At 32.8% G+C, this 115,343-nt stretch carries 102 protein-coding genes and 1 tRNA gene (1 of these 103 cut by a window edge); 33 read left to right on the forward strand and 70 right to left on the reverse strand.

What is annotated here, in order from left to right; genetic code table 11:
- Nucleotides 1–69 precede the first annotated feature (69 nt).
- Nucleotides 70–582, forward strand: a complete 513-nt coding sequence (locus GFJ94_RS11905) for an NUDIX domain-containing protein (protein ID WP_153201751.1) — start codon at nucleotides 70–72, stop codon at nucleotides 580–582.
- 113 nt (nucleotides 583–695) lie between these two features.
- Here the strand turns inward: GFJ94_RS11905 and GFJ94_RS11910 are convergent, their stop codons facing one another.
- The 5 genes from GFJ94_RS11910 to GFJ94_RS11930 all read right to left on the reverse strand — a co-directional run bounded on the left by GFJ94_RS11910 (nucleotide 696) and on the right by GFJ94_RS11930 (nucleotide 5,526).
- On the reverse strand, nucleotides 696–2,918 hold the full coding sequence (locus GFJ94_RS11910) for an NADP-dependent isocitrate dehydrogenase (RefSeq protein WP_153201752.1): 2,223 nt from the start codon (nucleotides 2,916–2,918) through the stop codon (nucleotides 696–698).
- A gap of 155 nt (nucleotides 2,919–3,073) precedes the next feature.
- Nucleotides 3,074–3,430 (reverse strand): 50S ribosomal protein L19, encoded by a 357-nt coding sequence (rplS, locus tag GFJ94_RS11915; RefSeq protein WP_133606146.1) that lies wholly within the window; start codon nucleotides 3,428–3,430, stop codon nucleotides 3,074–3,076.
- Nucleotides 3,431–3,548: 118 nt separating this feature from the next.
- Complete coding sequence (locus tag GFJ94_RS11920; RefSeq protein WP_162523861.1) at nucleotides 3,549–3,971, reverse strand: BLUF domain-containing protein; 423 nt, start codon at nucleotides 3,969–3,971, stop codon at nucleotides 3,549–3,551.
- A gap of 62 nt (nucleotides 3,972–4,033) precedes the next feature.
- On the reverse strand, nucleotides 4,034–4,711 hold the full coding sequence (gene trmD / locus GFJ94_RS11925) for a tRNA (guanosine(37)-N1)-methyltransferase TrmD (protein WP_153201754.1): 678 nt from the start codon (nucleotides 4,709–4,711) through the stop codon (nucleotides 4,034–4,036).
- Nucleotides 4,712–4,728: 17 nt separating this feature from the next.
- On the reverse strand, nucleotides 4,729–5,526 hold the full coding sequence (locus GFJ94_RS11930; RefSeq protein ID WP_153201755.1) for a class I SAM-dependent methyltransferase: 798 nt from the start codon (nucleotides 5,524–5,526) through the stop codon (nucleotides 4,729–4,731).
- A 72-nt stretch (nucleotides 5,527–5,598) separates the two neighbouring features.
- Here GFJ94_RS11930 and GFJ94_RS11935 point away from each other — a divergent pair, with 72 nt between their 5' ends.
- The 3 genes from GFJ94_RS11935 to GFJ94_RS11945 all read left to right on the forward strand — a co-directional run bounded on the left by GFJ94_RS11935 (nucleotide 5,599) and on the right by GFJ94_RS11945 (nucleotide 7,475).
- Nucleotides 5,599–6,531 (forward strand): peptidylprolyl isomerase, encoded by a 933-nt coding sequence (locus GFJ94_RS11935; RefSeq protein WP_133606154.1) that lies wholly within the window; start codon nucleotides 5,599–5,601, stop codon nucleotides 6,529–6,531.
- A gap of 85 nt (nucleotides 6,532–6,616) precedes the next feature.
- Complete coding sequence (locus GFJ94_RS11940) at nucleotides 6,617–6,901, forward strand: cytochrome c (protein ID WP_153201756.1); 285 nt, start codon at nucleotides 6,617–6,619, stop codon at nucleotides 6,899–6,901.
- Between the two features lie 70 nt (nucleotides 6,902–6,971).
- Nucleotides 6,972–7,475 (forward strand): hypothetical protein, encoded by a 504-nt coding sequence (locus tag GFJ94_RS11945; RefSeq protein ID WP_153201757.1) that lies wholly within the window; start codon nucleotides 6,972–6,974, stop codon nucleotides 7,473–7,475.
- On the opposite strand, the gene GFJ94_RS11950 is transcribed toward GFJ94_RS11945, so the two are convergent.
- Both GFJ94_RS11950 and GFJ94_RS11955 read right to left on the reverse strand, forming a co-directional pair.
- Nucleotides 7,472–7,921, reverse strand: coding sequence for a hypothetical protein (locus GFJ94_RS11950; RefSeq protein WP_008257024.1), 450 nt, complete (start codon nucleotides 7,919–7,921; stop codon nucleotides 7,472–7,474). The two genes, GFJ94_RS11945 and GFJ94_RS11950, sit on opposite strands and share 4 nt — an antisense overlap.
- The gene (locus GFJ94_RS11955) at nucleotides 7,921–8,475 is read right to left on the reverse strand and encodes a thioredoxin family protein (protein ID WP_008257026.1); all 555 of its coding nucleotides are present in this window, start codon (nucleotides 8,473–8,475) and stop codon (nucleotides 7,921–7,923) included. The genes GFJ94_RS11950 and GFJ94_RS11955 overlap by 1 nt, the downstream gene beginning before the upstream one ends.
- A gap of 271 nt (nucleotides 8,476–8,746) precedes the next feature.
- Between GFJ94_RS11955 and GFJ94_RS11960 the strand changes: the two genes are divergently transcribed.
- From GFJ94_RS11960 to guaB, 3 genes are all read left to right on the forward strand, one after another.
- Complete coding sequence (locus tag GFJ94_RS11960; protein WP_153201758.1) at nucleotides 8,747–9,784, forward strand: quinone-dependent dihydroorotate dehydrogenase; 1,038 nt, start codon at nucleotides 8,747–8,749, stop codon at nucleotides 9,782–9,784.
- 45 nt (nucleotides 9,785–9,829) lie between these two features.
- Entirely contained in the window at nucleotides 9,830–10,693 is an 864-nt protein-coding gene (locus tag GFJ94_RS11965; protein WP_153201759.1) for a hydroxymethylglutaryl-CoA lyase, read from the forward strand.
- A 223-nt stretch (nucleotides 10,694–10,916) separates the two neighbouring features.
- Nucleotides 10,917–12,389: an IMP dehydrogenase gene (gene guaB / locus GFJ94_RS11970; RefSeq protein WP_153201760.1), complete on the forward strand. Its 1,473-nt coding sequence runs from the start codon at nucleotides 10,917–10,919 to the stop codon at nucleotides 12,387–12,389.
- Between the two features lie 242 nt (nucleotides 12,390–12,631).
- Here the strand turns inward: guaB and GFJ94_RS11975 are convergent, their stop codons facing one another.
- The 7 genes from GFJ94_RS11975 to GFJ94_RS12005 all read right to left on the reverse strand — a co-directional run bounded on the left by GFJ94_RS11975 (nucleotide 12,632) and on the right by GFJ94_RS12005 (nucleotide 21,385).
- Nucleotides 12,632–13,144, reverse strand: a complete 513-nt coding sequence (locus GFJ94_RS11975; protein WP_162523862.1) for a CAP domain-containing protein — start codon at nucleotides 13,142–13,144, stop codon at nucleotides 12,632–12,634.
- 106 nt (nucleotides 13,145–13,250) lie between these two features.
- Complete coding sequence (locus tag GFJ94_RS11980; protein WP_153201762.1) at nucleotides 13,251–15,488, reverse strand: cation:proton antiporter; 2,238 nt, start codon at nucleotides 15,486–15,488, stop codon at nucleotides 13,251–13,253.
- Nucleotides 15,489–15,603: 115 nt separating this feature from the next.
- Entirely contained in the window at nucleotides 15,604–17,067 is a 1,464-nt protein-coding gene (locus tag GFJ94_RS11985) for a T9SS type A sorting domain-containing protein (RefSeq protein ID WP_153201763.1), read from the reverse strand.
- A gap of 87 nt (nucleotides 17,068–17,154) precedes the next feature.
- A complete protein-coding gene (locus GFJ94_RS11990; protein WP_153201764.1) occupies nucleotides 17,155–17,541 on the reverse strand; it encodes a hypothetical protein in 387 nt (128 codons plus the stop codon).
- A 118-nt stretch (nucleotides 17,542–17,659) separates the two neighbouring features.
- On the reverse strand, nucleotides 17,660–19,213 hold the full coding sequence (locus GFJ94_RS11995) for a tetratricopeptide repeat protein (protein ID WP_162523863.1): 1,554 nt from the start codon (nucleotides 19,211–19,213) through the stop codon (nucleotides 17,660–17,662).
- A 64-nt stretch (nucleotides 19,214–19,277) separates the two neighbouring features.
- Nucleotides 19,278–20,621, reverse strand: coding sequence for an adenylosuccinate lyase (gene purB / locus GFJ94_RS12000; protein WP_153201766.1), 1,344 nt, complete (start codon nucleotides 20,619–20,621; stop codon nucleotides 19,278–19,280).
- A 74-nt stretch (nucleotides 20,622–20,695) separates the two neighbouring features.
- Complete coding sequence (locus GFJ94_RS12005; RefSeq protein WP_153201767.1) at nucleotides 20,696–21,385, reverse strand: NAD-dependent deacylase; 690 nt, start codon at nucleotides 21,383–21,385, stop codon at nucleotides 20,696–20,698.
- Between the two features lie 44 nt (nucleotides 21,386–21,429).
- Between GFJ94_RS12005 and GFJ94_RS12010 the strand changes: the two genes are divergently transcribed.
- On the forward strand, nucleotides 21,430–22,107 hold the full coding sequence (locus GFJ94_RS12010) for an RNA methyltransferase (protein WP_153201768.1): 678 nt from the start codon (nucleotides 21,430–21,432) through the stop codon (nucleotides 22,105–22,107).
- Here GFJ94_RS12010 and GFJ94_RS12015 read toward each other — a convergent pair whose 3' ends face one another.
- The 3 genes from GFJ94_RS12015 to GFJ94_RS12025 all read right to left on the reverse strand — a co-directional run bounded on the left by GFJ94_RS12015 (nucleotide 22,108) and on the right by GFJ94_RS12025 (nucleotide 25,590).
- On the reverse strand, nucleotides 22,108–22,881 hold the full coding sequence (locus GFJ94_RS12015) for a carboxypeptidase-like regulatory domain-containing protein (protein WP_153201769.1): 774 nt from the start codon (nucleotides 22,879–22,881) through the stop codon (nucleotides 22,108–22,110).
- Nucleotides 22,882–22,966: 85 nt separating this feature from the next.
- Entirely contained in the window at nucleotides 22,967–24,880 is a 1,914-nt protein-coding gene (locus tag GFJ94_RS12020) for a DEAD/DEAH box helicase (protein WP_153201770.1), read from the reverse strand.
- A 131-nt stretch (nucleotides 24,881–25,011) separates the two neighbouring features.
- The gene (locus GFJ94_RS12025; RefSeq protein WP_153201771.1) at nucleotides 25,012–25,590 is read right to left on the reverse strand and encodes a non-canonical purine NTP diphosphatase; all 579 of its coding nucleotides are present in this window, start codon (nucleotides 25,588–25,590) and stop codon (nucleotides 25,012–25,014) included.
- A 234-nt stretch (nucleotides 25,591–25,824) separates the two neighbouring features.
- Between GFJ94_RS12025 and GFJ94_RS12030 the strand changes: the two genes are divergently transcribed.
- Both GFJ94_RS12030 and GFJ94_RS12035 read left to right on the forward strand, forming a co-directional pair.
- Nucleotides 25,825–27,084, forward strand: a complete 1,260-nt coding sequence (locus GFJ94_RS12030) for an aminotransferase class I/II-fold pyridoxal phosphate-dependent enzyme (protein WP_153201772.1) — start codon at nucleotides 25,825–25,827, stop codon at nucleotides 27,082–27,084.
- A 161-nt stretch (nucleotides 27,085–27,245) separates the two neighbouring features.
- Nucleotides 27,246–28,376 carry an OmpA family protein gene (locus tag GFJ94_RS12035; protein WP_153201773.1) on the forward strand — a complete coding sequence of 377 codons (1,131 nt, stop codon included), beginning with the start codon at nucleotides 27,246–27,248 and terminating at the stop codon, nucleotides 28,374–28,376.
- Nucleotides 28,377–28,583: 207 nt separating this feature from the next.
- On the opposite strand, the gene GFJ94_RS12040 is transcribed toward GFJ94_RS12035, so the two are convergent.
- The 7 genes from GFJ94_RS12040 to clpB form a co-directional block, all read right to left on the reverse strand.
- A complete protein-coding gene (locus tag GFJ94_RS12040) occupies nucleotides 28,584–29,144 on the reverse strand; it encodes a GNAT family N-acetyltransferase (protein ID WP_153201774.1) in 561 nt (186 codons plus the stop codon).
- 22 nt (nucleotides 29,145–29,166) lie between these two features.
- On the reverse strand, nucleotides 29,167–29,775 hold the full coding sequence (locus GFJ94_RS12045; protein ID WP_153201775.1) for a DUF2238 domain-containing protein: 609 nt from the start codon (nucleotides 29,773–29,775) through the stop codon (nucleotides 29,167–29,169).
- Entirely contained in the window at nucleotides 29,776–30,279 is a 504-nt protein-coding gene (locus GFJ94_RS12050) for a DUF4199 domain-containing protein (RefSeq protein WP_153201776.1), read from the reverse strand.
- A 39-nt stretch (nucleotides 30,280–30,318) separates the two neighbouring features.
- Complete coding sequence (locus tag GFJ94_RS12695; RefSeq protein WP_238989464.1) at nucleotides 30,319–30,489, reverse strand: hypothetical protein; 171 nt, start codon at nucleotides 30,487–30,489, stop codon at nucleotides 30,319–30,321.
- Nucleotides 30,474–31,283 (reverse strand): MFS transporter, encoded by an 810-nt coding sequence (locus tag GFJ94_RS12055; RefSeq protein ID WP_238989465.1) that lies wholly within the window; start codon nucleotides 31,281–31,283, stop codon nucleotides 30,474–30,476. The genes GFJ94_RS12695 and GFJ94_RS12055 overlap by 16 nt, the downstream gene beginning before the upstream one ends.
- Nucleotides 31,276–31,563: a hypothetical protein gene (locus GFJ94_RS12700; RefSeq protein ID WP_238989466.1), complete on the reverse strand. Its 288-nt coding sequence runs from the start codon at nucleotides 31,561–31,563 to the stop codon at nucleotides 31,276–31,278. The genes GFJ94_RS12055 and GFJ94_RS12700 overlap by 8 nt, the downstream gene beginning before the upstream one ends.
- A gap of 152 nt (nucleotides 31,564–31,715) precedes the next feature.
- Nucleotides 31,716–34,367, reverse strand: a complete 2,652-nt coding sequence (gene clpB / locus GFJ94_RS12060) for an ATP-dependent chaperone ClpB (RefSeq protein ID WP_153201777.1) — start codon at nucleotides 34,365–34,367, stop codon at nucleotides 31,716–31,718.
- Between the two features lie 174 nt (nucleotides 34,368–34,541).
- Here clpB and GFJ94_RS12065 point away from each other — a divergent pair, with 174 nt between their 5' ends.
- A complete protein-coding gene (locus GFJ94_RS12065) occupies nucleotides 34,542–35,651 on the forward strand; it encodes a lactonase family protein (protein ID WP_153201778.1) in 1,110 nt (369 codons plus the stop codon).
- A gap of 36 nt (nucleotides 35,652–35,687) precedes the next feature.
- Here the strand turns inward: GFJ94_RS12065 and GFJ94_RS12070 are convergent, their stop codons facing one another.
- Both GFJ94_RS12070 and fahA read right to left on the reverse strand, forming a co-directional pair.
- On the reverse strand, nucleotides 35,688–36,869 hold the full coding sequence (locus GFJ94_RS12070) for a hypothetical protein (protein ID WP_153201779.1): 1,182 nt from the start codon (nucleotides 36,867–36,869) through the stop codon (nucleotides 35,688–35,690).
- Between the two features lie 168 nt (nucleotides 36,870–37,037).
- Entirely contained in the window at nucleotides 37,038–38,324 is a 1,287-nt protein-coding gene (gene fahA, locus GFJ94_RS12075; protein WP_153201780.1) for a fumarylacetoacetase, read from the reverse strand.
- 112 nt (nucleotides 38,325–38,436) lie between these two features.
- Here fahA and glyA point away from each other — a divergent pair, with 112 nt between their 5' ends.
- Complete coding sequence (gene glyA / locus GFJ94_RS12080) at nucleotides 38,437–39,711, forward strand: serine hydroxymethyltransferase (RefSeq protein WP_153201781.1); 1,275 nt, start codon at nucleotides 38,437–38,439, stop codon at nucleotides 39,709–39,711.
- A 55-nt stretch (nucleotides 39,712–39,766) separates the two neighbouring features.
- Here glyA and ribB read toward each other — a convergent pair whose 3' ends face one another.
- The 6 genes from ribB to tpx are packed head-to-tail and all read right to left on the reverse strand — an operon-like array spanning nucleotide 39,767 to nucleotide 46,463.
- On the reverse strand, nucleotides 39,767–40,900 hold the full coding sequence (gene ribB / locus GFJ94_RS12085; protein ID WP_153201782.1) for a 3,4-dihydroxy-2-butanone-4-phosphate synthase: 1,134 nt from the start codon (nucleotides 40,898–40,900) through the stop codon (nucleotides 39,767–39,769).
- 4 nt (nucleotides 40,901–40,904) lie between these two features.
- Nucleotides 40,905–42,335, reverse strand: coding sequence for an LptF/LptG family permease (locus GFJ94_RS12090; RefSeq protein ID WP_153201783.1), 1,431 nt, complete (start codon nucleotides 42,333–42,335; stop codon nucleotides 40,905–40,907).
- A gap of 46 nt (nucleotides 42,336–42,381) precedes the next feature.
- Nucleotides 42,382–43,047, reverse strand: a complete 666-nt coding sequence (locus GFJ94_RS12095) for an outer membrane lipoprotein carrier protein LolA (RefSeq protein WP_153201784.1) — start codon at nucleotides 43,045–43,047, stop codon at nucleotides 42,382–42,384.
- The gene (locus GFJ94_RS12100; RefSeq protein WP_153201785.1) at nucleotides 43,034–45,556 is read right to left on the reverse strand and encodes a DNA translocase FtsK; all 2,523 of its coding nucleotides are present in this window, start codon (nucleotides 45,554–45,556) and stop codon (nucleotides 43,034–43,036) included. The genes GFJ94_RS12095 and GFJ94_RS12100 overlap by 14 nt, the downstream gene beginning before the upstream one ends.
- A 33-nt stretch (nucleotides 45,557–45,589) precedes the next feature.
- Nucleotides 45,590–45,964 carry a diacylglycerol kinase gene (locus tag GFJ94_RS12105; RefSeq protein ID WP_153201786.1) on the reverse strand — a complete coding sequence of 125 codons (375 nt, stop codon included), beginning with the start codon at nucleotides 45,962–45,964 and terminating at the stop codon, nucleotides 45,590–45,592.
- Nucleotide 45,965: 1 nt separating this feature from the next.
- Nucleotides 45,966–46,463: a thiol peroxidase gene (tpx, locus tag GFJ94_RS12110; protein ID WP_153201787.1), complete on the reverse strand. Its 498-nt coding sequence runs from the start codon at nucleotides 46,461–46,463 to the stop codon at nucleotides 45,966–45,968.
- A 146-nt stretch (nucleotides 46,464–46,609) separates the two neighbouring features.
- Between tpx and GFJ94_RS12115 the strand changes: the two genes are divergently transcribed.
- Nucleotides 46,610–47,179, forward strand: coding sequence for a fasciclin domain-containing protein (locus tag GFJ94_RS12115; RefSeq protein ID WP_153201788.1), 570 nt, complete (start codon nucleotides 46,610–46,612; stop codon nucleotides 47,177–47,179).
- Between the two features lie 69 nt (nucleotides 47,180–47,248).
- On the opposite strand, the gene GFJ94_RS12120 is transcribed toward GFJ94_RS12115, so the two are convergent.
- The 5 genes from GFJ94_RS12120 to GFJ94_RS12140 all read right to left on the reverse strand — a co-directional run bounded on the left by GFJ94_RS12120 (nucleotide 47,249) and on the right by GFJ94_RS12140 (nucleotide 52,911).
- Nucleotides 47,249–47,887: an alpha/beta hydrolase gene (locus tag GFJ94_RS12120; RefSeq protein WP_153201789.1), complete on the reverse strand. Its 639-nt coding sequence runs from the start codon at nucleotides 47,885–47,887 to the stop codon at nucleotides 47,249–47,251.
- Nucleotides 47,888–47,889: 2 nt separating this feature from the next.
- On the reverse strand, nucleotides 47,890–48,216 hold the full coding sequence (locus GFJ94_RS12125; protein WP_153201790.1) for a DUF4870 domain-containing protein: 327 nt from the start codon (nucleotides 48,214–48,216) through the stop codon (nucleotides 47,890–47,892).
- A gap of 5 nt (nucleotides 48,217–48,221) precedes the next feature.
- On the reverse strand, nucleotides 48,222–49,481 hold the full coding sequence (locus GFJ94_RS12130) for a dihydroorotase family protein (RefSeq protein ID WP_153201791.1): 1,260 nt from the start codon (nucleotides 49,479–49,481) through the stop codon (nucleotides 48,222–48,224).
- Nucleotides 49,478–51,403, reverse strand: coding sequence for a BatA and WFA domain-containing protein (locus GFJ94_RS12135; protein ID WP_153201792.1), 1,926 nt, complete (start codon nucleotides 51,401–51,403; stop codon nucleotides 49,478–49,480). The genes GFJ94_RS12130 and GFJ94_RS12135 overlap by 4 nt, the downstream gene beginning before the upstream one ends.
- A gap of 161 nt (nucleotides 51,404–51,564) precedes the next feature.
- Nucleotides 51,565–52,911, reverse strand: coding sequence for a DEAD/DEAH box helicase (locus GFJ94_RS12140; RefSeq protein WP_153201793.1), 1,347 nt, complete (start codon nucleotides 52,909–52,911; stop codon nucleotides 51,565–51,567).
- 153 nt (nucleotides 52,912–53,064) lie between these two features.
- Between GFJ94_RS12140 and GFJ94_RS12145 the strand changes: the two genes are divergently transcribed.
- Complete coding sequence (locus tag GFJ94_RS12145; RefSeq protein WP_153201794.1) at nucleotides 53,065–54,897, forward strand: hypothetical protein; 1,833 nt, start codon at nucleotides 53,065–53,067, stop codon at nucleotides 54,895–54,897.
- 157 nt (nucleotides 54,898–55,054) lie between these two features.
- Here GFJ94_RS12145 and hemN read toward each other — a convergent pair whose 3' ends face one another.
- Nucleotides 55,055–56,419, reverse strand: coding sequence for an oxygen-independent coproporphyrinogen III oxidase (gene hemN, locus GFJ94_RS12150; RefSeq protein ID WP_153201795.1), 1,365 nt, complete (start codon nucleotides 56,417–56,419; stop codon nucleotides 55,055–55,057).
- Nucleotides 56,420–56,564: 145 nt separating this feature from the next.
- Between hemN and trxA the strand changes: the two genes are divergently transcribed.
- The 4 genes from trxA to GFJ94_RS12170 all read left to right on the forward strand — a co-directional run bounded on the left by trxA (nucleotide 56,565) and on the right by GFJ94_RS12170 (nucleotide 57,917).
- The gene (gene trxA / locus GFJ94_RS12155; protein WP_153201796.1) at nucleotides 56,565–56,867 is read left to right on the forward strand and encodes a thioredoxin; all 303 of its coding nucleotides are present in this window, start codon (nucleotides 56,565–56,567) and stop codon (nucleotides 56,865–56,867) included.
- A gap of 33 nt (nucleotides 56,868–56,900) precedes the next feature.
- Nucleotides 56,901–57,290, forward strand: a complete 390-nt coding sequence (locus GFJ94_RS12160; protein WP_153201797.1) for a rhodanese-like domain-containing protein — start codon at nucleotides 56,901–56,903, stop codon at nucleotides 57,288–57,290.
- Nucleotides 57,291–57,306: 16 nt separating this feature from the next.
- The gene (locus GFJ94_RS12165; RefSeq protein WP_153201798.1) at nucleotides 57,307–57,519 is read left to right on the forward strand and encodes a DUF2892 domain-containing protein; all 213 of its coding nucleotides are present in this window, start codon (nucleotides 57,307–57,309) and stop codon (nucleotides 57,517–57,519) included.
- Nucleotides 57,520–57,584: 65 nt separating this feature from the next.
- Nucleotides 57,585–57,917 (forward strand): tRNA-binding protein, encoded by a 333-nt coding sequence (locus tag GFJ94_RS12170; RefSeq protein WP_153201799.1) that lies wholly within the window; start codon nucleotides 57,585–57,587, stop codon nucleotides 57,915–57,917.
- Between the two features lie 93 nt (nucleotides 57,918–58,010).
- Here the strand turns inward: GFJ94_RS12170 and GFJ94_RS12175 are convergent, their stop codons facing one another.
- From GFJ94_RS12175 to rsfS, 7 genes are all read right to left on the reverse strand, one after another.
- Nucleotides 58,011–58,784 (reverse strand): superoxide dismutase, encoded by a 774-nt coding sequence (locus GFJ94_RS12175; protein WP_305069015.1) that lies wholly within the window; start codon nucleotides 58,782–58,784, stop codon nucleotides 58,011–58,013.
- 12 nt (nucleotides 58,785–58,796) lie between these two features.
- Entirely contained in the window at nucleotides 58,797–59,078 is a 282-nt protein-coding gene (locus tag GFJ94_RS12180; RefSeq protein WP_153201800.1) for an acyl-CoA-binding protein, read from the reverse strand.
- Between the two features lie 2 nt (nucleotides 59,079–59,080).
- Nucleotides 59,081–59,737, reverse strand: coding sequence for a phosphatidylserine decarboxylase family protein (locus GFJ94_RS12185; protein WP_153201801.1), 657 nt, complete (start codon nucleotides 59,735–59,737; stop codon nucleotides 59,081–59,083).
- Complete coding sequence (locus tag GFJ94_RS12190) at nucleotides 59,727–60,533, reverse strand: phosphatidate cytidylyltransferase (protein WP_153201802.1); 807 nt, start codon at nucleotides 60,531–60,533, stop codon at nucleotides 59,727–59,729. Before GFJ94_RS12190 ends, GFJ94_RS12185 begins: the two co-directional genes overlap by 11 nt.
- Nucleotides 60,533–61,138 carry an LUD domain-containing protein gene (locus GFJ94_RS12195; protein WP_153201803.1) on the reverse strand — a complete coding sequence of 202 codons (606 nt, stop codon included), beginning with the start codon at nucleotides 61,136–61,138 and terminating at the stop codon, nucleotides 60,533–60,535. Before GFJ94_RS12195 ends, GFJ94_RS12190 begins: the two co-directional genes overlap by 1 nt.
- 106 nt (nucleotides 61,139–61,244) lie before the next feature.
- Nucleotides 61,245–63,164, reverse strand: a complete 1,920-nt coding sequence (gene ftsH, locus GFJ94_RS12200; protein WP_153201804.1) for an ATP-dependent zinc metalloprotease FtsH — start codon at nucleotides 63,162–63,164, stop codon at nucleotides 61,245–61,247.
- 8 nt (nucleotides 63,165–63,172) lie between these two features.
- The gene (rsfS, locus tag GFJ94_RS12205) at nucleotides 63,173–63,544 is read right to left on the reverse strand and encodes a ribosome silencing factor (protein WP_153201805.1); all 372 of its coding nucleotides are present in this window, start codon (nucleotides 63,542–63,544) and stop codon (nucleotides 63,173–63,175) included.
- Between the two features lie 85 nt (nucleotides 63,545–63,629).
- Here rsfS and GFJ94_RS12210 point away from each other — a divergent pair, with 85 nt between their 5' ends.
- The 3 genes from GFJ94_RS12210 to GFJ94_RS12220 all read left to right on the forward strand — a co-directional run bounded on the left by GFJ94_RS12210 (nucleotide 63,630) and on the right by GFJ94_RS12220 (nucleotide 68,375).
- A complete protein-coding gene (locus tag GFJ94_RS12210; RefSeq protein ID WP_153201806.1) occupies nucleotides 63,630–64,361 on the forward strand; it encodes a biotin--[acetyl-CoA-carboxylase] ligase in 732 nt (243 codons plus the stop codon).
- 103 nt (nucleotides 64,362–64,464) lie between these two features.
- Nucleotides 64,465–67,623, forward strand: coding sequence for a cytochrome c biogenesis protein CcsA (gene ccsA / locus GFJ94_RS12215; RefSeq protein ID WP_153201807.1), 3,159 nt, complete (start codon nucleotides 64,465–64,467; stop codon nucleotides 67,621–67,623).
- Nucleotides 67,624–67,781: 158 nt separating this feature from the next.
- The gene (locus GFJ94_RS12220; protein ID WP_153201808.1) at nucleotides 67,782–68,375 is read left to right on the forward strand and encodes a glutathione peroxidase; all 594 of its coding nucleotides are present in this window, start codon (nucleotides 67,782–67,784) and stop codon (nucleotides 68,373–68,375) included.
- Between the two features lie 147 nt (nucleotides 68,376–68,522).
- On the opposite strand, the gene GFJ94_RS12225 is transcribed toward GFJ94_RS12220, so the two are convergent.
- Nucleotides 68,523–69,017 (reverse strand): GNAT family N-acetyltransferase, encoded by a 495-nt coding sequence (locus GFJ94_RS12225; RefSeq protein ID WP_153201809.1) that lies wholly within the window; start codon nucleotides 69,015–69,017, stop codon nucleotides 68,523–68,525.
- Between the two features lie 76 nt (nucleotides 69,018–69,093).
- Here GFJ94_RS12225 and menD point away from each other — a divergent pair, with 76 nt between their 5' ends.
- Nucleotides 69,094–70,746: a 2-succinyl-5-enolpyruvyl-6-hydroxy-3-cyclohexene-1-carboxylic-acid synthase gene (menD, locus tag GFJ94_RS12230; protein ID WP_153201810.1), complete on the forward strand. Its 1,653-nt coding sequence runs from the start codon at nucleotides 69,094–69,096 to the stop codon at nucleotides 70,744–70,746.
- A gap of 115 nt (nucleotides 70,747–70,861) precedes the next feature.
- Here the strand turns inward: menD and GFJ94_RS12235 are convergent, their stop codons facing one another.
- The 7 genes from GFJ94_RS12235 to GFJ94_RS12265 form a co-directional block, all read right to left on the reverse strand.
- Nucleotides 70,862–71,170 carry a hypothetical protein gene (locus GFJ94_RS12235; RefSeq protein ID WP_203228660.1) on the reverse strand — a complete coding sequence of 103 codons (309 nt, stop codon included), beginning with the start codon at nucleotides 71,168–71,170 and terminating at the stop codon, nucleotides 70,862–70,864.
- 5 nt (nucleotides 71,171–71,175) lie between these two features.
- Nucleotides 71,176–71,613, reverse strand: a complete 438-nt coding sequence (locus GFJ94_RS12240) for a VOC family protein (protein ID WP_153201811.1) — start codon at nucleotides 71,611–71,613, stop codon at nucleotides 71,176–71,178.
- Between the two features lie 120 nt (nucleotides 71,614–71,733).
- Entirely contained in the window at nucleotides 71,734–72,276 is a 543-nt protein-coding gene (locus GFJ94_RS12245) for a DUF4468 domain-containing protein (protein ID WP_153201812.1), read from the reverse strand.
- A gap of 423 nt (nucleotides 72,277–72,699) precedes the next feature.
- Nucleotides 72,700–74,160 (reverse strand): deoxyribodipyrimidine photo-lyase, encoded by a 1,461-nt coding sequence (locus GFJ94_RS12250; protein WP_153201813.1) that lies wholly within the window; start codon nucleotides 74,158–74,160, stop codon nucleotides 72,700–72,702.
- 51 nt (nucleotides 74,161–74,211) lie between these two features.
- The gene (locus GFJ94_RS12255; protein WP_153201814.1) at nucleotides 74,212–75,498 is read right to left on the reverse strand and encodes a deoxyribodipyrimidine photo-lyase; all 1,287 of its coding nucleotides are present in this window, start codon (nucleotides 75,496–75,498) and stop codon (nucleotides 74,212–74,214) included.
- A gap of 106 nt (nucleotides 75,499–75,604) precedes the next feature.
- Nucleotides 75,605–76,303 carry an SDR family NAD(P)-dependent oxidoreductase gene (locus GFJ94_RS12260; RefSeq protein WP_153201815.1) on the reverse strand — a complete coding sequence of 233 codons (699 nt, stop codon included), beginning with the start codon at nucleotides 76,301–76,303 and terminating at the stop codon, nucleotides 75,605–75,607.
- A 4-nt stretch (nucleotides 76,304–76,307) separates the two neighbouring features.
- The gene (locus GFJ94_RS12265; protein ID WP_153201816.1) at nucleotides 76,308–76,775 is read right to left on the reverse strand and encodes an SRPBCC family protein; all 468 of its coding nucleotides are present in this window, start codon (nucleotides 76,773–76,775) and stop codon (nucleotides 76,308–76,310) included.
- 135 nt (nucleotides 76,776–76,910) lie between these two features.
- On the opposite strand from GFJ94_RS12265, the gene GFJ94_RS12270 reads away from it, so the two are divergent.
- On the forward strand, nucleotides 76,911–77,762 hold the full coding sequence (locus tag GFJ94_RS12270) for a DUF2911 domain-containing protein (protein WP_153201817.1): 852 nt from the start codon (nucleotides 76,911–76,913) through the stop codon (nucleotides 77,760–77,762).
- A 56-nt stretch (nucleotides 77,763–77,818) separates the two neighbouring features.
- Here GFJ94_RS12270 and GFJ94_RS12275 read toward each other — a convergent pair whose 3' ends face one another.
- The 7 genes from GFJ94_RS12275 to GFJ94_RS12305 all read right to left on the reverse strand — a co-directional run bounded on the left by GFJ94_RS12275 (nucleotide 77,819) and on the right by GFJ94_RS12305 (nucleotide 85,704).
- Nucleotides 77,819–79,504, reverse strand: a complete 1,686-nt coding sequence (locus GFJ94_RS12275) for a sodium:solute symporter (RefSeq protein WP_153201818.1) — start codon at nucleotides 79,502–79,504, stop codon at nucleotides 77,819–77,821.
- Between the two features lie 224 nt (nucleotides 79,505–79,728).
- Nucleotides 79,729–82,173, reverse strand: coding sequence for a PIG-L family deacetylase (locus GFJ94_RS12280; protein WP_153201819.1), 2,445 nt, complete (start codon nucleotides 82,171–82,173; stop codon nucleotides 79,729–79,731).
- Nucleotides 82,174–82,257: 84 nt separating this feature from the next.
- Nucleotides 82,258–82,794 carry a mechanosensitive ion channel domain-containing protein gene (locus GFJ94_RS12285; protein WP_153201820.1) on the reverse strand — a complete coding sequence of 179 codons (537 nt, stop codon included), beginning with the start codon at nucleotides 82,792–82,794 and terminating at the stop codon, nucleotides 82,258–82,260.
- Complete coding sequence (locus GFJ94_RS12290) at nucleotides 82,787–83,371, reverse strand: Maf-like protein (RefSeq protein WP_153201821.1); 585 nt, start codon at nucleotides 83,369–83,371, stop codon at nucleotides 82,787–82,789. Before GFJ94_RS12290 ends, GFJ94_RS12285 begins: the two co-directional genes overlap by 8 nt.
- Nucleotides 83,364–84,287: a geranylgeranylglycerol-phosphate geranylgeranyltransferase gene (locus GFJ94_RS12295; RefSeq protein WP_153201822.1), complete on the reverse strand. Its 924-nt coding sequence runs from the start codon at nucleotides 84,285–84,287 to the stop codon at nucleotides 83,364–83,366. Before GFJ94_RS12295 ends, GFJ94_RS12290 begins: the two co-directional genes overlap by 8 nt.
- Before the next feature lie 147 nt (nucleotides 84,288–84,434).
- Nucleotides 84,435–84,962, reverse strand: a complete 528-nt coding sequence (locus GFJ94_RS12300; RefSeq protein ID WP_153201823.1) for an HAD family hydrolase — start codon at nucleotides 84,960–84,962, stop codon at nucleotides 84,435–84,437.
- Nucleotides 84,946–85,704 carry a Rossmann-like and DUF2520 domain-containing protein gene (locus GFJ94_RS12305; protein ID WP_153201824.1) on the reverse strand — a complete coding sequence of 253 codons (759 nt, stop codon included), beginning with the start codon at nucleotides 85,702–85,704 and terminating at the stop codon, nucleotides 84,946–84,948. Before GFJ94_RS12305 ends, GFJ94_RS12300 begins: the two co-directional genes overlap by 17 nt.
- 107 nt (nucleotides 85,705–85,811) lie before the next feature.
- Here GFJ94_RS12305 and GFJ94_RS12310 point away from each other — a divergent pair, with 107 nt between their 5' ends.
- Nucleotides 85,812–88,424: a T9SS type A sorting domain-containing protein gene (locus GFJ94_RS12310; RefSeq protein WP_153201825.1), complete on the forward strand. Its 2,613-nt coding sequence runs from the start codon at nucleotides 85,812–85,814 to the stop codon at nucleotides 88,422–88,424.
- Nucleotides 88,425–88,489: 65 nt separating this feature from the next.
- Here the strand turns inward: GFJ94_RS12310 and GFJ94_RS12315 are convergent, their stop codons facing one another.
- Entirely contained in the window at nucleotides 88,490–89,512 is a 1,023-nt protein-coding gene (locus GFJ94_RS12315) for a M28 family metallopeptidase (RefSeq protein ID WP_153201826.1), read from the reverse strand.
- Nucleotides 89,513–89,675: 163 nt separating this feature from the next.
- Here GFJ94_RS12315 and GFJ94_RS12320 point away from each other — a divergent pair, with 163 nt between their 5' ends.
- Entirely contained in the window at nucleotides 89,676–91,235 is a 1,560-nt protein-coding gene (locus GFJ94_RS12320) for a YdiU family protein (RefSeq protein ID WP_153201827.1), read from the forward strand.
- 286 nt (nucleotides 91,236–91,521) lie between these two features.
- Nucleotides 91,522–91,857 (forward strand): bacillithiol system redox-active protein YtxJ, encoded by a 336-nt coding sequence (gene ytxJ / locus GFJ94_RS12325; protein WP_153201828.1) that lies wholly within the window; start codon nucleotides 91,522–91,524, stop codon nucleotides 91,855–91,857.
- A gap of 2 nt (nucleotides 91,858–91,859) precedes the next feature.
- On the opposite strand, the gene GFJ94_RS12330 is transcribed toward ytxJ, so the two are convergent.
- Nucleotides 91,860–92,411: a DUF6642 family protein gene (locus tag GFJ94_RS12330; RefSeq protein WP_153201829.1), complete on the reverse strand. Its 552-nt coding sequence runs from the start codon at nucleotides 92,409–92,411 to the stop codon at nucleotides 91,860–91,862.
- Between the two features lie 848 nt (nucleotides 92,412–93,259).
- On the opposite strand from GFJ94_RS12330, the gene GFJ94_RS12335 reads away from it, so the two are divergent.
- The 3 genes from GFJ94_RS12335 to GFJ94_RS12345 all read left to right on the forward strand — a co-directional run bounded on the left by GFJ94_RS12335 (nucleotide 93,260) and on the right by GFJ94_RS12345 (nucleotide 96,064).
- Nucleotides 93,260–93,344: transfer RNA gene (locus GFJ94_RS12335), tRNA-Ser, on the forward strand.
- Nucleotides 93,345–93,547: 203 nt separating this feature from the next.
- Nucleotides 93,548–93,886, forward strand: a complete 339-nt coding sequence (locus tag GFJ94_RS12340; protein ID WP_153201830.1) for a nucleotide pyrophosphohydrolase — start codon at nucleotides 93,548–93,550, stop codon at nucleotides 93,884–93,886.
- Nucleotides 93,887–96,064, forward strand: a complete 2,178-nt coding sequence (locus tag GFJ94_RS12345; protein WP_153201831.1) for a DNA/RNA helicase domain-containing protein — start codon at nucleotides 93,887–93,889, stop codon at nucleotides 96,062–96,064.
- A 415-nt stretch (nucleotides 96,065–96,479) separates the two neighbouring features.
- Here the strand turns inward: GFJ94_RS12345 and pheT are convergent, their stop codons facing one another.
- The 7 genes from pheT to recG all read right to left on the reverse strand — a co-directional run bounded on the left by pheT (nucleotide 96,480) and on the right by recG (nucleotide 108,947).
- The gene (gene pheT, locus GFJ94_RS12350) at nucleotides 96,480–98,909 is read right to left on the reverse strand and encodes a phenylalanine--tRNA ligase subunit beta (RefSeq protein ID WP_153201832.1); all 2,430 of its coding nucleotides are present in this window, start codon (nucleotides 98,907–98,909) and stop codon (nucleotides 96,480–96,482) included.
- Between the two features lie 248 nt (nucleotides 98,910–99,157).
- A complete protein-coding gene (locus GFJ94_RS12355; protein WP_153201833.1) occupies nucleotides 99,158–100,171 on the reverse strand; it encodes a proline iminopeptidase-family hydrolase in 1,014 nt (337 codons plus the stop codon).
- 62 nt (nucleotides 100,172–100,233) lie between these two features.
- Entirely contained in the window at nucleotides 100,234–101,097 is an 864-nt protein-coding gene (locus GFJ94_RS12360; RefSeq protein ID WP_153201834.1) for a bestrophin family protein, read from the reverse strand.
- An 89-nt stretch (nucleotides 101,098–101,186) separates the two neighbouring features.
- On the reverse strand, nucleotides 101,187–102,491 hold the full coding sequence (locus GFJ94_RS12365) for a TolC family protein (RefSeq protein WP_153201835.1): 1,305 nt from the start codon (nucleotides 102,489–102,491) through the stop codon (nucleotides 101,187–101,189).
- 4 nt (nucleotides 102,492–102,495) lie between these two features.
- Nucleotides 102,496–105,585, reverse strand: coding sequence for an efflux RND transporter permease subunit (locus GFJ94_RS12370; protein ID WP_153201836.1), 3,090 nt, complete (start codon nucleotides 105,583–105,585; stop codon nucleotides 102,496–102,498).
- A gap of 26 nt (nucleotides 105,586–105,611) precedes the next feature.
- A complete protein-coding gene (locus tag GFJ94_RS12375; RefSeq protein ID WP_153201837.1) occupies nucleotides 105,612–106,670 on the reverse strand; it encodes an efflux RND transporter periplasmic adaptor subunit in 1,059 nt (352 codons plus the stop codon).
- A 168-nt stretch (nucleotides 106,671–106,838) separates the two neighbouring features.
- On the reverse strand, nucleotides 106,839–108,947 hold the full coding sequence (gene recG / locus GFJ94_RS12380) for an ATP-dependent DNA helicase RecG (RefSeq protein ID WP_153201838.1): 2,109 nt from the start codon (nucleotides 108,945–108,947) through the stop codon (nucleotides 106,839–106,841).
- 178 nt (nucleotides 108,948–109,125) lie between these two features.
- On the opposite strand from recG, the gene GFJ94_RS12385 reads away from it, so the two are divergent.
- A complete protein-coding gene (locus tag GFJ94_RS12385; protein ID WP_153201839.1) occupies nucleotides 109,126–111,186 on the forward strand; it encodes a M1 family metallopeptidase in 2,061 nt (686 codons plus the stop codon).
- A 32-nt stretch (nucleotides 111,187–111,218) separates the two neighbouring features.
- On the opposite strand, the gene GFJ94_RS12390 is transcribed toward GFJ94_RS12385, so the two are convergent.
- Entirely contained in the window at nucleotides 111,219–111,743 is a 525-nt protein-coding gene (locus GFJ94_RS12390; protein ID WP_153201840.1) for a hypothetical protein, read from the reverse strand.
- Between the two features lie 203 nt (nucleotides 111,744–111,946).
- Between GFJ94_RS12390 and GFJ94_RS12395 the strand changes: the two genes are divergently transcribed.
- The 3 genes in view from GFJ94_RS12395 to GFJ94_RS12405 are tightly spaced (at most 12 nt apart) and all read left to right on the forward strand, a layout consistent with a single transcriptional unit that may run on beyond the window.
- On the forward strand, nucleotides 111,947–114,274 hold the full coding sequence (locus GFJ94_RS12395; protein ID WP_153201877.1) for an ATP-dependent helicase: 2,328 nt from the start codon (nucleotides 111,947–111,949) through the stop codon (nucleotides 114,272–114,274).
- Between the two features lie 12 nt (nucleotides 114,275–114,286).
- Nucleotides 114,287–114,796, forward strand: a complete 510-nt coding sequence (locus GFJ94_RS12400; RefSeq protein WP_153201841.1) for a hypothetical protein — start codon at nucleotides 114,287–114,289, stop codon at nucleotides 114,794–114,796.
- Nucleotides 114,797–114,798: 2 nt separating this feature from the next.
- Nucleotides 114,799–115,343 carry the 5' portion of an L-threonylcarbamoyladenylate synthase gene (locus GFJ94_RS12405; protein ID WP_153201842.1) on the forward strand. The gene runs 76 nt beyond the window's last position, so 545 of the gene's 621 nt are visible here — the first part of the coding sequence; the start codon lies at nucleotides 114,799–114,801; the stop codon falls past the right edge of the window.

Below are 115,343 nucleotides of genomic sequence, written 5' to 3' on the forward strand. Positions count from 1 at the left end.
AATCACTAATCACTAATCACTAATCACTAATCACTAATCACTAATCACTAATCACTAATCGCTATAAAAATGACTTTTTTTAAATTTTGTCCAAGTTGTGCTTCAACCCATTTTACGTTTCCTAATAACCGTCGTTTTTTGTGTGATGATTGTGGTTTTATCTATTATCATAATATTGCTGCTGCAGTTGCTATTGTTTTTACGTTCCAAGACAAAGTTTTGTTTACAGTACGAAATGTCGACCCAGACAAAGGAAAATGGGATTTACCAGGCGGATTTATCGATCCGAATGAAACTGCAGAAGAAGCAGCTTGTAGAGAAATCAAAGAAGAATTAGGAATTGAAATTTCAACTTCTGATTTAAAATATATCACCACTTCACCAAATAATTATTTATACAAAAATGTTCCCTATAGAACAATGGATATTTTTTACGAATGTGAATTAACTTCCGATGTAATTAAAGTGGAAGCAGAAGATGAAATTCAGGAGTTAATTTGGGTAAAACGTTCGGAAATTGATTTGAATCAAATCGGTTTTGTTTCTATCATTAAAGTAATAGGAGATTTGTATTTGCAATAAAAAGTTTTGATTATTATTGTTGAATAAAAGTTAATATTAATTTTTATAATTTACTGGGTAGGTAAAATAAAAAATAATATTACCTACCCAGAAATAAAAAGTTAATTTAAAACTTAACTCAATTTTGCTAAAATCGTATTCAAAGTTTCACTCGGACGCATTGCTTTTTCTGTTAATTCGAAACTTGGATGATAATAACCGCCAATTTTTTGTTCTTTACCTTGAGCAGCAATTAATTCTGAATTGATATTCATTTCGTTAGTCGTCATTGCCTCTGCAATTGGAGTAAAAGTTGCTTTCAATTCAGCATCTTTAGTTTGGTTTGCCAAAGCTTCTGCCCAGTAAAATGCTAAATAGAAATGTGAACCTCTATTGTCAATTCCACCTACTTTTCTTGCTGGAGATTTGTCTTCTGCTAAGAATTTTGCATTCGCTTCATCTAAAGTATCTGCTAAAACTTGCGCTTTTGCATTGTTTTGCGTTTGTGCTAAATGCTCTAAAGAAGCTTGTAATGCTAAGAATTCACCTAATGAATCCCAACGTAAATAACCTTCTTCAATAAATTGCTCAACGTGTTTTGGAGCTGATCCACCAGCACCTGTTTCAAATAATCCACCACCGTTCATCAATGGAACAATTGATAACATTTTAGCTGAAGTTCCTAATTCTAAAATTGGGAATAAATCAGTTAAGTAATCACGTAATACGTTTCCAGAAACTGAAATCACATCTTTTCCTTGACGGATGATTCGTAATGTTTCTTTCATCGCATCTTTAACATCCATAATACGAATATCTAAGCCTGTTGTATCGTAATCTTTTATGTATTTCTCAACTTTTTTGATGATTTCTCTATCATGAGCTCTGTCTTTATCTAACCAGAAAATAGCTGGAGTATCTGATAATCTTGCTCTGTTAACCGCTAATTTTACCCAATCTTGAATAGGAGCATCTTTTACTTGACACATTCTGAAAATGTCACCATTTTCTACTTTTTGAGATAATAAAACGTTTCCATTTTCATCTTCTACGTTTACAACTCCATTTTCTTTTAATTGGAATGTTTTATCGTGAGAACCATATTCTTCTGCTTTTTGAGCCATTAATCCAACATTTGGCACAGAACCAATTGTTTTAGGGTCTAAAGCACCATTTTGTTTCATTTCATCAATACAAGCTGAATAAAAACCAGCATAAGAACGATCTGGAATAATGGCAATGGTATCTTCTTCTTTTCCTTCTGTATTCCACATTTTACCGCCACTACGCGCTAAAGCAGCCATAGAAGCATCTACAATTACGTCTGAAGAAACGTGGAAGTTGGTAATTCCTTTTTCTGAATTTACCATAGCTACACGTGGTCCGTTAGCTAAAGCATCAGTAATGGCTTGTTTAATTTCAGCTTCTTGAGGAATTCCAGCAATTTTATTATATAAATCTTGTAATCCGTTATTTGGATTGATATCTAATGAATTGAATAAGCCAGCATACTTAGTGTAAACATCAGCAAAGAAAGTTTCTACAATAGCTCCAAAAATAATTGGATCAGAAACTTTCATCATCGTTGCTTTTAAGTGAGCAGAAAGCATTACGTTTTTCGCTTTAGCATCAGCAATTGTTGCTTTAGCAAATTGTTTTAAAGCATTCAAGTTCATCACTGAAGTATCAATAACTTCACCTGCTTTTAAATTTGCGAAATCTTTTAAAACAGAAGTTGTTCCACTTTCTGCATTGAAAACAATTCTAAATTTCCCATCTTTTTCAATAGTTGTAGAATTTTCGGTTCCATAGAAATCACCTGAATTCATGTGAGCTACTTCAGTTTTACTGTCTGAAGCCCAAGTTCCCATTTTGTGAGGATTCGCTTTAGCATAGTTTTTAACTGCTTTTGGAGCTCTTCTATCTGAGTTTCCTTCGCGTAACACTGGATTAACGGCCGAACCTAATACTTTGCTATATTTTGCTTTAATTTCTTTTTCAGCATCATTTTGAGGCTCTTCAGGGAAATTAGGAATATTGAAACCTTGCGATTGTAATTCGGCAATCGCTTCTTTTAATTGAAGAACTGAAGCGGAAATATTTGGTAATTTGATAATGTTTGCTTCTGGTGTATTTGCTAATTGTCCTAATTCGGTAAGTGCATCACCAATTTTTTGATCTTCTTTTAAAAACTCCGGAAAGTTTGATAAAATTCTGCCTGCTAAAGAGATATCTCTGGTTTCTATAGCAATGTTTGCGGTTTTTGTAAAGGCTTTTACAATAGGTAAAAACGAATGTGTTGCCAACATTGGCGCCTCATCCGTAATGGTATACATTATTTTAGATTGATTGGACATGAATGTTATGTGTTTGTTTGAATATAATTTGTAAAATCTGCCAAATATAGGAAATTCGAAAGAAATAATTTAGGATAAAGGCTTAAATCTTGCATAAAATTCAATAAAAAAAGCCACAACAATGTTGCGGCTTTTTATACTTGAGAAAGTACAAATTAGTTTTTGTATCTTCTTTCTTTGATTTTTGCTTTTTTACCAGTAAGATCTCTAAAGTAGTAGATACGAGCTCTACGAACTTTACCTCTTTGGTTCACTTCAACTTTTTGTAAAGCTGGCATGTTTACTGGGAAGATACGCTCTACACCAACAGCTCCAGACATTTTACGGATTGTAAAAGTTTCAGTTGCTCCAGCACCTCTTCTTTGGATTACAACTCCTTTGAAGAACTGAGTTCTAGTTTTTTCACCCTCTTTAATTTCGTAGTAAACAGTGATAGTATCACCAGCTCCGAATACAGGGAAATCTTTTTTTGTTACAAATTCGCTATTAACGAAATCAACTAAATTTGACATAATCGTAATTATAAATGTTTGATTCAAAGCAACATACACGGTTATCGTCAGAGGTTGGTTCAAAGTGGGTGCAAAATTAAGTTATTTTATTGAAAATACAAATTTTTGTAGTCTATTTTTAATTATAAAGCACCTTGTTTCGGAAAGAATTCAAAAATGTATCGATAAAAGTACTGATGATGACATCAATATTAGATGCTTTTTTGACTTGAAATGGATTGATTTCGGGGTGTTTTAGGAGAAATTCAGGATTAACAATGCTGTAACCCATTTTCCAATCAGAAAAGCTACGCTTTTTTATAGGTTCATTCGTAATTAGGATGATATTTTTATGTCTAGAATCGTTTAAAATTTTTTGGTAAGTCATTTCAATTGCTTCTTTTTTACCTTCAATAATTTGCAAGAAATTACCATCGGCATAAAGTAACAATCCAGTAATGCCATAATTTGCATTATTTTTTCTAGATAAATCTAATAAACTATTTATCTCTTCATCTGAAAAAACTTTGACTCCAGAACTCAGATAGATAATACGTTGCATTTTTATCTTTTTTAAAGATATAAATTTACGAAAATAGCAACAAATAAAAAACATTTTAATGATTAATCTTCCAATAAATCAGGTCGTCTGTTCTTGGTATGTTCATACGCCATGTCTTCACGCCATTTTTCAATTTTGGCGAAATTCCCACTTAATAAAACTTCGGGAACTTTCAATCCTTTGTATTCGGCGGGACGCGTGTAGATTGGTGGTGATAATAAATTATCTTGAAAGCTATCCGTCAAGGCTGAAGTTTCATCACTCAAAACACCTGGAATCAATCGAATAATCGCATCGCAAAACACAATAGCTCCAATTTCGCCACCACTCAATACATAATCACCAATCGAGATTTCGCGAGTAATATGCATATCACGAACTCTTTGGTCCACACCTTTATAATGTCCGCATAGAATCAATATATTTTCATACATTGAAATTGAATTCGCCATTTTTTGGTTCAAGGTTTCTCCATCAGGTGTCATGTATATGATTTCGTCGTATGTTCTTTCGCTTTTTAGTTTCGAAATACAATCGTCGATAGGTTGCACCATCATTACCATACCAGCACCGCCACCAAATTGATAATCATCGACACTTCTTTGTTTATTGGTAGTGTAATCTCTTAAGTTGTGAAAATGAACTTCGACCAAACCTTTTTCAATGGCACGTTTCATTATGGAAGCTTCAAACGGACTTCGCATTAATTCGGGTAAAACGGTAATAATATCAATTCGCATGTTGCAAAGATAGTAGATTATTTTTTAGTTGCCGAAAGCGAATACACCATTGGAATTTTGTTTCCCAAATGTTTGATTCGGAATTTATTCGGTTCAAATTCTTCGGTTTGATTGAAACAATTGTAAGGCGAATAATCAAATTCGTTGAAAGAATTAATTTCTAATCCATTTGAAATCAAAGCGTTTAAAACTTCTGAAATAGGATGATTCCATGTGATAGTAGTTGTATTGAGTGAAGCTTCTTTGTTGGCATAAGTTCCTTCTTCTTCCTCAAAAATAGGTTCATCATTAAAATAATTATAAAAAACTTCTTTGAAATCGTTATCAAACATCCAAACTACAGGATGAAATTCAGCCATAACAAATTTTCCACCTGGTTTTAAAAAATGCGAAATCACCTTAGCCCATTTTTCTAAATCAGGAAACCAGCCAATTGTACCATAACTGGTAAAAATAATATCAAATTTTTCGTTTAAATGATTCGGTAAATCATAAATATCACAACAAACGAAAGTGGCATCTAAATTCAATTTTTCATTTATTTCTCTTGCTCTTTCAACAGCTTTATCTGATAAATCAACACCTGTAGCTTTAGCGCCCATTCTCGAAAAAGTCATGGTATCTTGACCAAAGTGACATTGCAAGTGCAATACTTTTTTTGCTTTTACATCGCCAAGCAAATCTAATTCGATACTATTTAAGGTTGATTTTCCATTCAGAAAACCTTCCATATCATAAAAATCAGAGTCAATGTGCACATCAACTTTGTTGTTCCAAGTTTCTTTATTAATATTTATGTAATCTTTTGCTTCCATAGTATTCAAATAAGTATATCAAATCTACTATTTATTTTGTAATTTTGCATCTTTAAATTAAAAATCAAAACAATGGAAAACGGAATATACGCTAAATTTAACACGGCAAAAGGTGCTATTTTAGTAAAATTAACGCACGATTTAACACCAGGAACAGTAGGTAACTTCGTAGGATTAGCAGAAGGTCAATTAGAAAATTCGGCTAGACCAATGGGAAAACCTTATTATGATGGATTAAAATTTCATCGTGTAATTCCTGATTTTATGATACAAGGTGGTTGTCCTCAAGGGCAAGGAACAGGTGGTCCTGGTTACAACTTCGACGATGAGTTTCACCCAAGTTTAAAACACGACAAACCAGGCGTTTTGTCTATGGCTAACGCTGGGCCTGGAACTAATGGTTCTCAGTTTTTTATTACACACGTTCCTACGAATTGGTTAGATGGAAAACACACTGTTTTTGGTCACGTAATTGAAGGACAAGATGTGGTTGATGCTGTTGCTGGTGATGATGCTTTAGAAAGTATTGAAATCATTAGAGTTGGAGAAGAAGCTCAAAAATGGAATGCTGTTGAAGCTTTCAGAACGTTTGAAGGTTCAAGAGAAAAAAGAATTGCTGAGCAAAAAAAAATGGCAGAGGAAGCTTTGGAAAAATTAGCAGCTGGTTTTCAAAAGACTGAAAGTGGCTTACGTTACCAAATTATCCAAAAAGGGAATGGTACACAAGCTGAAAAAGGTAAAAAAGTATCAGTTCACTACCAAGGTGCATTAGAAAACGGACAAGTTTTTGATTCTTCATACAAAAGAAAACAACCAATCGATTTCCAATTAGGAGTAGGACAAGTTATTGAAGGTTGGGACGAAGGTATTGCTTTATTAAAAGTGGGAGACAAAGCGCGTTTTGTGATTCCTTCATACTTAGGATACGGTTCTAGAGGTGCTGGAGGTGTAATTCCACCAGATGCAACTTTAGTATTTGATGTAGAATTAATGGATGTGAAGTAATTAGAATTCATACTCAAAAAAAAATCCCAAAAACAATGTTTTTGGGATTTTTTTATATATTTACCCATCAAACAAATCTTGAAGTATGAAAATTAAAATTATTGCAATAATTCTTTTAGGAACATTTATTTATTCTTGTTCGCCAAAAGTCGTTCAAACACAAGCACCAAAAGTCGATGGAGTGCCATTGACACCAGAATTAGCAGAAGGTAAAGTCATTTTTGAAAGCAAATGTGCTAAATGTCACGATTTATATAGTCCTAAAGATTTTAATGCGGAACAATGGAAGCCAATTATGTTAAGTATGCAGAAAAAAGCTAAAATTTCAGATCAAGAAAGAGAGAAGATTTATGCTTATCTAACAAAATAATAAAAGTATCCGTCAATAGGCGGATATTTTTTTGGTATCATTTTTGTATTTTTACCACCAATTAAAGTCTATGAAAACCAAATTATCTTTTTTATTTCTACTTTTTTCTATGTTCACTTTCGGACAAGTGCCACATTGTGGCTTTGATTTTACTTCGTATTTAGTGGTAAAAGCTCATGAAGAAGGAAAATCAGATAATATTTCCGATTTGAAAATTACTTTGGTCAACGAAAAAGGAGAAGAAGTCATCAACGAAAACAACAAATACAGTTGGAAACTTGGAAATCAACCGTTGATTTTTTCTAAAAATTATGTAATCAGTAAACCAAACGAACCCATAAAATGGTTTTTTCCTTATGCTGGAGATACCTATTTACTTTCAGTAACCAATACCTTTCCTGCCGAAGAATTTTATATTAAAATTCAAGACACAAAAGGAAAGTTCAAAGAACAATTGGTACAATTGCAAGCTTTTAATATGTACATCTTGTGTTCGAGTGAAAACGAACGCCAAGCCAGAACTTTTGGGCCAAGAACAAATAATCCGATTGATGTGGTTTTGGTGAAAGATTAATATAAAAGCACGTAAATTATATTTCCAATCATCATAATCTTAAATATTAATGACAGCGTATTGTTTTTTAATTTAAATTTTTTCTCAGTTGTAATTATTATTATAACTAATAAAGGCAGGATTAAACCAGAAAATAATCTTAACGAAAAAGTTTCAGAAAAATTATCAAATGTATATGAATTAACTTCATTAAAAATCTTAGATTTTTTTATTATAATTGTATCGCCTTCAGTTATTTTATTTCTAAATTCCTTTGAAATCAAAAAAATCTCGTTTTCGCATTTAAGTGTGTAACTAAAATGTGAGTTTCCTCCAGCGTTATAATAATTTTGTCTAACTTGTTTGATTGAGATTGCTTTACCTGTGATTTCAGTTCCAGGTAATAAAAAATCTATAACAAAAATTAATGCCAAAAGGTAAATTATAATTTCTATAGTTTTTTTCATCACTTCCACTTAATATTACACCCAATACTCGGTTTCTGTTCTGGATTAATTAATCGATTCATCACCACACCATCAATAGCACTTCGTAAATCAGAACCACTAAGCGGAATGCCGTTTGCAGGGCGGCTGTCGTCTAATTGTCCACGGTAAACTAGTTTGTTTTGATTGTCGAAAAGATAAAAATCAGGCGTGCAAGCAGCATCGTAGGCTTTGGCTACTTCTTGTGTTTCGTCAAATAGATATGGAAATTCAAATCCGTTTTCAAAGGCAAATTCAGTCATTAATTCAGGAGCATCTTGCGGATACTTTACTACATCATTACTCGAAATCGCCACAAAACCAATTCCTTGCACACGATAATCGTTCACCACACGAATTACCTCGTCCATCACATGATGTACAAACGGACAATGATTGCAAATGAACATGACAATTGTTCCTTTTTCGCCTTTACAATCAGCAAACGTTTTAAAATCGGTAGCGTTGGTGTCTCTCAAATTAAAATCAGGAGCAATCGTGCCCAGTGGTAACATGTTGGAAGGAGTTTGAGCCATTTTGAAATTAGAATTTAGAAATTAGAATTTTGAATATTTTTAATTGTTTTTTGGAACACAGATGACACCGATTTTAGAAATTTACACAGATTTTTTTAATTTCTTCAATCTGTGTTCCTAAATAAATTTTTAAAATTGTTCTTGAACTTGTCTTTGTACTTGAACTTGTTCTTGCTAATTATACGCACCAAATCTTTTATTGTTACAAAATGCGGCAATACTTTTTTTTGGAATAGCATTTTCTTACTTTTGCAGAACAACACAACACACTATGTACAAAATTTTCATTCGTCCGTTACTTTTCTGTTTCGATCCAGAAAAAGTGCACTATTTTACTTTTTCATTAATTCGTTTTCTGAATAAAATCCCAGGGTTTTCAGGTTTATTTCAAGCGCTTTACGAAGTAAAAGATGCTCGTTTAGAACGAGAAGTTTTCGGAATTAAATTCAAAAATCCAGTAGGGTTAGCTGCAGGATTTGACAAAGATGCGAAGTTGTATCAAGAGTTATCGAATTTCGGTTTCGGATTTATTGAAATTGGAACATTAACGCCTGTTGGACAAGAAGGAAATCCTAAAAAACGTTTGTTCCGCCTAAAAGAAGACAACGCCATTATCAACCGAATGGGTTTCAATAATGGTGGTGTAAAAGAAGCAGTCGAACGTTTGAAAAAAAACAAAGGCGTTTTAATCGGTGGAAACATCGGTAAAAATAAAGTCACGCCAAACGAAGAAGCGGTTAAGGATTACGAAATCTGTTTTGAAGCTTTGTTTCCGCATGTCGATTATTTTGTGGTGAATGTGAGTTCGCCTAACACACCAAATCTTCGCGAATTACAAGATAAAAAACCGTTGACAGAATTATTACAAACACTTCAAGATAAGAATAATGCAATGCCTGTCACTTCGGATGGAGTAGAGAAGCCAAAACCAATTTTACTAAAAATCGCTCCCGATTTAACCGACGAACAACTTTTAGACATCATTGATATCGTCAACGAAACTAAAATTGCAGGTGTAATTGCTACAAATACTACGATTTCTCGTGAAGGCTTGCATTCAGAAAACAAATCAGAAATGGGCGGTTTATCTGGAAAACCATTAACCAAGCGTTCTACAGAAGTCATTCGTTTTCTGTCGGAAAAAAGCAATAAATCGTTTCCAATCATAGGAGTAGGAGGCATTCACACCGCTGAAGATGCATTAGAAAAATTAGAAGCTGGAGCAAGTTTGGTTCAGTTATATACTGGGTTTATTTACGAAGGACCGCAGTTGATAAAAGATATTAACAAGGCATTGCTAAAAAAATAAAAGATAGGTTTCACGAAAACGTTTTCTTTTTTATATTTTTGAAGAATGAATCCAATCAAAATTATCGAATGCCCTCGTGATGCCATGCAAGGTATCAAACCTTTTATTCCAACCGAAAAGAAGGTGAAATACATCCAATCGTTATTGCGTGTTGGTTTTGATACTCTTGATTTTGGAAGTTTTGTTTCGCCAAAAGCAATTCCTCAAATGCAAGATACGGTTGCCGTATTATCGCAATTGGATTTGTCTGCAACTAACAGTAAATTATTAGCGATTATAGCCAATACACAAGGTGCTCAGAATGCTTCATTTCACAAGGAAATTCAATATTTAGGATTTCCATTTTCGATTTCAGAGAACTTTCAAATGCGAAATACCCACAAGACTATCGCGGAAAGTTTGGTTACTTTACAAGAAATTTTAGAAATTGCAGATAAATCCAATAAAGAAGTCGTGACGTACATTTCAATGGGCTTCGGAAATCCGTATGGAGATCCTTGGAATGTTGAAATTGTTGGCGAATGGACTGAAAAATTGGCGAATATGGGAGTGAAAATTCTATCGCTTTCCGATACTGTTGGAAGTTCGACTCCTGAAGTAATTGATTATTTGTTTTCCAATTTGATTCCGAAATACCCAAACATTGAATTTGGAGCGCATCTTCATACTACACCAGACAAATGGTTTGAAAAAATTGATGCGGCTTATAACGCAGGTTGCCGTCGTTATGATGGTGCGATTCAAGGTTTTGGCGGTTGTCCAATGGCAAAAGATGATTTAACAGGAAATATGCCTACGGAAAAATTATTGTCATATTTTACTACCAAAAGAGAAAACACGAATACAAGTCCAATGAGCTTTGAAAGTGCGTATAATGAAGCAACTAAATTATTTGGTGAGTTTCATTAGAAGCTATTCCAGCTATCCATTTCAAGATTTTATTACTAATTCTTTTTTTGCAAGCACTAAAAAGAGCTTCTTAGGGCGCTTTTTTAGCACAACAAAAAATAGAATTCTTCAATAAAATGCTTTTCATTTCTATCTGGGCTAAAAACTAATTACATTTCACTAATTACATTTCACTTTTTTTCGTATATTTGCACGCAATTTAACAACAACTACAAATTGCACCATGAAAGCACACACAACTAAAATCGTTGGCGAAGGTCTTACTTACGACGATGTTTTGCTTATTCCAAATTATTCAGAAATTTTACCACGCGAAGTTAGTATTCAATCGAAGTTTTCGAGAAATATTACCTTGAATGTTCCTATCGTTTCCGCAGCAATGGATACGGTTACCGAAAGTTCTATGGCAATTGCTATGGCGCAAGAAGGTGGAATTGGCGTGTTACACAAAAACATGACGATTGAGCAACAAGCGGCGAAAGTTAAGAAAGTAAAACGTGCGGAAAGCGGTATGATTATCGACCCAGTAACGTTACCTTTAACAGCTACTGTGGGTGATGCGAAGATGGCAATGAAAGAATTTAGCATTGGCGGAATTCCAGTAGTAGATGAAAACGGAATTTTAAAAGGAATCGTAACAAATAGAGATTTACGTTTCGAAAAAGTAAATACGCGTTCGATTTTAGAAGTAATGACTTCTGAAAATTTAGTAACGGCTGCTCAAGGAACTACTTTACAAGAGGCAGAGGGAATTTTACAAGAGAACAAAATTGAAAAATTACCAGTAGTTGACAACAACAATAAATTAGTAGGTTTAATTACCTTTAGAGATATTACGAAATTAACGCAAAAACCAATTGCTAATAAAGATAGATTTGGTCGTTTACGTGTGGCTGCGGCTTTAGGAGTTACGGCTGATGCAGTAGAAAGAGCAACAGCTTTAGTAAATGCTGGAGTTGACGCGGTAATTATCGATACAGCTCACGGACATACAAAAGGTGTGGTTGATGTATTGAAAGCAGTAAAAGCAAAATTCCCAGAATTAGATGTAGTAGTTGGAAACATTGCGACTCCAGAAGCGGCTTTATATTTAGCTCAAAACGGAGCTGATGCGGTGAAAGTAGGAATTGGTCCAGGTTCTATTTGTACGACGAGAGTTGTGGCAGGTGTTGGGTTTCCACAATTTTCAGCTGTTTTAGAGGTTGCTGCGGCGTTAAGAGGAACTGGAGTTCCAGTTATTGCAGATGGTGGAATTCGTTACACAGGAGATATTCCAAAGGCGATTGCAGCAGGAGCTGATTGTGTGATGTTAGGTTCACTTTTAGCAGGAACAAAAGAATCACCAGGAGAAACTATTATTTTTGAAGGAAGAAAATTCAAATCGTACCGTGGAATGGGTTCTGTTGAAGCGATGCAAGAAGGTTCAAAAGACCGTTATTTCCAAGATGTAGAAGACGATGTGAAGAAATTAGTTCCAGAAGGAATTGTAGGTCGTGTACCTTACAAAGGAGAATTAAACGAAAGTATGCAACAATTCATTGGTGGTTTAAGAGCCGGAATGGGGTATTGTGGTGCAAAAGATATCGCAACATTACAAGAAACAGGACGATTTGTAAGAATTACAGCAAGCGGCATTGGCGAAAGTCATCCACACAATGTAACGATTACAAAAGAAGCTCCGAATTATTCGAGATAGGTTTCAGTTTGCAGTCTCAGTCTCAGTCTCAGTCAGCAGATAGCATTTTTCATTCCGAAGGAATCTCATGATATAGTTATTACAAACCTGACAGGTTTCAAAAACCTGTCAGGTTTTTTGTTTTATAAAAATTGGTTTAGTTTTTTTGAAAATATATTTCACAGATTTTCTTAGAATGAATTGTCCCCTTGAGGGGACTTTAGGGGTGTAAGAATGTTGATAATTACAAAATTGGTGTTTAATTACTTCGCACCAAACAACTGCACCACATAAATTTTCTTATTTTCCGAATCTATGCTAAAACCAATTTCCGTGAAAGTATATTTCGGATTTATCATGTTTTTCAGATGGTTCGGAGATTTTTTCCAGAGTTGAAAGATTTTTAGGGCTAAAGCGTCTAAATCTTCATTGGAATAGATTTGATTTTTAATTCCAGTAAACAAAAGATTTTCACCAACTAATTCAAATGCATTTCCACCATAAAAATACACGCGATCTTTTGGGTTTATTTTCTTTGAATTCGTTTGTTTGTGCGTTAAGGTTTGCACTTTTGCAATGTGTTTTGCGTGGTCATCCGCGGCTTTCAATAAAAAAGCATCAAAAGTCAAAGATGGACTAGCAACCGATTTTCGTTCTTCATTGACCAACTTTAGTATTTTTGTTTTAAGTTGGGTTAAATCAATCGTAGCTTCCTTTTGTTGTGAAAATATTACAACAGAAAAAATCAGCGAACAAAAAAGAAAAAATCTATTCATAATCTTGTATTTATTGAACTTGAAATCCAACATTCATGCCAATTTTTTTAAAAAAGAATAACCTAAACTACTTTCTGCGACTGAAAACCGAGACTGTTTACTAAAATTAGTTCTTCAAAAACTCGTTAATTTTCTTCTTATTTCCAGCAATCCACAAAATATCATCCGATTCTAATATCAAATGTGATTCTGGATTTAGAATGCGTTTTCCGTTGCGTTCAATTCCTACGATAATGCCGTGTGTTTTTTCTCTAATTTGCGATTCACGAATGGTTTTTCCAATGCAAACACGGTTTTTAAGTTCCAATTGTTGCAAAATGATGTCTTCTTCTTCGAAGATTTCGGCGGCGTCAAATTCGTTTTTATCCAAATATTTCTTGAATTCTTTTACTTGTTCATCAGTACCAATAACATGTATTTCGTCATTAGGGAAAAGTCGTTCGTTTCGCATTGGTATATTGATGCTGAAATCTCCTCTTTTAATTAAAGCAATGTTAATACCAAATTGTTCTCTAATTTTCAGTTCTTCCAATGTTTTCCCTACCAAATTGGATTCGTGTGCAATAGAAAATTCAGCCATGTGACCATCCCAAGGAGATAGTACATTTTGTCTTTTATTTTGTTTATTGGTTTCTCTATCGTTAAAATTGCTTAAGAAATGCTTCTCGATTTTGTTATATAATGCATGGAGTTTTTTTGGAAATAAAACATAAACTACAATAGAAATAATCAATGCAATAAAAGCAACACCTGGCGAAAAGAAAGTATTTAATATAAATCCAATATAGAACAAACTCAAAATGATTCTGAAAAATACCAAAACTACAATTGGACCACGATATTTACGAACTTCCAATAACGATTGTACTTCTTTTACAGCTACTCTTCGCAAAGAAAGTGCCCAAAGAAAGGGTGATAAGATGATTACGGTAATAATAGCTGCAATTGCATTTCCAAAGCGTGAACTTTCTACCAATGGTAAAATATAACGTGAAGAAAGAATAATAACCGCCACAATAATAATGGAGTGAATAATTACTTGTGCTAAATACGCTCGTAACACAATTTGCCAAGTACTTACTGATTTAATGGCATCTGTATTAGCACTATAACGCTCAATGTTTTTTACCCATTTCCTTGGCAATCGTTTCTCTAAAAACTCAGCAAATGGAGTTGAAAGTTTCACCATAAAAGGTGTTGTAAAGGTTGTAACCGCTGAAACAGCAACAATTATTGGATATAAGAAATCGCTAGTAACTTTTAATGTCATTCCCAATGTGGCTATGATGAATGAAAACTCACCAATTTGCGACAAACTCATTCCTGTTTGCACTGATTGTTTTAAAGGCTGGCCAGAAATTAGTGTTCCAATAGTTGAACTAACTGATTGCCCAATTATAACCACAAAAGTTAATAAAGCTACTGGAAACGCATATTCAATTAAAGTATCGGGATTAATAAGCATACCAACCGATACAAAGAAAACAGCACCAAATAGATCTTTAACTGGTTTTACTAAATGTTCAATATGTTCTGCTTGCGTGGTTTCTGCAATGATGGAACCCATGATAAAAGCTCCAAGAGCAGGCGAGAAGCCCACATTGGCTGCAAAAATCACCATTAACAAGCATAAAGCTAATGAAACAATTAACATCATTTCATCAGTTAATAAATGTTTGGCACGTTTTAGAAATGTAGGAATGAAGAATATTCCTGCTACAAACCAAATTGTTAAGAAGAAAACCAGTTTCAATACCGATTGAAACAATTCGCCACCTGAAAATTGTTGGGTTACTGCTACAGTTGATAATAAAACCATCATTAAAATGGCCATGATATCTTGAACAATTAGTGCTCCAATAACGTTTCCGGTAAATTTTTGTGCTTTTACGCCTAAATCTTCAAAAGTTTTTAGAATAATCGTAGTCGATGAAATAGATAAAATTACTCCTAAGAAAATACTATTCATTTTTCCCCAATCCATCCACTGACCCACAAGATAACCGAGAGTTATCATGGTAATGATTTGTGTTAAAGCTGTGATTGAAGCGGTTCCACCCACTTTCATTAGTTTTTTGAAACTAAATTCGAGACCCAAACTGAATAAAAGGAAGATTACACCAATTTCTGCCCAAACGGTAATACTATTTGTGTCTTTTACCGTTGGTAAAAAATCAAAATGATTTCCTGCCAAAAAACCCGCAACCAAATAACCCAAAACAAGCGGTTGCTTCAAAAGACGGAAAAGGAATACGGCAATAGCTGCAGTGACTAAAATTAATCCTAAATCACTAATTAAATCTGGAATATGAACCGATGTAGACGTGGCGGACAAGAATAGCATGTTTTTTTGTTTTGGTTAAAATTAGTGAAAAATCTTACTCAAAACAAAGGGTAAAAAGAAAAATCTCGTTAAGTTTTAGTTAACGAGATTTTGAAAAACAAAAAGAACGAACCTTTTATAGTTTAATTAACTTAACAGATTCAGATTTTCCGTTTGAATTAATTTTAGCAATATATGTACCTGATGGTTGGCTACTAATGTCTAACTTAAATTCATTTGAATTGATTTCTTTTGAAAGCACTTCCTGACCTAATAAATTGTATAATGAAATTATTTCAATAGTATCAGATGCCGAAAAATTCACAATATCTTTTGCGGGATTGGGATAAAATGAAATAGTGCTATTTTCAAAATCAGAAGTAGAAAGTGTCGTGTTTTGAAAAACGCGAATATGACCAGCATTACTTCCTGCATCATCATTTCCTGTAGAACCAATAATTACTTTAGAGCCATCTTGAGAAATTGCTAATGCAAAAGCACTTAAATCGCTATTATTTGCACCAGAAATAGGGTTGTCTATAAGGGTCCAAGTTCCACCTTGGTTTTCATAAATATAAGCGCGACCTTTATTAAAACCATCTATACTATTAAATCTGGCTCCAACAGCTAAAAAATTTCCATTATTTGATAAACTTACTCTGCCACCAAATAAATCACCTGGATTTTCACCTACAAGAGTGTTACCTAATTGTGTCCAATTTCCATTAATTAATTGATAAATTTTAACTTGATTTGAACTGAATGAACCTATGGCTAAAATAGTTCCTGAGTCTGATAAACTGACTGAACTTCCAAATTCATCATTTACAGCGGAGCCAGGAATTGTGCTACCAAGTTGCAGCCATTGATTATTAATAAATTGATACACTTTAACTCTTCCTATATCAGTTTGAGCTTGACTTCCTGGATTACCAGTTTGACCAATAGCAAGTATATTTCCATCATCCGATATGCTTACACTAGTTCCAAACTTTATTATCGAACCATCTCCGTCAATATCAGCGCCCTTTTGTACCCAATTGTTATTTTGATTTTCAAAGACTTTTACCCTTCCTGCAAAAAACACTCCATTAACAGTTGTGTTGGGTATTCCAAAAGCTACAACAGAACCGTCAGCAGATAAATGAACTGATTTGCCTCCTTCAGCAGAAGAATTTTCACCATATAAATCTTGACCTACTTGAATCCATGCATTATTTACGTTTCTGAAAACCCTAACTTGTCCAGATGTAAATCCTAAATCATTATTGAATGGTTCTCCAATAGCAACTATAGAACCATCATTAGATAAACTAACCGATTGTCCTGTTTGGTCACCACCTGTTTCACCATTAATATCGCCACCAATTTGAGACCAAACATTGTTAGAATATCCAAATACTCTTACTTGACCAGAACCATTTCCATTACTATCACTTGAATTTGCACCAACAGCTATAATGTTTCCATTCGCAGAAATTGCAGTAGAATATCCGAATGCATCACCTGCAGCTTGTCCGTTGATTGAATTACCAAGTTGAGTCCATTGTGCGGACGAAATGAATGAAGTAAATATTAATAAAAATGTAATTTTTTTCATAGTGTGTAGTTTTAATTTTCAATTTCATTTTTTTTAAATAATAAGTAGTCTCAATAATTGAAACTACTTATTATCAATTTACATTTTTTACTCATTACAATTGTTAATGTTGTAGCCTTCTCTGAATAGGGTAGTAGTTCCATTTTCAGAAACTAAATCTACAACATTACCATTACATTTGAAATTAGGAACTGATACCGATGAATTACCAAAAAACAAATCAATAACCAAATTTTCTCCTTCGTATACCCAAGGATTAGGATTTGGAATTGCAGTTGTAACGTCGCCAAAAGTTCCATCAGAACTATAAATAGTATGTCTTTCTGTAGCTGTAAATTCATACATTACAGTTTCTTCAAAACCTACTAGATGCCATCTTCCAACTATTGTGTTTTCAATAGCAGGTTGCTGATCATCGTTATCACCTGAACAACTAAATAAAATAATCGATAATAATAAAAAAATCTTTTTCATAACATTTGTTTTTTTAAATTAATTACCCAAATTTCAGGAGTAATAATAAAAAAAACTTCACGTGTAGTTGTGAAAATGAGTTTTTGGCTATGATATTATGGAAAAAGGGGTAAAAAAGTTATTTATTAGAAGCTTTAATAGCTTCCATTATAAGAGATATTTTTTTGTATTTGGATTCTTTAATGTCAAAATAGAGATACATTCTTCTTAGTGAAGAACCAATTCCATCTACACTCATGAATGCTTTTTCTGCCAGTTCTTTGTTAGATATATCGGGTTCTTTTTGTAAAATGTTAAGTACATTCCAATCGGTATCGTTCAATTTTTTATTGATGAATACTTCTATTTTTTCTCTACTGAGTATAAAATCATTTGAATTCACCACAAGATTTGTAGTATCATTACTTTTAAGTTTTTCGATTTCTTGAAGTAATTCCTCTCTTTTTTTTCTGTTCTTTTTGATGTTTCTATTGTAGTAGAATATGATACAAGTTATTAATAGTATTGACCCGAGAATAATACCGTATGTTTTTTTTAGTTGTGCTAATTCAAGTTCTGCTTTTTCCTTTTTTATTTTTAGATCTTTTTCTTGTAGTATAGTATCAAATTCTTTTTTTATTACTTCTCGAATGAGTGTGATTTTATTTTTTTCTAATTGTATACTATCTTTATAGATGGTATATTTTTGAAACATTTCTAAAGATTTTTTTGGATTGTTTTCAGCTTGATAACATTTATATAAAATATCGTATAACTCTTCTTTTAATTCTAAGTTTGCTTTTTTATCTAAATTTTTTAAAATATTTTCACCTTTATTTTTAGCAATATCACTATTTCCTTTTTTTAAATCGATTTGTGCGTGAATGATTTGACTTATAGTTATAAATTCAGATACATTTAGTTCTTTACTTAATACTAAACTTTTATCTGCATATTCAGCCGCCATTTTCAATTGATTCAAATCACGGTGAATTCGGGCTAAAGTAGTGTAACCATTTAATAAAAAGAACTTATCTTTTGTTTCTTCTAAAATTTCTATTGCCTTTTCATTGTATAGTTGTGCTTCCTTGAACTTTTTTAGTTCATAGTTAGTCCAACCAATATTTAAATAGATAACAGCAATGCTTCTTGGTGGGACATCTATATTTTTAATCGTTGTTAGCGCTTTTTGATAATAGGCTAAAGCTAAATCATAATTTTGTATGTATAAGTAAACATTACCAATGCTGCTTAGCATTCGCGATTCCCCATTTTTATCTTTTATTTTTTTATAGATTGTAAATGAATTAGAAAAATATTGTAACGCTTTTTTATAGTTTTTTTGGTTAGCATAAACATTACCAATATTACCTGTAATATTAGCTTTTAATAGAGGGTTATTTAGTTTTATTGCAAATTTTTCTGCTTCTTTATAGTAATGCATTGATGTATCTAATTCACCTTTTAATCGGTAAATACCACCTCTGTCATTTGCTACGTTGAAAAGCTCTTTTGTATTGTTTTTTTCTTTTGCTAATTTATAATAGTATTCAAGTACAATTAAAGTAGAATCGGGTTTTGCTTGATTATTTATTTTATAATATTCAGCCAAAGCATTAAATCTTGTAGAATCAGGATTTTTTTGGTTTTCCCATATAGCTTTTAAATCACTACTTTTAGTTTGAGCAATCAAACTAAAAGTAGTAAAAATAAAAAGAATAACTATTTTGATGAATCTATCGGTTTGCATATATTTATTAAATACCCAAATAATTACTCGGTGTAATTTGCATTAATTCAGCTCTTACTTCTTCAGAAACTTTTAAAGTTCCAATGAAATTATGAATCGCTTCTTTGTTAATTACGGTATTGGTTCTGGTTAAGTCTTTTAAAGCTTCGTACGGATTTGGATAGCCTTCACGACGCAAAATCGTTTGGATTGCTTCTGCAACAACCGCCCAGTTTTTCTCTAAATCTTCCGCGAATTTTTCTTCGTTTAATAACAGTTTATTCAATCCTTTTAAAGTAGCTTCAAATGCGATTAAAGTGTGTCCCATTGGTACTCCGATGTTACGTAAAACCGTACTATCCGTTAAATCGCGTTGTAATCTTGAAAGTGGTAATTTTGCTGAAAGATGTTCGAAAATCGCATTTGCAATTCCTAAATTTCCTTCCGAATTTTCAAAATCTATTGGATTTACTTTATGTGGCATCGCCGAAGAACCAATTTCTCCTGCTTTGATTTTTTGTTTGAAATAATCCATAGAAACATACGTCCAAATATCTCTGTCCAAGTCGATTAAAATGGTATTGATGCGTTTTAAAGCATCAAAAAAGGCTGCAAAATGGTCGTAATGTTCAATTTGTGTTGTTGGGAACGAATGGTGTAATCCTAAACTATTTTCTACGAAATCTGTTCCGAATTTTCTCCAATCTGTGTTTGGATAAGCTACTTTGTGTGCGTTGTAATTTCCAGTTGCGCCACCAAATTTAGCTGCAAAAGGAACGTTGAATAACAAACGCATTTGCTCTTCTAAACGTTCTACGAAAACTAAAATTTCTTTTCCTAAACGAGTAGGAGAGGCTGGTTGACCGTGGGTTCTGGCTAACATTGGAACGTGTTGCCATTCCATTGCTAATTCTTTTAATTTTGCAATTACGCTTACTAATCCTGGTAAATATACATTTTCAAACGCTTCTTTTGTCGAAAGCGGAATCGCTGTATTGTTGATATCTTGAGAAGTCAATCCGAAATGGATAAATTCCTTGTAATCTTGTAATCCTAAACCGTCGAATTTCGATTTGATGAAATATTCCACCGCTTTTACATCGTGATTCGTTGTTTTTTCGGTTTCTTTAATCCAAAGTGCATCTTCAGTAGAAAAGTTCTTATAAATAGCTCTTAAAGAATCGTAAATCGATTTGTCAATTTTGGCTAATTGAGGTAAATCAGCTTCGCGCAAAGCAATAAAATATTCAACCTCTACCAAAACTCGGTATTTGATTAAGGCTTCTTCTGAAAAATAAGGAGATAATGAAATAGTTTTGCTTCTATAACGACCATCAATTGGCGAAATAGCGTTTAATTCTGTTAATTGCATTTTGTTGTGTGTTGTTTAAAGAAGTGCAAATTTAGTAATTAGTGATTAGTTATCAGTAATTAGTTTCGAGTTTTTTACTTTAAATTTAAAAGTTCCTGTTTTACAATTTTCATTCCTTCAACGGCGGTTAAAGGTAACACTTTCAATTCGTTTGGTAAATCATAAATCGTGGCTGGATTTGGATCAATATAATAAACGGGAACGTTTTGATCCACATAATTCATTAATCCAGCAGCAGGATATACTTGTAATGAAGTTCCGATAATAATCAAAATATCAGCGGTTTCTACAATATCAATAGCGTTTTCAATCATAGGAACATCTTCGCCAAACCAAACGATATGTGGTCGCAACTGGTTGCCTTCCAAATCAAAATCGCCTAAATTTAAATCTTGTTTCCAATCTAAAATGAATTCTTCGTTTGAAACACTTCTTACTTTTAATAATTCGCCATGCAAATGAATGACTTTGTTACTTCCAGCTCTTTCGTGTAAATCGTCTACGTTTTGGGTTATTATGTGAATATCGAAATGTTCTTCTAATTCTGCTAAAATTTCGTGCGCTTTATTTGGTCGAACTGTTAAAAGTTGGGCTCTTCTTTTGCTGTAAAAATCCAATACTAATTCAGCATTTTTATTCCAACCAATGGGCGAGGCAACTTCCATAATGTCATGGCCTTCCCATAATCCATCAGCATCACGGAACGTTTTGATTCCGCTTTCGGCGCTAATTCCAGCACCTGTTAGTACTACAATTTTTTTCATAATTCAATTTTCTTTTTCTTTGTAGTAAATTTAATAAAAAAAATATGAGTTTTTCTAATCATGCGCTTTTAGAATATTTAGAAGGGTTTATTACCGAAAACAGAAAAGAAGGCTTTTTAAGAGTTTTAAAAAACAGAACGAAACATTTTACCATTGCAATGGAAGATGTTTTTCAATTGCATAACACAAGTGCTGTGATGCGTAGTTGCGAGGTTTTTGGAATTCAGGAATTGAATGTTATTGAGCAAAAATTTGGAAAAAGAATCGATACCGAAATTGCTATGGGAGCTCAAAAATGGGTAGATGTGAATCGTTTCAATACCGTTCAAAGTTGCATTGATGAAATGCGAGCTAAAGGCTATCAAATTATTGCTACAACACCTCATAATGATTCTTGTATGTTACATGAGTTTGATATTTCGAAACCTTCTGCTTTATTTTTTGGAACGGAGCGAGATGGTTTATCAGAAGAAGTAATACAACAAGCCGATGGTTTTTTGAAAATACCAATGGTAGGTTACACCGAAAGTTTGAATATTTCCGTTTCTGCAGCAATTATTATTCAAGATGTTACGAATCGTTTACGTCAATCGGAAATTAATTGGCAATTAACAGAAGAAGAAATTTTAGACAAACGTTTAGATTGGACGCGTAAATCTATAAAAGATATTGATTTTATTGAGAAAAAATACAATGAAATTGAACAGAGTAAAGAAAACTAACTACTTATTTTTTTTTAATATTTTATAATCTTCGTAGCATGCGCTAATGGCATCCATGATTTGTAGGTCATTTGCTGTTTGAATGAAATATTCGGAATAATTACAGTTTTGAAGTATTTGCGGAATGTCATCTTTGTTAATTTCCAATAAAGCAGCGAGCGTTTCTCTGTCAAATTTAGTAGCTAAAAGATTTCTAACGGTATCATCCTTTTTCATCTCTTTTAGTTTTTTCATTTCCTTAGGTCTTTTACCAAAAACATTGTATAGTAAATCGGCAGGATTAGAAATAGCACCTAAAACTTTTGCAATTGCACCTGGTTTACTATTACCACCTTCATAACCAGCATTAAGCCCAGATATACTATATCGATAGGAATCATCTGAAACTGGAATTAAACGAGTATCTACTTCTATGTATCCTGTTAAGTTGTATTTCGCAACTACAACTTCGTCTAATACATAGGCTTTTTCGGTTAAGTAAATTTTAGTTGGATTTTGTTTTATCCAATCGTTAGTCACTTTTACTTTTATTGTTTCGTATCCTAAATAAGTAAACAATAAGGTGTCGTTTACTTTAGCATTAATTTCAAATGTTCCACTTGGAGTGGTTACTGTTCCTTTTACTCTAGAAGCATTTATAACGTGTACATTTCCCATAGGTAGTTTAGTTTCGTTATGAATAACAGTTCCTTTAATGTTGGTCACAAGCGAATCGTTTTGCGAAAAACAAAAATTAGAAATTAGGGCAAAAAGAAAAACTACAAAATATCTCATTCTTTATTTATTGATTCAAAAATACGAATCTAAAGATGATATTTTGTAGTTTTCTATAAATTTATAAGAAAATTAACGAAAATCGTTAGCTTCTTCTTGGTCTTCTTGGTCTTGATGAATCTCCAGTGCTTTCAGCACGTCTTGGAGCTCTATCAGAAAACCCGCCTTCTCTTCTTGGAGCTGAACTGCTTCTTTCATTACTTCTTTCACCTCTGAAACCACCATCTCTTCCGCCTTCTCTTCTAGGAGCAGAACCTCTATCGCTTCTGAAACCTCCGTCTCTTCCGCCTTCTCTTCTTGGAGCTGAACCGCTTCTTTCTCCTCTAAATCCGCCTTCACGTCTTCCGCCACCAGAATTTCTTCCGTTGTGATCGCGTCTTCCACCACCGTCGTTTTTAGAAATTTCAACATTGATTCTTCTTCCGTTCATGTCATATCCGTTAAGAACAGACATTACTTTGTCAGTATGCTCACCATCTGTATTAAAGAAAGAGAAACCTTCTTTCACGTCTACTTTAAATACGTCATCTCTGCCTAAATCTAAAGTTTCTTTGATAAAATCTTTTAATTGCATCCAATCGAAATCGTCTCTTGCACCAATATTGATGAAATAACGAACTGGATCGCCCGCTCTAATTTCTCTTGGTTCAGAACTTCTTTCTCTATCATTTCCTCTTTCACCTGATAAATCACGTTTCGATTTGTAATAGTTGATGAATCTATTAAATTCAACAGAAACCATTTTCTTAATTAATTCTTCTTTAGATAAACCATCTAAAACTTCATTAATAGCAGGTAAATAGGTGTCGATATCGTGATCAACTTCTGTATCTTTAATTTTATTTGCTAAATGTAATAACTGGATTTCGCAGATTTCAATTCCAGATGGGATTGTTTTTTCTTCGAATTTTTGTTGAATAATACGCTCAATTGAGTGTATTTTTCTGATTTCACTTTTCGTAATAATTACGATAGAAGTTCCTAATTTTCCAGCTCTACCAGTTCTTCCTGAACGGTGATTATAGGTTTCAATTTCGTCTGGTAATTGGTAATTTACTACGTGAGTAATGTTGTCAACGTCAATTCCACGAGCCGCAACGTCTGTTGCAACCAACATTTGAATTTGACGACCTCTAAACGATTTCATTACGCCATCACGTTGTGCTTGCGATAAATCTCCATGTAATGCCGCTGCGTTATAACCATCTTCGATAAGTTTTTCAGCAACCGCTTGTGTGTCTCTTTTAGTTCTACAAAATACAACCGAGAAAATATCTGGGTTAGCATCTGCTAAACGTTTTAAAGCTTCGTAACGGTCACGAGCATTCACACAGTAATATTCGTGTGATACGGTAGCCGAACCTGAGTTTTTACTTCCCACAGTAATTTCCTGCGGAGACGACATGAATTGTTTTGCAATACGTGCTACTTCGGCAGGCATTGTTGCAGAGAATAACCAAGTGTTTTTCTCGTCTGGTGTGTCCGATAAAATGGAACAAATGTCTTCGTAGAATCCCATGTTTAACATCTCATCTGCCTCATCTAAGATACAAAAATCGATGTTTTTGATGTTTACAAGACCTCTGTTAATCATGTCTTGCATTCTACCTGGTGTAGCCACAATAATTTGTGCACCACGTTTAACTTCTCTAGCTTGTTCTGTAATGCTTGCACCACCATAAACAGCCACTGTATGTAACCCCTTTATGTACTTTGAGTATAATTTAATCTCGTTGGTGATTTGTAAGCATAACTCACGTGTTGGCGATAAAATTAATGCTTGTGTATTTCTATTCTCAGCATCAATTTTTTGAATTAGCGGGAAACCAAAAGCTGCGGTTTTCCCTGTACCTGTTTGCGCTAGGGCAACTAAATCTGTGTTTTGTTCCAATAGTACTGGAATCGCTTTTTCTTGTACTTCTGACGGATTCTCAAATCCTAGATCTTTAATCGCCAGCAGTAGCGACTCATTCAATCCTAATTGTTCAAATTTATTCATAAAATATTTTAAATTGGGTGCAAAGGTATGCTTTATAAATCAGATAAACTAATTTGTTAGTTGTTGATTTTCAATTTGTTAAATATTTTTAGGAATTAAAAATTTAATAAAGTAATATTTTTAGAAAGTAGTTAATCAATTTTTTGAAGGAAATCGATTAATTTTTGAACTGCAATTCCTCTGTGACTGATGGTTGATTTTTCTTCCATGCTTAATTCAGCAAAAGTTTTTTCAAATCCGTCAGCTACGAATATTGGGTCATAACCAAAACCGTTTGTTCCAATTTTTTCTTCGATTATTTTTCCGTTGACTATTCCACTAAATAAGTTTTGTTTTCCGTTTAGATTTAAAGCAATTACAGTTTTAAAGTTGGCTTTTCGATTCGATTTATCTTTTAATTCGGATAAAAGTTTATCCATATTATCGTTGGCATCTTTTTGTTCGCCTGCATAACGAGCGGAATACACTCCAGGAGCGCCATTTAAAGCATGAACTTCTAAGCCGGTATCATCTGCAAAACAATCGTAACCATATTTCTCGGTAACGTAATTAGCTTTTAAAATAGCGTTTCCTTCAATGGTATCAGCTGTTTCTGGAATATCTTCCGTGCATCCTATATCTTCTAAACTCACAATTTGAATAGTATTGGGAACTAAAGCCTGAATTTCCAGAATTTTATTTTTGTTATTGGATGCAAATACGAGTTTCATCTGAAATAATTTAAAAAGGTAAAAGTACGAAACGGCTGTAAAGTATAAAAGCCGATCTGGAGCGATCGACTTTTACGGTGAACGTGTAACCACATTTCTGTGTCGTTCGGTGCAAATGTATAACCAATAATTCGATTATGAACTATTATTCCTTTAATTTTTTTCTAATCAAAATAAATTATAATAAAAGTATTTTTCTTTTTACTTTTGCACCGTTTTAAACACCTATATATTATGGTAAAAGATTTATTCGAAAGAATTCAGAACAATAAAGGTCCGTTAGGAAAATGGGCTTCACAAGCAGAAGGATATTTTGTATTCCCTAAATTAGAAGGCGAATTAGGTCCGAGAATGAAATTTCAAGGAAAAGATATCTTAAACTGGAGTTTAAATGATTATTTAGGATTAGCTAATCATCCAGAAGTACGTAAAGCAGATACTGAAGCAGCAATGCAATTTGGAGCAGCGTACCCAATGGGTGCTCGTATGATGAGTGGTCACACTAATTATCACGAACAATTAGAACAAGAATTAGCTGCTTTCGTAATGAAAGAATCGGCTTATTTGTTAAACTTTGGTTACCAAGGAATGGTATCTATTATTGATGCTTTGGTTACTAAAAACGATATTATTGTATACGATGTAGATTCGCATGCTTGTATTATTGATGGTGTACGTTTACACATGGGAAAACGTTTTACCTATAAACACAATGATTTAGAAAGTATGGAGAAAAACCTGCAACGTGCTACTAAAATGGCAACTGAAACAGGTGGTGGAATCTTATTTATTACCGAAGGTGTTTTCGGAATGCGTGGTCAACAAGGAAAGTTGAAAGAAGTTGTAGAAATGAAGAAAAAATACAATTTCCGTTTATTAGTTGACGATGCACATGGTTTTGGAACACTTGGTAAAACAGGAGCAGGAGCAGGAGAAGAGCAAGGTTGTCAAGACGGAATTGACGTTTATTTTTCAACTTTTGCGAAATCAATGGCAAACATTGGTGCTTTCGTTGCTGCAGATAAAGATGTTATCGATTATTTAAAATACAACTTGCGTTCGCAAATGTTTGCTAAAGCGTTACCAATGATTCAAACTATTGGGTCATTAAAACGTTTAGAATTGTTACGTAATTCATTTGAAATTAAAGATAAATTATGGGAAAACGTAAATGCATTACAAAATGGATTGAAAGAAAAAGGATTTAATATTGGTGATACTAATACTTGTATAACACCTGTTTATCTTGAAGGTTCTATTCCTGAAGCGATGATTATGGTGAACGATTTACGTGAAAATTATGGAATTTTCCTTTCTATCGTGGTTTATCCAGTAATTCCAAAAGGTATTATTTTGTTGAGAATGATTCCAACAGCTTCGCATACAATTGATGACATTAATGAAACATTAACAGCTTTTGAAGCTATTCGTGAAAAATTAGTTAATGGTACTTATAAAAAAATCGCAGAAGCAACTACTATTGATGTTTCTTAATAATGAGTTAATTTTTTGTGAATTAAATTTTAACAATATTTTTTTTTATTTATAACCCCTTAATTTTATGGGTTTTATCGTTGAAAATTAAGTTTTATCGGTTTTTTTTTGTAAGTTATATATTATTAACCTAATTTTGTAAAAATTATTTAAATTTAATTATGAAAAAAATTACAATTTTGGCATTATTAGCAGTAGCTGTTGGTAATGTTGCTTTCGCTCAAAAAGACCACTATACAATTTCTGGAGGTTTACTAGGTGGTGGGAATTTAAGTCAATTTCAATCATCAACGGACAACTTAACTTTTTCGCATGATTTCAAACACAGATTTGGATGGGATGCAGGAGCTTGGGTTAATTTTCCTATTGGAAGAGTATTTTCTATTGAGCCTCAGGTAGTGTACTCTAATAGAGGTTTCCATTCTTACGTAACTGATGGATCACAACCTGAACAAACTCATTCTTACATTTCTGTTCCATTATTGTTAAAAGCTAACATAGGTTCATATTTTGCTCTTTTTGGTGGTGCAGAATTTAATACATTAGTAAAAATTAAAGACGATAATAATAATTTTGATAATATTGGTGAAGACATGAAAAAGCACTCTACTGCTGTTACAGCTGGTTTTGAGCTTGCTCCACATTCTAGAGTCGAAATTTATGCAAGAGTATCTTATGGTTTAGTTGATATGTATATTGCAGATAATTCAAATCCTTTTAATAATGAAACTTTAAGAAATGAGTCTTTTCATTTTGGAGTTAAGTTTAAATTATTTGGACATAAAAAAGCAGAACCAATGCATGAATCTCATGTAGCTTCTACTACAGCTCCAGCTGTTGTTGCTGCTCCAGTTGTTGTAGAACCTGTTAAACCAATTGCTATCGATACAGATGGAGATGGAATTTTGGATAAAGACGATTACTGTCCTACTATCGCTGGTTTCTCTTCTAATTTTGGTTGTCCAGAAATTATTTTACATTACACTAATGATTCTGATGTATTAAATGATATGGATAAAGCTGATTTAGATAGAGTACATGCTTTCTTAGTAAATCATCCAGATGTATCAATTGTTGTTGAAGGGCATGCAAGTAATCCAGGTACTCCTGAGCACAATATGACATTATCTAAAGAGCGTGCTGATAAATCAGTTGCTTACTTAGTTTCTAGAGGTATTAGTGCTTCAAGAATGACTGTTAAAGCTTATGGAGAAACTGTACAAGTTGCAGATAACGCAACTCCTTCAGGAAGAGCTAAAAATAGAAGAGTAGTTATTAAAATTGCAAAATAATTTTTGCAAATTAATAAAGTATTTTTACAATAATAAAAAGCTTGTAATTTGGTTTATTCCAGTTACAAGCTTTTTTATTTAATGGGTATTATTCCCCTCATAGAGTTTAAAAAAATATAAAAAAGTAAATATTTAGGATTTTATATTTTCAAAAAAATATCTATTTATGTAATTTTATTAAGTGAAGATTTTTTATTAAAAAATAACTTATTTTATAAAATTTCGTTTTAGTAAACCATACATTATTGTATCGGTAAATTCGTTATTATAGTAAAAATCTTCTTTAAAATGCGCTTCTTTAACAAAGCCAATTTTTTGCAAAACACGTTCTGAAGCAATATGTCGTGAATCGATAACTGCAACAATAGAATGAAAATTTAATGTATTGAAAGCAAAATCTAATAACGTTTTCACGGCTTCGGTAACATAGCCTTTTCCCCAATGTTCAGGCGTAATCATATAGCCTAATTCAGTTCTGAAATGTTCGGGTTGGGTTCTGTAAAATCCCATAATTCCTATGCATTTATCACTTCCTTTTTCGGTTACTGCCCAATTGATATCAAGATTTTCATCAATTTTATCATTAATCATTTTTATGTGTGCCAAAGCGCCTTCGATATCAGTTACTAAAGGTCTTGGAATAAATTTCATAGTTTCATGATTTCCACGTAGCTCTAAAACTTCTGGAGCATCGGCATCAGTTAATTTTCTAAAACGTAAACGTTCTGATTCTAGTATTGGAAAAGGAGAGAAGTTAAGTTGTAACATTACTTTTATAATTTGAATCTTGTTATTGAGTTTGAAATTGTTCTTGAATTGCTTTATCGTGTTTTTTACTGAAGAAAATAAGCATACAAATAGCTCCAATTGTAGCATACAACATATCAGATTGTGTATCCCAAACATAACCTTGTGTTCCTAAAAAAGCATCGCCACCATCACCAGTACAAAGGGAAACGCCCCATTCTAGCCATTCATAAGCCGCGCTAATAGCTAAACACACTGCAACAATAATGAAGTTGAAGAAAGTCTTATTTGAAATAACATTTTTACGAATAAATAATTCTCTCACAATCATGGATGGAACAAAACCTTGTGCAAAATGACCAACTTTATCATAATTATTTCGGCTTTGATTAAAAGTTTCTTTTATCCATTCAAATGGTGGTACTTCGGCATAGGTGTAATGTCCGCCAAGGAATAAGATATAACAATGAATGAGAATGAAGAAATATGTAAAATTCGTAAATCGAAAATTTTTAAAGGTAAAAGCCAAAATCAGGAATCCGATAATTGCGGGTAAAACTTCTAAAAACCAAGTAAAATATTCTTTTGGATAAATACCAGAAATTAATAATCCAGCAAAGAATAATAGCGAATAAAGTTGTAGTTTTTTCATTTAGTTGATTGGTTTTTTCTTTAAAATTAAAGCACTAACTAAAGAAAATACAATTCCTAATGGCAAGATTTCCATATAAGTAAATAGAATAACCATAACAGGATTCTTATACATTTCTTTATAAGTATTCATTTCTTCAGTTACTTTTACCACTTCATTTGGACTTGCTTTTTCAATTGCCATGTTAGCATAATGTTCCATGAAATTTGGAAAAAAGGTATATAAGATTACTAGCCAAACTAATACATAAATTGTTGAAATAATAAGTGTAATCCAGAAACCTGTTAGGAAAGCTTTTCCAAGAGAAATATAACCGTTATTTGCATCTCGTTGTTGTTTGATTCCTTTAACCACAAAGATGAAAGCAAGTAGCATTCCTGCAAATCCAAAAATCATACTGACTTCTTTTTCTGGATATGATTTCATGTAAATGGTAACAGATACTAGCAATGCAGAAACAATAATGCTTCCAAACAATCCATTTTTTAAAATAATGTTATTCATGATATTTGGTTTTAGGTAAGTAAATCAAATTTAATAAAATTATTCGTTGAAATCTAAATCTTTATCATGAGTTTCTTCAATGGTAAGAGTAGAGTAAATACCTAGTGCAAAAGCAAAGAACCCTACAATCGCTGCGGCAGCTATAACACCATTATTTACTTTTAATCCGTCAAAAGCCAGTAACATCACAGGAACTAATCCGCGAACCATATTGGGAATGGTGGTTGTGGCTGTCTTCTAATATTGGTGCCAAATTGCTCAGCTCCAACCGTTACAAACATAGCCCAATAACCCGTTCCTAAACCTAACCAAGCACAATAAAAGTAATACATATTTTCCGATTTGGTTCCGCTAAAAAGCATTAAGCATGCTCCAACGATGGTAAACAACATCATATAAAAAATCGCTTTTTTTCGAGAATGTAACCAATGCGAGATGAAACCACTTGCAAAATCTCCCACAGAAATTCCAACATAAGCCCACATTATCGCTTTTCCAGGTTGAATACTATCAATTCCCATTACAGGTGCAAATTGATTCGCCATAACCGCTAAAATTCCAATGCAAAACCAAGTGGGTAATCCAATAGCAATACATTTCATGTATTTTGCAAAACGATTCCAATTGGTGAAAAACGAAAAGAAATTTCCTTTTTTAATGTTACTATCGTGTTTGATGTCGTTGTAAATTCCAGATTCTGCTACGCTTATTCGTAAAACTAAAAGCATTAGACCTAAAGCACCACCAATGTAATAAGCAATAGTCCAATCGCCTGCTAACTCAACAGTTAATTGCGCTACAACAGCTCCAAGTAAACCAAAACCAGCTACTATAGAAGTTCCAATAGCACGAAGTTGTTTGGGTAACGATTCCGAAACTAAAGTAATTCCGGCTCCAAGTTCACCAGCTAAACCAATTCCGGCAATGAATCGCAACCAAGCATATAACATCGTTTTGTCTTCAACTGGAAAATGAGGTAAATAACCACAAGCAATATTAGCCAAAGAATACACTAAAATCGAGCCAAAAAAAAACCGAAAGTCTTCCTTTTTTATCTCCTAAAACGCCCCAAAGAATTCCTCCTAAAAGTAATCCGACCATCTGGTAATTGAGAATCATCGTTCCAGCAGTGTCAACATCTAAGTTCATGTCTTTTAAGCTAGGGACACGAACAATCCCGAAAAGAAGTAAGTCATAAATATCAACAAAATAGCCTAATGCAGCTACAATCACTGGAAATGATAATAAATGTTTTAGTTTTTCTTGGGTTGTAAATTCTTTCATTGGGTTTCATTTGTTTCAAAAATAGAAAAATAAATGGTTCGTAAGATAAAAAAGAAACACCGACTCCATACAGAATCGGTGTTTCCCAAACTAAAACAAACGAATCCATTATAAACCCATGAATTAAGGGGATATTTTATGCGTATTGGAATTTATTTTACCAATTCACTTTCGTTTCTAAATACTAACTGACCATCAAAACTGTCTAAAAAAATAATACTGTCAACAGTTACTTTACCAGCTAATATTTCTTTTGAGAGTTGGTTTAAAACTTCGCGTTGAATTACTCGTTTTACAGGTCGAGCACCATATTGTGGATCAAAACCTTTTTGTGCTAAGTATTCAATGGCCTCTGGAGTGGCGTCCATTGTAATTTGTTGATGTTCCAACATTTTAATTACGCTTTTTAATTGTAAGCCAACAATTTCTTTAATGTTTGCATTAGTTAGTGGCGTAAACATTACAATTTCGTCAATTCTATTGATAAACTCAGGGCGAACAATTTGTTTTAATAAACCTAAGACTTCTACTTTGGCAGCTTCCGTTGCGGCATCAACAGAACCTTTCAAATTCTCAAACTTTTCCTGAATAATTCCACTTCCCATATTTGAAGTCATGATGATAATCGTATTTTTGAAATCGGCCACTCGACCTTTGTTATCGGTCAATCGTCCTTCATCTAAAACTTGTAACAAGATATTGAATGTATCAGGATGCGCTTTTTCAATTTCGTCTAACAATACTACTGAATACGGTTTTCTTCGAACCGCTTCTGTCAATTGTCCACCTTCATCATAACCTACATAACCTGGAGGCGCACCAACTAATCGACTAACAGAATGACGTTCTTGATATTCACTCATATCAATTCTGGTCATTGCATTTTCATCGTCGAATAAATATTCGGCTAAGGCTTTAGCTAATTCAGTTTTACCAACACCTGTTGTTCCTAAGAATAAGAACGAGCCAATTGGCTTTTTCATGTCTTGTAAACCAGCACGACTTCTACGAACAGCATCACTCACCGCTACAATAGCTTCTTCTTGACCCACAACTCTTCTGTGTAATTCTTCTTCTAAGCGAAGTAATTTTTCTCGTTCGCCTTGAAGCATTTTCATTACGGGAATTCCTGTCCATTTAGCAACTACTTCAGCAATATCTTCTCGGGTTACTTCTTCTTTAATTAAGGAAGTTCCTGCTTGGTTTTCGGCTAATTGAATTTGTAAAGCATCCAAACGTTCTTGTGCGTCTTTAATTTTTCCATAACGAATTTCCGCTACTTTTCCGTAATCGCCATTGCGTTCGGCTTGTTCTGCCTCCATTTTGAAATCTTCAATTTCTTGTTTGACGTTTTGAATATTATCCACCACATCTTTCTCGGATTTCCATTTGGTGAAGATTTCGTTGCGTTCTTCTTTTAAGTTAGCCAAATCCAAACCAAGAACTTTCAACTTAGTTTCGTCATTTTGCCTCACTTGACTATATTTTTCAGAGGTGTTCGGCGAATCTTCGATTTCTCGTTTAATTGCTTCAATTTCAATTTCCAATTGCATAATCTTTCTATCCAAAACATCTAATTCTTCTGGTTTGGAATTGATTTCCATACGCAATTTTGAAGCTGCTTCGTCCATCAAATCAATCGCTTTATCAGGTAAGAAACGATTCGTAATATAACGTTGAGATAATTCAACCGCCGCAATAATTGCATCATCTTTGATACGCACTTTGTGGTGGGTTTCATATTTCTCTTTGATACCACGCAAAATCGAAATAGCGCTTTCAGTATCGGGTTCATCGACCATTACTTTTTGAAAACGTCTTTCAAGCGCTTTGTCTTTTTCAAAATATTTTTGGTATTCGTCTAATGTTGTTGCTCCGATGGCACGTAATTCGCCACGAGCTAAAGCAGGTTTTAAGATGTTTGCAGCGTCCATAGCACCTTCGCCACCGCCAGCACCAACTAAAGTATGTATTTCGTCAATAAAAAGTACGATATCTCCTTCGGCAGAAGTAACTTCTTTTACCACCGCTTTTAATCGTTCTTCAAATTCTCCTTTGTATTTTGCACCTGCAATCAATGCTCCCATATCTAATGAATAAACAATTTTATCTTTTAGATTTTCCGGAACATCTCCGTCAACAATTCGGTGTGCTAAACCTTCGGCAATGGCTGTTTTACCAACACCAGGTTCGCCAACCAACATCGGATTGTTTTTAGTTCGACGTGTTAAAATTTGTAAAACTCTACGAATTTCTTCATCACGACCAATTACGGGGTCAAGTTTGCCGCTTTTAGCCAGTTCGTTGAGGTTTTTGGCATATTTATTTAAAGAATTGTACGTTTCTTCCGCCGAAGCCGAAGTTACTCGTTCTCCTTTACGCATTTCGTCGATAGCGGCTTGCAAACCTTTTTCAGTTACACCTTGATCTTTTAAAATTTGTGCTACTTTACTTTTTGATTTGAAAATGGCTAAAATTAAATGTTCGATAGAAACGAATTCGTCGTTCATTTTTTTGGCAATGATTTCGGCTTCGTTTACTGTGGTTCCAGCCTCACGAGAGAACATAATATCACCACCAGAAACTTTTGGAAAACTTTGAATGGTACTATCCAATACTTTTTTGAAAAGCTCCACATTAACGTTGAGTTTTTTCAAAATAAATTGTGTTACGTTTTCATCCACTTCCAAAATTCCTTTAAAAATGTGTTCGTTTTCAAGCTGTTGTTGCTCAAAAATTTGTGCAATTTGCTGTGCTTGTTGCAAAGCTTCTTGCGATTTAATTGTAAATTTATTTATGTTCATAGTATTAAGTGTTGTTATTGTTTGTTTAACTTTGTAAGCAAAGAACAATTAATATTCCATAATAAAATTAGCGACATAATGTCTTGATTTAAAGGTTTTTTTATTGTTTTTAATGTCAAAATGACGTTTTTGTAGTCAAAAATGTTCAATTTTTATAAATTTAAGTAAAAAAGCATGAAAATATTAGGATTAATTTTATTAAGTCTGGCCAGTTTATCGTTAAGTTGTAAGTCAGGTGTTGAAGAGACTTATTTAGTTGGAACCTACACTTCATCAAGTTCTGAGGGTATTAATATTATTCAATTTGATGCAAGTAATAAAGAAATTAAAATACAACAAGTAATTGATAATATTGACAATCCATCATTTGTAGTTGCTAATAGAAACAAAAAAATTGTTGTAGCTGTTGGTGAAACGGAAGGAAAAAATGGAGGACAAGTTGTTTCTTTTTGGTATGATAAAAAAACAAAATCATTTACAAGAATAAATTCATTACATACTTTAGGAAATCATCCTTGTACGGTTGCATTCAGTCCTGATGAAAAGTATGTTTTGGTAGGAAATTATACAGGTGGAAATATATCTGTATTTAAAATTGACGAAAAAGGGCAATTGTCAGAAAACCCTCAGTTACTTCAATATAGTGGAAAAAGCATTAACGCTGAGCGTCAGGAAAAACCACATGTACATTGTATTGTTTTTCATCCGATTGAAAATAAAATTTTTGTTGCTGATTTGGGATTAGATAATATAAAAATGATTCCATTTAATACAAATTATCATTCTTTTTTAGAGGAGAATAAAGAAATTGATTTCAAAGTAAATCCTGGAGCTGGACCCAGACACTTAGTTTGGAATAAAGAGGGAACTAAGTTGTATGTAACATTTGAGTTAACGAATGAAGTAGCCGTTTTTGATTATAAAAATGATAATTTAACGCTTTTACAAACCATTTCATTGACTAAGCCAACTAAAAGCGGTTCTGCAGCAGAGTTACGATTAAGTGCTGATGAACGCTTTTTATATGCTTCGGTTCGAGGAAAGGATAACAAGTTGGTAGTAATAAAAGTTGATGAAAATAATTCTTTAGAAAAGATACAGGAAATTGAAACTGAAGAAACGCCTAGAAATTTTATTATTACAGCTAATCAGAAAAATATTTTAGTTGGTAATCAAAAATCAAATAGCATTGTTGTTTATGATCGTGATAAAAATACTGGGTTACTTATTAATACAAAAAACAAAGTAAGTATTCCCAAACCTGTTTATTTTTATCCATTTTAAAAAAAGGGGATTTGTAATTTTACAAATCCCCTTTTTTTACCTTCTAAACTTATTATTGGTAATAATTCCTTTGAGTTTTGCTTTTAAATCTTCACCAGTATCATAAACCATTTGTTCATTACTTGGAAAAGGAACCGCTCTACGATTAAAATATTGGTAATAAGATTCTTCACAGGCACGTTTGTCTCCGTTGTAATTAGCGTAGATATAATCAAAAATAAATTCGCTTGTTACCGGGAAAGCATCAATTAATTGATTGGTTCTAAAATCAATGTAATCTACTTTAGCTGTAACTTGGCAAGATTTAAATTGTGTAAATTCATAAATACTAACCGTAATCGTTTTCATGTTATCCACTTTTATTGGATTTCCTAAGCTATCTTTTACCACATTTCCGTTGGCATCTATAAGTGTTTTTAATCCGTCTTTGATTTGTTTTTCTTTTACAAATTGTTTTTCTCTAACTTGTTCTGGAGAAATATTAATTTGTCTGAAGTTAACAATCATTCCAAAGTCATAATTGATATTTTTTTGTTTGTTGTTATGATATACTGTCCATTTATCGTTAATTCCATAAGTGCTAAAATCTAATAAATCGTCTTGCAAACGAGTTGGAATTACCATGTTAGTTTCATTTTTAGTGTAAACATGAACAAAATCAGTTCCTTTAAATTGTGCTTCATCCATCAATGCACGAACATCTTTGTAATTAGGGTTCAATTTATCTAAATAGGCTAAATCATCATAAGCTTGTCTAAAATCCATTTTGTTTTTAGAAGTCAATAGTTTTTTAGCATTTGTATATAAAAAGCCTGAAAGATTATTTTTACTGCTAATTAATTCATCAGAATAATCATCTATTGGGAAAATTGCATTTCTACCTTCTTTAATTAGATATAGTGGAAGAATTGGTTTAATTCGCTCTTGACGATTATCCATTTTAATGAATAAATTATAAATATTTTCGTAGTTAGACGGGTTATTTTCTTTAATTAATAAGTTTAATGATTCTAAATCGCGTTGTTTTGCCTTTGCAAAAGCTTCCTCTAACAAGTAAACGTAATCTTGTTTACCTTTTGAATTTTTATTGGTTCGTAATGCATCTACAGCATTTATAATAGCGCCATCATAATTACCATTACTCAGCATTGATTGCGTTTGTTTTACACCACAAGATACAATAAATAGCGATATAAATAAAAGAGTAATTTTTTTCATAAATTAAATATTTTGTCAAAGATAAATTTTTTTTTGAAGCTATTTCCTGCTGTACGTTTTATCTTTTTGTTTTTAAAGAAAAAACAAAAAGGATGCCACTTCCATCAGGGCTAAAAAATAAAACTCCGAAAGACGATTTCGGAGTTTTGAGTATTTTATAAATTTGAATTAAAATTTCAATTCTACGGCTGGTAACAATTTACTAGAAACTTCTCCAAAACCAATTCTAAGATTGTCTTTTTGACAAAATCCTCTGATAATTACAGTATCATTATCATTGATGAATTTACGTTCGGAACCATCGTTCATTTTCAATGGTTTTTGTCCGCCCCAACTCAATTCTAACATCGAACCGAAAGAATCTTCAGTTGGACCCGAAATCGTTCCACTTCCCATCATATCGCCGGAGTTTACTCTACAGCCATTAATGGTATGATGCGCTAATTGTTGCGCCATTGACCAATACATGTATTTAAAGTTGGAACGAGAAACCACAGTTTCTACTGCATTTTCTGGCTGAATCGCAACTTCTAAGTGAATATCAAATGCTTTTTCTCCTTTTTGTTGTAAGTATGGTAAAGGTTCTGGAGATTGTTCAGGTCCTTTTACTCTAAATGGTTCTAAGGCATCCATTGTTACAATCCATGGTGAAATTGATGATGCAAAGTTTTTTGCTAAGAAGGGTCCAAGTGGCACATATTCCCATTTTTGAATATCGCGTGCACTCCAATCATTGAATAGAACCATTCCAAAGATATGATCCTCAGCTTCTTCTACAGGAATTGGTTCTCCCATTAAATTAGCATCAGTAGTAATAAAAGCAGTTTCTAATTCAAAATCAACTAATCTTGAAGGTCCAAAAACAGGAGTAGTTTCTCCGTTTGGTAACGTTTGACCGTAAGGACGGTGTACTGGAATTCCACTTGGAATAATAGTTGAACTTCTTCCGTGATAGCCTACAGGAATGTGTAACCAGTTTGGTAACAAAGCATTTTCTGGATCACGAAACATTTTTCCTACGTTAGTGGCATGTTCTTTTGAACTATAAAAATCAGTGTAATCTCCAATTTGAACTGGTAAAAGCATTTCAATATCTGCTACATTAAAAATAACAACTTCTCTATGCTCTTTATTGTCTCTTAATTTTGAATTGTTTTCATCGAAAAGTTCTGCTAAGCGGTTTCTTACCAATCGCCAAGTTTTTTTTCCGTCAGAAATAAAATCGTTTAAAGTGTCTTGCATGAACATATCGTCAGTAAGTTCAATACCTTCAAAGTAGCCTAATTGTTGTAAAGCTCCCATATCAATTGCACAGTTACCTATACGAGTTCCTATTGTTATAACATCTTCCTTAGTGATAAAAACTCCAAAAGGGATATTTTGAATTGGGAAATCGCTATTTTCAGGAACGGGAATCCAAGATTTTCTATTTGGGTCGTTTGCTGTATTTGGCATATTTATATTGTTAGTTTGTTGTTGAAAAATTATGAATCAAATATAAAATTATCTAGCAATGTAACAAACCTTTTTTGTAATTTTGACCTAATTTTAACGAATATAATTAACAATGCAACGCGACGAACAAATTTTTGACTTAATTCTTGATGAACAAGATAGACAAATCCACGGAATTGAATTAATTGCTTCTGAAAACTTTGTTAGCGACCAAGTAATGGAAGCGGCAGGTTCATGTTTAACTAACAAATACGCTGAAGGATATCCGGGTAAAAGATATTACGGAGGATGTGAAGTAGTAGATATTGTAGAACAAATTGCAATTGACCGAGCAAAAGCTTTGTTTGGTGCTGAATATGTTAACGTACAACCTCATTCAGGTTCGCAGGCAAATACAGCAGTTTTTGCAGCTTGTTTAAAACCAGGTGATACTATTTTAGGATTTGATTTATCTCATGGAGGTCACTTAACACACGGTTCTCCAGTGAATTTTTCTGGAAAATTATACCGTCCCGTATTTTACGGAGTAGAAGAAGAGACAGGGGTTTTGAATTACGATAAAATTCAAGAAATCGCTTTAAGAGAAAAACCGAAAATGATTATCGCAGGAGCTTCGGCTTATTCACGTGATATGGATTTTAAACGTTTCAGAGAAATCGCAGATAGTGTTGGGGCTTTATTATTAGCTGATATTTCCCATCCAGCAGGATTAATTGCTAAAGGTTTATTAAATGATCCCATTCCACATTGTCATATTGTAACTACAACTACTCACAAGACTTTAAGAGGTCCAAGAGGAGGAATGATTATGATGGGGAAAGATTTCGAAAACCCATGGGGATTAACTACTCCAAAAGGAGAAATCAGAATGATGTCGCATGTTTTAGACATGTCGGTTTTCCCTGGAAATCAAGGTGGACCTTTAATGCATATTATTGCTGCTAAAGCGGTGGCGTTTGGAGAATGTTTAACAGATGAGTTTTTCCGTTATGCTATGCAAGTGAAGAAAAATGCACAAGCAATGGCAGAGGCTTTCAACAAAAGAGGTTATAAATTAATTTCTGGTGGTACTGATAATCACATGATGTTAATTGATTTACGCAACAAAAATATTTCAGGAAAAGATGCTGAAAATGCTCTAGTTAAAGCTGAAATTACTGTGAATAAAAATATGGTGCCATTTGATGATAAATCACCTTTTGTTACTTCTGGTATTCGTGTTGGAACACCTGCAATTACAACTCGTGGTTTAGTTGAAGAAGATATGGAAACCGTTGTTGCTTTAATTGATAAAGTGTTAATGAATTATACTGACGAAGCTGTTTTAGAGCAAGTAGCGGAAGAAGTAAATGATTTAATGAGCGAAAGAGCAATGTTTGTATTTTAGTATATTCTAATGCCCTAAATATTTTATAATTTAGGGCATTATTTTTAGTCTAAATTTAATAATTTACATATTCACTAATTTCTAAGCCATAACCAATCATTCCCACACGTTTAGTTGGGGTTGAGCTATTTGATAGTAATTTTATTTTAGTAATATCTAAATCATGTAAAATTTGTGCTCCTATGCCAAAATCTTTGGTGTCCATTTTTATTTGTGGAGCATGCATTTCTCCCTGGCTTTGTAATGTTTTTAAAGTAGTAATTCGTTCTAAAAGTTCTAACGACTTTACTTCTTGATTAATAAATACTATTGCACCTTTTTCAGCTTGATTTATCGAACGAAACACACTATCCAACTTTTTATCATTATCGCTTGTTAATGTGCCTAAAATGTCATTATTAACTTGTGTGGTATTGATTCTTGTTAAAATGGATTCACCAGCATTCCATGTTCCTTTTGTTAAAGCAATGTGAACTTGTTTGTTGGTAGTTTGTAAATAAGCACGCATTCTAAATGTTCCAAAACGTGTTTCTATATCAAAATCTTCTTTCTTTTGAATTAAACTATCGTGTTGCATTCTATATGCTACTAAATCTTCAATAGAAACCAATTTTAAGTCGAATTTCTTAGCTACTTCTACTAACTGTGGTAAACGCGCCATTGACCCATCTTCGTTCATAATTTCTACGATAACACCCGCTGGTTTAAATCCTGCTAGTCTTGCAAAATCAATCGCAGCTTCGGTGTGTCCTGTTCTTCTTAAAACACCACCTTGTTTTGCTATTAATGGAAATATATGCCCAGGACGCGCTAAGTCGAAAGGCTTGGTTTCTGAATCAATTAAGGCTTGAATGGTTAAAGCTCTATCCGAAGCAGAAATTCCTGTTGATACTCCTTTTCCTTTTAAGTCAACTGAAACGGTAAAGGCGGTTTCCATATGGTCAGTATTATTACGTACCATAGCATGAAGGTCTAATTCTTTACAACGCGATTCGGTTAAAGGGGCACAAATAAGTCCTCTTCCGTGAGTTGCCATGAAATTAATCATTTCAGGAGTTACTTTTTCCGCAGCGGCTAAGAAGTCACCTTCGTTTTCTCTGTCTTCATCATCTACTACTATGATTACTTTTCCTTGACGGATGTCTTCAATAGCTTCTTCAATTGTGTTTAGTTGTATGTTCTTTGACATGGTATTAGTTGTTGTCGTCGTTATTTTGGGTTATTTTATTGAAAATTTTTTTAAATGGATCGGTTATCCAATCAAAGTTTATCATGATGCCAATATCATTTGTTGCACGATACGTTAGCATTATGGCAAACGGTGTCATTAGTATAGATGCCATCCAAGCTCCTAAAAAAGGTGGAATTTCATCTTGTTGAGCTACTTTTCGTCCGAAAGTATTAATGAAATGGAAGGTTATGAAAATTAAAACGGCAAATACAATTGGTAAACCTAAACCTCCTTTTCTAATAATTGCTCCTAAGGGTGCTCCGATGAAAAACATTAATAAACAAGAATAAGCAATTACAAATTTTTCATGTATAGCCAACCAGTGATTGTTAATGTTCTTCGATTTATTTTCTAAATCCAATTTGTTAGATTGGATGCTAAATTCGGTACTTGCGGCATTACTTTTTGCTGTTTCCAAAATTTGATTACGCTCAGTAATAGTAAAAATCGTTAAAAGATCTTTTTTATGCTCAGATTCTGTATTAGGTTTTATTGGAGTAATAGCTGTAATTGGATTTGATTTTCTAAAAATGTTATCATTTCGAAGTACTATATTATCAGCATAAGAAATAATATCTTTGTTATAGTTTTTTTGTAAGGAATCTAGAGTAATTTTTAATTCAGGAACAGTAAGCATTTTTTCAGATGTCACATTTCCATCGTCTATTTCTGCTTGATTTAATTTGGTTAAATCGATATTAATAACGTATTTTTCAAAACTACTTTTGGCAAAGGGTAAACGTTTACGTTCTTTATAATCTTTTGGATGAATGTCTTCGTAGTAAAAGCCATCGTATAATTCTAATTGTAAATAATTTGAATCGTCTTCACTCGTTAAAATACCTCTTTTTGCTTTTATAATAGTATTTGCACCTAATCCCATGTTGTTGTTTTTAACATGCATAGTAACACCTTCTAAAAACTCACCATTATCACCAGATTTTTTATCAACTTTAATGTTAGATGTTCCTATGGTGTTAAACTGTCCTTCTGCAATAGCCATAGCTGGTTTTTGCTGAACGATTGTTTTTCTAAGATTGATAAATTTATATTGTGCATCTGGAATTACGTTATTCGCAAAAAAGAAGGATACTATAGCTAAGATTCCAATAGTAATCGTTAGCATTTTCATAGCGCGTTGCAACGAAATTCCGGAAGATTTCATAGCCGCAAATTCATAGTTTTCGGCAAAACTACCAAAGGTCATAATGGAAGCTAATAAAACCGAAAGCGGTAAAACTAACGGAACAATAGTTGGTGCATAAAAGGATAGAAATTTAAGAATGGTAAAAAAGTCCAAATCTTTTCCTGCTAATTCAGCAATAAAAAGCCAAATTCCTTGTAAAACGAATATAAAAAACAAGATTACAAATACCGAAGTAAATGTAATCATGAAGGATTTAATAATGTATTTATCTAATATTTTCACCCGAACGAAATTAGTCTAATTTATTGATGTAATAATTAGGATATTTTGATTTGGTAAAGGTAAAATGATTTTTCGATAATGGCTGATTTGTTTTAAAAGAATTAACAGTTAAAGTAGTTTTTGTTCCATTTTTGCCCACTTCAATCACGGTGTAGATGTGTTTTGTTTGAACATCAATACCAACTAAGATTTCTTTGCGTTGGTCTTTGCTACTATTTGGGGTTAATTTAACGTATTGAATTTTTCTTCCTTTAACATTTTGAAGGATATCCCAAGCGTATTTATAACCCGAATTAAAGAAGGTTAACATCTTGTTTGGGGTAATGGCATTTTCGTCTTTTGGATCAAAATTTGCAACCGTAATTTCTTCATCTTCAGGAACAATAGTGTACACTTTTTTTCCGTCGAAAATCTTAGTTACTCCCATTAAGTTAAGGTTATATAAATTACCTTGAAGGGCAACATTTCCTTTGCTTTCTTGGTTGATATTTTCTTTAGGATTGTGTAACGAATATTTAAAGTCAATCACGATATTATTGTACGATTTTACTTTGGCAGATACTTCATCTAATAACTCTTTTGCTTTTTTAGCATCTTGAGCCTGAAGTGAAAAACCAATTAGTAATGCGATTGCAACTTGTAAAAAACGTGTCATTTTGATATTAATTTTGTTCATTATTTAAAAAGTGTTCCAGAGCAACTAAATCAGGAATTAAAACGGAACGGGCTTTACTTCCTTCAAATGGACCTACAATTCCAGCTGCTTCTAATTGATCAATTAAACGACCGGCTCTATTGTAACCTAATTTCAATTTTCTTTGAATTAACGAGGCACTTCCTTGTTGAGCTGTAACAATTACTTCTGCTGCTTCTCTAAACAAAGAATCTCTTTCGGATATGTCTATATCAAGTTTTATGCCACTTTCCTCGCCAACATACTCTGGAAGTAAGTACGCTTCTGGATATGCTTTTTGCGCTCCAATGAAATCACAAATTTTGTCTACCTCTGGAGTATCTACAAAAGCACATTGTACTCTGACGATTTCGTTACCTTGAGTGTATAATAAATCACCTCGTCCAATTAACTGATCTGCACCACCTGAATCTAAAATGGTTCTAGAATCGATTTTAGAGGTAACTCTAAACGCAATACGCGCTGGGAAGTTGGCTTTAATCATCCCCGTAATCACGTTTACTGACGGACGTTGCGTAGCAATAATTAAGTGAATACCAATAGCACGTGCTAGTTGCGCTAGACGAGCAATAGGGGTTTCTACTTCTTTACCCGCTGTCATAATTAAATCGGCAAACTCGTCTACTACTAATACAATGTATGGTAAAAAGCGGTGTCCGTTTTCTGGATTTAATTTACGGTTTCTGAATTTCTCGTTGTATTCTTTAATGTTACGAACCATCGCATCTTTTAATAAAGAATAACGGTTGTCCATTTCAATACATAGCGAGTTTAAGGTGTTAATTACCTTGGTGTTATCGGTGATAATAGCATCGCCACCATCAGGAAGTTTTGCTAAATAATGACGTTCAATTTTATTGAAAAGGGTTAATTCTACTTTCTTTGGGTCAACCAAAACGAATTTTACTTCGGCTGGATGTTTTTTGTAAAGTAGGGAAGTTAAAACAGCATTTAATCCTACCGATTTTCCTTGTCCCGTAGCACCTGCCATCAATAAGTGAGGCATTTTAGCTAAGTCTACTACAAAAGTTTCATTTGAAATGGTTTTCCCTAATGCAATAGGTAATTCCATTTCTGCGGTTTGGAATTTTGGTGAAGCAATCACGCTCTTCATCGAAACCATTGTTGGATTGTTGTTTGGCACTTCAATACCAATAGTTCCTTTTCCTGGAATTGGCGCAATAATACGAATTCCTAAAGCCGCTAATGACAAGGCAATATCGTCTTCTAGGTTTTTGATTTTAGAGATACGAATACCGGCTTCTGGAACAATTTCGTACAAAGTAACCGTTGGACCAACAGTAGCTTTAATTTGCGAAATACCGATGCTGTAATTCTTTAAAGTATCTACAATTTTGTTTTTATTTTCTTCTAATTCCGCTTGATTGATAGTAATTCCGCCTGAAGAATATTCTTTTAATAAATCGATAGGAGGAAATTGGTAGTTGGATAATTCCAATGTTGGGTCGAATAATCCGAAATCTTGAACCAATTTAGCAGCCAAGTTTTCTTCTACGATTTCTTCTTCTTCTACTTTTTCAATTACAAAAGCGTCTTCGGTTACAAAATCTTCTTTCGGAATACTTCTATCTTCGATTGAAAAATTAGTTACTTCTGGAGTTTCTACTTTTGGTTTTGGGTCCAAATTTAATTCTGATGCAGAAGCAATAGTTGGTTTTAAAGCTTCTTTATTAATCTCGAAATTCGAAAGATAGGTTTTCAATTCGAAATTACCCATTTCTTCTTCGTTTTCGGTTAAGATAAAATCGTCTTTAGAATTTGAAGGAGAAGTTAATGGTAAATCGGTATTGATTTCTTCCTCTTCAATATCTTCGTTTGCCTCATCTGTTACTGGAACTATTGTATTTGCAACGGCAATATCTTCGTTTAATTCTGCTTGCGGTTTTTCAAAAACTTTAGTAAAACTTTCAGGCGATATTTTGATTTTGAAAACTAAGAAAAGTACTATTCCAAAAAGAAGTACTAATAATGTTCCTGTTTTTCCAATATAATCTTGAATAAAAAGATTCATTTCATAACCAACCGTTCCTCCTAATTGTGGAATGTATTCCCAGAAAAACCCTAAAATTATTGAAATAAAAATGATGAGATAAAAATCCCAGAAAAAGCTTCTTTTAAGTTTAGCTAAAGCCATGTCTAAAACTAGGTAAGCGCCTATTAAAAAAAGAATTCTTACAAAAATGAAAGAGGCAACTCCAAATCCGTTGTAAACGAAAAAATCTGCTAAATAAGCTCCGAATTTCCCTAACCAATTTTCTGCTTTAGCACCTCTATTGGCTAATTCAGATACGATATTTTGATCGTTATTCCCTGTAATAAAGTAAGAAATAAAGGAAAGTAATAAAGCTATTGAAAAGAAAATCAATAAAATACCGAAAATAAATTTCTGCTGACGACTTAAACGCCAAGAGAATTTTTCTTTGGTTTCAGTAGGAGAATTTACGGAATCTTTACTTGTTTTTTTGGCCATGTAAACGGATCAATTTTTACAAAAGTAGCTAAATTAAAACAAATATGGAAAATAAATAATGCATCCGATTGCAATTGCCGTTAAGGCTGCAAAAAATACAGCTCCAGCGGCAATATCTTTAATAAAACCAATACGTTCATGAAAATCGGGATGTACGAAATCGGCTATTTTTTCTACAGCGGTATTTAAGCCTTCAATGCCTAATACCAATCCGAAAACTAGGATTTGCATCATCCATTCGTAGCGGTTGATGCCAAAGTAAAATCCAGCAAATGTCATAAGTACAGCCAATGAAGACTGTACCATGACACTATGTTCTGTTGTGATTAATTTTATTGCTCCATTTAAAGCAAATTTCATACTTTTTAATCGGCCTGTAAAAAGGGTTTCGTCTTTTTCGAATTTCATATTATAGTACCGCTAAAGCAGCGTCGTAATTTGGCTCGTCAGCTATTTCATTTACTTGTTCTGCATGTAAGATTGTTCCGTTTTCATCTAAAACAACTACCACACGTGAATGTAAACCTGCTAAAGGTCCGTCTGTTATTTCTAAACCGTAGTTTTTTCCAAAACTTCCGTCTTTAAAATCAGATAAGTTGATTACGTTTTCTAAACCTTCTGCACCACAAAAACGTTTTTGAGCAAAAGGTAAATCTCTAGAAATACATAATACTTTAGTATTTGCTAAAGCGCTTGCTTTCTCATTAAATTTTCTAACAGAAGTAGCACAAGTTCCTGTATCGATACTAGGAAAAATGTTTAATACTACTTTCGAACCAGCAAAATCAGCTAATGTAGCTGTTCCTAAATCGGTTTTTACTAAATTGAAATCAGTAGCTTTTGAACCTACTGCTGGCAATTCGCCATTTGTGTGAATTGGATTTCCTCCTAATGTAATTGATGCCATACCTTATGTTTTTATTGAATAACAAAAGTAGCGAATAATTGGTTAAAGTTGAAATTATACTTTACTTAAGATTATTTTTTTTAGTTTTTTAAAACCAAGTTTATATTTTCAGCGTAAATGCCATTATAAAACTTAAAAATTATAATATGAAAACGAACAAAATTTTTGCTACTGCTATTGTAGCTTTAGGATTATTAGTAGGAGCATCATCTTTTGCTCAGATGAAAGAAAAAACAGTAGAGGTTGGTGGAGCACCTATGTACCCAAGTAAGAATATTGTTGAAAATGCAGTAAATTCTAAGGATCATACAACACTTGTAGCTGCTGTTAAAGCTGCTGGTTTAGTTGAAGTATTAATGTCAGAAGGACCATTCACCGTTTTTGCCCCAACAAATGCAGCGTTTGCTAAATTACCAGCTGGAACCGTAGAAACTTTGTTGAAACCAGAAAATAAAGAATTGTTGCAAACCATATTAAAATACCATGTGGCTGCCGGAAAATGGAGTTCGAAAGATATTGTAGCTGCTATAAAAAAAGGAAATGGTAAATATTCTTTTAAAACTGTAAGTGGTGGTACTTTAACGGCTTGGATGAAAGGAAATGATGTTTATATTACAGACGAAAATGGAAACAGTGCCAAAGTAACAATTGCTGATGTAAACCAAAAAAATGGTGTGATTCATGTAGTAGATACTGTAGTGACACCTAAATCATAATGTTAAAAATTGTTTAGTTTAGTTTGTTAAAAAAAAGCTCTGAATTGTAAGTTCAGAGCTTTTTTGATTTTATTGTGCCAGCCAATTCTTAAAATCGTAGAAGTTTTTTGGAGAAACACCATGTCCAATAGGGTATTCTTGGTATTCCACTTCTAAACCTAAATTTTCTAAAGCTGGTTTTGCTTTTCTTGCCCAATCTACTGGAATCACTTGGTCAACTGAACCATGTGAAACAAAGAATTTCAAATGAGAAATGGCTTTGGTATCGATAACTTCTGGTAGGATTTCCTGATTAAAATAACCACTTAGCGCCACAACTTTAGTAACTTTTTCAGGATAAGTTAGGGCAGTTGCATAACTTAAAATGGCACCTTGACTAAAACCAATTAAAGTTACATTTTCAGTATCTATTGGGTATTGTTTTACGATTTCGTCAATAAAACTCGCTATTATTTCAACCGATTTTTTGGCTTGTACGTTATCAGAAAACTTGTTTTCATCTGCATCAAAATGAATGGCATACCAAGCATGACCATAAGGTTGTAAATCATAAGGCGCACGAACCGAAATTACATAACTATCATCGGGTAATTCGGGAGCGAAAGAAAATAAATCTTCTTCGTTGCTACCATAACCGTGTAAAAGTAGTAATAATGGATTTTTATCTTGTTTAACTTTTGGTTCTTGAATAAGATAGTGTAGGTTCATTTTTAGAAGCTTTTAAATATTTTTTGATAGATTTCTCCTAAAAAAGGAACGATTTTCATTTCACCATTTAAACAATTGATAAAACCATAAATCCAAAGTATGAAAATAAAAATCCAAAAGGAAGCCGAAACCATCCAATTATCAAAATAACCAACAGGATATCCTAATAAAAAGAAGGTTAAGAAAATACCTAATGCTTGTCTAATATGAAAACTAGCAAATTCACTACGATTTTCTTCTTGATTCATAAATATGGCTATTATTGAACCTACAATGGTTAAATAACTTACAATTGCTGTTTGCTTACCTTTATTTAGTTCTTCTTTCATTTCTATTAATTGTTCATAATTAATTGTCCATTATTATAAATTCCAATAACTTTTCCTTTCATTTTTTGTCCTAAGAAAGCCGAATTTTTAGATTTTGAAAGTATGTTTTCTTTTCCAAATGTCCAATTATCTTCTGTAGTGAAAAGTGAAATATCAGCTTTGTTTTCAATTGCTATTGATGGATTTTCTACATTGAAAACCAGTTTATTAGCTGTTAATTTGTTAACTACTACTTCAAGTGGTAAAATCGTTAATAAAGCTCCAAAAGCACTCTCTAATCCGATGGTTCCATCTTTGGCTAAATCAAATTCTAATTTTTTAAGTTCAATGTCTAAAGGATTATGATCTGAAGTAATACAATCGATTGTTCCATCTAAAACAGCTTCCACTAAAGCTTTACTTGTAGCTTCTTCTCGTAATGGAGGTAATACTTTGTATCGCGAATCAAATCCCATTAAAATTTCATCGATTAAAACTAAATTATGAACCGCAACGCTACAAGTAACGTTCAAGCCTTTTGCTTTAGCTTCTTTAATTAATTTGATGCTTCCTTGAGTTGAAATTGTTGGAATATGTAATTTTCCACCTGTATATTCTAATAAAAATAAGTTACGTGCGACTTGCAATTCTTCGGCTAAAGCTGGGATTCCTTTCATACCTAATTTGGTACTTATCACACCTTCATTTGCAATTCCAATTCCTTTTAAAGTACTATCTTGACAAAAAGCAATCACCATTCCGTCGAAATCTTGTACATATTGCAAAGCAATTTTTTGAAGATTGGCATTTTGTAACGCTTTCTTATAGTCCCCAAAAGCGATTGATCCAGCGTTCTTCATATCGAATAATTCTGCTAAATCCGTTCCTTCGCAACCTTTGGTTAACGCTCCGATGGGATATAAAGTTGTCGCTTGATTTTTGGCTCTGTCCAAAACAAATCGCACTTGCGCTTGATTATCGATGGTTGGGTTTGAATTAGGTTGTAAGGCTACAGCAGTAAATCCGCTTTTAGCAGCAACTTTCAAGCCGTTTTCTATGGTTTCACGGTCTTCGTAGCCTGGTTCTCCAAATGAAACCGAGCTGTCCATCCAGCCTTTAGAAACGTTTAGGTTTGGAATATTTACTACTTCAAAACCGGAAGTAACGGTGATTTCTTTTTCTATTTGAGTTATCGTTCCGTTTTCAATTTTGATGTCCATCACTTGGTTGTGAAACGGACTTGAAGCGTCGATAATTTTGGCTTGTTTTAGAATAACTTGCGTCATTTTACAAATTTTTGGATTAGTAGTTCTGTTATTAAAAATAGTAGTGTTGCGATGATAAACCATTTCCAAATTTCATTGCTTGTGCGTTCGGAAGCAATGTCGTTTAGAACGGTGGACATGTTGTCTACTTTAGTGAAATTTTCAAAATTGGCAGTTGTAACTTGCATTAAATCGCTTTCCGTTCTTGGATAGTTGAAACTGATTTTCTTTAGCGAATTGTTTGCTTTGATGACATCAAAATTTCCAGCTTCTTCTGGATAATCGCCAAAAGACAGTTTACATTTGGTATTCAATATTTGTTGCATCGGAATGAAACTGTAGCCTTCTTTTTGTACTGAAACTACTTCATCTTTTGCCAAAATAGTTTCTAAAATCAGGTTTTCGTTTTCACCAATGGTATAAGCGTTAATTCCCGTTTTTCCTTGATTTTGTCCCATGTTGTAAAAGGTTGGAACAATTAAAGGTGCGTTCTGAAAATTACTATTTTGTTTGTTTATCGGTGCCGAAAAAGCGTAAAACGTTCCCAATCGATTGGTTGTTGAACCTACGAAAACCGAATTGTCTTCGTATTGTAAAATGTTCGTAATTCCTGATAAAGTAAAACTTTCTTTTACATTTGGATATTGAAAATTAGTCACTTTTTTCTCAAAAACCGTTTGGTATAACGGATGATTAAAATTGATTTTTGTGATTTGTTTTTCAGAAGTTGAAAGTTCAGAATAGCTAAATCCGCTGAAGTTTTTTACGAAAGCATTTAACAAGCTTGGCGAATTTTTTGCATTCGGAATCAAAACAATATTGCCGCCTTTTTCATAAAATGATTTCAATGTAGTTCCTAAAGCAACCGGCAAATCTTCTAATTCATTTAATACAATGGCATCTTGATTTTCAATTTGATTGTAATCTAAAGTAGCTAATTCGGTGCTTTGAAAATTGAACTCATCAGCAGTAAAAATGCGACTTAAAAAGTTGTTTTTTTCTGAATTTCCGATAGCGATTACATTCGCTTTTTCAGGTTTGGAAATGCTTAAATAGTAATCGTTATCGTAGCTTAAACTGTTATCTTCGATACTGATGTTGCCGTGGAAATCGTTTTTAGGAATGGTGATTGCAATTTCTGTTTTTGGATTTTCAAATTTTGCGATGGTTTTTGCAATCGCTTTATTGTTACTAAAAACAGAAAGTGGCACTTCATTCTCAGTTTCACCAAAAGCTTGAAGCGTGATTTTCAATTCGTAAAATTGATCTAAAACTTGTGAAATCGCAACTTTATCAATGCTGATATTAGTTTTGTTTTGCGCTTCAGGTTGGATGAAATATACCACATTATTTTCTGCTAAATCCAATGCTTTTTTACTTTCGGATTGAATCGCATCAGTTATGATAACGTAATCTTTCTTAGTGTTTTTCTTTTTGGTTTCGACTTGATTAATCAAATAATCCAATTGAAACTGCATTGCGGAATATTTCAAATTCTGCAATTCTTTTTGAATGGATTTGATATCGGTGTCCCAAAATACTTCGGAATTGGTAAGTAATGAAAATTGTTGGTTTTCGGGTAATTCTTCTAATAAATCTTGAATGCTACGTTTTAGTAATTCGCCTTTAACTCCTTTGGCTTGCATAGAAAACGAGTTGTCTAATAAAATAATTAACTCGTTTCCTTTGTTTGTGGTGTCTTTGGCTTCAAAAAAAGGTTGGGCAAAAGCTATAATCAAACTTGCTAATAACAATAATCGTGTGGCTAACAACAACCATTTTTTAATTTTAGAACTTTTTCGTGTTTGAATTTGAAGTTCTTTAAGCAGTTTTACGTTGGTAAAATATTCTTTTTTAAAACGACGTAATTGAAATAAATGCACCAAAATTGGTATAACCAACAGAAAAAGGAAGTAGAGAATTTCTGGATGTTTGAACTGCATTTATTATTAGAATTTGTCAAAAGTACGAAATTCCATTTAGAATTTAGAAATTAGATTTCAGAAAATGTTGTGCGTTAATTTTTTGGAACACAGATGACACGGATTTGATAAATTTATACGGATTTTAGATGCTGAAACAAGTTCAGTATGACAAAAGTTGTCTATTTCTTCTTCCTCTTTTCGTCTCTTTTACGTTCGATGTTTCTATTTCTTGATTCGGTTTTACGTGGTTTACGTTTACCTGGTCCTCCAAGGTTTACTTTGGCATTTTTATCTTTTTTCTTATGAAACGCTTCTCCACCTTCTTTTTTAGGTGTTTTCAACAAGAATTTCATTTTTTTCTTTTCCTTTTCGAAGTCTAAATAGCGTTCTTCTATTTTTAAATCTTCAGGAATAGGAAGTTCTTTAATTTCGGTATTCATTAATAATTCTACCTCAATTTTTGGTTCCACTTCACTTGGAGAAATCAAACTTATAGCAACACCAGTTTTATCTGCACGACCCGTTCTACCAATACGGTGCATGTATTTTTCTGGCTCTTCGGTAAATTGTAAGTTGATTACATGCGTAATATCGGAAATATCCAAACCACGCGCCATGATATCGGTTGTAACCAAACCTCTTAATTCTCCCGCCTGAAAAGCTGCCATCGTATTCAAACGATAATTTTGAGATTTGTTCGAGTGAATAACACCAAATTGCTCAGGAAATTCACTTTCTAAGGTTTCTGAAACTAATTCTACGATACGTTTATTGTTAACGAAAATCAACACACGATCCATTCCTTCTGTTTCACGAACCAAATGTCTTAACATGTTTAATTTGGTAAGGAAATTTGGAACTTGATATACAATTTGCTCAATTTGTTCTAAAGGAGTTCCGCTTTGTGCTAAAGAAACTTCTTCAGGAAATTCGAAATATTCATCTAACATGGCATCTACTTCTTCGGTCATGGTTGCCGAAAATAAGATGTTTTGTTTTTTGCCACGCATCATCGATAAAATCGAAGTCAATTGAGCACGGAAACCTAAGTTAAGAATTTCGTCAAATTCGTCAATTACTAATTTTTGTAATTCATCGAAACGTAAAACGCCATCTAAGCCTAAATCCATTACACGACCTGGCGTTCCTACTAAAATATCAACACCTTCGGCTAAATTTTTTCTTTGTGTATTGATGTTAACACCACCATAAATACCAAGCGTTCGCACACTCATGTATTTGGTTAGTTTTTCTACTTCTTCTGCAACTTGAACCACTAATTCACGCGTAGGAACTAAAATAACTACTCTAGGCGATTCGTTATTTTGAAATTTCCATTGTTTTAGAATGGGTAATAAATAGGCAAAAGTTTTTCCAGTTCCAGTTTGTGCAATTCCCATCATATCTCTTCCTGAAAGAATTACAGCATGCGATTTTTCTTGAATAGGCGTAGCGTGAACAAAACCTAATTCGTCTAATGCTTTTTGTAGTGATTTTGGTAAATCGAATTCTTGGAACGTTTTCATAAAGGGTATTAAATTTGTACAAAGGTACACAAACTTTTTATAATGATGTTTTAAGCACTTATTCTGTTAATAAACACAGTTAAAAAGTAATTTTTATTAGTACTTTAATTTATAAAACAATATTTTCGCCTAAGTTTAGTTTTTACTCAAGCTATGAATAAGAAACTTGTCTTTTTACTACTTTTTACTTTTTGCTTTTTTTCTTGGAATGGAAGTGCTCAAACTATTGCAAAAGAGGGAGATAGTATATCCATTTATCAAAATATTAATGATTTTTCTAAAAAAAATAAGTTTTCCCGATTTGTCTACAAATTAATTTTCAGAGAATCCGCATTAAAAGCTGAGAATTTAATTCCATTTCAACCTAAAATAGAGGATAATAAGTTAAATGAGTATCATGATGGAAAAATTATACGAAATATAACTATTGAAACCTTAGATCCATTTGGCTATTCTGTAACAAATGAAAAAAAAGTTCCAAAGCGTAATTTAGAACATATTGGAAATACAATTCACATCAAAACAAAAGAAATTGCCATTCGTAATATGATGCTTTTTCAGAAATACGATTCCTTAGATTCAAAATTACTTCATGATTCTGAGCGATTGATAAGAAGTCAACGCTATGTTCGTGAAGTGACAATTGTTCCTGTAGCTATTCCAACTAGTAAAGATTCGGTAGATATTAAAGTACGTGTTTTGGATTCATGGACCTTGATTCCTAACGGTAGTTTATCTTCAACAGAGAGTAGTGTTAAATTGACGGAACGAAATATTTTAGGATTTGGCCATTTGATTAGCGGAAATATTAAGAATCGTTTTGATACTAATGAACGTGCCACTTTTGCACAATATACAATAAGCAATATTAAAAACACCTATATTCGATTGGATTTTGATTATGCCAATGAATTTAATAACGATAGTAAACGAAGTTTGAATATTAATCGCTCTTTTTATTCGGTAATCACTAAAAATGCAGGAGGTTTTTATTTTGAAAATCGATTGCAAACCGAACAGTTCCCAGTAGCAGATACATTGAATTTTCAAAAAATATCGTATGATTTTCAGGAATATTGGTATGGTCGCGCATTTAAAATAAATCAAAAATCAAATCCAGAGCGTTATTTTAATAATTTGGTTTTAGCATTGACCTATAATCAAAAAGTATTTGGACAAATGCCAGCGGCTGTTTTAGATACTACCAACTATTTTTCAAATGAAAAAAATTGGATCGGAATGATAGGTTTTTCTAAGCAAAAGTTTTACCAAGACAAGTTTGTCTTCAACTACAATATTACTGAGGATATTCCATACGGAGAAAATATTGCTTTAATTGTAGGTCATCAAGAAAAAAATAGTAATTCTCGAATGTATACTGGATTGAGTGTTTCTTTTGGTCAAAAATATTCTTTTGGCTATGCCAGTGGATTTGCCGAATGGGGAAGTTTTTACGATGCCGGGTTTACAGAACAAACCACTTTTAAATTGGGATTCAACTATTTTAGCCCTCTGCTTACTTGGGGAAAATGGCATTTTAGACAATTTGTAAAACCTACTTATGTATGGGGCAATAATCGGGATGATTCGTTTAAAGACCGATTGACTTTAAGTGATGAAGATGGTTTGCCTGGATTTAATACTCGTTTAAACGGAACTCAAAAATGGACTGTTTCCTTTCAAACCCAATCTTATATTCCTGGTAGTTGGTATGGCTTCCGATTTAGTCCGTATTTCAACACAACACTTGGTTCATTGGCAAACGAAAAAGCGTTGTTCTCCAGTAAAGTATATTCGAAATTTAGTATTGGAGCTTTAATTAATAATGACTTTTTAGTGTTTAATAGTTTTCAAATTTCGTTTTCGTATTATCCTACGATTCCTTTTGAGGGAGATGGAATTAACAAGTTTAATTCGTTTGAAAATACTAATTTATCACTTTACGATTTTCAATTATCTAAGCCAGCTTATATTCGATATGAGTAGTTTTTTTGTTTCAGGTTTCAAGTTTTTGGAACACAGATTTCAAAAATGATAGTAATCTTTAAAATTTTTTATGAACTTTATTCAATTTAACGATTGACTAATTTTTCCTTATATGACTTATATGTTTTAATTTTTGTTTAAAGTTTAAGTTTTCAAGTTAAATCGTCATTGAAAATAATTTTGTTTCTGGCGCTTTTCGTTTTAAACGTAAATCAAATGCCATGCAAATGTTGCGCACAAAAGGTTTTCCTTTTTCGGTTACTATAATTCCATGATCCAAGAATTTTAATAAGCCATCGAATTCCATTTCTTCCAAGTTTGCATGAATTTCATCTAATTCTGGAAATTGCATTGAGGTATCCTCCCAAGAAGTTGTAAACTGACACATTAAATTTAAAATATGTTTTCTGATTACTAAATCTTCTGGAGTAAGTAAATGTCCTCTAAAAACAGGTAATTGATTGGCTTCTAAACGAGAATAATAATCTTCAATTGTTTTTTCATTTTGAGCAAAACTATACCAACTATCACTAATTGAAGAAACTCCAAGTCCTATCATTAATTGGGTTTTTGAAGCTGTATATCCCATGAAATTTCGGTGTAATTTCCCTTCATTAAAAGAAGTAAACATGCTATCGTTTTTCAGGGCAAAATGATCCATTCCGATTTCTTGATAATCGTTTTTTGCTAACATTTTTTTGCCTTCTTCATACAATTTGCGTTTTTCGTCATCTTTTGGCAAATCTTCATCATTAAATCCACGTTGGCCATTGCCTTTAATCCATGGCACGTGCGCATAACTATAAAAAGCTAATCGGTCTGGTTGCAAGGATTTTGTTTTATCAATCGTATCGATTACATTTTCTAACGTTTGAAATGGTAAGCCAAAAATCAAATCATGACCAATCGAAGTATAGCCAATTTCTTTTGCCCAAAAAGTAACTTTTGCCACATTATGAAAAGGCTGAATTCTATGAATGGCTTGCTGAACTTTTTCGGAATAATCTTGCACACCAAAACTAACACGTCTAAATCCTATATCGTATAGTTTTTGTAAATGTTGGCGCGTGGTATTATTTGGATGTCCTTCAAAACTAAATTCATATGTTTTTGCCTTATCAGCAAATTTAAAAATTCCGTTTATCAATAATTCTAAATTTTCAGCTGAAAAAAAAGTTGGTGTTCCTCCTCCTAAATGAATTTCTTTAATGATTGGCTTTCTTGGAAACAAATCGCAATACATTCGCCATTCTTTTAAAACTGCTAAAATATAAGGATGTTCGACTTCGTGACGTTTTGTAATTCGTTTATTGCAGCCACAAAATGTGCATAAACTTTCGCAAAATGGTAAATGAATATACAAGCTAATTCCTTCAGTAGTATTTGATTCTTTAAAAGACTGAAGTAATGATTTTTTCCAATCTTCAACATGGAAATAATCTTCTTCCCAATAAGGAACGGTTGGATAACTCGTGTATCGAGGACCTGGAACGTTATATTTTTGTACTAAAGAAACTTGCATAGCTGAAACATTTTTTTCAGAATACGAAGATATAACAGCCTTATAAAACAAAAAATGATAATTATCATATTGGGTCTATGTAACAAATATTACATACAAAAGGTAGTAAAATCAATACCTTTGAAAATAATAAATAGAAAAATACATGAATGCGAAGTTTAAAGAAATAATAAATTCCAATCAATTAATTTTGGTCGATTTTTATGCAGATTGGTGCGGTCCATGTAAAATGATGTCTCCAATTTTGCAGGAAGTAAAGGGAATCATCAAAGATGATGTAAAAATAATCAAAATAAATGTAGACCAACATCAAGATTTAGCCAGTCATTTTATGGTGCGAGGAGTTCCAACATTGATGTTGTTTAAGTCAGGTAAAATGCTTTGGAGACAATCGGGTGTTTTGAGTGCAAATGATTTAAAAGCAATTGTTAACAATTATTTGAATTAATTTTCTATATTTATAATCAAAAAATAGTTAAAAATGAAAATACGAGTTTTAAGTTTATTAGTTCTCTTTCTAGCTTTGACATCTTGTTTGAAAAATCAATCAGAAGGAGTACAAGTTCTGGATGTGGCAAAATATGAAAAAAAAATGACTCAACCCGATGTGCAGTTGGTTGATGTTCGAACACTTGGAGAATATAGCGAAGGTCATATAGAAAATGCAGTAAACATGGATGTTACGGCAGATGATTTTGATGCGAAAGTGGCGTCTTTAGACAAAGAAAAGCCAGTTATGGTTTATTGTAAACTTGGAGGAAGAAGTTCCAAAGCAGCCACTAGATTGAAAGAATTAGGATTTAAAAATATTATAGATTTAGAGGGCGGAATAACCAGTTGGACAAGCGAGAATAAACAAACAGTAAAATAAATTTAATACTTAAACTATGAAAAAAAATGTAGGTACAGGTGATCGCTTTTTAAGAGTTATGGTTGGAGTGATTGCTTTAATTTTAGGACTTTCAGGTATGTTAGAAGGAACGATGAAATGGGTAACATTAGGTGTTGGTGCCGTTATGGTTTTTACAGCTTCTGTGCAATTTTGCCCACTTTATACATTGTTAAGAGTCAATACATGTAAAGTAAAACCGAAAAAATAAATAAATTTCATATCAATTAAAGTATGATTTACCTTTGTAAATTGTACTTTTTTATTTTATATAATATGATAACTTGGCATGATTTTGAAAAAGTAGAAATGCGCGTTGGAACTATTTTAGAAGTTCAAGATTTTCCTAAGGCAAATATACCTGCGTATCAAATTACGATAGATTTTGGTTCGGAATTAGGAATCAAAAAATCATCCGCCCAAATTACCAAACGTTATACAAAAGAAGAATTACTTGGTAAACAAATTATCGCAGTTATCAATTTTCCTAATAAACAAATCGCTGATTTTATGAGCGAATGTTTGGTGTTGGGTTCGGTAGGAAATGATTATGATGTTGTTTTACTTACTTCTGATTTTCCTGTTGAAAATGGGTTGCGAGTTAGATGAAAAAATCATCACTTATTTTAAAATACATTTTTAAATTGGGTTGATTTTTGAACTTTATTATTGTAATTTTTGATTTATTAAAATGTTTGAAACTTACATCTTACTCACCGCAGTTTCATATTTAGCATTCACTATATTCCAATCGATTACATTGAAAATAGCGGTTAAATATTCGTTGCGTTTGTTTTGGTAATTTAAGTAATAGGCATGTTCCCAAACGTCAATGGCTAAAATAGGAGTTCCTCTTACTTCGGCGTTTGGCATTAATGGGTTGTCTTGGTTGGCGGTACTGGTAACGGCTAATTTTCCTTCACGGGTAACTACTAACCACGCCCAACCGCTTCCAAATTGCCCTGCTGCGGCTTCTGTAAGTTGTTTTTGTAAGTTGTCAAAAGAACCTAATTCTGCGGTAATGGCTTCTGCAAGAGCGCCAGCAGGAGTGCCGCCACCTTTAGGATTTAAAATCTCAAAAAATAAATTGTGATTGTAGTAACCACCAGCGCTATTTCGGATTTCTTTATTGTTGATATCTAAGTTTTTTAAAATGTCTTCTACGGTTTTTAATTCTAAATCTGAACCAATAACAGCTTTGTTTAGCTTGTTGGCGTAACCCAAATGATGTTTCGAATAATGAATTTCCATAGTTATACCATCGATATGAGGTTCTAAATCATCATAAGCATATTTTAATCCGCGCATTTGAAAAATTCCGCCTTCAGTAACTTTAACATCGGCTGGATTTCCTAATGCTGAAATTTTAGTTTCAACTTCTGGATCTGGAATTTTAACTTCTTCTAGTTGGTTTTCTTTTCTACAGCTCGTCATCATAAATGATACGCAAGCCAAAATCAATAATGACTTTTTCATTTGTAATGTAAATTATAAATTACGTTCTTTCAGTAATTGATTGATTATTTTGATATATTCTGCTTTTGCTTCATCTGGCGGTAGGTTTTTAACCTGCATCCAAGCATTTAACTTAAAAGCATTTCTAAGATCTTGTGGGTTTTGAAATAATAAAGGGTTGGAGGTTTCGGAAGTTGCTTGTTTATACAAACCATACAGTATTAATTGCATATCTTGTGGCACCGATTCTTGGGGAATCAATTGTGCATTTGAAAATGCTTCGTCAAATAAAGTATTTAAATCCTTTTCGCTCATTATTATGCTTTTTTACTAATAACGGTTTTGTTTCCGATAGCTTTATCGCCTAATTTTACATTAACTTCAGTCCCCAATGTTAAATAAATATCTACTCTTGAGCCAAATTTAATAAAACCTGCATCTTTACCTTGAACCACACGCATGCCTTCTTGAGCATAATTTACAATACGTCTGGCTAAAGCACCAGCAATTTGACGGTATAAGATTTCACCATACACTCTATTGTTTATTACAACAGTGGTTCTTTCGTTTTCTTCACTTGCTTTTGGATGCCAAGCTACTAAGTATTTTCCTGGGTGATATTTGCTGTATTTTACGATTCCGTTTACACAGTAACGCGTAACGTGAACATTTATTGGTGACATGAAGATTGAAACCATCAAACGTTTGTCTTTAAAATATTCAGGTTCGTAAACTTCTTCGATAACAACTACTTTTCCGTCTACTGGAGCAAGAATGTGATTGTCGCTGTTGTCGGCAACTCGAGTTGGGTTTCTAAAGAATTGTAAAACTAATATTAAAATAGCTAGAGCAAAGAGAAACAATAATGTTCTAAGCCAATTGATATCGCTAAAAAAATAATCTGTAGCAAAAACAATTCCTACAACTAGTAGCAATGTAATTAAAATGATTTTTGAACCTTCTTTATGAAACATAGTATAAAATTAAATAAAATAAATTAATAAATGGAATTACAAATATAATACTATCTAGTCGATCTAGAATACCTCCGTGACCAGGCATTATATTTCCGGTGTCTTTTATGCCGGCAACTCTTTTGAATTTAGATTGAATCAAATCTCCTAACGTACTAAAAACACTAACAATAGCAGCAATAACAATCCAAATATACAGATTAGATGCCATGATGTAATAATGTGCTAATGAAGCTCCTCCTAAAATTGTAAACATTAAACCTCCAGCAAAACCCTCAATGGTTTTTTTAGGCGAAACACTTGGGAAAAGCTTGTTTTTACCAAGGTTTTTTCCAACTAAATAGGCAAAAGTATCGTTGGTCCAAATAAGTATTATAATTGAAATTAAAATTTTAGGATTGTAGCCTTTAACTCCCATTGCAATATAATTTGCTAAAATGAATGGAAGTATTACGTAACCAAAGAGCAAAAAATATTTAGTGTAAATTTTAAAATGAGTTTTATTAGAATTGAATAAATACAGCAATAGTTTTATAGAAGTTGCAATTGAAATAACTGTTAAAATAGTATTGAAATTTATCTCAGAATTTTTATTCCATAAAAAATAATAAGAACCAGCTGCAATTGGAATACTTATGTAGAAGTTTAAGCCGCTCATTTTGCAGAATTCGTATACTCCTATAATCAAAAAAAAACCAAAAAGAATAGCTAAACCCTCTCTAGAATAAGAAATACAGCCTAATAGTAATGCAACATAAACGGCTCCAGATAATGCTCTTTTTAGCGTTTCATTCATTATAAATCTTCTAGAAGTAGTAGGTAAAGGTTCTTGTGACAACTTCCATAATGCAGAAAATCTTGTTCCTTAACTTCTTCAAAATATTTTATAGTAGTGATGTTAGATGGGTAGTTTTTTTCATGGGCATTTTTAATACGCCTCAAACCATCACTTTTACTGTTTACTATTTGACTTGTGGTTGCAAAAACAACCATGTTAGTTGGTAGTTCGTTTGGTTTATAGTGTTTAAACTGATTTGAAGAGAATAAAATTGAACCTTCGTCTGCAATTAAATTTTCACATGAGGATAGGAAAAAAACAGCAGGAGAAACATTGTTGTAAGTTAATTTATTATCGTCTAAAAGGTATAATAATCTAGAATCAAAGCAATTTGCATTGGATTCAAACCAATCATTTTCTGCTAATATGTTTTCAAAATTTTCCGCAATTTCATTTAAGTTTTCACAATAAATAAACTTCCCTCCGTTATTTTTGAAATTAAAAGTGAATTGTTCGTCTATAGGCAAAGCAATATCAGGAGAATAAGGACTTTTAATTTCTTGTTTTTTGTCGTTATCCTCTTCATCTCCAAGACTGCCGAAAAATTTTCTAAAAAGACTCATGTATCTTTTGTTGCTTTTTATGATGTGAATACCAAAGATAAAAAAAAACTTAGTTCTTTTGATAAGGAACTAAGTTTTTTATTAATATATTTTTGTTGATAACTCCTTATTCTATAAAGGTGTTTTCGCTCTCTTTTTCGAAAAATCTTTTTCCGAAAATGGTTTCTAAATCATCTTTGAAAATTACTTCTTTTTCAATCAGAATATCAGCTAATTGCGTAAGTTTTTCTTTGTTCGTTTCTAAAATATGAATGGCTCTTTGGTATTGCTCTTCAATTAATTTTGAAATTTCACTATCAATAACTTTTGCAGTTTCTTCTGAATACGGTTTAGAAAAATTATAATCTGATTGTCCAGTTGAGTCGTAATACGTAATGTTTCCAAGCTTATCATTCAATCCATAAATCGTTACCATTGCTCTTGCCTGACGAGTTACTTTTTCTAAATCACTTAAAGCACCTGTTGAAATTTCATTAAAAATTACTTTTTCAGCAGCTCTTCCACCCATAGTGGCACACATTTCGTCTAACATTTGGTCAGGACGAACAATTAAACGCTCTTCTGGTAAATACCAAGCCGCTCCTAAACTTTGTCCACGAGGAACAATCGTAACTTTTACAAGTGGCGCTGCGTGTTCTAACATCCAACTTACTGTAGCGTGCCCAGCTTCGTGAATTGCAATTGCGCGTTTTTCAGCAGGAGTAACAATTTTGTTTTTCTTTTCTAAACCACCTACAATTCTATCGACAGCATCTAAGAAATCTTGTTTGTCAACTGCTTTTTTATCTTTACGAGCTGCAATCAAAGCTGCTTCGTTACAAACGTTAGCAATATCTGCTCCTGAGAATCCAGGTGTTTGCTTTGCTAAAAATTCGGTATCTAATTCCTCTGATTTTTTCAAAGGTTTTAAATGCACTTCAAATATTTCTTTACGTTCTCTAATGTCTGGTAAGTCTACATAAATTTGTCTGTCAAAACGACCAGCACGTAATAAAGCTTTATCTAAAACATCGGCACGGTTTGTTGCAGCCAAAACAATTACGTTTGAATTAGTGCCAAAACCATCCATTTCAGTCAATAACTGATTTAATGTATTTTCTCTTTCGTCGTTAGCGCCTGTCATGTTGTTTTTTCCACGAGCTCTACCCACAGCGTCAATTTCGTCAATGAAAATGATAGATGGTGATTTCTCTTTGGCTTGTTTGAATAAATCTCTAACACGAGAAGCTCCAACTCCTACAAACATTTCCACAAAATCAGAACCTGATAAAGAGAAGAAAGGTACTTTAGCTTCACCTGCAACAGCTTTAGCTAATAATGTTTTTCCCGTTCCAGGAGGTCCAACTAATAAAGCTCCTTTTGGGATTTTACCACCAATTGAAGTGTATTTTTCAGGATTTTTAAGAAATTCTACTATTTCTTGAATTTCTTCTTTTGCACCTTCTAATCCGGCAACATTTTCAAAAGTTACACGAGTATCGTTCTTTTCATCAAATAGTTTAGCTTTCGATTTACCAATGCTGAAGATTTGTCCACCTCCGCCACCAGAACCACCTGACATTCTTCGCATCATAAAGACCCAAAGTCCAACTAAAAGTAGGATAGGTAAAAGCATTGAGATGATTTCACCCCACATGCTCTCAGGTTCTTTTTCGTAATCTGAAAGTTTGCCTTCGCTTGATGCTTTTTGTAGGTTTTCTTGAAAAGTTTTTAAATCACCAATTTCTGTAAAATAGTGAGGTCCTTTCGTATTTAATTTTCCTAAAACATCATTCTTTACTTTGTCATGTGCTTTATCTGTTAAAGCTGTTTTTTTTAGGTAAACTGTTGCTTTTGTATTGGTAAATACTACTTTTTCTACCTGATTTTTATCTAAATATTGATAAAATTTTGATAATGTGGTTGGCGCAGGATTGCTTAAATCAAAACCAGTAGTAAATAAATTAATGGTTAAGAAAATGACAATAACCAGTCCAATACTCATCCATGGACTAAACTTAAAGTTAGAATTACTATTTTGTGCCATAAGAAATTTTAGTATTTAGTTTCAATGGTTGTGATTTTTGCATCACCCCATAAACTCTCAATTCGGTAGTATTCGCGAATGTGTTTTTGGAAAACATGTACTACAATATTAACGTAGTCCATTAAAACCCATTCTCCATTTTCAGCACCTTCAACGTGCCATGGTTTATCTTTTAATTCTTTTGAAACGATTTTTTGTACTGAACCTACAATTGCATTTACTTGTGTATTTGAATTTCCATTGCAAATAATAAAGTAATCACAAACCGTATTGTCAATTTCTCTTAAATCAAGAATATCAATATTTTCGCCTTTTACTTCTTCAATCCCTTTGATGATGTTTGCTAATAAATCATCATTATTAATCTGCTTCTTCGCCATTTATTATTTTTGTATTTATGCAAAGGTATCATTTTTTGTGATTATTTTTGAACCTTAACATAAGATTAAATTTTGTTATTGTATTATGAAGATAATCAAACTCGATGCCATAGATTCTACCAACCATTTTTTGAAAGCACTTTCATCTGAAGAAAGCTGTGAAAATTTCACTGTAGTTACTACCGAATCACAAACAGCAGGCAAAGGACAAAGAGGTTCGGGTTGGGCTTCTGAAGTAGGTAAAAATCTAACTTTTAGTGTTTTATATAGTCAAAAAATAGATGAGATTACAAGTTTATTTACCTTGAATATCGTAGTAGCTTTAAGTGTGGTAGAAGTGCTGAAAACCTTTAGTAATTTAAATTTTGCCATCAAATGGCCAAATGACATCTTGGCAGAGAATAAGAAAATTGCTGGCATTTTAATCGAAAATACATTTAAAAACTCTAACGAAGTGCAATCGATAATCGGAATTGGTTTGAATGTGAACCAATCTCAGTTTGAAAATTTACCACAAGCATCGTCTTTATTTTTATTGGAAAACCAATTATTTGATAGAGAAGCACTTTTAATTTCCATCGTAAACCGATTAGAATTCAATTTAAATCAACTTAGAATTCTTAAAGAAGATTTTTTTTGGGACGCTTATCATGCTACTTTGTTTAAGAATGATGTAGTTTCTAGTTTCGAATCGGTATCAGGAAATCGATTTGTTGGAAAAATTCAAAAGGTAACAAAAGACGGCAAATTAGAAGTTTTATTGGAAGATGATTCGGTAGCCTTTTTCGATGTCAAAGAAGTAAAAATGCTGTATTAAAATCATTCGAATATAAATTACTCAAACCTTTGTTAAACTTCGCGGAAATGTTTTTGTTTTTGAGTACATTTGTGCCAATTTATAAAAAACGTATTCCCAACTCATGGAGAAAAAAATACTATCCCTGTTATCTTCCACACGCTTAATGGCTTTTTTATTCATTGCATTTGCTGTAGCCATGGCAGCCGGAACTTTTATTGAAGATGCTTATAATACTGATACCGCACGAGTTATTGTTTACAATGCCGTTTGGTTTGAAGTTATTATGGTGTTTTTTGTAATCAATTTTATTGGAAACATCAAACGTTATCAATTACATAAAAAAGAAAATTGGGCTACCTTATTATTGCACCTTTCTTTTATTCTAATTATTATAGGAGCTTTTGTTACTCGTTATATTAGTTACGAAGGAATGATGCCTATTAGAGAAGGAGAATCAGCCAATATTATTTATTCGGATAAACCGTATTTAACTGTTTTAGTTGACGGAAATCACGAAGGTCAAATGCGACGTAAGACTTTTGAAGAAGGATTATATTTAGCACCAGAAGTTAAAGATGATGCTTTTTTGAACACATTTGCTAGTAACTATTTTTCAATAGATGAGGAATTTAGCGGAATTCCATTTGAAGTAGAACACCAAGAGTTTGTTATGAACGCAACGGAAACTGTAGTAGCTTCAGAAAACGGACAGTTGATGGTTAAAATGGTAGAGTCGAGTGGAGGAACTCGTCACGAACATTACTTAAAAGAAGGTGAAGTTCAAAACTTACATAACGTACTTTTTGCTTTTAATAAATATACAGAAGGAGCAATCAACATTACCAAAATTGCAGAAGCTTATACCATTCAAACGCCTTTTGAAGGTGATTTCATGAGAATGGCAGATAAATTACAAGGTAAAGTGGTTAAAGATTCAGTACAACCTTTAATGTTACGTTCGTTGTATAATATTGGTGGAGCTCAATTTGTATTTCCAGAGCCAGCAATTAAAGGAGAATTGACTTTTAAATCGAATAATGATTTTAAAGACAAACAAACCGATGATGCGTTGAAAGTTAAAATCAAAACACAAGGAAAAGAAGAAGTTTTAACTTTAGTAGGAGCAAGAGGAAAACAAGGAGTTCCACAAAGCGTAAAAATTGGTAATTTAGAGTTTACACTTTTTTATGGAAGTAAAGTTTATAATACTCCATTTACAATCAAATTAGACGATTTCATTGCTGATAAATATCCAGGAACAGAAAATAGTTATTCGGCTTTCAAAAGTAAGATTGAAGTGATTGATACTGAACAAAAGAAAACATTTAAAGACAGTGTTTTTATGAACAATATCTTAGATTACAGAGGATTTAGATTTTTCCAAGCCGGATTTGATCCAGATGAAAAAGGAACAAATTTATCGGTAAGTCACGATTTCTGGGGAACTTGGATTACGTACATTGGTTATTTCTTATTATACTTCGGAATGATGGCTATCTTATTCAATAAAAATACTCGTTTTGCTAGTTTGAAAGAAAAATTAGAAAAAGTGAAGAAAAAGAAAGCAAGTTTATTGAGCGTGTTTTTGATTTTATTTTCGACTTTAACTTTTGCTCAAGAGCACAATCACCAACCAAGTAAAGAAGAAATTCTAAAATTATTAAAGGAGCACGAAATTTCGAAAGAGCACGCAAGCGAATTTGGAAAAGTAGTAATTCAGGATAACGGGCGAATGAAGCCTATCAATACGTTTTCATCAGAATTACTTCGTAAAGTATCAAAAAGCGATACGTATGAAGGGATGAATTCGGATCAAGCTTTTTTATCGATGACACAATTTCCTCAGTATTGGTATGGATTGCCAATCATTTATTTGAAAAGAGGAAATGATAGTATTCGTAAATTAATTGGAGTTGAAAAAGAGGCTAGATATGCACCACTTATCTCGTTTTTTGACGAAACTGGAAATTACAAATTAGCCAAATTTTTAGAAACCGCTTACAAAGAACCAGTTCCAAATCAATTTCAAAAAGATTTTATTGAAGCGGATAAGAAAGTAAATCTTTTATATTCGGCTTTAAGTGGACAAATTTTAAAAGTGTTCCCAGTTCCAGGTGATAAATCGAATAAATGGGTTTCGTTTTTAGAAGTCAACCAACCAACAGGAACCGCTTTAGATTCGATTAAAAACGTAATGCCATTTTACTTAAACGCTTTAGAAAAAGCTTCGAAAAGTAATAATTACGAATTACCAAATAGTCTTTTAAAAGGATTAAACGAATACCAAAAGAAATACGGTGCTGCCGTTATGCTTTCAGAAAGTAAAATCAGTTCTGAAATTACATACAACAAATACGATATTTTCAAACGATTATATTATATGTATATGTTGGCTGGGGTTTTAATGTTGATTTTCTGTATAGTTCAAATTTTCATAGATTCAAAAGTAATCCGAACAATTATTAATGTTTTTCACGGATTGATTGGTTTGTTTTTCATATTGCATTTAGCAGGTTTAATTGTAAGATGGTACATTTCAGGACACGCGCCTTGGAGTGATGCTTATGAAAGTATGATTTATGTAGCTTGGGCAACGATGTTCTTTGGCTTGGCTTTCGGAAAAGATTCAAAACTTACTGTAGCTTCAACCGCATTTGTAACTGCAATGATTTTGATGATTGCACATTGGAATTGGATGGATCCATCTATCGGAAACTTACAACCGGTTTTAAATTCGTACTGGTTAATGATTCACGTAGCGGTTATTGTGGCTAGTTACGGACCATTTACTTTAGCGATGGTTTTAGGTTTAGTTTCGTTATTCTTGATGATTTTCACTAATGAAAAGAACAAAGAAAGAATGAAATTAAGCATAGACGAAATCACATACATCAACGAAATGGCGTTAACCGTAGGTTTGGTCATGTTAACCATTGGAAACTTCCTTGGCGGACAATGGGCAAACGAAAGTTGGGGACGTTATTGGGGTTGGGATCCAAAAGAAACTTGGGCATTAATTAGTATTATGGTATATGCGTTTGTAATTCACGCACGTTTTGTGCCAGCTTTAAGAGGAAGATGGATTTATAACGTAATGAGCGTTTTAGCTTTCGCTTCAATTTTAATGACCTATTTTGGAGTAAATTTCCACTTGAGTGGTTTACATAGTTACGCTTCAGGTGAAAAACAAAACGTAACTTATTACTTTATTATTTTAGCAATTGTCATAGTAATATCGGCAATAGCTTACTTTCCGTATAAGAAGTATTATAAAAAATAATTGATGTATTGTCATGCTGAACTTGTTTCAGCATCTCGAAAATGATTTAGAAGCTGAAATGAATTCAGCTTGACAGATAGGAGTTTTGTTTGTGAGTGTTTTATGAAATGTTTATCAAAAAATGCGTTTTAAAATCCTAAATTTGAAATAAAAAAGAGATGAAAAAATTAGTAACCTTGTTTTCAGTAGTAGCTTTGTTTTTCAGTTGTCAAAATCAGGCACAAAAAAAGCAAACGACTACAGCAACAGCAACCACGACACCAATGGCAAAAGAAACGATTTATCAGTTTAAAGTAGAAGATTTGAGCGGAGATACTTTTGATTTTTCAACCTTAAAAGGGAAGAAAATCTTAGTGGTCAATACCGCTTCAGAATGTGGTTTAACACCGCAATACGAACAATTACAAGCAATTTACGAAAAGTACAAAGACCAAAACTTCGTAATCGTAGGATTTCCAGCGAATAACTTCGGAGCGCAAGAACCAGGAACAAATGCGCAAATTGCTACTTTTTGTCAAAAAAATTATGGTGTTTCGTTTCCAATGATGGCTAAAATTTCGGTAAAAGGTGGTGATATGCACCCAATTTATCAATTTTTAACACAAAAGGCTAAAAACGGATTAGAAGACAGCGAAGTACAATGGAACTTCCAAAAATACTTAATCAACGAAAATGGTGAATTGGCAAAAGTAGTTTCTCCAAGAACGTTACCTACTGATGCTGAAATCGTAAATTGGATTGAAGGGAAATAGTTTTTTGAAACACATAGTCACATAGGTATTTATTGTTTGTTTTTAGTCGTTTCACTTGGCATAGATTACATAGACAAAGCTATGTGTAAATGAAATGCTTAAATAAACCTTTTTTTAATTTTTTTCTATGTGTCTATGTGTTTAAAATCACAACATTTTTTGAACAAAAACAGAATGCAACCATCGGTTAAATTTAAAACCTGATTCTTTTATAAATCCTACTTCTTCAAAGCCGAATTTTTTATGAAAATCGATACTATTGGTGTTTTCTGAATCAATAACGCCAATCATCGTGTGGAGATTTTGTTTTTTTGCTTTTTCGATTAATTCGGTCAATAATAATTTTCCTATTCCTTTTCCAATAGAATTCTTATTCGCATAAACCGAATGTTCTACTGTAAATTTATAAGCTTCTCTGAAACGGAATTCGCTGTAATAACCGAAACCTAAGACTTCATTATTCATTTCGGCAACGATAACAGGAAACCCTTTCTGAATTTTTTCTTCAAAAATAGCTTCTTGCGTGGCTAAAGTTCGTACGTTGTAATCATATAAAGCAGTCGAGTGCAAAATTGCATCGTTGATGATGTCTAAAATTGCAGGACAATCTGCTATTTGGTAGTCTCTAATTTTTATATCCATTTCGTAAAGAAATTACGTAGTAAAAGTACTAAAAACCTTTTCAACTTCGTAACTTTGTAGTCCAGTTATTTTTAAAATGATGTATCCAAAAATTCCTTTAGCGCAAAGCATTATCGAAATTTGCCAACAAAAAGGAGTCCAACATATCGTAATTTCACCAGGTTCGCGCAATGCTCCTTTGACCATTGGATTTACTAAAAATCCGTTTTTCAAATGTTACAGTATTGCTGACGAACGTTGTGCTGCATTTTTTGCTTTAGGAATTGCCCAACAAATTCAGAAACCCGTTGTTGTAGTTTGTACTTCGGGTTCGGCTTTGCTGAATTATTATCCTGCGATTGCGGAGGCGTTTTATAGCCAAATTCCATTAGTAGTAATTTCTGCGGATAGACCACAAAACAAGATTGATATTGGAGACGGACAAACTATTCGTCAGGAAAATGTATTTGCGAATCACAGTTTGTACAATGCTAATTTGCAAGAAAATGTATCGACTGAAAACGACAATAATATTCAATTGGCGTTGCATGTTGCGGTTACCCAAAAAGGGCCAGTTCACATCAATGCGCCTTTTGAAGAACCTTTGTACGAAACCGTTTCCGAATTACAAGTGCAACCTGAGATTATCAATTTTAATACCGAAATCAAGTCTTTTTCTTTAGGAAATTCAACTATTGAAACTTGGAACAAAGCCACTAAGAAATTGGTTTTAGTAGGAGAGTTGTTCCCAAATTCAGTAGAGCAAAAATATTTAGATGTTTTAGCGAATGACCCAAGTGTGGTGGTTTTAACCGAAAAAACATCGAATTTACATCATTCAACATTCATCGACCAAATTGATACGTTGATTACGCCATTTACAGAGGATGATTTCAAAGCGTTTCAACCTGAAATTTTGTTGACTTTTGGCGGAATGGTCGTTTCGAAACGTATTAAAGCGTTTTTACGAAAATACAAACCAGCTCATCATTGGCATGTAGATGAATTACGTGCGTATGATACTTTTGGAGCACTTACAAATCATTTTGAAACTAAAATAAATACTTTTTTAAGTCAGTTATTGACAGAAAAAACGATTGAAAGTACATATAAATCAAATATTGCGAATATTAGGAAAGAAAGAGTTGCGAAACACCAAGAATACACCGCAAAAATTCCGTTTTCGGATTTTAAAGTGTTTGATTTTATTTGCCAAAATCTGCCAAAAAACAGTCAGTTACAAGTGAGTAATAGTTCTGCGATACGTTACTTACAGTTATTTGATTTAGACAAAAGCATACAAGTTTTTTGCAATCGTGGTACAAGTGGTATTGATGGAAGCACTTCTACAGCCATTGGAGCAGCTTTAGCATCTGATTTACCAACGATGTTGATTACTGGAGACATTAGTTTTTTATACGACAGTAACGCCTTGTGGAACAATTACATTCCTACAACCTTCAAAATTATTTTACTGAATAACAGCGGTGGCGGTATTTTCAGAATTTTACCTGGACATCAAGAAACCGAAACGTTTAACACGTATTTTGAAACGTCGCACCAATTAAATGCCTCACATTTGGCTAAAATGTATGGACTGAATTATTTTGAAGCGAATGATGAAGCTTCATTACAACAACAATATACTGCATTCCTAAACCAAAATGAAAAACCAAGTATTCTAGAAATTTACACTCCAGAGAAAGAGAATAATGGAATTTTGTTAGATTATTTTAGAGGGTTGAAGTAAAACTTATTTAAGTAAAATAAAAAACGCTGTCAATTTTTTTTGACTGCGTTTTTTATTATTATGGGCACGGAATGCAATTCCGCGCTATCTGGATTTTTTAGAGGGTTGAAGTAGGTTATTTATAAATTTCCCATTTCTCACCACGCTTTTTTCTCTCAGCTACGTGTCCTAAGGGTATCTCTGCAATTTCGTTTAGCGTTGAATCAAGTTTAATTATATGCTCTAAACAAATAAGTTTACCATTTTCAGGAACGTGATTGCTTTCGCCACACATAAATTGCCAATCTCCATCTTCATCATGTGAAACATATAATATATCTTTTCCTTCTTCAAATACATGTTCAAATGTAAAACAAATGGTTTCTTTAGGTAAAGAAAAATTGTATGAGTCAGATTTTGTTTTCTTTTTTAAATTGAAAATCATTTTGCTTATACTTTTCCTTTATACTTTGGATCAAAATCAACCATCCATTCGATGCCGTATTTGTCTCTAAACATGCCAAAATAAGAGCCCCAAGGACTATCGCTCATTGGATATTCGACAGTTCCACCTGCTGAAAGTCCGTTGAACAATTTATCGGCTTCTTCGCGACTTGCAGTACTAATGGATATTTTAGAACGGTTTTCATTTTCATTAACTGGTCCCATGCTTTCTGGAACATCGTTACCCATTAAAATATTGTTGCTAATAGGTAAAGCAATGTGCATGATTTTGTTGACTTCGCTTTCTGGAACAGGAAATTCATCGCTTGCCAAGTCTTTGAAACGCATAATTTTGGCAAATTCGCCACCAAATACCGATTGGTAAAAAAGAAACGCTTCTTCAGCATTGCCATTGAAGTTAATGTGTGGATTGATTAGTGCCATAGTTTTGTGTTTTTATTAGATACAAAATTGCTCTATTTATACTTCGCTCGGTAAACTACCATTTAAAACTAAAAAAAACTTCAATCATTTGAAGTTTTTTTAGTATATCTTGTAATTAAACTACCAGTCGCTTTTTGCTGCGCTAGATTTAGCCATTTCCTTTTTAATGTCGCTTTTAATGGTTTCAATTGTAGAATTGATTCCTGCATAATAGGCTCTAAGAGTTTCCATTAATTTTGGGTTATCCACCGCTTTTTCGGAAGCCAACTTGTCAAACATTTTCTCTACAGTTGTTTCAGTACTCGATTTGACAAATATATTTTTTATTTCGTATTTGTATTTGCCGTCTTTTGACATAATAGTAATAGTATAAAATAATTTTACTTTTGTCTCGCTTCCGTTTGCCTTAATTGTCATAAAAGAATACTGGGTGTCAGTAACCGAAGACGCTTCCTTGTCCTGCTTAATCTTATCCTGTGTTTCTTTATAGATATTTACAAAGAACATTTTGGAGTTGTTATACAAGTCATCTTTGGTTTTTCCATCCGCAGATACAACTTCCGTAAAAATAATCTGCCCGTTTTCATTCAATGGGAAATCAAATTTTTCTTGGGCATTCATGGTGAACGTAGTTAATGCTAATAATAAAAGGATTTTTTTCATATTTATGGAGCTTGGTTTAATAAAAGCTTAGTTGAATACAATGATAATATATTTTTTTTAAAATAAAAAAAACTTTAAAATTATTTTACTGAATAACATCGGTTGAGATTTTTTCAGCATTCTACCCTAACATCAAGAAAATGAAACGTTTAAAATATATTTTTTAAACTTTGCATCAATTAATTGCCTCTCAATTTAGCCAAAATGTACGGTTTTGTTTATTTTGAAGCGAATGATGAAACGACTTTACAACAACAATATGCTGAATTCCTAAACCAAAATGAAAAACCAAGTATCCTAGAAATTTTCACACCAGAAAAAGAGAATAATGGTATTTTGTTAGATTTTTTTTTGAGGGTTGAAGTAAAATACCTTTTTAGTATTATGGGCACGGAATGTAATTACGCGCTATCGAGATTTAAATTAACCCATTTCTCTATCTTGAAACGTGTGTCTTTCTACTATTCGTTTGCTATCTTTTTTAACGGATTCGTCTTTTCGCATCGACCAAAAGAAATCACTTGAAAATTTACGTGCTTCTTCCAAATTTACAATAGGAGAAGGGTAATCGCGACCTATCTGAAAATCATACAACATTTGTTCTATTGGAGTTAATTTCCAAGGTTCGTGAATAAATTCTGCTGGAATATTCGCTAATTCAGGAATCCATTTTTTGATAAAAGTGCCATCAGCATCGTGTTCGTAAGAGTTTTTTACGGGATTATAAACGCGTAATGTATTAATTCCAGTCACACCAGCTTGCATTTGAATTTGCGGATAATGTATACCAGGTTCAAAATCTAAGAATTGTTGTGCCAAATGCGGACTACAATTCTGCCAAGGTTGAAACAAATGATGGGTATAAAACGAAACCACCAAAGCACGCATTCTAAAATTCAAATAACCTGTTGTATTTAAACAGCGCATGCAAGCATCAACAAGTGGAACACCTGTTTTTCCGGTTATCCAAGCTTTATGATATTTTTCGTTAACTTTTTGATTCAAATTGCGATAACCTTTATTTACGGCAATAAATTCCATAGTACTTTCCATTTCAAATTTCTGAATGAAATGAGCTTGCCAACGCAATCTTGACGCAAAATTTGAAATTTGACGTTTGAATTTTCCTTGTTGGTGAGTTTCCCAAGCTTTAGTATACACTTGTCGAATAGATAAATTTCCCCAAGCAATATAAGGCGATAATCGGCTACATCCTTTTCTACCTAATTCGGGTTTAGAAATATGATTGCTATAATTTTGCACACGTTCTTCAAAAAAAGATTTCATATAACGTAAAGCTGTTGGAACGCCACCTTTTTGAAAATTGGTATTGTGAATTGTTTTAATCGAAGGAACATCAAAAGCATTTTCTAATTCTTCAATTTCGATATATTTTACAAAACTTCTTGGCGTTGGTTGAAATGGTAAACAATCTTTATCCATGTAATCATACCAATCTTCTTTCCACGTTTTTCGGTTTTTGATGCCACGAATTACAGCATTTGTGATGTATTCTTTCCAGATGATTCCTTTTTCTTTAAGCAATTCAGCCACGGCTAAATCTCTTTCGTAAGTCAGTTTTATTCCTGTTTCTTGATGAGAATAAACTGTTGAAATTTCAATTTGTTCAGAAAGTTTTTTAAAAATGGTAGTCGCTTCGCCTTGAACAATTAAAATTTGTGTGTGATATTTTTGTAATTCTTTTTGAAGTGCTTCTAACGATTGTTTTATAAAATCGAAATGACGCTGACTATAATGATAATCTTTCATCAGCGAAGGTTCAAAAATATAAAGCAATAAAGTTTTGCCCGAAGTCGATAAGGCTTCATGTAAGGCTTCATGATCGTGCAAACGCAAATCTCTCTTGAACCAAACAACTTTCATTTTTAAACAGTTTTTTTACTGAACACTATATGCTGTACACTGAATACTGAACTAACCAACCGCTTCTTTATACACTTTTAAGCAACGTTCTCGTGCTTCTTTGTGGTCTACAATTGGTTTTGGATAATATTGGGTTTCCAATTCAGGAATCCATTTTTTAATATATTTTAAGTCTTTATCAAACTTTTTGATTTGTTCTGTTGGGTTGAAAATTCGGAAATATGGAGCTGCATCTACACCAGAACCTGCTGCCCATTGCCAATTCCCCACATTACTTGCCATTTCGTAATCTAATAGTTTTTGAGCAAAATAAGTTTCGCCCCAACGCCAATCGATTAGCAAATGTTTGCATAGAAAACTTGCTACAATCATTCGAACTCGGTTGTGCATATGACCAGTTGTGTTTAATTCGCGCATTCCTGCATCAACAAATGGATAACCTGTTTTTCCTTGACACCATTTTTGATACAATTCTTCATTGTTTTCCCAAGTAATGGCATCGTATTTTGGTCGGAAACTTGCATTTTTAGTATGTGGAAAATGCAATAGAATTTGCATGAAGAATTCTCGCCAAATCAATTCATTCCAAAAGGTTTCGTTCTTTTCAGCAATAGCTTTTTCAACCATTTTTCGAATAGAAACCGCACCAAATCTTAGGTAAATTCCCAAATAAGAAGTTTTATTCAAAGCTGGAAAATTTCGCGTAGCTTCATAATTTTGAATTAAATTTTCGGAAACATCAAATGCTGAAACTTTTATATTCGATTTTTCAAAACCAATTTCTGTCAACGATAAAAAAGAGTAGGAGTGCTGCGCAATTTTATCCAATTTATCTTCCGAATTGTAATGAACTAACTTAATTTTTCTAAAGTTCTCTTTCCATTTTTTGGAATAAGGTGTGTAAACCACATAAGGCGTTCCGTCGTCTTTTACGACTTCGCTTTTTTCAAAAATAACTTGGTCTTTTGAGGTTAAAAACGAAATTCCATTGGCAACAAATAACTGATTCATTTCCTTGTCACGCTTTCGAGCGTAAGGTTCGTAATCGTGATTGGTATAAACTGATGTGATTTTATTTTCGGAAATTAATTTGGTAAAAACATCAATCGGATTTCCGTGAAATATTGCTAATGACTTCCCAATTTTACTCAATTCTGACTGAATTTTTTCTAATTGTTCGTGAATAAAAGTAACGCGAGCATCATCTTTTGGAAGTTCCGACAAAATAATTTCGTCAAAAATAAAAATTGGTAATACTTCTTCATTACTATTTAAAGCATGAAAAAGTCCTACGTTGTCTTCTATTCTTAAATCGCGTCTAAACCAAAAGATATTCATGTTTTTTTATTTGTTTCAAGTTTCAAGTTTCAAGTTTCAGGTTTAAGGTTTAAGGTTTCAAGTTTCAAGTTTTATTTTTGAATTTGAACTTGTCCTTGAATTTGTTTTATCCGTTTACTAATAAAGTAGACATTCCGCCATCAACATGGAAAATTTGTCCTGAAATCCAACTGCTTTTATCACTCAATAAAAAGCTTGCCATTTGTGCGCTGTCTTCTGGTTTTCCAAATCGTTTTAACGGATGACGTTCGGCTGACTTTTCTTGTTTGGTTTCGTTATTTAAGAATTTATCTGCTAATGGCGTATCGGTTAATGATGGTGCAATTACGTTTACTCTTATTTTTGGCGCATATTCTGCCGCTAAAGCTTTTGCAAATCCTTCTATTGCACCTTTTGCTGCGGCAACACTTGTATGAAATGGCATTCCCATAGAAGCAGCAACACTACTAAAAAGCACAATGCTCGAATATTCACCAGCTGTCAAATTAGGTAAAACAGCTTGAATTACTTTTACTAAACTAATGAAATTAATTTGTAAATCGGCTTCAAAAGCTTCAGGTTTTAATCCTCTAAACGGACGTAAATTAATACTTCCTGGACAATAAACCAAACCATCTAAAATTGCAGGTAATTTTGAGGTATCTAAAGTATCTGTTGAAGCATCAAACGGAATATGATTAACATTTAAACCTGCTAAATTTTCATTAGTTCTGGAGGCAACAAAAATATTGTTTTCGTTTTGAAGTTCTTGTGCTATGGCTAATCCAATTCCATAAGAACCGCCTATTAATAATATATTTTTCATGATTTTATCCTTTAAATTCCCCAAACATTTCAATTAATTTTTTTCTTCTGTATTCAAAAATTTCATTCAATTTCGGTTTTACCAAAAACGGATGAACTAATTGACCAATAATTCCCATTGGAACTTTATAATCTACAATATCTTCCATTTCTACACCGCCAGGAATTTCTTTAATGAAGTGTTTGTGATGCCAAAGCGCATAAGGACCAAAACGTTGTTCATCTACAAAATACTGCTTATCTACCACATGAGTAATTTCGGTTACCCATTTGGCTGGAATTCCTAAAACAGGAGTAACAATATACTGAATGATTTGTCCTGGAAACATTGGTCGGTCTGCACCTGAAAGAATTTTAAATCCCATATATTCAGGTGTAATTTTTTGAAGATTTTTCGGATCAGAAAGTAAATCCCATGCTTCATCTATTGTAATGGGTAAATTTTGTTTGGTATGTAATCGATATATTTTCATGTCAATTTTTTTGTAAAGATATAAATTTGTTTAATTTTTTTTATTAAAAATTAAACAAAAAATAATTCATTTAAGTTTATATTAACATTTGATTCTAATACAATTTGTAAATTTGAAAATCTAAAACAAAAACCTATGAGAAAAATTATTGTTATGTTGGCAATGGTATTAGCCAACTTAGTTGTTGAAGCGCAAGTAAAGACGCCTCAATCAAGTCCTTTAGCTAAAGTTGAACAAGTTGTTGGGTTATCTACTGTTCAGGTAGAATACTCAAGACCAAGTGCAAAAGGAAGAACTGTATATGGTGACTTAGTTCCTTTTGGAAAAATGTGGCGTACAGGTGCCAATGCAAATACGATCATTACTTTTAGTGAAGATGTAAAGATTGATGGTAAAGATTTAAAAAAAGGTAAATACGCTTTATATACAACACCTAAGGCAGATAGCTGGGATGTTATTTTTTACTCAGACACAAATAATTGGGGATTACCAGAAAAGTGGGAAGAATCAAATGTAGCTTTGAAAATTACAGTTAAACCTGAAACATTACATAAGTCTATAGAATCTTTGTCTATTTTCTTAAATAATTTGACAAATGACACTGGTGTTATTGAATTGGCTTGGGAAAGAACTATGGTATCAGTTCCTTTTTCTGTACCTACACAAGATATTGCAATGAAAAGTATTGAAAAAGCATTAGCTGGACCTACTGCTAATGATTATTTTGCTTCGGCACAATATTTTTATCAATCTAATGGCGACATGAATAAGGCTTTGTCTTGGGTAAATAATGCTATTTCAAACTCTCCAAAGGATAGAGATGTTCCTTTTTGGTATTTGAGATTAAAATCGTTAATTCAGGCAAAACAAGGTGATAAAAAAGGAGCTATTGCAACTGCAAAAGAATCATTAGCATTATCAGTTAAAGCTGGAAACGGTGATTATGAAAAAATGAATAAAGACAGCATTGCTGAATGGTCAAAATAATAGTTAAGCATTAATTCAAATGGAAAGTCCCGAAATATTCGGGACTTTTTTTATTTTTATATATCTGATTTATTAAATATTTTCTGGAGTACTACTGATAATCCGATTGTAAGTAAAGCTCCAATAAAATTCAACCACAAGTAACCAACAACATCTAGGTAAAAAATATAGAAAATTGCTGACTGACTAATACATGCAGCAATGAAAACAGCTTTCCCTTTAACATAGTTAATGTAAAATCCAATTAAGAAAATTCCTAAAACGGTTCCGTAAAATATAGATCCAATTATATTTACTAATTGAATTAAGTTTTCGAACAACGAACTAACACAAGCGAATCCGATGGCAACAATTCCCCAAAAAACGGTGAAATATTGTGTTGCATACACATAATGTTTGTCTGATTTAGCATTGACATTTCGCTTGTAAATATCAATAGCTGATGTAGCACCTAAGGAATTTAAACCCGAAGCACTCGAAGACATAGCTGCGCTAAAGATAACGGCTAAAAGCAAACCTAAAAGTCCTTTTGGAAGATAGTTTAAAATGAAATACAGAAAAACATAATCTTTATCGTTGGTTTCGGTTTTCTCATCTACTTTAGAAATAACCACTTTGGCTTTTTCTCTCAAATCTTTTTCTTTTAAAGAAAGCGCCACCATTTGTTTTTTTAGAATCGGATTGTCGTATTCGTTATGTTTTAATTGTTCAATATAGATTTGATTGACAATTTTTTTATCGGTGTTTAATTCCGTTAATTTTTTTTCTAAATTTTCATACGCTCCTTTTTGTTCAGATGTTTTTACTTTTTCAACATTAGTTGGGTTAAAATGCAAAGGCGCATCATTAAACTGAAAGAAAACAAACACCAAAACTCCAGTTAAAAGAATAAAAAATTGCATTGGAACTTTTAGTAATCCGTTCATGATTAATCCCATTTGGCTTTCCTTTACAGATTTTCCAGAAAGATAGCGACCTACTTGCGATTGATCGGTTCCGAAATAGGAAAGCATTAGAAAAAATCCTCCTGTGATTCCGCTCCAAAAGGTGTAGCGTGTTTCGGGATTGTAGGAGAAATCTAAAATATCCATTTTTCCATTGGCACCAGCAATGTGCAATACATTTGAAAAATCAACTTCTTCTGGTAAATTCGCTAAAATGTAGAAGAAAATGATAAACATTCCACTCATAATCACAAACATTTGTTGCTTTTGAGTGACATTCACTGCTTTTGTTCCACCTGTAACAGTGTATACAATTACCAAAATTCCAATGATGATATTCAGCATATTCAAATTCCAACCTAAAAGTGCCGACAGAATGATAGAAGGAGCATAAATCGTAATTCCGGTTCCTAAACCTCTTTGGATTAGGAATAAAATTGCTGCTAATGTTCGAGTTTGAACATTAAAACGCTGTTCTAAATATTCGTAAGCCGTATATACTTTTAATCTGTGATAAATTGGAATAAAAGTGTAAGCAATTACAATCACCGCTAGCGGAAGTCCGAAATAGAACTGCACAAAACCCATTCCGTCATGATAGGCTTGCCCTGGAGTGGATAAAAAAGTAATGGCACTTGCTTGCGTAGCCATAACCGAAATCCCAACGGTAAACCAAGGCGTTTGGTTGTTGTCTAATAAATAATCTTTTACGTTGGCGCTACCTTTTGTTTTTAAAGCACCATAAATCACGATAAAAAATAGGGTAGTGGATAATACAATCCAATCTAAAACTTCCATATTAGTTGTATATTTCCATTAGTAAATAGAAAATTAAAATGTAGATAGCATTCATTATAAGAACGATACTATAACTTTTTTTCCATTTGTGTTTTTCTTCCATGTTGTTTTTTGTTTCAGGTTTCAAGTTTAAGATTTCAGGTTTCAAGTTTCAGGTTTCAAGTTCAAAATCAAATAATATTTCAATTATCAATCACTCTTCATCAAACACCCATCACCCTTCATCAATCTAAAGCAATCAAATTAGCTAATAATCGATAAGCGCCACTAACGCCTTCTGGTAATTCTCTAAAGAAACTCAAACCTGTGTAAATGTAATTTCCTTTACCAAATTTAGCAATTACTAAACCACCTGTTTTTGAAGATTCGCCTTCGTCATTGGAAGCTAAAATAGGAATAAATTCTGAACTCCATTTGTTTGGATAGTATAAACCTTGTTCTTGTACCCAACCTATGAAATCTTTCTCAGTGATTTTATTCGGTTGATTCAATACTTTATGATTTGGAGTTAAGAAAATAACCTTGGCATTTTCATCAGTAACTCGATCTCTTGATAATTCTAAATTAAATGGTGCTATTTCTTTGGTAACCAAATTATTAGTAGTGTTGTACTGAATGATTAAATTACCACCTTTTTCTACATATTGAAATAAGATTTTATTCTTATATTTTAATTCATCAACCACATTAAAAGCTCTAATTCCTAAAATTACAGCATCAAATTGTTGCAGTTTTTCTATTGAAATTTCGTTCGGATTAATCGTTGAAACTTTAAAACCGAGATTTTCTAAATTCTTGTTTACTTCATCTCCAGCGCCCATAATGTATCCAATATTTTTGCCTTTAATTTCTATGTCTAATTTTACTAATTTAGATTCAGAATGCACTAAAATGGTTTGTTTAGGAATATGTGGATATTGAATCGTAATTAATTTATTATCAAATGTTTGATTACCAATTTGAGCTTTAGCACTCAACTTTGTAGCAATTTCTGGTTTGGTTGGATATAGAGTGAATGTGAATTTTTTCTCTTCGTTTTTGGTAGTAATTTCAAATGGAATTTCTTTCGGATTTACTTTCCAATCCGTTGGAATATTTAATGATAAAACGCCTTTTGCATTGGCTTTGTGTGCTTTTAGTGAAACTGTAATTTCTTTAGATTGCGTTCCGTTAAAAATTATAACTTCAGGTTCAATTTTAGTCGTAACATCTGGTAAAACGGTAAAAGGAACATAGGTTTCTCCGTCATCAGGATTATTGAATTTGTAGCAAATATTCTTTACGAATTCAATTGTTTTTCCTTCAATTTCAATGGTGAAAACGACCGGAAAATTAGATGAAACTTCAGGTAAAATTCGAATTGATTTATCCGAAACACGATACATTCCTTCAGTTTGTTGTTCTTTTAACCAAAATAAATTGGAATAATCAACACTTTCGCCAATGACCACATTTTTAAGTTGGAAACTTGTTTTCTCGTTGTTTTTTAAAACGGCATTTTTTGTTTCTATTGGAAGTTGTAAGGCTTTCACAGAAATCAATTTTGCATTCGACTGACTTCGGTTAATGACTTCAATATTAATGTTGAAATTACTGTCTTTTGTTGTGGTTTCGGTGTCGGCAACGGCTTCCATAAACAAACCGCTACAAGCTTCAATAATCTTAATAATTTGTTTCGATTTAATGTCTTTCCAATGCGAATCTTCTAGTTTTTGAATCAAATCATACGCTTTAATCAAATTTGGAATATGAACTGATGGATTTCCAAAGTTGAAATTCTTTTCTATTTCGTATAGAATTTTTCCAATTTCATTGCCACCTTTTACTCGATTCCAAGACGTATCAATTGCTTCGAAAAGATTGGTATTACTTGGCAAATCTCCTTTTAAAAGTTCTAAATATTCGGTTTCGTCACCACGACTTCCTAACGTTCCAAATCCCTGACATTTGTGCTGACTTCTGCTCAAAGCTGCAATTTCGTTGTTACTTTTTCCTTTTAACGGATAATAAACATTGGAATTAATGGCTAATAATTTTGATTTATCGGCAGCATCAAACGCTTCCTGACTTCCGTAAAACCACCAAGACGTGTTGAAAAAGATACGTTTTGGTTGGTGTTTTACTAAATCATACGCTTCTAAACTCAACATTGCCGAAGCCGTGTGATGTCCGTGAGTTGTGCCTGGCGTATTGTGACTAAAACGATTTACAATGATGTCTGGACGAAAAGTTTCAATGACTTGAATAACATCTTCCATAACTTCGTTTTTGTTCCAAATGGCAAAAGTTTCATTAGGTTCTTTTGAAAATCCGAAATCGTTGGCGCGTGAAAAAAACTGCTCGCCACCGTCAATTCTTCTAGCCGCTAATAATTCTTGTGTTCTTATGGCTCCAAGTTTTTCCCTCAATTCAGTTCCAATTAAATTTTGCCCGCCATCACCACGCGTTAAGGATAAATAAGCAGTTTGTGCGTGATAATGATTGGAAAAATAGGTGATAAGTTTCGTGTTTTCATCATCTGGATGTGCAGCAACGTAGAGTACTTTTCCTAAGAAATTTAGTTTTTGAACTTGTTCGTAAATTTCAACAGAATTCAGTTTTTGAGGTGCTTGAGCGAATGCTATTATTGAAATAAAAAATATAAATATTGAAGTAAAGCTTCTGTTCATTGCAATGGTTTTGTTTCAAAAATAAGGAAATAAAAAAAAGGAAGTTTTAATCGCTTCCTTTTTAACACTATTTTATAAGTTGATTTAATCAAAAAATTCTTTTTCTTCTGTTGGTTTATAGATTACAGAAATACCTTTTTGCATTAGTAAATTATTTGGGTATGTGATTGTTTCACCATCACTAGTTTTTAATACCACGTAAAATGCTTTAATGTCTTCGATTTCACCTTCTATTGGAAAATCTTTATCGTGAATTTTTATTCTATCTCCAATTTTAAAAGGATACGAAAAGAAAATAATAATTCCAGCAGTAATGTTGCTCAGAATAGACCATTGCGCAAAGGATGTCACACCTACAACGGCAAAAACTGAAGAGATGAAAAGTAAAATTTGGTCTTTTTTAACTCCCCAAATGATAGTTATAGAAATCAAAGCTAAAATGCTAAGAAGTAAATTTATGTATTTGATAATCAAATTGGTACGATGTTCTAAAACTTCATTCAATCGAGCAAAACGCTTAACAACTTTGGCAATACTAATTCGCAAAATAGTATAAACTAAAACTACTATTAAAGTTGCAATTTCTTGATCTAAATAAGGATTATCAATAAATTTAAGCATAATTCATTAATTTTTGAAATAACATTTCCGTTGGTAAACCTACTACATTTGTGTACGAACCCTCAATTTTTGAAATTCCGATTAAACCAATCCAATCTTGAATTCCGTAGCTTCCGGCTTTATCAAAAGGTTGGTAATTATCAAGATAATATTTGATTGCTTCATCTGATAAATCACTAAAAGTAACTTTGGTAACACAATGAAAAACATCAGTTTTATCAATAGATTTCAAGCAAACCGATGTAATTACTTCATGCGTTTGATTAGCCAATTGTTGTAGCATTTTAAATGCATCGTCATAATCTTTTGGTTTGCCCAAAGCTTTTCCGTTTAACCAAACAATGGTATCACTTGTAACTAAAACATCGTTTTCATTTAGTTCGTTTTCGAAAGCACTTGCTTTTAATTCGGCTAAAAAATTGGTAATTTCTTCCGCTTGTAAATGTTCAGGATAGATTTCTTCAATTTCTTTGAGACGAATGGTGTAATGCAAATCCATTTCCTTAAAAAACTGCTGTCTTCTTGGTGAACCCGAAGCTAAAATGATATTGATTTTATTTAGTTTTTCTTTAAGCATTGGCTAATTTTAAATTGTAAACAATTACAGCAACAGATAAAATTCCGAAAAATAAAATGATTTTCAAAACCAAACTCAAATGATGAAACTCTTTTTTAGCAGTAGCATTTATTAGCTTAACTCCGAAATAAATTAGTGGTCCAACTATTAAAACCATTGCATAATACACCACGTAATCCAATTCGAATAAATTAGAATTTACATAGTAAGCTAAAATTCCAATTGAAAGTACTGTTAAAACACCAACAATTATTTTCGTTTTTTGAATTCCGATAGCGATAGGTAAGGAATTAATTCCTGATTGATAATCGCCATCCATATCTTCCATATCCTTAACGATTTCACGAATTAAATTAATGATAAAAGCGAAAATAGCATAATGCATTAAAATATCAAAAGCTTCTTTCATTCGGAAACGATTATCCATATCAATTGCAGGTAAAATATCAAATAATCCAATGATAATTATACTTGTAGAAAGCATTAATGCCACTACAACATTACCAAGAACAGGAATTTGTTTAAAACTTGTAGCATACATATAAAGTAAGGTTGCAACCAAAATAAACATCGAAGCAAATGTGGGTTTGTAAATTACATTGGATAAATAAAATCCAATTCCCACACCCACAATTGTTAAACCAATGTACCAATTATAGGCCACTGTTTCCGTAACAGAAACACCAACTACACGATTTTGAGGTTTCGCAATTTCGTCTGTATCTTGATCCATAATGTTATTGATGACATAACCTCCAGCAGCAATACAAACCGTTGCAATGACTAATAAAATATAATTAAAATCGGTTAAAGCTAAATCTACATACGATTGTTTTAAAAATAAATAACGAAATACCAATTGCATGAAGGCAAGCATTAATAAATTTTGGTATCGAATTAGTTTTAAGTATTTCATGTTTGTTTTTTTGTTTTCTATTGTTACACAAAGTAACACAAAGTTAATCTCAAAGTTTCGCAGAGTTAAATAATAACCATGTTAGTCATATAAGTTTATTTAAGAAGCTATTCAAACTTCCATCTTCCATCTTCCAGCATCCATCAATTAATCAAACTTTGCATCAAAATGTTCCATCCATTTGCCTTGTACTTTCATCACTTGTTCAATCACATCGCGAACGGCACCTTTTCCGCCTTCTACGTGTGAAATGTATTTGGATATTCCTTTGATTTCTGGAACTGCGTTTTGTGGACATGTTGGTAAACCTACTAATTGCATTACGTGATAATCTGGAATGTCGTCTCCCATATATAACACGTTTTCGGGTTTGATATTGTAAATATCGGTGAATTCTTTGAAGGTTTCTACTTTGTTTGGAACGCCTAAATGAATATCGGTAATTCCTAAATTTCTCAAGCGAACACGAACACCTTCATTACTTCCGCCAGAAATAATACAAACGGTGTAACCATTTTCGACAGCGGCTTTCATGGCATAACCATCTCTAATGTTCATATTGCGAAGCATTTCGCCTGTTGGGGTTACGTGAATAGTTCCGTCGGTTAGCACTCCGTCTACGTCGAAGACAAAAGTGGTAATTTCGTTCATGAGTTCTTTATAACTTTTTGACATGTTGTATCGATTGTGTAAGTAATTGATATAGGTTTTTATATTCAGGATTTTCTAAGAAATCTAAATGTTTTTCAATGGTTTTGGTATCGTTTCGAAAAGCCGGACCCGTTTGTGCTTCTTCTGGTTTTAAAGTACTTATTTTTTGTGCTGTTTCCATAATTAAAGGTTGTAAAACTTCAAATGGAACGTTGTGTTCTTCACAAATTTGGTTTCCAATACTATACATGTGATTCACAAAATTACAAACAAAAACGGCTGCTACATGAAGACTTTTTCGTTGTTCGGAAGAAATTCTGTAGGTTTTTTGTGTAATTGTATTTGCTAATTGTTCCAATAAAAGTAAGTCAGTTTCATTTTCAGCTTCTAAACAAATGGGAATAGAAGAGAAGTCAATTTCTTTACTTTTACTAAATGTTTGCAACGGATAAAAAACACCTTTTCTATTTTTAGAATCTAAAACAGAAAGCTCAGAAGTTCCAGATGTATGTACCACTAAACGATTTTGAAAAGGTAAATTTTCGGCTACTTCTGCAATGGCATTGTCTGAAACTGAAATAATGTAAACATCGGCTTCTTTAATTGCATTGTAATCAGACGTTATTTTGTCTTCAGCAATTAAATGAAGTACACTTTCTTTATTACGAGCAAAAACCTGAAACAAATTTACATTTGCAGCAATTTGCATCACTTTAATTAAGTGTTGTGCTACATTTCCGCTACCAATAATGACTACTTTAATCATGTGGCTAAAATAGTGAATTTTGAGGAAATTTTGTAATCTAAATATTTTTAGATTATAGTTTGATATTTAAGTAATTATATTATTTTTGATACTATATATTCTTACAAATGAAAAAACTTTACATTTTATTCTTTTTAATTATTGGTTTTATTGTTAAAGCACAGATTGTTAATATACCAGACGCTAATTTTAAAGCGAAGTTATTGAATGCGAGTACTAGTAATCAGATTGCGTCAACCGAAGAGCCTTTTTATGACCCAGGAAATAATTCATGGGTAGTTTTAAACGAGCATAGAATTGATACAAATAATGATGGGCAAATTCAAGTAAGTGAAGCTCAAAATATAAAATGGCTTAATATTGAAAATTCAAATATAAATAATTTAACAGGTATTGAAAAATTCACAAACTTAAAGGTTTTATTTTGTGGACTAAATTCACTTGTAAGTCTTGATATTTCTCAAAATGTAAATTTATTACAGTTAGAGTGTAATGATAATCAATTTGCTAGTTTAGATCTATCTCAAAATTCATCTTTAACATTTTTAAATTGTGTGAATAATCAACTTTCAATGCTTAATATTTCTAGTTGTCCAAATTTATTTTCATTAGAATGTTCTGGGAATAGGCTTAATAGTTTGGATTTTTCTCAAAATATAGCTTTAAAAAATGTGGGTTGTTCAAATAATCAATTACTTTCTCTTAATGTTTTAAACCAAAATAATTTAGAAGTTTTAACTTGTTATAGTAATCAACTTACCTCATTAGATGTTTCAGGGCTGACAAACTTAAAGCGACTAGACTGTGTTTTAAATTCACTCTCATCACTAAATGCTTCAAATTGTATAAGTTTAAATTATTTAGATTGTAATAGGAATCAACTTTTATCACTAAATGTTTCTGGTTGTTTAGCTTTATCTAATTTAGATTGTGATGACAATTTACTCCAAGCGTTGGATGTTTCTAACTTAAGTAGTTTGGAAACTTTAGATTGTTCAAATAATCAACTTACATCACTGAATACTTCTGGATGTATAAATTTAGGTTATTTAATGTTTGGTTATAACCAAATTGGTTTGATTGATGTTTCTGAACTAACAAATTTACAAGTATTAGAATGCCCTTATAATAGAATTACTTCGTTAGATCTTTCTAATTGTATTGCCTTGCGACGTATATACTGCAACAACAACTTGCTTTATTTTTTAAATATTAAAAATGGAATAAATAATACAGATTTAGGGTTTTATTCTAATCCTAATATAAATTTTATATGTTCTGATGATTTTGAAGTAGCATCTGTAGAAAATAATTTATTTTATTATGGTTATACTAATTGCCATGTAAATACATATTGCTCATTTGAACCTGGAGGTAATTTTTTTAAAATCTTAGGGAATACAAAATATGATAGTGATATCAATGGTTGTGATGTTTCAGATATAAATTATCCTAATTTAATTTTTAGATATACAAACGGTACAAATAATAGTAGTTTTATTTCTAATAGAACAGGTAATTATTACCTGCCAGTTCAAGCAGGAAACCATACAATTACACCCGTTTTAGAAAACCCAAGCTATTTTACTATTTCACCACCTAGTTTTGTTGCAAATTTTCCAACAGATGCTAGTCCGTTTACGCAAGATTTTTGCGTAACTGCTAATGGAGTGAAATCGGATGTTGAAGTAATGATTTTGTCAACAGTTCCTGCAAGGCCTGGTTTTGATGCTACTTATAAAATTGTATATAGAAATAAAGGAAATCAAGTTGAAAACGGTTCAGTAAGTTTAACATTTGATGATGCAAGATTGGATTATGTTTCTTCAAATCCTGTTTATGATAGTTCTGCTATAAATAGTTATACATGGAATTATAGTAATTTACAACCTTTTGAAACTAGAGAGATTGGAATTGTTTTCAATGTAAACTCTCCTATGGAAACACCAGCTGTTAATAATGGAGATGTTTTGAATTATACAGCTACAATTACAATAGCAAACACTGATGAAACGCCATTAGATAACACGTTTATATTAGATCAAACAGTTGTGGGCTCTTATGATCCAAACGATAAAACGTGCTTACAAGGCGAAACTATTCCTCCAAGCGAAGTTGGTAAATACGTACATTATGTTATCCGTTTTGAAAACACAGGAACTTTTCCTGCAGAAAATATTGTAGTAAAAGACATGATTGATTTGGCTAAGTTTGATATTGCAACCTTAGTTCCATTAAAAAGTAGCCATGATTTTTATACCAGAATCAATGGAAACAAAGTGGAATTCATTTTTGAAAACATCAATTTAGATTTCAATGATGCTACAAATGATGGTTATGTGGCTTTTAAAATTAAAACATTACCAAGTTTAGTTTTAGGTGATACTTTTACAAACAATGCGAATATCTATTTTGATTATAATTTTCCAATTACAACCAATACATACACCACAACTGTTGCTGCTTTAAGTACGCAAGATTTTGATTTTGGAACTTATTTTACCTTATATCCAAACCCAGCAAAAGATGTTTTGAATATTCAAACAAAACAAGATTTACAAGTAAATTCAATTGAAATTTATAATCAATTGGGGCAAATTGTTATGGCAACTACAAATGCTATTAATATGATTGATGTTTCCAACTTATCTTCAGGAGCGTATTTCGTAAAAGTAAATACCGAAAAGGGTAGTTCAAATGCAAAGTTTGTGAAGGAGTAATATATTATTAATTAAAACGCCCAAAAGTAATTTTGAGCGTTTTATTAATTATTAATAATGAAAAATTATTTTCCGTCTCTATCTACTTTAATTCTTTCAGGACGATTTGCTAGTTCCCAAGCCAGGCCAAAAGCTAATTGTGCTCGTTTTGCTAACGCATCATATTCAATTTTATCTGGTGTATCACTTGGTAAATGATAATCTGCATGAATTCCGTTAAAAAAGAAAATTGAAGGAATACCTTTTTTTGCAAAGTTATAATGATCTGAACGATAGTAAATTCTTTCAGGATCGTTTCTATCGTTATATTTATAGTCAAAATCTATCTTAGTGTATTTTGTGTTTACTTCTTCGTTAATGTTGTGTAATTCGCTACTTAATCTATCTGAACCAATTACATAAACATAATTATTGGTGTTTGGATGTAAGGTATCGCGTCTTCCAATCATATCAATGTTAATATCTGCAACCGTATTTGCTAGAGGAAATAACGGATTTTCTGAATAATATCTCGAACCATGTAAACCATGCTCTTCTCCAGTTACGTGTAAAAATAAGATAGAACGTTTTGGTCCGTGTCCTTTTTTCTGAGCTTCTTTGAAGGCTTGAGCAATTTCTAATAATGCAACAGTTCCAGAACCGTCATCATCAGCTCCGTTATAAATTTCACCATTTTTCATTCCAACGTGGTCGTAATGTGCCGAAATAACAACGATTTCTTCTGGTTTTTCTGAACCTTTTATGAATGCCCAAATGTTTTCTGAATCATTTAATTTAGGAGCAAATCCTCTTTTCATAAATTCAGAAGGCACTTTTTGATACCAATCTGCAGCAGCTTCAGGAAAAGAAATACCCATTTTTTTGTATTCTTCAATCAAGTATTTTCCTGCTTTTTTTTGTCCATCTTCTCCGGTGTTTCTACCTTGCATATCATCTCCGGCAACTATGTATAAGTGTTTGCTTAATTCTGGAGCTGTAATGGTGTTCATGTAAGTACCAAGGTCTGCTGGGGTTTGTGTCTTTTGAGCTGAAGAACAACTTGAAAGCAACAATGTTATAACAGCACCTGAAAACAATATTTTTTTCATAAAAAGTGGGTTTTGATTTTTAATTCTTAGACAAATATAATTAGTTAGTAGTAAAAATGAATTTTTTATTACACTTTGCAACTAATTTTAACAAAATTTGAAGAATAGTACAGATTATTACAAATTTACATTGAGTAACTTTGCATAGAACAAGATTTTTAAAATGAAACTAAACCCAAGCGATACTTTCAATAAGCAATTGCCAGCTGATTCAAATGTTTCAAATACACCAAGACAGGTATTTGATGCTGCTTTTTCATTTGTAGCACCTCGCATTCCTTCTGATCCAAAATTAATTCATGTTGCCGATGAGGTGGCTCAATTAATAGGAATTTCAGAAGCAGAATCGAAATCGAACGATTTTTTGAATTTAGTCTCAGGAAGAGCTATTTACCCAGATACAAAACCTTATGCTATGGCGTATGCAGGACATCAATTTGGAAATTGGGCTGGACAATTAGGCGATGGGAGAGCTATTAATTTGTTTGAAGTTCTACATCAAAACAAACGTTGGACATTACAGTTAAAAGGAGCAGGGGAAACACCTTATTCCAGAACTGCCGATGGTTTGGCAGTTTTGCGTTCGTCTATTCGCGAGCATTTATGTAGCGAAGCTATGTATTATTTAGGTGTGCCAACCACACGTTCGTTATCTTTGGTAACATCGGGTGACAAAGTATTGCGAGATATTTTGTACAACGGGAATGCCGCTTATGAAGACGGAGCTGTGGTATGTAGAGTAGCTCCTTCGTTTATTCGTTTCGGGAATTTTCAATTGTTTACTGCTCGAAAAGATATCAAAAATTTAAAAGCGTTAGCAGATTATACAATTCAGTATTTTTATCCTGAAATTACAGTTTCGGGAAAAGAAAAGTATTTGCAGTTTTATCAAGAAGTGGTGAATAGAACTGTTGAGATGGTGTTGCATTGGCAACGCGTTGGGTTTGTGCATGGGGTTATGAATACCGATAACATGTCTATTTTAGGACTTACGATTGATTATGGTCCGTATGGATGGTTGGAAGATTATGATCCAGATTGGACACCAAATACTACAGATGCCGAAGGCAGAAGATATCGTTTTAGAAACCAACCTGATATTGCTTTGTGGAATTTAGTACAATTCGGAAATGCTTTATATCCGTTGATTGAAGATATTGTTCCAATGGAAGAAGTATTGAATAGTTATAGTCAACAATTCGATTCTCAGTTTCCTATTATTCAACAGCAGAAGTTGGGATTAGAAGCTGAATATGATGCTGATTTTCAGGATGAACTGACTGCTTTGTTGACAGCATCAGAATCCGATATGACGATTTTCTATCGCAATTTGGCCAATGTATTAAAATCAGATGCCCCTGAACATGCTTTTAGTAAAATTGAATTTTCGTTTTATGAACTGGATAAAATTATCGATGATTTAAAAACGCGTTGGTTCAATTGGTTTGCATTGTATTTGGAAAAAATCAAAGCAGAAAATATTTCTGATAGTGAACGAAAACAAGCTATGAATCAAGTGAATCCAAAATATGTGTTGCGAAATTACATGGCACAATTAGCCATTGAAGCTGCTGAGAAGGAAGATTTCACGTTAATTGACGAATTATATACGTTGCTTAAAAATCCTTATGACGAACAACCGCAGTATGAAAAATGGTTTGCCAAACGACCTGATTGGGCTCGAGATAAAGTTGGTTGTTCTATGTTGTCGTGTAGTTCTTAGGTAATAGTTCAATATTCAACATTCGTTAATCGAAATTCAATATTCAAGAGATGCTTGACAGCATGACAAACAATGCGGATAGATAATTAAGAAATGTGTATTATCTCTGTGTGAAAATTTGAAACCTGAAACAAAAATTAAAAACATATAAGTCATATAAAAAAAATAAGTCAAGCCTCACGTTGAATAAAGTTCATAATAGATTTTAAAGATTACTCTTATTTTTACAATCTGTGTTCCAAAAGCCTGAAACCTGAAACCTGAAATTTGAAACAAAAAATTAACTATGAAAAACTGGAATCCTATTACTACAGAAGAACAAGTAAGAGAAATTGTTGAGAAATCAAATGAAAAACCTCAAATCATTTTTAAAGACAGTGTAACTTGTGGTATTAGTGCTTATGCTAAAGAACGCTTGGTTAGTGGAAATGATTTATTGATTGCTAAAGCCGATTTCAATTATTTGGATTTGCTATCGTTTCGCAATGTGTCTAACTTTATTGCAGAGGAATTGAACGTGATTCATCAATCGCCACAAATTATAGTGTTGAAAGATGGGGAAGTGGTGTATCGTGTTTCACATCATAGTATTCAGGCGGATGAGATTGCGAAGTATTTGTAGTGCTAATAATGTAAAACAAAGCCCATAGCTTTGGCTAAGGTGTACTGCTTTTCGAATAATTCTTCTACAATATCGGTTACATTATCATATTCTTGGCATAAAGCAAAGAACGGATTGTCGATAATGGTACTTAGTATTGGTGCTGGGTTGCGATAGCCTGAAATAGAAATAGCTCCTGTGACATCCAAGAAATATTGAGCGGTTTCGGAATCGAGGTCTAGTTGTAAGGTATTGGCAAAATGGATGCGTTTGTTGGTGAGTTTGCCTTCAAAGAACTCGGCTATTTCTTCTAGGCTGTATAAATAATTATCGATGATAATGTTGTTGTCTCTTCCTTGGAATACGAAGTAGATGATTTCGTAGTCATGGAAGTTTCGGTCTTCGTAGAGTAGGGTGGATAGGCTTTCTTCTAACCCTTCTATGCTATCACAGGTTTGGTAAACATTAGTGATGTTGTATTGCAATGCTAGTTTTTCTAAAGAGGGTAGGATGATGCTGGATGTTTGGGAAGTGACATCGGGAACGCTTTCTAGGCAGAATAGTTTGGAATGCATTGTTTTTTTTACAAAGATAATAGATTTTGTTGGGACAAGTATTTAACGTTGCACTTGGTTTGGCACGCGGATGAAACGGGTCCGCCAAGGCGGAGCGCTGGTGATGCGGATTTTTAAACACATAGACACATAGACGTTTTACTTAATTTAGAACAGGGATTTTTATTTAAACGCAAAGAGCGCTGAGTTTTTTTCGCAAAGGAGGCAAAGGCGTTGCACTTGGATGTGGATTGTGTTGAGAGAGCTACACATAGGCGCTGCACTTTTATAGTTTACAATAGACTACACGACTAGTTTGTCATGCTGATAAGCATCTCTTGAACAAGTGATACTTTCTTTATTAGAAGTTTATACCACATAGGCACATAGTTTTTTACACAGAGATGCACGGAGTTTTATTGGAAGTGGATTGTGTTGAGAGAGCTACACAGAGGCGTTGCACTTGATTTGGCACGCGGATGATACAGGTCCGCCAAGGCGGAGCGCTGGTGGAGGCGGATTTTTTAAACACATAGGCACAGTAGTTTTGGTTTGTGTTGATTTTAGGCGTTTCACTTGGCATAGCTCACATAAGACTACACGACTAGTTTGTCATGCTGATAAGCATCTCTTTTACTACTATGCATATGAAAAAAACGGTACAAATGATAACTTTGGATTTGTAGTTGCTCTTGTACTTGATTTTTTCTAAAATTTTTAGTTTTATTTATTTACTGACATTCAAATGGTTGGGAATGGGGTAAGGAGGAAAGTGTGTTTTTTTTACTTTTTTCTTTTGAAAAGGTTTGCAGAAATAAAAAATCGTTCTATATTTGCACTCGCAATACGGAAGTAGTGCGCGATTTATTGGAGAAATGGCAGAGTGGTCGAATGCGGCAGTCTTGAAAACTGTTGACTGTAACAGGTCCGGGGGTTCGAATCCCTCTTTCTCCGCAGGGTAAAACCGATTCAGAAATGAATCGGTTTTTTTTTATGTTTTTTTTAACGTTTACAGTTTTCTATATTTTTAACTCAATCAGGTTATTTACTTTAGCTACCAAATTTACCCCTGTATTTTTGTATGTTTTGTAAACCAGCTGTTTTTATGGGTTGCAAGGGGATTTTTTTTTCGTTATTTTTGAAGAAATGTTTTAAAAATGGATAAGTATAGAAATGTTATTGATGAACTTATTAAGTTTAGAGATGATAGAGATTGGAAACAGTTTCATGATTCTAAAAATCTTGCGGTTGCTATTTCAATTGAAGCTTCTGAGCTAAATGAACTTTTCTTGTGGAAATCTCCTGAACAATCTGATAAGGTTGAAATTGAGCGTATAAAAGAAGAATTGGCGGATATTTTGTCTTTTTCCTTTTTATTAGCAGAAAAACATGGATTGGATCCATTTGATATTGTATCTGAAAAAATTAAGCGAAATGGAGAGAAATATCCAGTTGAAAAAGCTAAAGGTAAATCAGATAAATATGATCAATTATAAATGAAGAATAGATTTTCGATTTCATGTTATAATTTTGATTCAAACTTAGAAAGAGAAATTATTGATAATCACCGGGACTACCTTTCATGGCCTTTGGTGTATTTTCTAAATGATCAACAAACTAAATATGCTTATGTCGGTGAAACAACTGATGTTGTAAAACGCATGAAAGCGCATTCAAAAACACAAAACAAAAAAGATTTAACAGCTGTCAACCTTATAACGAGTGATTTATTCAATAAATCAGCTACACTTGATGTAGAGGCTAATCTTATACGCTACATCAATGCTGATGGACAATATCATCTTAAAAATGCAAACCTAGGAATTGCAAACCATCGTTTTTATCAACAAAAAGAAGTTTATTGGGAATTATTTTCGGATATCTGGGATGAATTAAGAGCAATGGGAATTGCTCGTCATTCATTAGAAAATATAGACAATTCTGATTTATTTAAATATTCACCCTACAAATCCCTTTCAACCGAACAAGTTACGAGTTTGAAATTAATTTTAGAATGTTTACTTGATGATAATACAAATGTCAGTTTAATTCAAGGAGGAGCAGGAACAGGTAAATCCATACTAGCAATATTTCTATTCAAGTTACTTAAAACAAATCTTGATGATTTTAACTTTGCTGATTTTGATGAAGAAGATTTGGAATTATTCAATCTTTTGAAAGCAGTTAGAGCCAAATATGGTGAGTTGGAAATGGCTTTAGTTATTCCGATGGCTTCATTTAGAAAAACAATTTCAAAGGTTTTTAAAAATATTCAAGGTTTATCACCAAAAATGGTAGTAGGTCCATCAGATTTGGCAAAAAACAACTATGATTTAGTAATTGTTGATGAAGGCCATCGTTTAAGAAGACGTGTAAATCTAGGGCCTTATTTTAAACCTTTTGATGACACCTGTAAAGCTTTAGGGTTAGATGAATCAACTGCATCTGAATTAGATTGGCTGTTAATTCAATCAAAAAAATCACTTATTTTCTATGATCGTTTTCAGTCTATAAAACCATCTGATGTTCTACGTTCTCGTTATGTTGCACTTGAAAATGCACCATCGACACGTATTGAAACTCTTAAAACTCAATTTAGATGTAGAGGAGGTAATGAATATGTTAAGTTAATTCATGACTTACTTGATAATAAGATTAATTCTACTAATAAGTTTCAATCCTTAGAATACGAATGTTATTTGTTTGAAGATCTTCAACAAATGGTGGATGAGATTAATAAACGAGAAAAATTAGATGGCTTATCACGAATGGTTGCAGGTTATGCATGGGAATGGGTTTCTAATAAAGATAAATCTGCTTTTGATATTGTAATTGAAGATACAAAATTACGTTGGAATAGTGTTGCTATAGATTGGGTTAATTCACCAAAATCGGTAGATGAAATTGGTTGTATTCATACCACTCAAGGATACGATTTAAATTACACAGGCGTAATTATTGGGCATGAACTTGATTATGATTTTGAGGCTAAGCAGATGGTGATTGATAAAAGTAAGTACAAAGATAAAGCTGGTAAAAATACAATTAAGGATGATCAGATTCTAAAAGAATATATTCTAAATATTTATAAAACAATTCTTTTACGTGGTGTAAAAGGTACTTTTATTTATGCTTGTAATGATAACCTAAGAAAATACTTAAGTCAATTCATTGCTTTAAAAACCACAACGGAAGAAAAACTTCAGTTAAAAATTATAGATGAACCGAATATAAATACAATTCCATTCTACGATTTAGAAATTGCTGCAGGTTCATTTTCTGAACTACAATTAGTTGAAGACATTCGATATATAGAACTTGATGATGCAATACATAATCAGGAACATTACTTTGCCTGCAGAGTAGTTGGGGAATCTATGAATAAAATTATCCCTAATGGTTCTATATGTCTATTTGAAAAATACACTCATGGATCTCGTAATGGTTTAATTACACTAGTAGAAATGACTGATTTTATCGATGCTGATTTTGGTTCAAATTATACTGTTAAAGAGTATAGTAGTAAAAAAAATACTACTGAAGACAATTGGAGACATGAAGAAATAACGCTTTTGCCAAAATCAACATTAGATTATACATCCATTGTTCTTCGGGATGAGGAGACTATTAACCTGAAAGTGATTGGTGTTTTTGTTAGAGTGTTAGGTTTTTAAATTAGTTTTCAAAGTAAGTTATTACTTTTTGATCGTAATGAGATTTTGAAATGGGTTCAGCATGACAAAGAAGTGGGAGTGTTGATTGATGATTAATGAATCTAGACTTCGCTCGATTTGACAAGTGCAGTTGAGTGACGAATGAAGATTAACGAATCATGAGTGGTGAAGCTAGCTTTACTTCGCAAAGCAAAAGTCTACTTTGTAGGAATTTTTTATCTATGAGAAAGAAAAAAGGAACTTAAAAAGTGTAATTTTAGTGAGTTGAATATTTAATTAAGACAAAAAAAAGTAATTTGAATTATACTCTAATTGGATTGACCTTAATATGAATTATTATTTATTTAATTGCCTCAATATGTATTTAACAATTGAGGCAATTTTTATAGTAATTCGTAATATAAATTAGTAATTATTAACGTAAGCTAGCTCCTAACTTACTTTCAAAATTACCTTGTAACTTACTCATAATTTTATCAATTTGAGTGTCGGTTAGCGTTTTAGAATCGTCTTGTAAAATGAAACTTAAGGCATATGATTTTTTCCCTTCTGGTAAATTATTTCCAGTGTACACGTCGAATAAATTTACTTCTTTTAACAAGCCTTTTTCGGTTTGTTTGGCGATGTTGTAGATTTGTTCGAATGGTACGTTTTCGTCTAGCAACAATGCTAAATCTCTACGAACTTCAGGATATTTTGGAATATCGGTGAATTTAATTTTCGTAGAAACGTATTTCTGAATTTTATCCCAAGCAAAATCAGCGTACAATACTTCTTGTTTGATATCGAAATGTTTCAAAACTGATTTTTTAATCGTTCCAAATTCTACAACGACTTCTTTTCCAACCGCTAAAGCTAACCCTTCTGCGAAAACATCATTTTCAAATGGTAATGAAGTCACTTTCTTGTCTAATCCTAAACGACTTAAAATCGTATTGATATAACCTTTAAACAAGAAGAAATCGGATTTTGTTTGAGCATTTGTCCAACTTTCGTTTTGTCTGTTTCCAGTTACTAATAACGTTAAGTGTTTGTTTTCATCATGGCCGTTAGCCGTTTTGTGGTAACTTTTTCCAAATTCGAAGAATTTTAAATCACTTCTTCTTCTGTTGATGTTGAAAGAAACCGCTTCTAATCCAGAAAATAATAACGATTGGCGCATTGCTGATAAATCGCTACTCAATGGATTTAACATCATTACGTTCAATTCATCTTTTAAATTTTCAGAAAGTTTTACGTAATCTGGCGTAGTTAGTGAATTCGCCATCATTTCGTTAAAACCTAATGAACACAATTGATTTGCAATTATATTTTGTACTTTATATTCTTCCGTTCTTGATGAATTTGCTGTGGTAGCATTCACTTTAGAAGGAATTTTGATGTTGTTGTATCCGTAAACACGTAAAATTTCTTCAATAACATCAATTTCTCTAGTAACATCAACACGATATGATGGAATCATCATGCCTAATCCTGTTTCGGTAATACTATTTACTTTAATATCTAAAGAAGCCAAAATATTTTTGATTATTTCAGGCTTAATTTCTTCACCAATGATTTTATTCACCTTGTTGAAATTGATAAACACACTGAAATCTTCAATCTTTTTCGGATAAATGTCCACGATATCCGAAGTAATTTCACCACCTGCCACTTCTTGAATTAACAAAGCCGCACGTTTTAAAGCATATTCTGTAATATTTGGGTCGATTCCTCTTTCAAAACGGAAAGAAGCATCGGTACTCAACGTATGTCTTTTTGCTGTTTTTCTAACTGAAACTGGATTGAAATAAGCACTTTCCAAGAATATAGCCTGAGTACTTTCAGAAACTCCCGAAGTTTTTCCTCCGAAAACCCCAGCAATACACATTGGACCACTTTCGTCACAAATCATTAAATCTTCTTCGTGTAAGGTACGTTCGATATCATCTAAAGTAACAAATTTAGTTCCAGCTGGAACTGTTTTTACCACTACTTTATTTCCTTTTATTTGAGCGGCATCGAAAGCGTGTAAAGGTTGACCTAATTCGTGTAAAACGTAATTCGTAACGTCAACAATATTATTTTTTGGAGTTAAACCAATCGATTTTAAACGATTTTGTAACCAAGTTGGAGATGGTTTAACGGTAATTCCCGAAATCGTAACGCCACAATATCTTGGGGCTAATTTGTCATTTTCAACTTTAACATCGATTTTTAACGTACGTTTTTCGACCTTGAATTTACTCACTGATGGTGTAATCAATTCCGAAGTAGTTCCTTTTTGTAATAATCCAGCACGTAAATCGCGAGCAACACCCATGTGCGACATAGCATCGGCACGGTTAGGTGTTAATCCGATTTCGAATACTTCATCGGTTTCAATTTCGAATACTTTTGAAGCTGGAGTTCCAGGTTTTAAATCCTCGTTCAGAATCATAATTCCGTCATGACTTTCGCCAAGACCTAATTCGTCTTCAGCACAAATCATTCCGTGACTTTCTTGTCCGCGGATTTTACCTTTTTTGATTTCGAATGCGTTTCCTTCTTTGTCAAATAATTTTGTTCCAATAGTCGCCACAGGAACTTTTTGTCCCGCTGCCACGTTTGGAGCACCACAAACAATCTGAACAGGCGCGTTTCCATCGCCTAAATCAACCGTAGTGATTTTTAGTTTATCAGCATCTGGATGTTTTTCGCATTTTAGTACATGACCAATTACAACGCCTTGTAAACCTCCTTTTAAACTTTCGTATTTATCAACGCCTTCTACTTCTAAACCTAAGTCGGTAAGAATGTCGGCAATTTCTTCAGATTTTAAATCGGTTTTAATAAATTGTTTTAACCAATTGTAAGATATACGCATTTTGTATCGAATTTTAAACGGCAAAGATACTTTATAAAATTAGAATTTAGAAATTAGAATTTAGAAATTTTGAACAGCTTTTTGGTGATAAGTTTTGTTAAATTGCTGGAAGCTGGATGAGGGAAGCTGGAAGTTTGAATAGCATTCTTAAATAAACTTATATGGCTATATTGTTATTATTTAAAATAAAGATCGCAAAATCTTACTTTGTAAAACTTTGCGCTTTACTTTGTGAGACTTTGTGTCACCTACTTTTTCAAGAACGAAATCAATCCACTAAAATAGGTTTTTTGGTCGTCGTAAAACGCCATGTGACTTCCTTTTGGACAGAATAAATACGAACCGTTTGGTAAGATTTTCGAAATTTCTTCCATGTGTTTTGGATCCATGGTATCGTGTTTAGCTCCGATTACTAATGTTGGGATTTTTACGTTTTTTAAATCAGCTTTTCTGTCCCAATTTTCTAATTTACCTGAAATTCCAAATTCACTCGGACCTTGCATGGTAACATAAAGTGATTGATTCATTTTTCCTAACGAACGATTTACTGGCTCTGGCCAATCTTTTGCAGGGAAACGAAGAATGTGTTTTTCATAGAAATTCGGAAGCAATAATTCCATATATCTTGGATTGGAAAAGTCGTTATTAGCTTCAATTTTCATAAGTTCTGCCAATACTTCTGGATTCATTTGTTTACTTAAAACTTCGTTGGCATATTTATCATATTCAGGGCAACTTGCCATCATATTCGAAATGATTAAGCCTTTCATGTTGTTTTGATATTTTGTAGCGTATTCCATAGCTAAAATACCGCCCCATGAATGTCCTAACAAGTAGAAATTGGTGTTGTCTAACTTCAAAGCTTTTCGAACTTGTTCTACTTCTTCGACATATCTTGCCAAATCCCACATCGAAGTATCGTTTGGATTATCGGCATTTCCACAACCTAATTGATCGTAATAAATGAACTCGATGCCTTCAGCTGGTAGGAAATTCTCGAAACATTCAAAATATTCATGCGTTGCACCCGGACCACCATTTAAAAGTAAAACTTTCACCTTTGGATTGTTACCAATGCGCTTTGTCCAAACATTAAAAGTGCCTTTTGGAGTTGTAATGGGAATGACTTTTACACCACCATTTTGAATGCTATCAGAAGATTGTGCAAAATACTCGTTTTGAGTAGCTAGGGTTTCTTGTTTACAGCTTGTGAATAAAGCTATGGTGAAGAGTAGGAGTGTTGTGTGGAATAGGTTTTTCATGGAGGTATTTATTAAAGAGTAATAAAAGTTATTATCAAATATACCAAATTTCCTCCAAACCCTTACAAAATCTCTTCCACGTGTTTTTTAATATTCGAAGCTATTTTTGTCATGGGTAAATCATTGGCATCGTTGCCAAATGGGTCTTCAATTTCTTCGGCGATTAATTCTAAACTCGCTAAAACATAAAAGATGAAAATCACAACCGGAATTACGTAGTAACCCAAACTAAATACAAATCCGAAAGGTAAGGTCATCACAAAAAAGAAGATGAATTTTTTGATAAAAGAACTGTACGAGTAGGGAATAGGTGTGTTTTTAATTCGTTCGCAAGCGCCACAAATATCGGTAAACGATTGCAGTTCCGAATTAATGATGTAAAATTGGTCACCCGTAATTTTACCAGATTTGTACAAGTCGTTTGCTTTTTGAAACAACATTTTTGCCACTTGATTCGGACGATGTTTGTGATGATCCATTTCTAAATCCAAACCTTCAAACAACATTTTGCTTACTTCTTCATTCAATAGATGTTTGGAAAGCACCGAAGCATATGCTGGAATCACTTTTCTGTAGAAATTTCTATCGTTTTCATCAGATAAATAAGCAGAAATTTTTAAAGCTAAATTTCGACTATTATTCACTAAAGAACCCCATTGTTTTCGACCTTCCCACCAACGGTCGTAAGCAGTATTGGTTCGGTAAGCCAATAATAACGACAACACAAAACCTACGGTAGTGTGCATTAGGTTTAGGTTTTTTACATGACTAGTTTTGGAAAGTTTCCAATATTCTAATTCCAAATACGCAATTCCATAGGAATAAAATCCAATGAAAAACATCATCGGAATTAGTTGACGAAAGGTATCCGATTCGTGAAAGCGGAAAATAAAAGTAATCCAGTCTTTTGGGTTGTATTGAACCATATTTTAGTGATTAGTGAAAAGTGATTAGTGAAAAGCGGATTCTCAATTTCACAGTTTCACAATTAAACATTTTAACAAATCTAAAAATATTAATTCAATTTTAAAGTACCGGCTAATTCTTTTAAGTTAATTTCTGAAAGTTTGGTTACATATTGTGCATTCGAATAACGAACTGATGCATCTATAAAGTTTTGCTGAGCTGTTCTAAATTCGATAGTTGTGATTGTTCCAATTTTGAATTTCGCTAACGTAATATCTAAGTTTTGTTTGGCGATTTCTAAGTTTTTTTCTTCCACTTTTACCAACTCTAAATTGGTTTGATAGCTCGCAAATAAAGAAGATAATTGTGAACTTAGCGATAATTTTTGTTGTTCTAAAAGTAAACTAGCATTCTCCACTTGATATTTGGCTACTTTTTCGTTTCTGTTTTGAAGAAAGCCATTAAAGATTGGCACTGTCGCAGTAACTCCATACACAAAACCTTGTCCAGAAGATTGCGTGATGAATCCTAAAGAAGCTTCCGAACGTGTGAAATTATAACCTGAAGTAATACGAACCGTTGGATAACGATTGCCTTTGACTTGTTTTAAATTCAAATCGGCTACTTTTTTAGACAGAATTTGTGCTTGCAATTGTGGATTTTGTTTTTCGGCCGTAGATTTTAATTCGTTGAAATCTAAATTTTGTTCGAATGTAACTTCGTTAGCTACTTTAAAATCGGTTTGTACATCACGAATCAGTATTTCGTTCAATCTAATTTTACTGATTTTGATGAGTTCTTTTTGTCTCAATTGTAAACTCAAATCGCTGTTCAAATCTACTTGTGCATTCAAAACTTCTAATTTTGATGCTTTTCCAATGCTAAAACGATTTTGAGCAGTTGTCAAACGTTGGTTTGAAATTACAATCGCTGTATCAATGGAAGTTAAAACTTGCTGTTGTTGTACCAAATCGAAATACGTAGTATAAACATCACTAATTCTGGTCAAAATCGCAGTTTGTAATTCGGCTTTTCCTTGTTGTTCTAAAACATTTAATTGCTCTTTTCGGGCAAACATACTTAAACCATCAAAAATTGTCCAATCTAAACCAATACCATACGTTAAATTCATGTTTTTGGCATTGTCTAATTCTCTTACAGTTCCATCTGCTTGGGTTTGTTTCGTATCAATTTGACTGTTGTTGTTAGTGAAATTCGCATTCAACGAAGGCAACATTCCAGCATTGGCTAAATTGTTATTGGTAGCATCAATTTTCGAATTGTTTTCAGCTATTTTAATATCGTAATTGTTTTCCAAAGCAATTTTTACAGCATCTTCAAGCGAAAGTAATTCTTGTGCTTGCGTTGAAAATCCGATGATGAAAAGGAATACTATTTTATATAAATATTGCATACTATTATTTCTCTAAAGCGTCTAAATTATCAAATTCTGGTCGGTGTTTTTTAGCTTTCGACCACATTAAATAGATTGCTGGAATTACGAATAAGGTTAAAATTAACGAAAACATCGTTCCACCCACAATAACAACTCCCATTCCCATTCTACTTGCAGAAGCCGCTCCAAGCGAAAGAGCAATTGGTAAAGCTCCTAAAGCAATAGCTAAACTGGTCATTAAAATTGGTCGTAAACGCGCTTCCGAAGCTTCTAAAATGGCATCGTATTTTGATTTTCCTTGTTCTCGAAGTTGGTTGGCAAATTCGACTATCAAAATTCCATTTTTGGTAACGAGCCCGATCAACATGATGGTTCCAATTTGACTAAAAATATTCCAAGTTTGTCCAAATAACCAAAGCGAGAATAATGCTCCAGCAACTGCCATTGGTACTGTTAGAATGATGATAAATGGATCAATAAAACTTTCAAACTGAGCAGCTAAAATCAAATAGATTAATAATAACGCTAAGCCAAATGCAAATGATGTATTTGAACTACTTTCTACGAAATCTCGAGATTCACCACCTAAATCTGTAGTAAAGGTCTTGTCAAGAACTCGTTCTTTAATTTCGTTCATGGCTTCAATACCATCTCCTATACTTTTTCCTGGAGCTAATCCCGCAGAAACTGTTGCCGACATGTATCTGTTGTTATGATACAATTGTGGTGGATTGCTTTTTTCTTCAATTTCTACTACATTATCCATTTGAATCAATTCACCTTTGTTATTTCTTACAAACATTGAGGTTAAATCAAGTGGTTTTGAACGATCTTGTTGGTTAAATTGTCCGATTACTTGGTATTGCTTTCCGTTTTTTATAAAATATCCAAAACGTTGTCCACTTAATGATAATTGAAGTGTCTGTGCAATATCTAAAACTGAAATTCCTAAACTTTCAGCTTTTTCACGATTAATAGTTACATTAAGTTCGGGTTTATTAAATTTCAAATTCACATCAGCCATAGAGAATGTTCCGTTTTTATTCACTTCATCCATAAAAACTGGAATCTTCTCTTGTAATTTTTCAAAGTTTTGCGCTTGTATGATGTATTGTATTGGTAAACCACCTCTACGACTTACCGAAATAGTTGGTTGTTGAATTACAGATGTTTTTGCATCAGGATAACGTTTTACCCATTTTCCTAGTTCGTCTGCGATTTCCATTTGTGATTTTTCTCTGCCATCGGGATTTTTTAATGAAATACGAATAAATCCACTGTTAACAGATGATGAACCTCCAAATCCAGGTGATGAAATTACTAGACTTACTTGCTTTTCTGGAATAGAATCATCAACTAATTGCGACATTTCTTGCATAAATCGATTGGTATATTCGTAAGAAGCACCTTCGGGAGTAGACATTCTCATTACAAAACCACTTCGGTCATCTAAAGGAGCAGTTTCTTTTTGTAAAATTGTAAAAAAGAGAAAAATTAGTCCAAAACAACCAATAATAATAGCAAAACTCCATCCTTTTTTTGGAATAAAACGTTTTAGATTATTGGCGTAAACTGCATTTAATTTTTCAAAATAGGGTTCAGTTGCTAAATAGAATTTTGATTTTTTTTGTTCTCCACCTTTCATTAAATACGCATTTAACATAGGAGTAAGTGTAAGCGAAACAAATGCAGAGACTAAAACGGCTGCACCGATAACAATTCCAAATTCTCTAAATAATCGTCCTACAAACCCTTCTAAAAATATTACAGGTAAAAAAACCGCTGCAAGAGTAATTGAAATAGAAATTACCGCAAAGAAAATTTCGTTTGAACCCTTTATTGCCGCTTCAATTGGCGACATGCCTTCTTCAACTTTTTTGTAGATATTTTCAGTTACTACAATACCGTCATCTACTACTAAACCTGTTGCTAATACAATGGCTAAAAGTGTTAATACGTTTATTGAAAATCCAAAGAGCCACATGATAAAGAAAGTAGCAATTAAAGAAACCGGAATATCAACTAATGGTCTAAAAGCAATTGCCCAATCTCTAAAGAATAAATAGATGATTAAGATTACCAGAATTATTGAAATAACTAATGTTTCAGCTACTTCAACTACTGATTTTTTTACAAAGGTTGTGGTATCAATTGCAATATTTAAATCGATATCTTTTGGAAGATCTTTCTTTAATTGGTCAAACTCTTTATAAAAAGCTTTTGATATATCTAAATAATTTGCACCTGGTAATGGTACAATGGCTACTCCAACAAGTGGCTTGCCAGATTGAGTCATTTGAGTCTCAATATTTTCAGCCTCAAGGCTTGCATTTCCAACATCGCTTAATCGTACAATTTTATTATTTTCTGATCGAATTATGATGTCGTTAAATTCTTGTTCAGAAGTTAAATTACCTATTGTTTTAACGGTTAATTCAGTATTATTACCAGTTATTTTTCCAGATGGAAGTTCAACGTTTTGTTTATTTAATGCTGTTCTAACATCTGCTACAGTAATTCCATAAGCGGATAATTTATCAGGATCAATCCACAAACGCATTGCATATCTTTTTTGACCCCAAATTTGAATACCACTTACTCCAGGAATAGTTTCTAAACGTTGACTAATAACATTTTCAGCATATTCACTTAATTCTAAAGCGCTTTTAGTTTTGCTCTGAACAGTCATTGAAATTATAGCTTCGCTATTAGCATCTGCTTTTGAAACAATAGGTTGTGAATCGATATCTTCTGGCAAACTTCTAACGGCTTGTGAAACTTTATCACGAACATCATTAGCTGCAGCTTCTAAATCTTTATCTAAATTAAATTCAATTGTAATTATACTACTACCTTGATTACTTGATGAAGTTATGTTTTTGATTCCATCTATAGAATTTATTGCTTTTTCTAAAGGCTCTGTGATTTGAGATTCAATTATATCAGCATTAGCACCTGTGTAATTAGTTCTAACAGAAATTTGTGCAGGATCAATAGAAGGATATTCTCTAACGCCTAAAAACTTGTATCCAATAAAACCAAAAAGAATAATGGTTAAATTTAAAACAATCGTTAGAACAGGTCTTTTTATGCTTAAGGTGGATAAACTCATGAATTTGTTTTTTTGAATTCAAAATTCTATTGTAAAATTATTTTTACTGGAGTATCAGCTTTTAAACTCATAATGCCGCTGGTAATTAGCGTATCACCTTTATTTAATCCATCGGTAACTAATACATTATTTTCAGTTCTTGTATCCGTTATTATAATTTTTTCAGTGGCAATATTGTTTTTAGAAACAAATACTTTTTTTCCATTTTGAATTGGGATTATTGCTTCGGTTGGAATTAAAATGGCATTTTTAACAACATCTAGTGGTAGTTTTATATCTGCATATGTTCCTGGAAACAATTTATTGTTCTTATTTTCCGTGACAGCTCTTACTTGTAATGTTCTTGTAGAGATATCAATGCTAGGTTCTAAAGCATAAATTTTAGCTTCAAATTCGTCAGGAGTTCCAGCAACTTTAAATTTAATTGTTGAATTAATTTTAACTTGTGATGCATGTTTTTCTGGAATAGAAAAAGTAATTTTCAATTGATTGGTATTAACCAAATTGGTAATTAAAAGGGAAGGAGTTACGTAGCTTCCTGGAGAAATATTTCGTAAGCCAATTTTACCAGAAAATGGTGCTCTAATAGTTGTTTTGGCAATTTGGGCTTGTATTAATTGTGTTTGGGCTTTTAGACTTCTAAATTCGGCACTTGCAATATCATATTCTTCTTGACTTATGGCTTCTTTTTGAAGTAGTAATTTAGCTCTTCTTTCATTTTCAGAGGCCAAATTTTGACGTGTTTTTGCTTGAGAAAGTTGTGCTCGTAATTCAATATCATTGACTTTAACTAGAACTTGTCCTTTACTTACATTAGTTCCTTCAGTGAAATAAATTTTTTCTACAATTCCTGATATTTCACTTTTTATTTCAACTGTTTCATTTGCCTCAATTGAACCGGATAGGGAGATTGTATTTGCAAAATCATTTTCATTGATAATTATTGCATTCACCTCCATAGGAGTTTTTTTATCTCCTGTTTTATTTTTGTAATCAGAATTTGAACTATTTGATACTATTCTATATCCAATTAAACCAAGTAATGTTGCGCTTAATAGTATAAGACTAATGGATTTTATTTTCATAAGAAAGGCTATTATTTCTTACAAAGCTAGTTTTTCGAAATTAATTAAACCAAAGTCTTACCATTTATTTAACATATTTGTAGGTACAAATGTATGTTTAGAAAATGTATGTAGATTAATTAAAAACAACATTTCAAAATGTAATTAGAAGGATTGTAATTGAGGTAATTAACTAATGTAATTCCAGATCGTTTTCTTTTTGCTTAACTCGATAAAAGCCTCGCGAAGTTTTGCGTGTTCTGATTTTTCCATTGGAGCATCATCTCTTAAAAGTTTTATAGCATGATGACGTGCTAATTGCAAAATGTCTTTGTCTTTGACTAAATCAGCAATTTGAAGATTTAAAACGCCACTTTGTTGTTTGCCCATAATGTCACCCGGACCACGCAATTTTAAATCGACTTCCGAAATTTCGAAACCATCATTCGTACGAACCATCGTTTCCATTCTTATTTTGCTATCACTACTTAGTTTGTGACTTGTCATTAAGATGCAATAACTTTGTTCAGCACCACGACCTACACGACCGCGTAACTGATGCAATTGCGATAAACCAAAACGTTCCGCACTTTCAATAACCATTACAGAAGCATTGGGAACATTCACACCAACTTCAATAACAGTTGTCGCTACCATAATATTGGTTTTTCCTTCCGAAAAGCGACGCATTTCTTCGTCTTTATCGGCGGGTTTCATTTTTCCATGAACTATAGAAATAGAGTATTGTGGTAATGGAAAATCTCTCGATATACTTTCATAACCATCCATCAAATCTTTGTAATCCATTTTTTCCGATTCTTGAATTAACGGATACACGATATATACTTGACGACCTTTTGCAATTTCGTCTTTTAAGAATTTCCAAACTTTCAATCGGTTCGAATCATAGCGATGTACGGTTTGAATCGGTTTTCTTCCTGGCGGTAATTCATCAATTACTGAAATATCTAAATCACCATACAAACTCATCGCTAAGGTTCGTGGAATAGGAGTAGCGGTCATTACTAAAACGTGAGGAGGAACATCGTTTTTCTTCCAAAGTTTTGAACGTTGCTCCACACCAAATCTGTGTTGCTCATCTATTATCGCTAAACCTAAATTATGGAATTGTACCTTGTCTTCTAATAAAGCATGAGTTCCAATTAAAATGTCTAAGCTTCCATTTTCAAGTTCTTCGTGAATGATTTTTCGCTCTGCAGTTTTAGTTGAACCAGTTAATATTTTTATATTGATATTGAGTTCTTTAGCTAATTCGGTAATACCATTAAAATGTTGATTAGCTAAAATTTCGGTTGGAGCCATTAAGCAACTTTGAAACCCGTTATCTTTTGTCAAAAGCATACACATTAATGCTACAATTGTTTTTCCTGAACCAACATCACCTTGTAATAAACGGTTCATTTGAGCGTTGCTTCCTAAGTCGTTTCTGATTTCTTTTAAAACACGTTTTTGGGCATTCGTTAAATCGAAAGGCAAGTGATTTTTATAGAAATTATTGAAGTTTTCACCCACTTTTTCAAACGGCATTCCTTTGATTTTGTGTTTGCGAATCAGGTTCTTCGTAATCAATTGCAATTGGATGAAAAACAACTCCTCAAACTTCAATCGGAATTGCGCTTTTGCCAATAAATCTTGACTTTTGGGAAAATGAATATTGAATAAAGCGGCATTTTTTGGAATTAACTTTAATTCGTCTAAAAGATAATTTGGAAGATTCTCTGAAAACAAAGCTTGTGTTTCCACAAACAATTGTTGCATCATTTTATTGATGACTTTATTCGAAATCCCTTTGTTTCCTAATTTTTCAGTGCTTGGATAAACGGGTTGCATTGCCGAACGAAGACTGGCTTTGTGTTCTTCTAATAATTCCATTTCGGGATGCGCCATGTTGTAAGTTGCACCAAATTGAGAAACTTTTCCAAAAATCACATACGGAATATTGATTTTTAAACTTTCTCGAATCCATTTTTGACCTTGAAACCAAACCAATTCCATTTGACCGGTATCATCTACAAATGTCGCAACCAATCTCGATTTTCCTTTTCCTTGCTCAACTGTTTTGATATTGATGATTTTCCCAACAATTTGAACTTCTGAGTTACTATTTTGGAGTTCGTTAATTTTATAATAACGGGTTCTATCAATATAACGATTTGGGAATAAATTCAGTAAATCTGCATACTTATGAATGCCCAACTCCTTGCGCAATAAATCGCCACGTTGCGGACCAACGCCTTTGAGATATTCTATGGGAGTTTCGAGTAGATTCAAGTTCAAGTGCAATTACAAGTTCAAAATTCAATTTTGGAACACTGATTTAAGAAATTTTAAAAATTTATATAATTACTTTAATCTGTGTTCCTAATTCAAAAGCGAAGATAGTTTATAATTTGTTAATTTAAAAAGGAGAGAAATTGAAAATGTTTATATTCGTTCATTATTAAAATCCATCAAGATGTTTCGAATTCTTTTAGTATTGTTTTTCATTAATATATCTTTTGCACAACAAATTGATAAAGTTGATTTTATCAAATGTGATGCTTTGGTTGCTCCAAATCATGCTGAGAAATCAATTTCTGGAACTATTACTTTTGAGTTTAAAGTAAAAAAAGCAATCGATACCATTAAAATCGATGCTAAAAACATGGAGTTTTCGGGAGTTATGATCAATGGAAAATCCGTAAAATTCAAAAATTCAGGAAAAACATTGGATTTGTTTGAAGGTTTTAAAAAAGGAAAAAATAAGCTAGTTTTTAGTTATTCCGCAAAACCAAAACAAACGCTTTATTTTACAGGTCAAGATGAAAATTTACAAATTTGGACACAAGGACAAGGTCGTTATACGAGTCATTGGTTACCCAGTTTTGATGATGTAAATGAGAAAGTGATTTTTAATATTTCTGTTGAATTTAGAAATGATTTCCCAGTGATTTCAAATGGTGCTTTTGTCTCAAATAGTTACAATTCGAAAGGGAATTTAATCACTTGGAAATATCAAATGCAAAAACCAATGTCTTCTTATTTGGTAATGTTGGCCATTGGAAATTTTGAAAAACAAACAACAACTACCAAATCCGGAACATCATTAGAATTTTATTTAGATAAAAACGATGTTACAAAATTTGAACCAACGTATCGCTATTCCAAAGAAATGTTCGATTATTTGGAACAAGAAATAGGAGTGAAGTATCCTTGGGGCATTTACCGCCAAGTTCCAGTTCGTGACTTTTTGTATGCGGGAATGGAGAATACGACTTCAACGATTTTTGCACAAGATTTTGTGGTAGATGAAATAGGGTTTAACGACAGAAATTATGTCAATGTCAACGCACACGAATTAGCGCATCAATGGTTTGGCGATTTGATTACGGCACAATCAGGAAAACACCATTGGTTACAAGAAGGTTTTGCTACTTATTATGCGTTATTGGCGGAACGTCATTTGTTTGGTGATGATTATTTCTACGAAGAATTAAATGATTACGCCGAACAGTTAAAGCGTGCCTCTAAAACGGATACGATTCCGGTGATGAATGAAAAGGCGAGTTCGTTGTCGTTTTATAAAAAAGGCGCTTGGGCATTGCATGTTTTACGTGAAGATATTGGAGCAAAGAATTTTCAAAAAGCAGTTAAAAAATATTTAAAGAAATACCAATATAAAAACGTCAACACAGATGATTTCTTGAAGATTGTGAAAGATGTTTCGGGTTATGATGTGGAGAATTTCAATAGGGTTTGGTTAGAAAAGCCTGGATTTGAAATGGAAATCGCTCAAAAATATCTTTCTAAAAATAAATTCATTCAAGACTATTTTGCTCTAAGGAGAAGTAAAAAATCATTATCTGAATTAACAGAAATTTTAAAATCAGATGCGTATTATCCGATTAAACAATATATTGTATATCAAACACGAAGTTTGCCTTTTGATGAACGTAAAGTAATTTTAGAAACTGCTTTAGCCACAAATGATATTTTGGTAAGAAGAGCGGTTGCAGAATCAACACCAGTAATTCCAGAAGCTTTTAAATTGCAATATGAAACGTTGTTAGAGGATAATTCATATCAAACAAAAGAAATTGCGTTAGTGAATTTATCTACAAACTTTCCTGAAGACAGAGAAAAATATTTATTTCAAATTAGACGTTTAAATGGAAATAACGATAAAAGTTTACGAATTACATGGCTAAAGTTAGCTTATGAAACTCCAGAGCTTGAAACCCAAAGAATAGATTTTTATTTAGAATTGTTGCATTATGCATCGTCTCAATATGAAAGTTCTATTAGGCAAAATGCTTTAGAAGCTCTTCTTTCAATTGATTTCATGAATAAAAAAGTAATTACACAATTATTTTTAGCAACCAATCATCACAAATGGCAGTTTACTCTTTTTGCAAGAACAAAAATTCGTGAATTGCTAAAAAATCCCGTATATCGTAAAACGGTTGAAACAATTGCAGAAACTTCAGATGAAAGTAGCATGAAAGCTTTGTATGCAAAGTTTTTAAACGAAAAATAAAAAAATCCCGAGCTTCAACTCGGGATTTGTATTTAAAATACTCTTTTCAATTCTTCTTTTAAATAGCTAATTGCTACTGAACTTGGAGCCTCGGTTTCGGTCATTTCTAACATGATGGCTTCTCTTAATTTATCAGCACTTGTAATATCTTCTCTTGCTGCATTTTTACGAATAATTTGTACCGTACTGTTTTTAGTTTTCAATACGATATCCCAAGTTTCCGCAGTCAAATAAATTTGTTGGGTCAAATTATGCTCATATTCGGTTTGTATATGGTGAACCAACAAAGTAGCATAATCGTCTTTTGACTGACTAATAGGCGCCACACGAATCAACAATTGTGCTGGATTAATTCGCTCTAAAAATAAAACCATTCGCTCATACGCTTGTAAACGAATTGGTAACGCTTGTTTTTGATTCTCTCTTAATAATTCAAATTTGCGTTTACTTTCTTCGCTGTTATAAAATTTTTGCATCATTACAAAAGCGACACCACCTGTAATTAAAGCAGGTAAGGTATAAGCAGCAATTTCTAATAATTTATCTTCGATTGTCATTTTTAAGTTGGTTTAATTTCATCGCAAATTAAGATTAAAATTATCAAATATCAAATTCAATTTCAAAAATCAAATTCAAATTTCTAAACTCCTTCAACCAACATCCATCATCCAACATCTAAAATTTTTAAAAACTTGTATTAACCCTTTTCATGATGTATTTTTGTAAATTAGTTAAAAAGTTATAGTACACTATGAAAGAAATGCAACGATATATTAGCCAATTAAACGAAGCACAGCAAGCACCTGTTTTGCAAAAAGACGGTCCCATGATTGTTATTGCAGGCGCAGGTTCTGGTAAAACACGTGTGTTAACCGTTCGTATAGCTAACTTGATGAGTCAAGGAGTAGATGCTTTTAATATTTTGGCCTTAACTTTTACCAACAAAGCCGCACGTGAAATGAAAAAACGTATTGCGGATATTGTTGGAAACAATGAAGCGAAAAACCTTTGGATGGGAACCTTTCACTCTGTTTTTGCTAAGATTTTACGAAGTGAGGCTGATAAATTAGGCTATCCATCAAATTTCACGATTTACGATTCTCAAGATTCTTTGCGTTGTTTGGGTGGAATCATCAAAGAAATGCAATTGGATAAAGACATTTACAAACCAAAGCAAATTTTAGGCAGAATTTCATCCTATAAAAACTCCTTAATCACAGTTAAAGCCTATTTCAATAATCCCGAATTACAAGAAGCCGATGCCATGAGTAAAAAACCGCGTATGGGGGAAATTTACCAACAATATGTGGAGCGTTGTTTTAAATCGGGTGCGATGGATTTTGATGATTTGTTATTGAAAACCAATGAATTATTGAATCGTTTCCCAGATGTATTAGCGAAATATCAAGATAGATTCCGTTATATTTTAGTAGATGAGTACCAAGATACGAATCACTCACAGTATTTGATTGTTCGTGCGTTGTCGGATAGATTCCAAAATATATGTGTAGTAGGAGATGATGCGCAGAGTATTTACGCTTTCCGTGGTGCGAATATCAACAATATTTTAAATTTTCAGAAAGACTACGAAAACGTGCAATTGTATCGTTTGGAACAAAATTACCGTTCATCGAAAAACATTGTAGAAGCAGCAAATAACGTAATCGACAAGAATAAAACCAAGTTAGATAAAATCGTTTGGACATCCAATGATGACGGACCAAAAATAAAAGTCCACCGAAGTTTAACAGATGGTGAAGAAGGTCGTTTTGTTGCAGCAACCATTTTCGAACAGAAGATGCAAAACCAAATGCTTAACGGACAATTTGCTATTTTGTATCGTACCAATGCGCAATCTCGTGCGATGGAGGATGCGTTGCGTAAACGCGATATTCCGTATCGAATTTATGGTGGTTTATCGTTCTATCAACGTAAGGAAATTAAAGATGTTTTGGCCTATTTGCGTTTGGTGATTAATCCAAAAGATGAAGAAGCACTTGTACGTGTGATTAATTATCCAGCAAGAGGAATTGGTGATACAACGGTTGAGAAATTAACAGTTGCTGCCAATCATTACAAGCGTTCTATTTTTGAAGTAATGGAACACATTGATAAAATTGATTTGAAACTGAATTCGGGAACAAAAGCGAAGTTGAATGATTTTGTGACGATGATTAAAAGTTTTCAAGTCATCAATGAAAATCAAGATGCGTTTTTCTTAACCGATCATGTTACAAAGAAAACCGGATTAGTTCAAGAACTCAAGAAAGATGGTACTCCAGAAGGAATTGCTAAAATTGAGAATATAGAAGAACTACTAAACGGTATTAAAGATTTCACTGAAGGCCAAAAGGAAATCGATGGTGCAAGAGGTGCGTTAGCTGAATTCTTAGAAGACGTAGCTTTAGCAACCGATTTAGATAAAGATACAGGCGATGACGATAGAGTAGCACTAATGACGATTCACTTGGCAAAAGGATTAGAATTTCCACATGTGTTTATTGTGGGATTAGAAGAAGATTTGTTTCCAAGTGCCATGAGTTTGAATACCCGTAGCGAATTAGAAGAAGAACGTCGATTATTCTACGTTGCCTTAACACGTGCCGAACATCAAGCGTATTTAACCTATGCGCAATCGCGTTACCGTTGGGGAAAATTGGTAGATAGCGAACCATCGCGTTTTATTGAAGAAATCAACGACCAATATTTAGAATATTTGAATCCAGTGGATTCGGGTTATCGCTACAAACCGGTTATGGATATTGATGTTTTTGGTGATATTGATAAATCAAAATTACGATTAGCAAAACCAACTGCAGGAACGCCACCAAAATATTTAACGCAAGACCAACCAAGTCCCACAGCAAATATCAGACGATTAAAACCAGTTTCGAGCAATTCAGGAAGTTCAAATGTAGTCGATGCGAATTTATCCGTTGGTAATATCGTAATGCACGAACGTTTTGGAAAAGGGAAAATTGTAAACATTGAAGGAATAGGAGCCGATAAAAAAGCAGAAATCCGTTTTGATGTTGGCGGATTAAAGAAGTTGTTGTTGAGATTTGCTAAATTGGAAGTAATAGTATAAATTTAATTTGAAATGGATTTGAAAGAATGTATTTGTTGTAAAAATGAAGTACTAGAAAATAGTACAAATTGTAAATTTTGCGATTTTCCATTTTTGGGAAGTGATGAAGAAAAATCGAAACACATTGGTAGATTCATAGTTAATAAAAGAGTAATTTCTGAATCAGAAGATTCATTGGAAAAGAATCAATATTTATTGTATATTATTTCTGCCATAACATTTTTATCAGCAATAATTTTTATCAATAAATTTGAAGGCTTATATTTTGAGACGATTTTAAATTTTTTTAATGGACTTGTTATCTTTTTTTGTGGTTTCTTTTTAAAAAGAAAACCTGTTGTTTTAACAATAATTCCTTTAGTTTTAATTTTGAGTATGTATTTCTTGAATTATTTAATAGATCCAAATACACTTTTTAAAGGAATTATTTTCAAATTGATAATTACAGCAAGTCTAGTTTATAACATTTTTTTAATTCAAAAATCAAATTCATTTAAAAAGAATTACAATCTAACAAATTAGACATGACCGAATTCATAAAAATATACGAAGATAAACCTAGCGAAGCGGCTATTAAAAAAGTAGTTGCCGTTTTGAAAGAAGGCGGTTTAGTAATTTATCCAACTGATACTGTTTATGGTTTAGGTTGTGATATTACCAATTCGCGTGCGTTAGAAAAATTGGCTAAAATCAAAGGAATTAAGTTGGAAAAAGCGAATTTCTCCTTCGTTTGTTCGAGTTTGAGTAATCTTTCTGATTATGTGAAACAAATTGACACATCGACTTTTAAAATCTTAAAGCGTGCTTTACCTGGACCTTACACGTTTATTTTACCAGGAAATAACGATTTACCAAAAGAATTCAGAAAAAAGAAAACAGTCGGAATTCGTGTTCCAGCTAATAATATTGCGTTGCAAATTGTAGAAATGCTTGGAAATCCTATCGTTTCCACATCGATTCATGATGAAGATGAAGTAATTGAATATTCAACAGACCCAGAATTAATTTTCGAAAAATGGAATAATAAAGTCGATTTAGTTATTGATGGCGGTTACGGAGACAATGTAGC

Origin of the sequence: Flavobacterium sp. LMO8 (assembly GCF_009495755.1) — a bacterium.
Classification (GTDB): domain Bacteria; phylum Bacteroidota; class Bacteroidia; order Flavobacteriales; family Flavobacteriaceae; genus Flavobacterium.

Bases quoted from the DNA above. Each gene is read 5' to 3' on its own strand.
- GFJ94_RS12295 (WP_153201822.1), bottom strand. From the start codon at position 84,287: ATGAAATACTTAAAACTAATTCGATACCAAAATTTATTAATGCTTGCC.
- GFJ94_RS12250 (WP_153201813.1), bottom strand. From the start codon at position 74,160: ATGAAAGTTGTTTGGTTCAAGAGAGATTTGCGTTTGCACGATCATGAA.
- GFJ94_RS12375 (WP_153201837.1), bottom strand. From the start codon at position 106,670: ATGAAAATAAAATCCATTAGTCTTATACTATTAAGCGCAACATTACTT.
- GFJ94_RS12240 (WP_153201811.1), bottom strand. From the start codon at position 71,613: ATGGCACTAATCAATCCACACATTAACTTCAATGGCAATGCTGAAGAA.
- ytxJ (WP_153201828.1), top strand. From the start codon at position 91,522: ATGAAAAACTGGAATCCTATTACTACAGAAGAACAAGTAAGAGAAATT.
- GFJ94_RS12045 (WP_153201775.1), bottom strand. From the start codon at position 29,775: ATGAAAAAACTACAACTTTATTCGCTATTATTCTTTGCTGGATTATTA.
- hemN (WP_153201795.1), bottom strand. From the start codon at position 56,419: ATGCAAGTTTCTTTAGTACAAAAATATAACGTTCCAGGTCCTCGATAC.
- GFJ94_RS11955 (WP_008257026.1), bottom strand. From the start codon at position 8,475: ATGGCTCAAACTCCTTCCAACATGTTACCACTGGGCACGATTGCTCCT.
- pheT (WP_153201832.1), bottom strand. From the start codon at position 98,909: ATGCGTATATCTTACAATTGGTTAAAACAATTTATTAAAACCGATTTA.
- trmD (WP_153201754.1), bottom strand. From the start codon at position 4,711: ATGCGAATTGATATTATTACCGTTTTACCCGAATTAATGCGAAGTCCG.
- GFJ94_RS12140 (WP_153201793.1), bottom strand. From the start codon at position 52,911: ATGAAAACGTTCCAAGAATTCGATTTACCAAAATCACTACAAAAAGCA.
- GFJ94_RS12125 (WP_153201790.1), bottom strand. From the start codon at position 48,216: ATGAAAGAAGAACTAAATAAAGGTAAGCAAACAGCAATTGTAAGTTAT.
- GFJ94_RS12305 (WP_153201824.1), bottom strand. From the start codon at position 85,704: ATGATTAAAGTAGTCATTATTGGTAGCGGAAATGTAGCACAACACTTA.
- GFJ94_RS12030 (WP_153201772.1), top strand. From the start codon at position 25,825: ATGGTAAAAGATTTATTCGAAAGAATTCAGAACAATAAAGGTCCGTTA.
- GFJ94_RS11975 (WP_162523862.1), bottom strand. From the start codon at position 13,144: ATGAATAGATTTTTTCTTTTTTGTTCGCTGATTTTTTCTGTTGTAATA.
- GFJ94_RS12095 (WP_153201784.1), bottom strand. From the start codon at position 43,047: ATGAACAAAATTAATATCAAAATGACACGTTTTTTACAAGTTGCAATC.
- GFJ94_RS12340 (WP_153201830.1), top strand. From the start codon at position 93,548: ATGGATAAGTATAGAAATGTTATTGATGAACTTATTAAGTTTAGAGAT.
- GFJ94_RS12040 (WP_153201774.1), bottom strand. From the start codon at position 29,144: ATGTTACAACTTAACTTCTCTCCTTTTCCAATACTAGAATCAGAACGT.
- GFJ94_RS11990 (WP_153201764.1), bottom strand. From the start codon at position 17,541: ATGAAAAAGATTTTTTTATTATTATCGATTATTTTATTTAGTTGTTCA.
- GFJ94_RS12360 (WP_153201834.1), bottom strand. From the start codon at position 101,097: ATGGTTCAATACAACCCAAAAGACTGGATTACTTTTATTTTCCGCTTT.
- fahA (WP_153201780.1), bottom strand. From the start codon at position 38,324: ATGCCAAATACAGCAAACGACCCAAATAGAAAATCTTGGATTCCCGTT.
- GFJ94_RS11940 (WP_153201756.1), top strand. From the start codon at position 6,617: ATGAAAATTAAAATTATTGCAATAATTCTTTTAGGAACATTTATTTAT.
- GFJ94_RS12165 (WP_153201798.1), top strand. From the start codon at position 57,307: ATGAAAAAAAATGTAGGTACAGGTGATCGCTTTTTAAGAGTTATGGTT.
- GFJ94_RS12310 (WP_153201825.1), top strand. From the start codon at position 85,812: ATGAAAAAACTTTACATTTTATTCTTTTTAATTATTGGTTTTATTGTT.
- GFJ94_RS12050 (WP_153201776.1), bottom strand. From the start codon at position 30,279: ATGAATAACATTATTTTAAAAAATGGATTGTTTGGAAGCATTATTGTT.
- GFJ94_RS12260 (WP_153201815.1), bottom strand. From the start codon at position 76,303: ATGAAAAATATATTATTAATAGGCGGTTCTTATGGAATTGGATTAGCC.
- ribB (WP_153201782.1), bottom strand. From the start codon at position 40,900: ATGTCAAAGAACATACAACTAAACACAATTGAAGAAGCTATTGAAGAC.
- GFJ94_RS11905 (WP_153201751.1), top strand. From the start codon at position 70: ATGACTTTTTTTAAATTTTGTCCAAGTTGTGCTTCAACCCATTTTACG.
- GFJ94_RS12190 (WP_153201802.1), bottom strand. From the start codon at position 60,533: ATGAATGAAACGCTAAAAAGAGCATTATCTGGAGCCGTTTATGTTGCA.
- ccsA (WP_153201807.1), top strand. From the start codon at position 64,465: ATGGAGAAAAAAATACTATCCCTGTTATCTTCCACACGCTTAATGGCT.
- GFJ94_RS12100 (WP_153201785.1), bottom strand. From the start codon at position 45,556: ATGGCCAAAAAAACAAGTAAAGATTCCGTAAATTCTCCTACTGAAACC.
- trxA (WP_153201796.1), top strand. From the start codon at position 56,565: ATGAATGCGAAGTTTAAAGAAATAATAAATTCCAATCAATTAATTTTG.
- GFJ94_RS11920 (WP_162523861.1), bottom strand. From the start codon at position 3,971: ATGCAACGTATTATCTATCTGAGTTCTGGAGTCAAAGTTTTTTCAGAT.
- GFJ94_RS12330 (WP_153201829.1), bottom strand. From the start codon at position 92,411: ATGCATTCCAAACTATTCTGCCTAGAAAGCGTTCCCGATGTCACTTCC.
- GFJ94_RS12700 (WP_238989466.1), bottom strand. From the start codon at position 31,563: ATGAAAGAATTTACAACCCAAGAAAAACTAAAACATTTATTATCATTT.
- GFJ94_RS12225 (WP_153201809.1), bottom strand. From the start codon at position 69,017: ATGGATATAAAAATTAGAGACTACCAAATAGCAGATTGTCCTGCAATT.
- rplS (WP_133606146.1), bottom strand. From the start codon at position 3,430: ATGTCAAATTTAGTTGATTTCGTTAATAGCGAATTTGTAACAAAAAAA.
- rsfS (WP_153201805.1), bottom strand. From the start codon at position 63,544: ATGGCGAAGAAGCAGATTAATAATGATGATTTATTAGCAAACATCATC.
- GFJ94_RS12355 (WP_153201833.1), bottom strand. From the start codon at position 100,171: ATGAAAAACCTATTCCACACAACACTCCTACTCTTCACCATAGCTTTA.
- GFJ94_RS12280 (WP_153201819.1), bottom strand. From the start codon at position 82,173: ATGAACAGAAGCTTTACTTCAATATTTATATTTTTTATTTCAATAATA.
- GFJ94_RS12135 (WP_153201792.1), bottom strand. From the start codon at position 51,403: ATGCAGTTCAAACATCCAGAAATTCTCTACTTCCTTTTTCTGTTGGTT.
- GFJ94_RS12285 (WP_153201820.1), bottom strand. From the start codon at position 82,794: ATGCTTAAATTTATTGATAATCCTTATTTAGATCAAGAAATTGCAACT.
- GFJ94_RS12400 (WP_153201841.1), top strand. From the start codon at position 114,287: ATGGATTTGAAAGAATGTATTTGTTGTAAAAATGAAGTACTAGAAAAT.
- GFJ94_RS12255 (WP_153201814.1), bottom strand. From the start codon at position 75,498: ATGAATATCTTTTGGTTTAGACGCGATTTAAGAATAGAAGACAACGTA.
- GFJ94_RS12385 (WP_153201839.1), top strand. From the start codon at position 109,126: ATGTTTCGAATTCTTTTAGTATTGTTTTTCATTAATATATCTTTTGCA.
- GFJ94_RS12175 (WP_305069015.1), bottom strand. From the start codon at position 58,784: ATGAAAAAGTCATTATTGATTTTGGCTTGCGTATCATTTATGATGACG.
- GFJ94_RS12345 (WP_153201831.1), top strand. From the start codon at position 93,887: ATGAAGAATAGATTTTCGATTTCATGTTATAATTTTGATTCAAACTTA.
- menD (WP_153201810.1), top strand. From the start codon at position 69,094: ATGATGTATCCAAAAATTCCTTTAGCGCAAAGCATTATCGAAATTTGC.
- GFJ94_RS12210 (WP_153201806.1), top strand. From the start codon at position 63,630: ATGAAGATAATCAAACTCGATGCCATAGATTCTACCAACCATTTTTTG.
- GFJ94_RS12015 (WP_153201769.1), bottom strand. From the start codon at position 22,881: ATGAGATATTTTGTAGTTTTTCTTTTTGCCCTAATTTCTAATTTTTGT.
- tpx (WP_153201787.1), bottom strand. From the start codon at position 46,463: ATGGCATCAATTACATTAGGAGGAAATCCAATTCACACAAATGGCGAA.
- GFJ94_RS12070 (WP_153201779.1), bottom strand. From the start codon at position 36,869: ATGAAAAAAATTACTCTTTTATTTATATCGCTATTTATTGTATCTTGT.
- GFJ94_RS12090 (WP_153201783.1), bottom strand. From the start codon at position 42,335: ATGATTACATTTACTTCGGTATTTGTAATCTTGTTTTTTATATTCGTT.
- GFJ94_RS11910 (WP_153201752.1), bottom strand. From the start codon at position 2,918: ATGTCCAATCAATCTAAAATAATGTATACCATTACGGATGAGGCGCCA.
- GFJ94_RS12065 (WP_153201778.1), top strand. From the start codon at position 34,542: ATGAAAATATTAGGATTAATTTTATTAAGTCTGGCCAGTTTATCGTTA.
- GFJ94_RS12370 (WP_153201836.1), bottom strand. From the start codon at position 105,585: ATGAGTTTATCCACCTTAAGCATAAAAAGACCTGTTCTAACGATTGTT.
- GFJ94_RS12195 (WP_153201803.1), bottom strand. From the start codon at position 61,138: ATGAGTCTTTTTAGAAAATTTTTCGGCAGTCTTGGAGATGAAGAGGAT.
- GFJ94_RS11985 (WP_153201763.1), bottom strand. From the start codon at position 17,067: ATGAAAAAAATTACATTTTTATTAATATTTACTTCATTCATTTCGTCC.
- GFJ94_RS12025 (WP_153201771.1), bottom strand. From the start codon at position 25,590: ATGAAACTCGTATTTGCATCCAATAACAAAAATAAAATTCTGGAAATT.
- glyA (WP_153201781.1), top strand. From the start codon at position 38,437: ATGCAACGCGACGAACAAATTTTTGACTTAATTCTTGATGAACAAGAT.
- ftsH (WP_153201804.1), bottom strand. From the start codon at position 63,164: ATGGCACAAAATAGTAATTCTAACTTTAAGTTTAGTCCATGGATGAGT.
- GFJ94_RS12035 (WP_153201773.1), top strand. From the start codon at position 27,246: ATGAAAAAAATTACAATTTTGGCATTATTAGCAGTAGCTGTTGGTAAT.
- GFJ94_RS11935 (WP_133606154.1), top strand. From the start codon at position 5,599: ATGGAAAACGGAATATACGCTAAATTTAACACGGCAAAAGGTGCTATT.
- GFJ94_RS12220 (WP_153201808.1), top strand. From the start codon at position 67,782: ATGAAAAAATTAGTAACCTTGTTTTCAGTAGTAGCTTTGTTTTTCAGT.
- GFJ94_RS12290 (WP_153201821.1), bottom strand. From the start codon at position 83,371: ATGCTTAAAGAAAAACTAAATAAAATCAATATCATTTTAGCTTCGGGT.
- GFJ94_RS12130 (WP_153201791.1), bottom strand. From the start codon at position 49,481: ATGACGCAAGTTATTCTAAAACAAGCCAAAATTATCGACGCTTCAAGT.
- GFJ94_RS11980 (WP_153201762.1), bottom strand. From the start codon at position 15,488: ATGCTATTCTTGTCCGCCACGTCTACATCGGTTCATATTCCAGATTTA.
- guaB (WP_153201760.1), top strand. From the start codon at position 10,917: ATGAAAGCACACACAACTAAAATCGTTGGCGAAGGTCTTACTTACGAC.
- GFJ94_RS12275 (WP_153201818.1), bottom strand. From the start codon at position 79,504: ATGGAAGTTTTAGATTGGATTGTATTATCCACTACCCTATTTTTTATC.
- GFJ94_RS12005 (WP_153201767.1), bottom strand. From the start codon at position 21,385: ATGAAAAAAATTGTAGTACTAACAGGTGCTGGAATTAGCGCCGAAAGC.
- GFJ94_RS12170 (WP_153201799.1), top strand. From the start codon at position 57,585: ATGATAACTTGGCATGATTTTGAAAAAGTAGAAATGCGCGTTGGAACT.
- GFJ94_RS11965 (WP_153201759.1), top strand. From the start codon at position 9,830: ATGAATCCAATCAAAATTATCGAATGCCCTCGTGATGCCATGCAAGGT.
- clpB (WP_153201777.1), bottom strand. From the start codon at position 34,367: ATGAACATAAATAAATTTACAATTAAATCGCAAGAAGCTTTGCAACAA.
- GFJ94_RS12300 (WP_153201823.1), bottom strand. From the start codon at position 84,962: ATGTCAAAAAGTTATAAAGAACTCATGAACGAAATTACCACTTTTGTC.
- GFJ94_RS12265 (WP_153201816.1), bottom strand. From the start codon at position 76,775: ATGAAAATATATCGATTACATACCAAACAAAATTTACCCATTACAATA.
- GFJ94_RS12115 (WP_153201788.1), top strand. From the start codon at position 46,610: ATGAAAACGAACAAAATTTTTGCTACTGCTATTGTAGCTTTAGGATTA.
- purB (WP_153201766.1), bottom strand. From the start codon at position 20,621: ATGCAATTAACAGAATTAAACGCTATTTCGCCAATTGATGGTCGTTAT.
- GFJ94_RS12395 (WP_153201877.1), top strand. From the start codon at position 111,947: ATGCAACGATATATTAGCCAATTAAACGAAGCACAGCAAGCACCTGTT.
- GFJ94_RS12315 (WP_153201826.1), bottom strand. From the start codon at position 89,512: ATGAAAAAAATATTGTTTTCAGGTGCTGTTATAACATTGTTGCTTTCA.
- GFJ94_RS11960 (WP_153201758.1), top strand. From the start codon at position 8,747: ATGTACAAAATTTTCATTCGTCCGTTACTTTTCTGTTTCGATCCAGAA.
- GFJ94_RS12365 (WP_153201835.1), bottom strand. From the start codon at position 102,491: ATGCAATATTTATATAAAATAGTATTCCTTTTCATCATCGGATTTTCA.
- GFJ94_RS12145 (WP_153201794.1), top strand. From the start codon at position 53,065: ATGAATAAGAAACTTGTCTTTTTACTACTTTTTACTTTTTGCTTTTTT.
- GFJ94_RS12390 (WP_153201840.1), bottom strand. From the start codon at position 111,743: ATGACAATCGAAGATAAATTATTAGAAATTGCTGCTTATACCTTACCT.
- GFJ94_RS12120 (WP_153201789.1), bottom strand. From the start codon at position 47,887: ATGAACCTACACTATCTTATTCAAGAACCAAAAGTTAAACAAGATAAA.
- GFJ94_RS12270 (WP_153201817.1), top strand. From the start codon at position 76,911: ATGAGAAAAATTATTGTTATGTTGGCAATGGTATTAGCCAACTTAGTT.
- GFJ94_RS12010 (WP_153201768.1), top strand. From the start codon at position 21,430: ATGAGTTTTTCTAATCATGCGCTTTTAGAATATTTAGAAGGGTTTATT.
- GFJ94_RS12160 (WP_153201797.1), top strand. From the start codon at position 56,901: ATGAAAATACGAGTTTTAAGTTTATTAGTTCTCTTTCTAGCTTTGACA.
- GFJ94_RS12105 (WP_153201786.1), bottom strand. From the start codon at position 45,964: ATGAAATTCGAAAAAGACGAAACCCTTTTTACAGGCCGATTAAAAAGT.
- GFJ94_RS12020 (WP_153201770.1), bottom strand. From the start codon at position 24,880: ATGAATAAATTTGAACAATTAGGATTGAATGAGTCGCTACTGCTGGCG.
- GFJ94_RS12320 (WP_153201827.1), top strand. From the start codon at position 89,676: ATGAAACTAAACCCAAGCGATACTTTCAATAAGCAATTGCCAGCTGAT.
- GFJ94_RS11950 (WP_008257024.1), bottom strand. From the start codon at position 7,921: ATGAAAAAAACTATAGAAATTATAATTTACCTTTTGGCATTAATTTTT.
- GFJ94_RS12180 (WP_153201800.1), bottom strand. From the start codon at position 59,078: ATGAGCGAAAAGGATTTAAATACTTTATTTGACGAAGCATTTTCAAAT.
- GFJ94_RS12245 (WP_153201812.1), bottom strand. From the start codon at position 72,276: ATGAAAAAAATCCTTTTATTATTAGCATTAACTACGTTCACCATGAAT.
- GFJ94_RS12185 (WP_153201801.1), bottom strand. From the start codon at position 59,737: ATGTTTCATAAAGAAGGTTCAAAAATCATTTTAATTACATTGCTACTA.
- GFJ94_RS11930 (WP_153201755.1), bottom strand. From the start codon at position 5,526: ATGGAAGCAAAAGATTACATAAATATTAATAAAGAAACTTGGAACAAC.
- GFJ94_RS11945 (WP_153201757.1), top strand. From the start codon at position 6,972: ATGAAAACCAAATTATCTTTTTTATTTCTACTTTTTTCTATGTTCACT.
- GFJ94_RS12235 (WP_203228660.1), bottom strand. From the start codon at position 71,170: ATGATTTTCAATTTAAAAAAGAAAACAAAATCTGACTCATACAATTTT.
- GFJ94_RS12695 (WP_238989464.1), bottom strand. From the start codon at position 30,489: ATGGTTCGCGGATTAGTTCCTGTGATGTTACTGGCTTTTGACGGATTA.